Genomic DNA, 115,343 nt, shown 5'->3' on the forward strand with positions numbered 1-115,343 from the left:
CCGTGGTGGAGAGCTCCGCCGGCAGCGGCACCACGGTGACCCCGTCGCCATCGGCAAGGGATCTCGCCAGCTGCCACACGAGATCAGCCAGCTCGGGGGGCATCGGGGCCGCCACCCCGTCGCGAACGAGCATGACCTCCGCCGCGGGCAGATCAGGAGAGGCAAGCAGCCGCTGCACCGCGGCATACTCCTCGCGCCGCTCCGGCACCGACGCCACGGCGGCGTTGACCACTGTTGTCGACGGAACGCTTACAGAGACCTCCAAGCAGCGAGCCGGCCCCTTCAGAATCGACCTTAAACGCAGCAAGTGCAAGCAGTTTCGTTCGCTTCGATCGGTCTCGGGCCGGGCGCCGGGAACCGGGAACCGGGAACCGGGAACCGGGAACCGGGAACCGCGAGCTCGTAGACGACAACGCCGGGATCGGCCACCTCGGGGGCGGGCGATCCCGGCGTCGGGAAAGCGGGATGAGCGGCCGTCAGCAGCCGGGGAGGCGCTTGATCAGGTAGTCCTCGATCTGGTCGAGGGCGACCCGCTCCTGCTTCATCGTGTCGCGGTCGCGGACGGTGACGGCGTCGTCGGTGAGGGTGTCGAAGTCGACCGTGACGCAGAAGGGGGTGCCGATCTCGTCCTGGCGGCGGTAGCGGCGGCCGATGGCCTGGGAGTCGTCGAACTCGACCATCCAGCGCTTGCGGAGGGTCTCGGCGAGGCCGCGGGCCTTGGGCGACAGGTCGGGGTTGCGGGAGAGCGGGAGCACCGCGACCTTGATCGGGGCCAGCCGCGGGTCGAAGCGCATGACCGTGCGCTTGTCGACGCCGCCCTTGGTGTTGGGGGCCTCGTCCTCGTCGTAGGCCTCGAGGAGGAAGGCGAGCACCGCGCGGGTCAGGCCGGCGGCCGGCTCGATCACGTACGGCGTCCAGCGCTCCTGCTTCTCCTGGTCGAAGTACGAAAGGTCGACGCCGGAGTGCTTCGAGTGGGTGGAGAGGTCGAAGTCGGTGCGGTTGGCGATGCCCTCGAGCTCGGAGAACTCGGTGCCGCCGAACTGGAAGCGGTACTCGATGTCGACCGTGCGCTTGGAGTAGTGGGAGAGCTTCTCGGCCGGGTGCTCGAAGAAGCGCAGGTTGCTCTCCGAGAGGCCGAGGTCGCGGTACCAGTTCCAGCGCTGCTCGAGCCAGTATTCGTGCCACTTCTCGTCGCTGCCGGGCTCGACGAAGAACTCCATCTCCATCTGCTCGAACTCGCGCGTCCGGAAGATGAAGTTGCCCGGGGTGATCTCGTTGCGGAAGCTCTTGCCGACCTGCGCGATGCCGAAGGGCGGCTTCTTGCGGGCCGCGGTCGCCACGTTGTTGTAGTTGACGAAGATGCCCTGGGCGGTCTCGGGGCGCAGGTAGTGCATGCCCTCGGCGCTCTCGGTGGGGCCGAGGTAGGTCTTCATCAGCCCGTTGAACATCTTGGGCTCGGTGAAGGTGCCCTTGTTGCCGCAGTTGGGGCAGTTGAGCTCGCTGAGCGAGGCGGGCGGCGCGCCGTGCTTGGCCTCCCACGCCTCCTCGAGGTGGTCGGCGCGGAAGCGCTTGTGGCAGGACTGGCACTCGGTCAGCGGGTCGACGAAGGCGTCGATGTGACCGGAGGCGGTCCAGACCTCGCGGGCGAGGATGACGGCGGAGTCGAGGCCGACGATGTCGTCGCGCTGCTGGACCATCGTCTTCCACCACTGCTGGCGGACGTTGTCCTTGAGCGCCACGCCCAGCGGGCCGTAGTCCCACGCCGAGCGGGTGCCTCCGTAGATCTCGCTGGAGGGGAAGACGAAGCCCCGGCGCTTGGCCAGGCTGACGACGGCATCGATGCGGTCGGCGGGCACAGTTCCTCCTACGCCGGCTGGAGGTCGGCGAGAATCGAGAGAATCAACAGGACTGGACGAAATGAGGAGATTACTCCCCGATGCTGCACACTTCGAATCCGCCGGTACTGGTGTCCTGCTCAAGGACCGCCCGCAGCCGGTCGGTGGTGCCGTCGGCGTAGGTGACATCGACCGGCGCGGTCACGTCGCCGGTGAGGTTGATGTCACCGACGCGCCACGAGCTGATCTTCGGCTGCTGCTGGACCCGCTCGGTGAACTGCGACTCGCTCACCGAGGCGCGGACCGAGTCACACAGCCCCTCGTACGCCTCCGCGTAGTTGCCGTCGCGGACCGCGCCGAGGTATTCCCCGACCACCTTGTCGGCCTGCTCGTTGAACGCGCTCTGAGCCACGGTGCCGAAGCCGATCAGCGCGATCAGCCCCACGACGCCGACCAGCACGACGGCGCCGATGCCGAGCCCCCAGCCGAGCCCCAGCCGCCGGCCTCGCCCCTCGACGGGCGGCGCCGGGAACGGCGGCTGCACCCCGGGGCCGGGCGGCGGCGGCGAGAAGGACGGAGCGGTCATGGTTTCCAGCCTACGGCTCAGCGCCAGGGATGTGCGGCCCGGTCGCTGGCCACCACGGTCACGGACTCCCCCGGACCGGCCGCGGCGAGCGTCTCGAAGGCGGACGGCTCGTCGAGCGACTCGCTCAGCAACGGCGTCGCGTGCACCTTCACGTCGAAGCCGCCGAGCGCGCGCCGGTAGGCTCCCACGGACTCCCACTCGGTGACGAGGGTCCAGTGCGTGGGGTCGTCCAGCGCGCGGGTGAGCCGGCCCGAGGTGTAACCGGTGCTCGCGGCGAGGGCGGCCAGGGCGGCGTGCGCCCGTTCCGCGAAGGACTCCTGGGCTTCGGGCGGGACGACGAAGCGGTTGAGCACCAGCATGCCGTGAGCCTACGCACACCACCAGGAGCCGACGTGACGACGCCCCCGCAGGGAAACTTCCTCAGCCGGCTGGCCACGGTGAACCCGACGACCGCGTTCATCGTGGCGCTGGCGATCTTCCTGGGCGGCCTCTTCCTGCCCGGGATCATCGGCGCGGCGCTGCTCTTCGTGCTGGGGCTCGGCCTCGCGGCGCTGACCTTCACGACCTGGCCGATCCAGTCGGTGCCGGTCCGGGTGATCCGCGGCATCCTGCTGGCCATGCTCTTCGGCGCGGCGATCGCCAAGGCGATCAGCGACTGAAAGCCGAGCCAAGGCGATCAGCGACTGAACCGAAGAGCGGGGACGCCGAGTGATCTCACTCATGCGCTTTTGACAATCATTACCATGTCCGGGGACAGTGGGTGGTATGCCCCCGGTCCTGAGCAAGCTCGCAGTCGCGGCAGTGCTGCTGCTCGGCGGTTGCGCGGCCCCGGCCGGCGCGGGCGACAAGGGCATGAACGTCGTCACAGCGTTCTACCCCCTGCAATATCTAGCCCAGCGCATCGGCGGCGGCGACGTCAATGTCACCGATCTCACCAAGCCCGGCGCCGAGCCCCACGACCTCGAGCTGAGCCCGCGCCAGGTCGGCCGGATCGTCGACGCGAGGCTGGTCGTCTATCTCGACGGGTTCCAGCCCGCCGTCGACCAGGCCGTCGCCCAGGAGGCCCAGGGCCGCGCGTTCGACGTGGGCACGGCCGTCACGCTGCTGCCGGCCGAGGAGCACGAGCACGAGCCCGGCGAGGAGGAGCACGCCGAGGCCGGTGAGGGCGCCGACCCGCACGTGTGGCTCGACCCCGAGCGCTACGCGACGATCGCGGGCGCCCTGGCCGGACAGCTCGCGCAGAAGGACCCGGCCCACGCGACGGTCTACGAGCAGCGTGCCGCTCAGATCGGGACAGAGCTCAAAGCCCTGGATGCGGAATACCAGGCGACGCTGAGCACCTGCGAGCGGCGCGAGATCGTCACGAGCCACGCGGCGTTCCACTATCTGGCCGACCGCTACGGCCTGACCGAGGTCGGCATCACCGGCATCTCCCCCGAGGCGGAGCCTTCCCCGCAGCGCCTCGCCCATGTCGCCGAGGAGGCGAGAGCCACGGGAACCACGACCATCTTCTTCGAGACCCTGGTCAGTCCGAAGGTCGCCGACACGATCGCGAAGGAGGTCGGCGCGCGGACGGCCGTCCTCGATCCGCTCGAGAGTGCCGGGGACGGCGAGGACTACTTCACGATCATGCGCGCGAACCTGGCCGCGCTCACCACGGCGCTGGGATGTGCCGCATGAGCGTCGTGGACATCAGGCACGCGGCGGTGGCGTACGGCGGCCGGGTCGTTCTTCGCGACGTGTCCATGCGGACCGAGAGCGGCCAGGTGACGGCCATCCTCGGGGCCAACGGCTCGGGCAAGTCGACGCTGGTGCGCACGATCCTCGGCCTGGTCCCGCTGGCCGGAGGCGAGATCGACCTCTTCGGTACGCCCCAGCGCCGCTTCCGCGAGTGGGCCCGCATCGGCTACGTGCCGCAACGGCTGGGCGCCGGCAGCGGCGTGCCCGCCACGGTGGGTGAGGTCGTGGCGTCCGGCCGGCTGGCGCGCCGGGGCATCTTCCGTCCGGCCCGCGCGGCCGACAAGGAAGCCGTACGCGCCGCACTGGAAGACGTCGCCCTGCTGGACCGGATCAATGATCCCGTGGCCACGCTGTCCGGTGGCCAGCAGCAGCGCACGCTGATCGCCCGCGCCCTCGCGGGCCGCCCCGACCTGCTGGTGCTCGACGAGCCCACGGCCGGGGTCGACGCGGTGAGCCAGGAGGCCTTCGCCGGGGTGCTCAGCCGCTTCGCCGCCCGGGGCGGCACGATCCTGCTGGTCGCGCACGAGCTGGGCCCGATCCAGCCCCTCATCGGTACGGCCGTCGTCGTCCACGACGGCCGCATCGCCTATGAGGGAGCCGTCCCCGAGCCCGCCGGCCACCACGCCGAGCCGGGCCACGACCACGTCCACCCCCACGCGCAGCCCGAGCAACCCGCCATCTGCGTCGCCCCCACGGACAGAATGCCCCCATCCAACCACCCCGCCGCCACCCTCTGACCGGACTGAAGGCGGATTTCACCATGGATCTTTTCCAGTACGAGTTCATGCTGCGAGCCCTGGCCGGCGCGCTGGTGATCGGGCTGACCGCACCGGCGCTCGGCATCTATCTCGTCCAGCGGCGGCTGTCGCTGATCGGCGACGGCATCGGTCACGTGGCGCTCACCGGCGTCGGCGTCGGGCTGCTCTTCAACCAGTCGCCCGTGCTCACCGCGGTCGTCGTGTCGATCCTCGGCGCGGTCGGGGTCGAGCTGGTCCGCCAGCGCGGCCGGACGAGCGGCGACCTCGCCCTGGCCCTGCTGTTCTACGGCGGCATCGCGGGCGGCGTCGTCCTGGTCGGACTGTCCGACAGTACGAGCGCCAACCTCACCCAGTTCCTCTTCGGCTCGCTGACGACCACCTCGCGCCAGGACCTCATCGTGATCGCGGTGCTGGGCGTGGCGGTGCTGACGGCGATGCTCGCGTTGCGGCCGGCGCTGTTCGCGGTCTGCAACGACGAGGAGTACGCGCGCGTGTCGGGACTTCCCGTCCGTACCCTCAATCTGTTGCTCGCCGTGACCACGGCCGTGACCGTGACGATCGCCATGCGGACCGTCGGGGTGTTGCTCGTCAGCGCCCTCATGGTCGTGCCGGTCGCCGCGGCGCAGCAGGTCACGCGCGGGTTCCGCACCACGATGGCGGCCGCCATGGCGATCGGCCTGGGCGCCGCGGCGGTGGGCGTGACGGTCTCCGGCGAGCTGGACACCGCGCCCGGGGCCACGATCGTCATCCTGGCCATCGCCGCGTTCCTCGCGATCACCGTGGGAGCCGCGACGTGGCGGATGCTGCGCCGGCGGATCCCCGCCGAGCGCGAGCACGCCGGGCCACCGGAGGTCGTCCTGCAGGAGGCGAGCGCGCGATGAGTGCGAACACAGTGCCCGGACGGGCGACGGGCTACGAGGCTTACGAGGCCGCGGGCGAGCTGCTGCGGGCCCTCTCGGCGCCGATCCGCGTGGCCATCGTGGCCGAGCTGGGCGGGGGCGAGCGCTGCGTGCACGAGCTGGTGGAGAAGCTCGGCGCGCCGCAACCGCTGGTGTCGCAGCATCTGCGGGTGCTGCGCGGCGCCGGGGTGGTGCGGGGTGCGCGCCGCGGCCGCGAGATCGCATACTCACTGGTGGACGACCACGTCGCGCATATCGTGGCCGACGCGGTGACCCACGCGAGGGAGGCATAGCAGCATGAGCAGCGAAGAGACCACGGTCGTCCGCAACACCCGGCAACGCAGCGCCGTCCGGGACGTGCTCGACCGGTGCGAGGGCTTCCGCAGCGCCCAGGACCTGCACGCGATCCTGCGCGACGCCGGGGAGAAGGTGGGCCTGACCACGGTCTACCGGACGTTGCAGGGCCTGGCCGACGCCGGCGAGATCGACGTCATGCGCCCGCCGGGCGGCGAGCACCTCTACCGCCGGTGCAGCCAGGGGCATCACCATCACCTGGTGTGCCGCTCGTGCGGCCGTACCGTCGAGGTGGAAGGCCCCGCCGTCGAGAGCTGGACCGAGAAGATCGCCCGGGAGAACGGTTTCGTCGACGTCGCCCACACCCTGGAGATCTTCGGTACGTGCGAGGAGTGCGTAGCCAAGAAGTAGGTGGCACGCTGACGCGCGTGAAGATGTACGCCGATCGGCTCCCCACCGCGATCCGTCAGCTGCTCACCGACATCCTCGTCGTGCTCTGGGTCTACGCCTGGATCCGGGCCGGGCTCTGGGTCAACGACATGGTCGAGAAGCTCGGCGTGCCCGGGCAGAAGCTGCAGGACGCCGGCACGGGCATCGCGGGCAACCTCAACGACATCGGCGGCAAGGTCGGCCGGGTGCCGCTGGTCGGCGACGAGCTGACCTCGCCGTTCCAGAGCGCCGCCGGCGCCGCCGACAACCTGGCCGAGGCCGGCCGCCAGCAGCAGGAGGTCATCAACGACCTCGCGCTCTATCTGGCGCTGCTGATCGTGGCGGCGCCGCTGGCCCTGGTGCTCTTCCTGTGGCTGCCGCGGCGGCTGCGCTGGATGCACCGGGCCGGCGTCGCGGCGAAGGTGCGCGCCGAGCCGGCCGGCAAGGACCTGCTCGCGCTGCGGGCGCTGGCGAGCCGGCCGCTCTCCGACCTGGCGAAGCTCGGCCCGGACATCGCCCAGTCGTGGCGCAACGGGGACGCCGCGGCGGTCGACGCCCTGGCCGAGCTGGAGCTCAAGGGGCTGGGGCTCAGACCTTCGCGGGGACGTTAGGCTCCGCGGCCTCGTCGGCGTAGGGCTCGTCCTCCTCGTCGGCCTCCTCGTCCATCCAGTTGCGCCGGGCGAACGGGATGGCGGCCCAGAAGGTCAGGAAGAAGACCGCGGTGATGCCGGTGAAGATGACGGCGGCCCAGATGTTGAGCAGGTAGTCGGTGATCAGCAGCACGCTGGACACCATGGACACCAGCATGAAGGCCAGGCCGCCGGTCGCCATCCGGTGGGAGTAACGGACCAGCTCCGGCTTGCGGCCCTGGCGGAACAGTGCGCGGTGGAACGCGACGGGCGAGATGATCATCGCGGTGGCGAACGCGGCCGCGAGCAACGCGACGAGATAGGTGTCGCGCTGGAAGTCGGTCGTGCGCGTGAAGCCGTTGCTGAACGGCAGCGTCAGCAGGAACGCGAAGAGGATCTGGACGCCGGTCTGGGCGACACGCAACTCCTGCAGCAGGTCCGCGAAGTTGCGGTCCCAGCGCTGCTTCTCCGTCTCGTGTTTCATCCGGCGCTTCTCGGTGGCCATCTTTCGGTCTCCTCAGCGTCATGTGGGGGTGACGCATCGATTGCCCGGACGTCCGTGCCATCAAACGCCGATGCGAGCCAGCGTCACCTCCGCGAGGGCCCGCGGCGCCTCCTCGGGGATGAAGTGTCCGATGCCCCGCAGCGTGACCAGGCGATAGTCGCCGGTCACCCAGCTCGCGGTGGCCAGCGCGGCCGGCTTGCCCACGGTCCCGTCGGCGTCGCTCCACACGTACGTGGTGGGCACGGTGACTTTGCCGACCTTGGCGAGCGTGCGGCCCGAGCGGGCCCGGTACCAGTTGAGCGTGGCGTCGAGGCGGCCCGGCTCCTGCATCGCCCGGACATACTGCGCGGCCCGGGGGCCGGTGGGCTTGAGCAGCCGGCGGAGGACGGCGGCGTCGCGGGCCAGGAGGAGGCGCTCGGCGTACGCGGACTGGAAGACCTTCTGATAGGCGAACCGCAACCGCTGCGACGGCTGGTTGCGCAGGGCGACATGCAGGCCGCGGGGGTGGGGCACGGAGACCGCCACCAGCGTACGGACGCGGTCCGGGTGTCCCGCGGCGAGCATCCACGCCACGATGGCCCCCCAGTCGTGCCCGATCACGTGCGCCCGCTCGATCTTCAGAGCATCGAGTACGGCCACCGCGTCGGCGACCGGCTCGGCGAGGTCATAGGCGGTGGTGTCCGTGGGGCGGGCGCCCGGCGAGTAGCCACGCTGATCGAGGGCGTACGTGCGGAGGCCCTTCTCGTGCAACCGCGGCAGGATCAGATCGAACTCACGGTGGTCCTGGGGGAAGCCGTGGAGCAGGAGCACCGGCGTGCCGTCGGCCGGCCCTTCCGCGTACACGTCGAAGGTCATGCCCCTGACCTTGATCTCCATGTGACCTCCTCCGACCGGGTGCGTGTTAAGTTCATCGAAGCACGAATGTTTTCCGACAGGGGAGCGCGCAGCGCTGAGAGTGCGGCCTCACGGCCGCAGACCCTCGAACCTGATCTGGGTAATGCCAGCGCAGGGAGTTCGGTCTTTCCCAGCCGCGCCGTGCCCGGGCTCGCCCGCGCCACGGCGTGCGTCTCCTCCCGACCCCCGGGAGGGCACATGAGCACCACCAACAGCAACCGCTGGCGCACGATCGACATCGTGATCGCCTCGATCATCGCCGTCGCGTTCGGCGTCATCTTCTGGGCGTGGAACATCGTCTGGGGCGCCACCGAGGGCGCCTTCAGCTTCTTCCCGCCCGCGCAGACCCTGCTCTACGGCGTCTGGCTCATGCCCGCCGTGCTGGCCGGCCTGATCATCCGCAAGCCGGGCGCCTCGCTCTACACGGAGACCGTCGCGGCGATCGTCTCCGCGCTGCTCGGTGCGCAGTGGGGCGCCATGGTCATCCCGCAGGGCCTCGTGCAGGGCCTCGGCGCCGAGATGGCGTTCGCGCTGGTCGCGTACCGGTCGTTCAAGCTGCCCGTGGCCCTGCTCGCGGGCGCGCTGACCGGCCTGAGCGCGGCGCTGTTCGACTTCTTCGCCTGGAACGCGGCGTACGCGCTGTGGGACTACCGCATCCCGTACGCGCTGCTCACCGTGGTCAGCAGCACGGTCATCGCGGGCTTCGGCGCGTGGGCGCTGACCCGGGCGCTGGCCCCCACCGGCGTCCTCGACCGCTTCGCCGCCGGCCGCGACCGCGCCCTGGTCTAGCCGTGGCCGACGTCGTCCTGAAGGGCTTCGGCTGGCGCCACGCCGGGCGCCGGGCGTGGGCCGTCCGGGGCGTCGACCTGCACATCCGCTCCGGCGAGCGGGTGCTCCTGCTGGGCCCCTCGGGCGCCGGCAAGAGCACCCTGCTCGCGGCGCTGGCCGGGCTGCTGCCCGCGGACTCCGGCGAGTCCGAGGGCACGGTCGAGGTGCGCGGGCGGCCCGGCATCCTCTTCCAGGACCCGCAGACCCAGCTCGTGATGGCCCGCAGCGGCGACGACGTGGCGTTCGGGCTGGAGAACACCGGCGTGCCCGCGGCCGAGATCTGGCCCCGGGTGAGCGACGCGCTGGATCGCGTCGGGTTTCCGTACCCGATCAATCGCCCGACCCACGCCCTCTCCGGCGGCGAGCAGCAGCGCCTGGCCCTCGCGGGGGTGCTCGCCCTGCGCCCCGGGCTGGTCCTGCTCGACGAGCCGACCGCCAACCTCGACCCCGCGGGTGCGGCGCTTGTCCATGAGGCGCTGTCCTCGTCGCTCACGCCGGACACCACGGTGATCGTGGTCGAGCACCGCGTCTTCCCGGCCGTCGACCGGGTCGTCGTGCTCTCGCCCGGCGGCGGGGTGGAGGTCGACGGCGCACCCGAGGTCGTGTTCGCCGGGCACGGTCCGCGGCTGGCCGAGGCGGGGATCTGGGTGCCGGGCTATCCCCTGCCCCGGCACCAGGCCGTTTCCCCTCCCGCTGCCGCTCTGGTACGGACCTCCGCGGCGGCCGTGGGAATGCGACTACCCCCCACGGATCTGTCCGTCCGGGCCGGTGAGGTCGTGGCGGTGACCGGCCCCAACGGCGCCGGCAAGTCGACTCTCGCGCTGCTCCTCGGCGGCCTGCTGGCGCCGACGTCCGGCCGCGTGTCGGCGTTCGACGACCCGCGTCCGCCGCACAAGTGGCGGGCAGCCTCGCTGGTGCGGCGGATCGGCTCGGTCTTCCAGTCGCCGGAGCACCAGTTCGTGACGTCGCGCGTCTACGACGAGCTGGCGCTGGGTCCGCGTCGGCTGGGGTTGCCACTCGACGTGGTCACGACACTGCTCGAGCGCTTGCGGCTCACCGCGCTGGCGGAGGCGAACCCGTACACGCTGTCGGGGGGTGAGGCTCGCCGGCTGAGCGTGGCGACGGCCCTGGCCACCGCGCCGCGGCTGCTGGTGCTGGACGAGCCGACCTTCGGGCAGGACCGGCGTACGTGGATCGAGCTGGTCGCCCTCCTCGCCGGCCTGCGCGACGAAGGCCACGGCATCGTCGCCGTCACCCACGACGACGCGTTCGTGTCGTCGCTCGCCGACCGGGTGCACGACTTGACGCCGGTCGAGCCGCTCCCCCGGCGCCGTCCGTCCTTCGGGGCGTCTTCTTGAACCTCTTTTTCGGGGCGTCGTCGTGAACCTGGCTCCTGTCGCTTGTGCGGGTGCGCCGCTCGCCCGCCGCAACCCGGTCGCCAAGCTCGGCGCCGCGCTGCTCTTCTCCCTGCCGCTGATCGCCACGCTCGACCCGCTCACCCCCGCCCTCGCCCTGGTGATCGAGCTGGCGGTCCTGCCGCTCTTCGGCGTCCGCTACCGCGTGCTGGCCCGCCGCGCCTGGCCGCTCGCCCTCGGCGCCGCCGGCATCCTCGTGACGATGACCCTCTTCGCCGCCGACCGCGAGGGGACAGTCCTCTTCTGGAACGTCACGACCGGAGTCGCCGCCGCCGCCCTCGGGCTCGTCCTGCGCGTCTTCGCCGTGGCGTTGCCGGGCATCATCGTCTTCGCCACGACCGACCCCACGGACCTCGCCGACGCCCTGGTCCAGAACGTCCGCGCCCCCGCCCGCTTCGCCATCGGCGCCCTGGCCGCCTTCCGCCTGGTCCCGTTGCTCACGGCGGAATGGCAGACCCTGACCCTGGCCCGCCGCGCCCGGGGCATCGACGCCGGCCACAACCCGTGGGCGCGGCTGCGCCTCTTCGCATCGACGGCGTTCGCCCTGCTGGTGGGGGCGCTGCGCCGGGGCGGGCGGCTGGCGACCGCGATGGACGCGCGCGGATTCGACTCAGGGGCGGTCCGCACGTACGCCCGCCGCCAGCACTTCGGCCCGGCCGACGCGGCGCTGGTGGCGGCCGCGGCCCTCGCGTCGGCCGCGATCCTGGCGGTGGCGGTGGTGACAGGCTTCTTCCACCCCGTTCTCGGCTGAGACTTTTGGGTGTCGCACGTCAAGGTGTCGTTGCGCTATAGTCGTACGCAGCCCCGGCGATCCGCTTGCCGCCGCTTCACCCACCCCGCTTCCGGCCGAAGGGCAGAGACACATGACAACCACCCCCTCGCGAGAGGAGACCGCCGTGACCGAGCGTCGCATCGATGTGGACGACAAGGCCCTCGCCGCCGCGGCCGCCTACCTCAAGACGACGAGCCCGGAGGAGACCATTAACGCCGCCCTGCGCCGGGTGGCCAAGATGCTCGACAGCAGCCGGGCCATGGACGAGCTGGTCACGATGGCCAAGAACGGCGACTTCGACCTGCTCCTCGACAAGCGGAACTACCGGCCCCGCCCGACCCTGCCTCCCCTGCGGGAGGAGGCGTGAGCAAGCCCACCTATCTCGTGGACACGAGCGCCTACGCCCGCCTGATCCGCGACCAGGCGAAGGCGAACGAGTGGGACGAGGACCTGACGAACGGCCGGGTCGGCATCTGTTCCTTCACGGAGCTGGAAATCTTCGTCAGCGTCCGCTCTTTGGAGCATCGCCAAGCCGTGGAGCGCGTGCTGCACGAGCGTTTCCCGTGGGTGCCCGTGCCCGACCGCGCGATGCAGCGAGCCCAGGAGGTTCAATTCGCCCTGACCAAGCTCGGTCAGCACCGCTCGGCCGGGCCGGTCGACCTGCTGGTCGCGGCGACGGCGGAGCTGGGGGGGCGGACGCTGCTGCACTACGACCGGGACTTCGCGACCGTGGCCGAGGTGACCGGGCAGCCGGTGCAGTGGATCGCGGAGCCCGGCACCGTCGACTGAGACGAGACCCGACGGCGACCTGCACTCGGCAGTCGCCCATTTTTTCACCCACGAAAAGTCATACGACTAGTTGTCGCCAAGCCAGTATTCTCACGTGAAAGGCAGGAGCCGATGACCACCATTCCCACCAGAGACGAGTCCGTCGTGGCCGAGCACCGGATCAAGCTGGATGAAAACGCGCTGATCGCCGCGGCAAAGTACCTCGACACCGAGTCGCCGGCGGAGACCGTCAACGCCGCCCTGCGCGAGGTGGCCGCCATGTTCAAGCGGCGCGAGGCCTTCGACCGGCTCGCCGCCCGGGGCGCCGCGGGTCAGTTCGACGAGCTCATGCACAAGAAGGACCGCCCGTGACGAGCACGCGCTACCTGATCGACAACAGCTCCTTCACCCGGCTGGCCCACAACCCCGGCCTCCGCGAGAAGTGGCGGAAGGCCATGGAGGACGGCATAGTGGGCGTCTGCGCACTGGCGGAGGTGGAGATCCTCTACAGCGCCCGGGACAAGGCCGAGTTCACCGAGATGCTCCGTGACCTGAGTGAGTCGTTCGTATGGGTCATGACGCCCGACCGGGCTGAGCATCGGTTGCGGGAGGTGCAGAGAGCCCTTGTGGACCGGGGAGCGCACAAGTCGGCCGGGCCGGTTGATCTGCTGATCGCGGCGGTGGCGGAGTTGCAGGGACTGACCGTGTTGCACTACGACCGGGACTTCGCGACCGTGGCGCGGGTGACTGGGCAGCCGGTGCAGTGGGTGGCCGAGCCGGGGAGTGTCGATTGAGTGATTGTTTCCCGGGCGTCGACTGTGGGCAGGTTCTAGGCATCCCCTGATGACGTAGCACGGAGGTTCACCCCCATGAGCGAGCACGAGGTCAACCGCAGCGCCCGGACCGGGAAGTTCGTCAAGGAGAGCACGACCGAGCGGGACCCCAAGGGAACCACGACCGAGCATGTCGGTGGTGACAAGACCGGTGGCGAGCACGAGGTGCACCGCAGCACGACCACCGGGAAGTTCGTGTCGGAGACCACGACCGAGCTGCACCCGGCGACGACGGAGACCCAGAAGGTCTGAGTTTCCGCGCCAGCCTCTGCCCTCCACGGACCTTGTGGAGGGCAGTTTTCGTTCCCGGCAAGCCAGCCCCACAAGAGCCGGCCCGCGAACGGTCAGGCGTGGTCGGCGCAGCAGGGAGTGGGGTGGCGGTTCTCGAAGGGGACCAGTTTGCCACCCGCGGCCGGCATCACGGTGAGGATCAGACGACCGTCGCGCCAGACCGGACGTACGAAATTGTTGGTCTGAAGGGTTGTGTCACGATCCGCCGGGCCACCGCCCAGGACCTCGATCGCGTCGATGGCACTGAGGGCCAGCACCGAGGCCACGGTCAGGTCGCCGACCAGCTTGTCGACGCCCGGATAGATGACCGCGCGGCCCGAGACGCCGTGGGCCGCCGCCGCAGAGGCGCTGGAGTCGCCCAGAGCGGCCGGCACAATCCCGGAGAACTCGAGCGACCACGCCACGTGCGGGCGCGGCGACGAAACCAGGTGCGTGCAGGCGTGGATCGGGGCGGGGTCGAGCGACGCCAGCCAGTGTTCGGCGGTGGCGGTGTCGGGGTGGCCGAGGGTGACCCCGACGACGGTGCCGTCGCCGGGGTCCACAGCGGATGTCACTTGGGCAGGACCCAGATCGGGTTGGTGTAGAACCACAGGTCGCCCCACGGGTCGGCGGCGCCGGCCACATCGAGTTGGGGGCCGTGGGGGTCGACCGCGGCGCCCATGAGGCCGGGCTGGGTGCGGTTGCCGTCGGTGCCGCGCAGCCGCAGATAGAACGGCTTGTCGAGGCGGCCCAGGTTGTAGGTCACCGCGAGCTTCTTCGAGCCGGCCTTCACCTCGTAGGACTTGACGACCTTGGCGGTCGGCGCCTGGAACGTGTCCTTGTCGGCGACGGGCCCGGTGACCTGGCCGACGATGACGTCGACGCGCTGGAGGACCGGCACGAACTGGGCCCAGTTGGGCTGGTCCTGAAGGTCGATCTCGACGGTGAGCTCCGTGGCGGTGCCGCGCTTGACGTGCAGGACGCCCCCGAGCGGCGTACCCGTGAAGGAACGCCGGTCCCCCGCCTGGCGCACGCGGGCGTCCAGGCCCTTGATGAGGCGACCGTGGTCGACCCAGACGCGGCCGGCGCGGAGGCCGTCCATCACCGCCTGGTACGAGAACGAGGTCGCCCCGACCGACGTACGCCCGTAGAAGCCGGGCCAGAAGTCGCCCGCACCCGTGTTGACCGTGCCGGTGTAGACGGGGTCGTTGTACTTGCCGTTGAGCTCGAAGTTGCTCCCCGGCCCGCGGTCGGACTGGTCGAGATAGTTGACGTGGCTGTCCGAGTTGACGGTGATCCACCACGCCTTGCCCTCGGCCAGGAGGCTGTCCCAGAGGCCGCCGACCGTGGCGGTCATCCAGTCGAAGCCGCCCCACGTGCGGTAGCTCTCCAGCGGATAGCCCGGGTAGGACGCGGCCGACGGGTTGTTGTCGTAGTAGCCGCGCGCGCCGCCGCGGCCGTTCGGGGCGGGGATGCCGGCGGCCTGGTGGCCGGGGGCGCCCTCGAAGCCGACGGCGACGGTCGGGTCGGCGTCGCGCCAGTTGCGGATCTCGTGCGGCGAGTCGATGCCGCGGCGGGCCGGGTGGTTGGCGAGGAAGAGGGCGCCGTCGATCTTGCGCTTGCGCACCTGCTCGCCGAGGAACTTGATGCCGGCGATCGCGGTCGCTTCGAGCTGCTCGGTGGTGGCGGTGGCGGGCTGGAGCGAGCCGTCGTACGCGTTCTCGAACTGCTTGAGGACGGCGACCTCGTTCTTGCCCGGCTGCACGAAGACCGTCGCGTGCTCGGCGCCCGGGATGTTCCACTCCAGACCCTGGAAGGTCAGCAGGTCCTTGAGCTCGGCCCGGGTGGCGAGGATGTCGGGGTTGACCTTGTCGACGCCGATCTTCGCGTGGGTGACGCTGCCGTGGTCGGTGATGACAACCCAGTCGAGCCCGTACGCGCGGCCGTGCCGGGCCTGGTCCGCCACCCGGTACTGGGCGTCGGAGCTGTACTGGGTGTGGATGTGGTGGTCGCCGGCGAGCCAGGTGAAGCCGCCCTTCGCCGTGCCGCCGCCCTGCGGCCCGTGGGCGTGCGGGAGCCCGGCCGCCGCCGCGGCCGACGGGGTCGCGAGCACCGAGGCGGCCGCCCCGGCGCCGAGCAGGCCCGCCCCGCGCAGGAAGCCCCGGCGCGAGACGTCGGCCGGCGAGAGCTCGCTGTCGGGCACGCTGAGATCGAGCGCGGGCTCGACGTCGCCGCCGGCGGGCGCGTGGTCGTGATCGTGATCGTGGTGGTGGCCGTGACCCATGTCGGAGGCTCCAAAGATCGACACATGTGACCGCGCCAATGTCGCGGGCGCCGTTCAACGGAGAGTGTCCATGACATGACCGGCGCCTTTCTTTTTCTCGATGAGCGTGATTCTGCCCACGCTTTCACCTCGCAATTCGGGCAAACTCCGGTGCGCCCGCCGCATTCGTGTCGCATGGCTCTCAACCTGCGCATCCAGGAAAGTCACAGGTGCACCGGCGACATACGATCGGGGCAGCGAGGATCATTCAGCGGCCCCCGCCGGTCGAGGTGAGGCCCTGAATAACCCTCGAGAGCGCGGACACCGTCAATGGGGGAACGACACCGATGAATGACCGCCCGACCCGGTTGTGGAATGGCGTCACCATTCCGGAGCCGGGCGTCTACCTTCTCGACGAGGCGCACAAGCGCGTCGGCTTCCAGGCGCAGCACATGATGGTCAGCGTGGTGCGGGGCGAGTTCGCCGACGCGCGCGCCCACATCGTCGTCGGCGAGGACCCGCTGCGGACGACGGTCACGGCCAGCATCCGTACGGGCAGCCTCACCACCCACAACGACGACCGCGACGTCCACCTGCGCGGCCCCGACTTCCTCGACGTCGACCGCTACCCGGCGATCCGGTTCCGCGGCACCGGCCTCACCCGCCAGGAGCCCCGCGACGAGATCTTCATGTGGGCCCGCCTGCGCAACAATCCGCTCACGCGCCGGGGCGCCGGGGCGGCCACCCCGGAGGACGCCGCCCTCAACCCGAACAAGTTCGTCCTGCACGGCGAGCTGACCGTCAAGGACGTGCGGCGGCCGGTGGACGTGCACGTCGACTTCGGCGGCGCCGGCCGCGATCCTTACGGCAACGACATCTTCGGCTTCACCGCCACCGCGGACATCGACCGGGAGGACTTCGGCCTGGTCTGGAACGTCGCCCTCGAGGCCGGCGGCGTCCTGGTCGGCAAGAAGATCCGCATCGAGATCGCCGGCGAAGCGATCCGGCAATAACATGGCCTCGCCTCCGGCTCGGCGGGCACTGCGCCCCGGGGAGCCGATGACTTGAACACCGGAAACGGACGAAGAACCCCGCTTCGCCCGTTTCCGGCGCCCAAGTCATCGACGGGCGCAGTGCGACGTGGGACCGGCCCTGGCGGGCCTGGGTGTGAGGCTGGGCGGTGGCCCTGGCGGGCTTCGGTGGGGGGCATGATCTAGCCTCGCGGGATGGCCGAAGGCGCCGGGACGGCGGTCGAGGAGGCGCACGGGGAGTTGTCGCTCGCCCGTGTCGCCCTCGCGGAGGACGATCTGGCGCATGCCGCGTCGCATCTGGCGGGGGCGCTGGCGCTCGCGCCCGGGCTGCCCGAGGCGCACGAGCTGCTGGCGGCCCTGGCGGTGCGCACGGCCGACAGCGGCCTGTTGCTCTTCCCGCTGCACGAGCCCGCCTTCATCGGTACGGTCGTCGCGCACGCCCACCTGCTCGCCCCCGCCGATCCGGGGCGGGCGCTCGGCCTGCTGGCCCGGGCGACGGCCGCCGCGCCCGAGCAGCCGTGGGCCGACGTGACCTGGGTCCGGGCGCTCGACGCGGGAAGTGTCGAGGGGCAGGCGCTGGCGCAGGTGTTCACCACGGTGATGCGGCCGCTGGGGGATCCGGCGGAGGAGTCCGTGCGTACGGCGAACGAGGTCTATCTCGACCTGGCCCGGCGCGCCGTGGCCGCCCACCCGGACGATCCGATGGTGCACGCGACCGCCGCCGGGGTGGGCCGCCGGCTCGGGGCCACGGGGGCGGCCGTCGTCTGGGGCGCGCGGGCGGTGGAGTTGCAGCCGAGCAAGCTGACCCTGGTCTGGTACGCCTACGCCCTCCGCGCCGACGGGCGCGACGACGACGGGATCGCGGTGCTGCGGGACGCGTACCGGCGCTTTCCGCGTGAGCTGGATCTCTGTGCCGACCTCGCCAACTGGCTCGCCGCGACCGGCCGGGCGGCCGAGGGGATCGCGCTGCTGGAGGAGGCCGTCGCGCGCGATCCCTCGTACGACTGTGTCGTGCACACGTTGCACAGCATGCGCTTCGACGAGGACGGCGACGTTCGTCACTTGATCGCGCTGGCCGACTACACGCGGGACCATCCGCCGTCGGGCCACGAGCACTACGAGCTGGAGACCGCCTGCCGGGGACGGCCGTGGCTGGGCCTGCCGGCCGCCGCGACGGAGGCCTGCGTCAACATGCTCGCGCAGGTGCCGGCCGACGCGGGCGACCTCGGCACCATGGCCCTGTCGGCGCTGGAGGTGCCCAGCGCCCTGTCTCTCGTGCGGCGGCGGTTCCCCGGTGTGACGATCGACATCGGCGGCGAGACACCCCCCGACATGACTTCAGCGGTACGCCCGGGGCGCGCGCTGTGGACGTACACGGGGAAGGTGGCCTCGCCCGCCGTGCCGCCGCCGTCGCAGGAGGCCGTGGAGCTCGCCCGCCGGGTCGTCACGCCGATCTGGGCGCACCCGATCGCGGTCTATGACCAAGCTCTCCCCCTCGGGCAGCTCCCGATCGACGACCTGCTCGGCCTGCTCGTGCACCCGCCGGCCGCCCCGGACGGCTCGGTCGAGCTGCCGCCGGGGTGGTGGGAGCGGAGCGTGCAGGTGTTCGCGGCTCTCGGCGTGCTGCACTCCGCGGAGCCGGGCCGCAACCACCCGACCGACACGACCGCCCACCGCCGGATCCTGGCCGAGGTGGCGTTCGGGGTCGAGGACTGGGCCACCGAGGCGGCACTGTTCGCACTGGTCGTCGCGGCCTGGCTCGACCCGCTGGGCCGGACCGAGGTGGCGGCGACGGTGGCGATGAGGTTCGTCACGGCGGTGCGGGCGGCGCAGGGGCGGGTGGTGACGATCCTCGACTCGCTGGCGGAGCTGGTGCTGATGACGCCGGGGCTGGACGGGGAGGTGCGGGCGCTGGCGCGGGAGGTGCTGACGGCTTCCGCGGCGGCCGATGCCGCGGCTTCGGACGCCGGTTCTCCCGCTGAGTCCGCCGCTGCCGGTCCTGCCGCCGCCGGATCCGCCGCCGCCGACCCTTCCGCCGCCGCTGGCCCTTCCGCCGCCGGGCGGTCTTGGCTCCGGCGCCTTTTCGGGCGCCGGGCCTCCTGACTTCGGGCTGTTCCTCTTGCTCTTTGCCCGGGCCGCCGGTTACTCGGCTTGTTTCTTTACCCGGGCTGCGGGGCTGCGGGGCTGCGGGTTACCGCGGCTGGGGCTGCGGGTTACTCGGCGCCGGGGCCGGCGGGGGCCTTGCCGTTGTCGGCGAAGCCGAACGTCGTGCCCTTGCCCGAGGCGCCCGCGACGGCCTGCACACCCTCGTCGTCCAGGGCCCGGACGTTGTAGCCCTTGTCACCCTTGATTGCGTACCGGAACTTGCCCTCGACCTCGCCCTTCGACTGGATCGTGAAGAGCTGACCGCTGGCCGACGCGTCGCACGGGGCGGCGTCCAGCATGGCGGGCCCGCTGGACTGCATGCTCAGCCCGATGCAGGCCTGCTCGCCGGAGCTGTCCGCCTTGGCCGTACGGATCCAGTGTTTCTCGTCATTGACAGGCACCAGCACGAAGAGCGTCGTGTCGCTGTCGCCGTCGGTCAGCGCGAGGTGACCCTTGTCGTCGACGTGCAGCACGGTCTCGTACGTGTCGGTGGGCGCGATGACGATCTGCCGCTCGCCGTCCAGGACGGGGTTGCCGGTCTTCTCGGGCTTCTCGGCGGTGGCCCCGGCCCCGTCGTCCGCGGCTTCCGTCGTGGGCTCCGCTTCCGCCGAGCCGGCGCCGGTCTCGGCCGCGGGGGTCGTGGCGGACGGCGTGCTGCCCGCCGGGCTCGCGGCGGTGGTGTCGGCCGGGGTGGACGAGCAGGCAGCGAGGGCCAGCACCGATCCTGCGGCGATGGCGGCTGCGGCGACGTGGCGGCGGCGCACTTGGGTACCTCCTGGGGGTGGCGGTCCATGGCCCGGGGGTGGTGGGCGGTCCACGATTCATGCCCGTTGATCGCCGGGGCCGAAACGCGGGTTGTCCTGATTCGACGGATTCCCAACCAAAGGAGGTCGCAGGGCCGGCCGCTTTCCCGGCCGGAGAAGGTTCCCGCTTCGTGCGACGATGGTGACCATGCTGGTTGCCTTCTCCGTCACGCCCATCGGCGTCTCCGAGTCCGTCGGCGATCTCGTCGCGGAGGCCGTCCGGGTGGTCCGGGCCTCCGGGCTGCCGAACCGCACGGACGCCATGTTCACCACGATCGAGGGCGAGTGGGACGAGGTCATGGCCGTCGTCAAGCAGGCCGTCGACGCGGTGGCCGCGCAGGCGCCCCGGGTCAGCGTCTCGCTCAAGGCCGACATCCGCCCCGGTGTCACGGGCGCCCTCACCGCCAAGGTCGAGCACGTCGAGCGCCGGCTGGCCGGGGAGTGAAGCGCCTGCTCGTCATGTGGGACATCGACCACACTCTGCTCAGCGGCGGCGGCGTCGCCGGGCGGGCGTGGAAGGCGGCGTTCACGGCGGTCACCGGGCGCGAATGGCAGGTCACGCCGAGCTTCGCCGGGCGGACCGATCTCGACATCTGCACCGAGGTCTTCGCGAGCCACGGGGTGACGGACTGCACCCCGGACCGGTTCTTCGCCCGGTACGTGACGGAGGTGGACCGGATGCGGCATCTGTTCGCCGAGCAGGGGTCGCTGCTGCCGGGCGTACCGGAGGTGCTGGCCGCCCTCGCCGACCGCGGTGACGTCGTGCAGACCCTCGTCACCGGCAACGTCCCGCAGGTCGCGGCGGCCAAGGTCGCGGCGTTCGGCCTGACCGGCGCCTTCGACGCCGAGGTCGGAGCCTACGGCACGGACGACAGCGTCCGCGCCACCCTGGTGCGCCGCAGCCGGGAACGAGCCGAAGCCAAGTACGGTCCCGGCCTCCGCCCCGTCGTCATCGGCGACACGGCCCACGACGTCGCCGGCGCCCGCGCCAACAACACCCGCGTCGTCGCCGTCGCCACCGGCTCCCAGGACGCCGCCCACCTCCGCCAAGCCGGCGCGGACGTGGTCCTCACCGACCTCTCCGACCTCCCCGCCGCCCTGACCGCCATCACCGCCTGACCCGCTCCCCCAGCCGGCCCGCCGCCAATGGGCACGCTGCCGGGCCGCGGCGGTCAAGCCGGCGCCCGACCACGATCCCGCCGCGCCCCAGCGCCCCGGTTCATTCGCACCGACCGGAACACGGGCTCGTCGTGCCTGGCCTACTCCGGAGCGTGGAGGTCACACGGGCGGCGCCAACCCGGGCGGGAAGCCGGTCCACCGCAACTCGGGTGCGGATGTCACACGGGCGGCGGCAACCCGGGCGGGAAGCCGGTCCACCGCAACTCCGGCGGCAGGTGGGACAGGTCGTTGACCAGCACCACCGCCGCCGGCCGCCCGGGCGACCACCGGATCACGGTCAGCCCGCAGTTGGCCACCGGCAGCCCGAGCCACCGATCGACGGGCGCACCGAGGGCCGCCCGCACGAACCACGCCACCTGGAACGCATGCGTGACCACCAGCTCATGCACGTCGCCCGCCCCGGCCGCACCCCCGGCGGCCCGGTCCGGCCCGTGGTCGACCGGCACCCGAACGAACCCGCCCAGCCCTTGGTCGGCGGGCACCCGAGCAGACCCGGCCGGCCCTTGGTCGGCGGGAACCCGGGCGAACCGCGCCAGCGCCTGGTCAGCGGGAACCCGGGCGAACCGCGCCAGCGCCTGGTCGGCCCACGCCGCCCCGGCCCGTCGCTCCTCGTCCGTGACCTCGTCGAGAAACCCCTCGAAGGCCGGCGGCACCTTGTGCGGCACATGCGGCACGTAGTCACCGACCGCGTCCCACGCCTCCGGCCGCGGACCGTCCCGCCCCTCCGAGACGATCCGCGCAGTCTCGGTCGCGCGCTGCTCGGGGCTGTGAGTGATCGAGTCGAAGGCGACCCCGGCGAGCCGCGCCCCGAGCAGGGCCGCCTGCCGCTGCCCCACCGCCGACAGCCCGCCACCCTCCGCCGCATCGCCGTGCCGGGCCAGATAAAGCCACCGACTGCTCACGACGCGCGCGCCCCGGCGAGACGCCCACCGCCGGCACCGCTGAGGCCACCGACACCGCTGAGGCCACCGAGGCCGAAGCCGAAGCCGCCGAGGCCGAAGCCGAAGCCGAAGCCGCCGAGGCTAAGACCGCCGAGGCCGAGGCCGTCCCGCCAAGCGCCCGACCCGCCGCCGCGCCCACCGAGCCGGAGCCCGTCAAGGCGGACGGCACGGCGAGCACTCACGAGGCGAGCACCGGAGCGACCCCACCCAAAGCGCGTCGCGGGATCAGCACCGCGCCGGCGCCACGGAGGGAGACCGGCGCGGTCACGAGGCCGGCGCCGGGGCGACCGGATTGGGGAGGGCGCCACCGAAGCGGCGGTCGCGCTGGGCGTAGAGCTCGCACGCGTACCAGAGGTGGCGGCGGTCGAAGTCGGGCCAGAGGGTGTCGAGGTAGACCATCTCGGCGTAGGCCGACTGCCACAGCAGGAAGTTGGAGGTGCGCTGCTCGCCGGAGGGCCGCAGGAACATGTCCACCTCGGGCACCTCGGGGTGGTAGAGGTAGCGCTGGATGGTCTTCTCGTTGACCTTGTCCGCCTTGAGCTTGCCGGCGGCCACGTCGCGGGCGATCGCGGCGGCGGCGTCGGCGATCTCGGCCTGGCCGCCGTAGTTGACGCAGAACTGCAGGGTCAGCTTCGAGTTGCCGCGCGACAGCTCCTCGGCGGTCTGGAGCTCGCTGATCACGCTCTTCCAGAGGCGGCCCGCGCGGCCCGACCAGACGATGCGGACGCCGAGGTCGTTGAGCTCGTCCCGGCGGCGGCGGATGACGTCGCGGTTGAAGCCCATCAGGAAGCGGACCTCCTCCGGCGAGCGCTTCCAGTTCTCGGTGGAGAAGGCATAGGCCGACAGGTACGGGATGCCGAGCTCGAGCGCGCCCTCGATCGTGTCGAACAGCGAGTGCTCGCCCTGCTCGTGTCCCTTGGTGCGGGACAGGCCGCGCTCCTTGGCCCAGCGCCCGTTGCCGTCCATGACGATCGCGACGTGCTTCGGGATCGCGTCCTTGGGCAGCGCGGGCGGCGTGGCGCCGGAGATGTGCGGAGTGGGCGGACGTGTCACTGAGAGAACTCCCGTCGGATGGGCTGGGGCGAAGTCACGGCTGCGGCTCCCGGAGGAAGTCGGGGACGGGCGGCGAGTCGCCACGCGGGCGCAGCACAGGCGGAAAATCACCGGACGCGCCGGAGGGCACAGCACCGGAAGCAGCGGGCGAAACGGCGCCGGGCGCAGCAGGCGAAACGGCGCCGGGCGCAGCAGGCGAAACGGCGCCGGGCGCAGCAGGCGAAACGGCGCCACGGGCCGGCGGCCCGGACTCCCGCCGATCGACCAGCGGCAGCGCTCGAAGGTTACGTTCCATGTGCCACTGCAGGTGGGCGGCGACCAGCCCGCTGCACTCCCGGCGCACCGGGGGCTCCGCGGCGTCGGCGACCCCCCAGTCGCCGCCGAGCAGGGCTGACATCAGGCCCAGGGTCGCCGGGGCGGGATGGGCGGCGCCGGGTGGGCGGCAGTCGGGGCAGACCGAGCCGCCGGCGGGCACCGAGAAGGCGCCGTGCGGGCCAGCCTCGCCGCAGACCGCGCACTCCGCGATGGCGGGGGCCCAGCCGGCGAAGGACATGCCGCGCAGCAGGTAGGCGTCGAGCACCAGGCTCGTCGCGTGTTCCCCCACGGACAGCGCCTTGAGCGCCCCGAGCGTCAGTTGGAACAGCCGCAGCGACGGCTCGCGCTCCACCGGCGTCAGCCGCTCGGCGGTCTCGGCGATCGCGCTCGCCGCCGTGTAGCGCGGATAGTCCTCGAGGAACTTCTTGCCGAAAAGGTTGACGCCCTCGACCTGGCTGATCGAGTGGAGGCTGCTGCCGACGCCCTCGGGCGAGCCGGCGAGCTGCAGGTCGATGTGCCCGAAGGGCTCCAGCCGCGCGCCGAAGCGGGAGTTGATCCGCCGGACGCCCCGGGCCACCGCGCGCAGCCGGCCGTGCCTGCGGGTCAGCAGCGTGATGATCCGGTCGCTCTCGCCCAGCTTCTGCCCGCGCAGCACCACCGCGTCGTCGCGGTAGAGCTGGCGTCGATATCCGGATCCGGTGGGCACCCCGACATTCTGCCCCCTGGGTACGACAAACCCTGAGGCGGATCTCAGGGTCGGCTCCGGGGTGAGTCCGGTGGTGTCACCCCGGCCGGGCTCATAGCGTTCGGGGTATGACCGCGAGACTGATCCGCCGGGCCGGGGCGCTCACCCTGGCCGCCGCCGCCACGGCCACCGTTCTCACCGGCTGCGGGGCCGGGGTCGGGGCGAAGCTGACCTACGACGACACGGAGAAGGCGAAGATCACCGACATCGTGATCGACGGGAGCAGCGGTGACGTCGCGATCACGACCGGCGCGGCGGCCGAGACGCGGATCAAGCGGACGGTACGCACGGACGGTCGCGACCCCGAGATCTCCCACCATGTCACGGGCAGCACGCTCGACGTCAGCACCTCGTGCGGGGATCACTGCACCGTCTCGTACGAGATCACCGCCCCGGTCGGCGTCAAGGTCAAGGGCAGTCTCGACTCGGGCGACCTCACCTTGAGCAAGGTCGGGTCGGCCGACGTGCGGGCCGGCTCGGGCGACATCCTGCTCGACCAGATCCCGGGCGACGTGATCGCCCGGGCCGACTCGGGCAGCATCCAGGCCAACGCGCTCGGCGGCGGCACCACCCTCGTGGCGAAGTCGGGTGACGTGATGGCCCACGAGTTGACCGGCGGCAAAGCGGTCAAGGTGACCGTCGACTCCGGGGACATCTCGGTCGGTCTCGCGCAGCCCGCCTCGGTGACCGCCCGGGCCAGCAGCGGCGACATCAACCTCGTCGTGCCGGTGGGTGACTACAAGATCGTCGGGCCCGCCCGGAGGAGCGATGACGGCGACGAGCTGAACACCGACCTGGTCAGCAACCCTTCGGCCCCGAACGTGCTCGACCTCAAGGCCAGCAGCGGCGACGCCAGCGTGGTCACCAGCCCGTGACGCCGGCCCCGGCGACAAGCGAAACAATCGGTCCGGAGGCAACGCGAGGACGACCAACCCTCAAACGGCGGAGGGGACGGCCGGGCATCAAACGGCGGAGGGGGTTACCGGGCATCAAGCGGCGGAGGGAATGACCGGGCCCTAAGCGGCGGAGGACGAGCCGCCCGGGCCGGGAGCGGCCGCCACCGGTACGGGCGGCAGGGCCGGCGCCGGGGACACGGGCGCGGAGCGAGGCCGCCCGCCGGGGAAGAGCCGTGGCGGGCGCCCGGCGGCGAAGTCCTCCACCCAGCCGAAGAGCATGACCGCCACGGCCACCAGCCCGACGACCACGGGAATGCGCCAGCTGAAGCCGTCCCAGCCGCGGGTCGGCAGGCCGTGCCGCTCCGCGAACCACATGACGCCCACGATGATCGGGACGTGCCACAGATAGATCGTGAGCGCCCGCGCGTTGAGAACGGTGACGAGGCGGTTCGAACGGGCGCGGGTGGCGAGCGGGGCGAAGCCCAGGGCGATCAGGATGAAGGCCGCCGACCAGAGGGCGTTGCCGAGCGGGATGTCGTTGAGGTCGTACCCGCGGGGGCCGGGGTGGGTCAGGAACCAGGCCGCGCCGACCGCCGCGAGCAACCCGGCACCGCCGACGAGGATCTTGCGGTTGATCCTGCGCAGCAAGCCGTCGTGGTGGGCGAAGCCGAGCAGCCAGGCGCCGCCGTAGAGCGCCATGTCGTGCAGGATCGGATGCACCGTGAAGTCGCCGAGCTCCAGGATCGCGAGGGCGGCGTAGGGCACGGCGACGGCGAGCCGCGGGAAGCGGCGGAAGACCGGCAGCAGCAGCGGGGACAGCAGCACGAACCAGAGGAAGTCCCGCAGGTACCAGGAGGCGTTGAGCACCATCGCACCCCAGCCGTTGACGGGCGCGTCCTGCACCGGCATGGCCCAGAGGAAGACCCGCCAGTTCCAGTCGAGCCCGGTCAGCAGCATGATCGGTACGGCGATGCCGGCGATGGCCCACAGCGACGGCAACAGGCGGCGCATGCGGCGCTCGACGGCGAGCGGCCCCGACCGGTCGATCGAGGCCGCCATCAGTGAGCCCGCCATGGCGAACATCACCGACATCGCGGGTACGGCGATCGTCAGCGCCGCCCAGCCGGTCGAGTGGTAGATCACCACCCGGGCGATGGCGACCGCGCGCAGTACGTCGAGGTACCGATTCCGCATGGGGTAAAGAGCTATCTAATCGCGCCAAACTGTGCAAATCGTGTGAAGCGTCCCACACATCATGCGAAAAGAGTCGTCAGAAGCCGAGGCGCCGGAGCTGCTTCGGGTCCCGCTGCCACTCCTTGGCCACACGAACGTGCAGGTCAAGGTAGACCTTGCGGCCGAGCAGAGCCTCGATCTCGGCCCGCGCCTTGATACCCACATCCTTCAGCCGCGAACCCCGCGTGCCGATGACGATCGATTTCTGGCTGTCCCGTTCGACGTACACGTTCGCGTAGATCTTGAGCAGATTTCCCTCGGGAATCATCTCCTCCACGAGCACCGCGATCGAGTGCGGCAGCTCGTCGCGCACGCCCTCGAGCGCCGCCTCGCGCACCAGCTCGCCGATGAGCACCTGCTCCGGCTCCTCGGTCAGCACGTCGTCGGGATAGAGCGGTGGCGACTCGGGCAGGTGCTTGACGATCACGTCGACCAGCGTCTCGACCTGGTGCCCGGAGACCGCGCTGACCGGCACGATCTCCGCGAAGTCGTACAGCCGGCTGACCGCCAGCAGCCGCTCGGCGAGCGTGGCCGGATCGACCAGGTCGACCTTGGTCACCACGGCGATGACGGTCGCCTTGAGCTCGGCGATCTCGGTCGAGATGAACCTGTCCCCGGCGCCGACCGGCTCGTCCGCCGGGAAGCAGACGCCGATCACGTCGACCTCGCTCCACGTCTCGCGGACGAGGTCGTTGAGCCGCTCCCCCAGCAGCGTGCGCGGCCGGTGCAGACCCGGGGTGTCGACCAGCACGAGCTGGGCGTTCTCCTGGTGCAGCACGCCCCGGATGACGTGCCGGGTGGTCTGCGGCTTGTTCGACGTGATCGCGATCTTCTGCCCGACGATCGCGTTGGTCAGCGTCGACTTGCCGGCGTTCGGCCGCCCGACAAAACAGGCAAACCCGGCGCGATATACGTCATCGCGAGCCTCCTGCCGCGACGCCGCCTTGTGCCGGTGCACCTTCTGCTCGGTACGCCGACCAGCCGGCCTGTCCGACCCCGGCCCCGCCGCGTCGGGCTGCCCGGCGCGCTCCCGCGTCTCCGCCCGCTGCGCCGCCGAGTGCCGAGGCTTCCGCCCGCCCGACTTTCCGGATTTGTCGGACGGCCCAGCCTCGCCCGCCGCCGCCCGAGTGTCCGCCCCGCCCGCCAACTTCCGGGCATCCGCCGCGCCCGCCGGCTTCCGGGCATCCGCGCCGCTCGCCGGCTTCCGGGCATCCGCGCCGCTCGCCGGGCGCCGGGGCTGACGGGTCTCGCCCGCCGCCTGCCGTCGCTTCTCCGCCTGCCGCTCCCGCCGCCGCAGCTCGTTCCGCTCCCCGGCCGTGAGGCGCCGCTCGTCCGGCACAGACCTCCGCTCCCCCGAGGTGGAGGACCGCTCACCGGAAGAGGACCGCCGCTCCCCGGAAGAGGACCGCCGCTCGCCGGAAGTGGACCGCCGCTCGCCCGAGTCGCTCACTCCGTCACCGTGCCCCGGAGCGTCCCGTCCAGGTCCGCCACGTAAATCGGGGCCCCGGCGCCCAGGTCACGCACCGCCGCGTGGCCGGCCCCGTCGAGCGTCTCCGCCGCCGTGGCCACCGCCGCCGCCTCGAGGCTCTGGGCCCCCGCCGCCACGGCCGAGGCCACGGCCAGCTGCAGGGCGGTCACCTGCAGGCTCGGCAGGGCGACGGTCGCCGCGGCGTACGTGCGGCCGTCCTGGTCGCGTACCGATGCTCCCTCGGCCGCACCCACCCGGGCGCGCGCGCCGCGGGCCAGCGTGACCAGCTTCGCGTCCTCGGCGCCCAGCTCGGTCTCGGTGGCGTCCGGAATGGTCTTCTCAGGCATCGGCGTGCTGTCTTTCCTCGGTCTCGGGGGTGTTCTCGGTGCCGGTGGACTCCGCCGGCTCGGTCTCGGCCCGGCGCACCAGCACCGAGTCGATGCGGTTGCGGCGGCCGGTCGTGCCCTCGGCCACCAGGTGCAGGCCGCCCACGTCGACCGTGGCGCCCGGGATCGGCACCCGGCCCAGCGTCTGCGCGAGCAGGCCGCCGACCGTCTCGACCTCGTCGGCGGGCAGCTCGACCCCGAACACCTCGCCCAGGTCCTCGATCGGCAGCCGCGCGGTCACCCGCACCGCGCCGTCGTCGAGATGCTCGATCGGGGGCCGCTCGACGTCGTATTCGTCGGTGATCTCGCCGACGATCTCCTCGAGGATGTCCTCGATGGTGACCAGGCCGGCCGTCCCACCGTACTCGTCGACGACGATCACCAGGTGGGTGCGGGCCGCCTGCATCTCCGACAACAGGTCGTCGACCGGCTTCGACTCGGGCACGAACGTCGCCGGGCGCATCACCTCGGCCACCGGCATCGCCGGCGCGGCCGGGTCGCCGTTCTGCGTGCGCCGGATCACGTCCTTGAGATAGAGCACGCCCAGCACGTCGTCGACGCTGTCCCCGATCACCGGGATGCGCGAGAAGCCCGACCGCAGGAAGAGGAAGAGCGCCTGCTCCAGGCTCTTGGGCGCCTCGATCCACACCATCTCGGTGCGCGGCACCATCACCTCGCGGGCGATCGTGTCGCCGAGCGCGAAGACCGAGTGGATCATCTCCCGCTCACCGTGCTCCACGACGCCGCGCTGCTCGGCGAGGTCCACGAGCTCGCGCAGCTCCACCTGGCTGCCGAACGGGCCCTCGGGGAACCCCTTGCCCGGCGTCACCGCGTTGCCGATCAGGATCAGCAGCGAGGCGAGCGGGTTGAGGACGCGGCCGATCCAGCGCACGAGCGGGGCGGTCGCGCGGCCGACGGCATAGGCGTGCTGGCGCCCCACCGTGCGCGGCGCCACGCCGACCACGACGAAGCTCACCACGGTCATCGCCCCGGCCGTGACCAGCGCCGAGCGCCAGCCCACGCCCCAGCTGTCGACCGCCACCAGCGCCACCAGCGTGGTCGCGGTCAGCTCGCACAGCAGGCGCAGGAGCAACAGCAGATTCAGATGACGTACGACGTCAGCGGCGACCGCGGTCAGCGCGGCGGCTCCCCGCTGCCCCTCCCGCTCCATCTCGGCGGCCCGCGCGGGCGAGACCGTGGCCAGGGCCGCGTCGGTCATCGAGGCCAGACCGGCCAGGAACACCAGGACGACAGCCGCCCCGATCAGTTGCAGATCCGGCAGCCCGGCAGGCGCGGCCGCGCTCGCCCCCTCGGCGAGCACGGCCCATGATCGCTCCATCGGCTCAGCCGGCCCGCCGCCCGGAGCGCCAGCTCTGCAGGAGCCGCGCCTGGAGCCCGAACATCTCGCGCTCCTCCTCGGGCTCGGCGTGGTCGTAGCCGAGCAGGTGCAGCACGCCGTGCACGGTCAGCAGGTGCAGCTCGTCCGCGGCGGTGTGCCCGGCGGCGACGGCCTGCTTGGCGGCCACCTCCGGCGCGAGCACGATGTCGCCCAGCAGCGCGGGCTCGCCGGCGCCGGCCTCGCCCGGCCCGTGGTCGACGCTGCCCTCGTCCATCGGGAAGGCGAGGACGTCGGTGGGGCCCTCGCTGCCCATCCACCGATGGTTGAGCTCGGCCATGTAGTCGATGTCGATGAGCAGGATCGACAGCTCGGCGAGCGGGTTGACCCCCATCTCATCGAGTGCGTGCCGGGCCACCGCGAGAATCGCGTCGGTGTCGACCTCGACTCCCGACTCGTTGCCGATCTCGATGGACATGTGGTGCTCAACCCCAGCTTCCGGATCAGTGGCGCCGGACGGGACGCCCGGCGGCGGCAGATGTCAGTGTGCCTCTGTGCAATTCTGACGAACGCCCCCGGACCGGGCGAGCCCCGGTCCGGGTTTTGTGACAGCTGAATCAGATTTGGTGACAGATGTCAGCGGCGCCGGTCGGGCCGTCCACCGCTGGCCTTCCGCCCGGGCACGGCCCGCACGCCCTGCTGCCCGGCCTCTTCCCGGTCGGCGTCGAAGCGCGCGTAGGCGTCGACGATCTCCGCCACCAGCCGGTGCCGCACCACGTCGGTCGACGACAGCTCGGCGAAGTGCACGTCGTCGACATTGCGCAGGATCTCCCGCACGAGCCGCAGCCCGCTGGTCGTCCCGCCGGGCAGGTCGACCTGGGTGATGTCGCCCGTCACCACGATCTTGGCCCCGAACCCGAGCCGGGTCAGGAACATCTTCATCTGCTCGGGCGTGGTGTTCTGCGCCTCGTCCAGAATGATGAACGCGTCGTTGAGCGTGTTGTGGGTGACGATCATGTCGTTCGTGACGTAGAGCGAGTCGGCTGCGGCCACCGAGATGCAGACGGTCTCCGCCTGCCCCGCCGGCTCGATCGATTCGATGAAGCGCATCGGCCGTCCGCCGCCGATGGCGTCATAGGCGGCCCGCTTGCGCCCGAGCCGGAACGGCTGCACCCCCGCCGGGAGACGGATGTCCAGCACATAGGCATCGTGACGGTGAGGCACCGGCCGGCCGGCGGCGAACCCGGGCTTGCGGCCCTCCGCCGGACGCGACCGCCAGTAGGCGACGCCGCCCAGCGATCGGACCAGGAACACCACGTCGTCCCGCAGCTGCGCCGAACACGTTACGTACTGGATGCGGCAGGTGCGCCCACGCTGGGTCACGGGTCCGCCGTCACTGTCAAGCAGGCCCTGCAGCACGGCCAGACGTACGGCCGCGCTGTTCAACCTGTACGCCTCGGGCACGAACTTGGTCTCGGACCGGCTGCCCGCCAAGCCGAGCTTCCGCAGCGTCAGCGTCACCGGGTTGGTGACGATCACACCACCACGCCCGCCCGCCCTGTTGCGCAGGACGTAGTCGACCCCGCCCTTGTGCCGGACTTCGATCCCGGGCAACGCGGCCTCGAGCGCCTTGGCCAGCTCCGGGTCCGCGGTGGCGAACGCCGGCGTGGTGCTGGTCGTCAAGCAGCCGTCGCCGAGGAGCAGACCCAGCGCGTACGGATCCATCGGCACGTCCTGCGACACGAACTCGACCGCGTCGACCAGTGGCAGTTCGTACCGGTGAACGTGGCCGCGACGCACGTTGCCGATCATCTCCCGGGTCTCCAGAGTCCGCGCCGGGCGGCCGTGGCTCCGATCGTCCGGGGTGCGCACGGTCCAGAGGTGCTCGCCGCAGGCCAGTGTCGAAGCCCCGTCCTGAGTCGTCAGCCGGTAGACGTCCTTGACGCCCTGCGGATAGACGCCCAGCACCGGGGTGGGCAGACCGTCCGAGCCCACGACGAGGTCGCCCACACGCAGCTCGCCGATGGCCCGCCAGCCATCCGGCGTCAGGACCGGGGAATCGACGGGCTGCGCCCGGCCGCGCATGTAGGCCAGGGGCGCGACCTCGATCGTGCCGGCCTGCATGAGGCGCGGGATCGTCTCGGGGTCGAGCATGTCGTGCAGCGCGTCGTAGAGCGGGCGCAGGTAGGGGTCGATCTTCTCGTTGAGCGTGCCCGGGAGGAAGCCGAGCCGCTCGCCCGCCTCGACCGCGGGACGGGTGAGAATGATGCGGTTGACCTGCTTGGCCTGCAACGCCTGCACGGCCTTGGCCATGGCCAGGTAGGTCTTGCCGGTGCCGGCGGGGCCGATGCCGAAGACGATCGTGTTCTCGTCGATGGCGTCGACGTAGTGCTTCTGGCCCAGCGTCTTGGGGCGGATGGTGCGCCCGCGACGGGACAGGATGTTGAGGGTGAGCACCTCGGCCGGGCGCTCGGCGGTGTTCTGCTCGAGCATGGCGACGGTGCGCCGCACGGCGTCCACGCTCAGGGTCTCGCCCTTCTCGATCAGCTCGATGAGCTCCGAGAAGAGCCGCTCCGCGGTGGCGTTGTCCGCGGGCGCGCCGGTGATGGTGATCTCATTGCCGCGTACGTGCACGTCGCTGGCCAGGGTTCGCTCGACGAGCCGCAGGATCTCGTCCTTGGGGCCGAGCAGGTTGACCATGATCTTCGGGTCGGCGACCGAGATCCTGGTCTGCACCCGAGCGCCAGCGCTGCTGTGGTCGGTGCCGGTCATAGGGGCGGCCGTGAGGCCTGTGCCACCTGCTCTCTGTCTTAGTCGTCTTAGTCCCCGCCGCTGGTCGGCGGCGTGCCTGAGGTCGTGCCATCGTATCCGCTCCGGGCCGCCCCCGCCGAGGCCATTACCGCCCGTTTCGGCGGCCGGAAGGTCACGGTGAGGTACTGCTCGAACCCGGACGCGGGAGACGCGGACGAGGTCTCGCCCGGGTACCGGAGCTTCAAGCCCCCTCGGAGACCCAGACGCCGTCGAAGCCTTCCTGACGACGCGTGAAGCGATATGTGGCCCAGTGCATCCGGACCACCTCGCCCGACGGGTCGCGGGTCAGGCGCAGCAGTTCACCGGTCTCGCGGCCGGAGACCGTACGGAGGATGTCGGGGTTGTCGGGGAGCGGGCGGAAGACCGAGGGCGGGAGGTCCGCCGGGGCCTCCGCGCCGCGGGCCTGCAGCGCGCCGTCGTGCCAGCTGAAGATGTGCGGGAAGCCCTCGCCCCACCAGGGCCCGAGGACGGACCGGTAGAGAGCGGGGGCGGGCCGCCCGGGCCGCCACGGCACGATGTCGGCGGGGTCGTCCTCGACGCTGGCCTGCAGCAGCTCGTGCACCAGGGCGTTGATCTCGCCGGCCGTCCCGGAGGAGCCGAGGACCGCCGCGCCGAGGGCGCCGGGGTTGCCGTCGCCGCCGCGGCGGCCGTAGACGCCGGCGAGGAAGCCGGGCATGGCGCCGTCGTGGCCGACGTGCACGATGCGCCGGCCTTGCGGGACGAGGATGAGGCCGAGGCCGAAGCCGCTCGCCCAGACGGTCTCGTCGCGGGTGGTCAGGGGCCAGCGCATCTCGTCGAGGGTGGCGGGGGCGAGGACCCGGGCGCCGGGGTCGACGAGCTCCGGGGAGGCGAGGAAGGCGGCCCAGCGGGCCATGTCGCGGGCGGTGCTCCAGAGCTGGGCGGCGGGGCCGGCGCCGCGCATGTCGAAGGGAGGCTCGGGGCGGGCGGCGTCGGAGTACGCGTCGACGAGCCAGCCGGTGACCGCCCGCTCGGTGGGGTCGACGGTGGTCTCGGTGAGGCCGAGCGGGTCGAGGATGCGCTCCTGGAGGACCGAGGCCCACGTGCCGCCGCGGAGCCGGGCGACGAGCTGGCCCAGCACGGCGAGCCCGAGGTTGGAGTAGTGGAAGCGGCGCCCGTCGGGCAGGACCCGCTCGGCCCGGTCGAGCTCGGCGAGGAGCTGCCGGTCGTCCGGGGTGACGAGGGTGTCCCAGACGTCGCCGTGCGGCTCGCGCTGATAGCCGGCGGTGTGCGAGAGCAGCCGGCGGACGGTGGCGGTGCCGTGGGCGGGCACGTCGAGGTGGGCGGCGATCGGGTCGTCGAGGTCGAGCAGGCCCTCGTCGCGGGCCTGCAGGACGAGGACGGCGGTGAACGTCTTGGTGACCGAGCCGATGCGGAAGCGGCTGCCGGCGTCGAGGGGATGGCCGGTGCCGGACTCGCCGACGGTGAGGGTCCACGGGTCGCGGTCGGCTCGGTGCACGGCGACCGACAGCGCGGGGACGCGGCCGTCGGCCTGGGCCCGGCGGGTGGCTCGGTCGAGGCGCTGCCGGGCGGCGGTCAGACGTTCAGAGGTCACCCCCAAGATCCTAAGCTCAGGGGATGACTGACCCTGGGGACCTCGTCGGGCTGTTGTCGCTGGAGGAGAAGGTGTCCCTTCTCACCGGCCAGGACTTCTGGTCGCTGCCCGCCCTGCCGCGGATCGGGTTGCGGTCGCTCGTGATGTCGGACGGCCCGGTCGGCGTACGCGGCACGGGCTGGGCGCCGGAGGATCCGTCCGTGGCGCTGCCGAGCCCGACGGCGCTGGCCGCCACCTGGGACGTCGAGCTGGCCCGGGAGGCCGGCCGGCTGCTCGGGCTCGAGTCGCGGCGCAAGGGCGTGCACGTGCTGCTCGGGCCGACGGTCAACCTGCAGCGCACGCCGCTGGGCGGGCGGCACTTCGAGTGCTACTCGGAGGATCCTCTGCTGTCGGGCGAGCTCGCCGCCGGGTTCGTGACCGGCGTGCAGGAGCAGGGCGTGGGCACGACGGTCAAGCATCTGGTCGGCAACGACTTCGAGACCGAGCGCATGACCGTCGACGTGCGGATCGGCGAGCGGGCGCTGCGCGAGGTCTATCTGGCGCCCTTCGAGCGAGTCGTGGCGGCGGGCGGCTGGGGCGTGATGAGTGCGTACAACGGGGTCAACGGCCTGCCGATGGCTTCGAATGGGCCCCTGCAGCAGGACGTGCTCAAGGACGAGTGGGGCTTCGACGGGGTGGTCGTCTCCGACTGGCGCGCGGCCCGGGACACGGTCGGCGCGGCGCTCGGCGGCCTCGACATCGCGATGCCGGCCCTGGAGAACCCCTGGGGACCGAAACTGGTCAGTGCGGTCCGGTCCGGCGCGGTGCCGGAGGAGCTGATCGACGACAAGGTACGCCGGGTGCTGCGCCTGGCGGCCCGGGTCGGCGCGCTCGGCGAGGAAAGGCCCGCGGCGGAGGTGAGCGGATCCGAGCTGCCGCGCGAACTGGCGTCGAGGTCCTTCGTCCTCGCCCGGAACGAGCACTTCACGCTCCCCCTCGAGCCCGCCGCCCTGACCCGCGTGGCGGTGATCGGCGCGCTGGCCACCGACGCGCGCGTACTCGGCGGCGGCAGCGCCCAGGTGACTCCGCCGCACGTCGTGTCCCCGTGGGAGGGGCTCGTGCGGGCGCTGCCCGGGGTCGACGTGGTGCACGCGGTCGGCGCGGACCCTCGACCGTTTTTGCCCGCTCTCGCCGTGCCCACCACGGTGACGCTCCTCGGGGCGGACCACACGTTCGAGGTGCCGGCCGCGGCGGTGCGGTGGATCGGCAACCTGCCGGGCGGCACCGACCCGGCGGCGGTGACCGGCATCGAGCTGGTGACCACGTTCACACCGTTGGAGGACGGCGAGCACACGTTCGCGGTGTCGGGGTTCGGGACGTTCGAGCTGCGGGTCGGTGACGAAACTCTCCCGATCGGCACGCTGCACCCGGCCGGCACGGGACGGGCGGACCTGCTGCTGGCGCCGCGCGAGCACCGCGTGACCGTCGCGCTGACGGGAGGCGTACCCGTGGAAGTCAAGCTGCGGCAGACCCTGCAGCCGGGGATGGGGCACACGATCGCCACGACGCTGGGCCACCAGCCGCCCGGCGTGTCGGCCGAGGGCCTGCTGGCCGAGGCGGTGGAGGCGGCGCGCGAGGCGGACGTCGCGATCGTGGTCGTGGGCACGACCGAGCAGGTCGAGTCGGAGGGCTTCGACCGCACGTCACTCTCGCTGCCGGGCCGGCAGGACGAGCTGGTCGTACGGGTGGCGGCCGCGAATCCCCGCACGGTGGTCGTGGTCAACGCGGGCTCGCCGGTGCTGCTGCCCTGGGCCCACGACGTCGCGGCGATTCTTCTCACCTGGTTCCCGGGGCAGGACGCGGGGCTGGCGCTGGCCGACGTGCTGCTCGGCAGCGAGGAGCCGGGCGGGCGGTTGCCGACGACGTGGCCGCGGCGCGAGCAGGACTGCCCGATCCTCGAGGTGCGGCCGCGTGACGGCGGGCTGAGCTACGACGAGGATGTGTTCCTGGGCTACCGGGCGTGGGACCGGGCCGGCACGGCGCCGCTCTACGCCTTCGGGCACGGGCTGGGCTACACGAGCTGGCACTACGAGTCGCTGGTGGCGACCGCGACGGAGGCGGTGGTCACGCTGCGGAACGCGGGCGCGCGCTTCGGGCGCGAGGTCGTGCAGGTGTACGTGGCCCCGGCCGGCGAAGCGCCGGTCGGCGTCGGCCCGCACGGGATGCTGCCGGAACGCCCGCAACGGTGGCTGGCCGGCTTCGCGGCGGTGGCGGCGCATCCGGGTGAGACGGTGACCGTGCGGATCCCGTTGCCCGCGCGGACGTGGCAGATCTGGGACGCGGGGTGGCACACGGTGCCGGGGGCGTACACGGTCGTTGCCGCGCACGCCCTCGACGATCCGCGTCTGACAGCGTCGCTGACGCTGTGAGCTGTGGTCTTACTCCTCGTCGCGGACGACGATCAGATCGATCCCGTCCGCGGCGTTGTTCTTCCAGGTGACCTTGTAGCCGGGCCAGCTGCCCTGCAGGTCACCGTCGGCGCCGACCGTCTTGTGGATCCGGGAGCTGAGCGCCCCGGGCACCTGGAGCGTGTCCAGGATGCAGGTCAGCGCGTCCGCGGAGATGCCGGCCGAGGACTTCTCCTCGCCGGCGCCGCTCACGGTGAGCTTGCTGTTGTTGTCGGACAGCTTGGTGCCCTTGCGGTCGGGGTCACACTTGTTGGCGGCGTCGGCCATGGGGTCCGCAGTGGACTCCGCGACCGGCGCGGCCGAGACTTCCTGGTCGCCGCCGAGCAGGCGGGGCCCGAGGACCACGCCGGCGGCCACGACGAAGACAGCGAGAAGGATCCACGGGAGTGGGCTTCTCTTCCGGGCATGCGCCTGGACTGGTTGCTGGGGGCTGGTCATGTCACGTCCTCAGCGTCGAGGGGGAGGGGATCAACGCGAGCACGAAGTTTCCTCCTCGTGACCGATGGTGACAACGATCATGCGCTGAGTTCGGACGAACGGATGAGCCGACAGTGGGCGAACGGTGTGGGTACACCCCCCAGAGTTGCGGGAAAGTGCAGGTAACACCCCTACTTGATCATTAAGGGCCGGACCGCAGATCCTCCGCCCCACCACCCGCCGAAGCCCCGAAAAGCGGCCCGGACACCGACCCGGGCCGCAAAAAGTTTCGTGATCGGTGTCACGCGGGAATGAGCGAGGGGGCCGTCCGGCGCGAGACGACCGAGTCGAGAATCTCGCCCACCCGGATGGCCGTGTTGGACAACAGCGCCGACGTGATGCCGTGCGTGTGCTCGGTGCCGCCCTGCAGATAGATGCCCGCCCGCAGGGCCGGGTCGGCGGTGATCCGGTAGTCGCGCTCGACCCGCGGCCGGCCCTGCTCGTCGCGCCGGCACAGCTCGCCGACGTCGCCGAGGATCGTGAACGGGTCGGCCTGGTGATAGCCGGTCGCGCACACGACCACGTCCGCCTCGAGCATGGTCACCTCGCCGGTGACCAGCGAGTGCACGGCCGCCACCACGCCGTCCGGGCCGTCGGTCACCTGGGTCATCCGGGAGACGTTCAGCATGCGCAGCCGCTCCCGGCCGAGGACCTTCTCCTGGTACGCCCGGCGGTACAGGTCGTTGATGAGGTCGATGTCCACCACGGAGTAGTTCGTGTTGCCGTGATAGTCCATGAGCTGCTGCTTCACCGGCTCCGGCGCCGTGTAGAACTCGTCGACGGCGGCCGGGTCGAAGATGCGGTTGGCGAAGCTGCTGTCGTCGGCGGGCGAGTAGCCGTACCGGGAGAAGACCGCACACACCTCGGCCTCGGGGAACTCCGTGTGCAGCGTGGCGACCGCCTCCGCGGCGCTCTGCCCGGCGCCCACGACGACGAAGCGGCGCGGCCGGGTGCCCCGGATCCCGGGCAGCCGGTGCAGCAGGTCACTGGTGTGCCAGACCCGGTCCGAGGCGGTCACGCCCTCGGGCAGCCGCGGGCGCAGGCCGGTGCCGATGACCAGATTCCGGGCGCGCAGCGTCGTCAGCCGCTCCCCCTCGCGGGCCAGCACATCGACTGCCGTGACGTCGCCCCCGTCGGCGCACACCGGCGTGACCGAGAGCACCTCCGAGCCGTACGTGACCTGGTCGGCGACCTGCCCGGCGGCCCACACGAAGTAGTCGTGGAACTCGGCGCGCAGCGGGAACAGGTTCTTGTGGTTGATGAAGTCGATCAGCCGCCCCCGGTCGTGCAGGTAGCGCAGGAAGCTGAACTCGCTGGTCGGGTTCCGGAGCGTGACCAGGTCCTTGAGGAACGAGACCTGCATCGTCGCGTCGTCCAGCAGCATGCCGCGATGCCAGCCGAAGGTCGCCTGCCGTTCGAGGAACCGCGCGGAGACCGGAGAGCCGCCCGAGTCGTTGTGCTCCGACACGGCGATCGCCATGGCCAGATTGGACGGGCCGAAGCCGATCCCCACGACGTCGAGCTCAGGTTCAGACATGTCCGTTCCCTCCAACGCGGGGCCGACCTGGCCCCAGATTTCGGTTAGCCTAACCTAAGGTCTTGCACCCACGGATGAGGGAGAAACATTCATGCGAGTCGTCATGTTCGGCTTTCAGACGTGGGGGCACCGGACCCTGCAGGCTCTTTTGGAGTCCGAACACGACGTCGTGACCGTGGTGACCCATCCCCGGGGCGAGGGCGCCTACGAGAAAGTCTGGGCCGACTCGGTCGAGGACCTCGCCCGCGAGGCCGGCGTGCCGGTGCTCATTCGCGAGCGCGCCGACGACGACGAGCTCTACGACGCGCTGAAGCAGGCCGCCCCGGACGTGCTCGTCGCCACGAACTGGCGCACGTGGATCCCGCCCCGCGTCTTCTCGCTGCCGCCGTTCGGGACGCTGAACGTGCATGATGCGCTGCTCCCGGCGTACGCGGGATTCTCGCCCTTGATCTGGGCTCTGCTCAACGACGAACCGGAAGTCGGCGTCACCGCGCACCTCATGGACGACACGCTGGACGCGGGACCGATCGTCCTCCAGCGCGCCGTCCCGGTCGGCCCATCGGACACGACGACCGACCTGTTTCACAAGACGCTCGAGCTGTTCGGCCCGATCACGGTCGACGGCCTCGCCGAGCTGGCGACGGGCCGCCGCGACTTCCCGCCGCAGGACCGGTCGAAGGCCAGCTTCTTCCACAAGCGTGCTGAGGAGGACATCCGCATCGACTGGACCTGGACCGCCGAGGAGCTGTCCCGGCTGGTCCGCGCGCAGTCGGCGCCCTATCCGCAGGCCTTCTGCTTCCACAAGGGACAACGGCTGGAGATCGTCCGGGCGCGGGTGTCGGAGGCGATCTATGGCGGGACGCCCGGGCGCATCTTCTATCGCGAGGGCGACGGTGTGGCCGTGGTCGCCGGGGCCGAGGCTCGGCGGGGGCGCAGCAAGGCGCTGCTCATCCAGACCGTCCGCACCGAGGACGGCGTGGAGCGGGCCGCCCAAGACTATTTCCGCACCATGGGCGGCTATCTGACCAGCTATCCGCGGCCGGCCTGACGCTCTGCTCCTGTCGGCGCGGCGTTTCGCGGCCCGCGCTGTCGGCTGCGCGCGGGCCCGGCCGAGCCGCCCGCCCCGGCCCCGCCGCGCGCGATTCGCAGATCGGCGCGGCGGTCGGCCTCGCGGCCGGGGCGGAGCGGGACCGGTCGTGGGCGCCACCCTCCCCGGCACGCCCAGCGACACCACTGTGCCGCGCCGGCCGGGACCGGACCAGTACGCAGCTGCGTACCGGTTTTGATCAGCCCGCCTTCAACTCCCGGAGAATGTCGCGCAAGATCTCCTGCGTGCGGTCGGGCGGCTCGGCCTCGATGACCAGCCGGCCCATCGCGGCGGCATAGTGATCGACGTCGTCGCGCTTGTCCAGGTAAAGGCCGCTGGTCAAGTGTTCGATGTAGACGACGTCGGGCAGGTTCTGGTGGGCGAAGCGGAGGATGCTGAACGCCCCGCCCGCCGCCGCGTGGCCGCCGGACGCGAAGGGGATGACCTGCAGGCGTACGTTGCGGTGGGTCGACGCCTCGAGCAGGTACTCGATCTGCTCGCGCAGCACCTCCATGCCGCCGATCGGGCGCCGCAGCACGGCCTCGTCGATCACCGCCCACAACCGGGGCGAGTTCTCCCGGCGGAGCAGTTGCTTGCGCGCCATGCGCAGATCCGCGCGCCGGTCGATCTCCTCGGCGGACGCGGTGCCGTGTCCGAGCATGATCACGGCCCGGGCATACGCGTCGGTCTGCAGCAGGCCCGGCACGAACTGGATCTCGTACGTGCGGATGAGCTCGGCCGCCTGCTCGAGGTCCAGGTAGTTCTGGAACCACGTGGTGAGCACGTCCCCGTACGAGTGCCACCAGCCGGGGGAATTCGCCTCGCGGGCCAGGGCGAGCAGCCGCTCGTGCTCCCCCTGGTCCGTGACGCCGTAGAGCCGGAGCAGGTCGGTGACGTCGCGCTCCTTGAACGCGACGCGGCCCAGCTCCATCCGGCTGATCTTCGACTCGGAGCCCCGGATCTCGTAGCCGGCCCGGTCGCGGGTGATCCCCGCGGCCAGGCGCAGGCTGCGCAGCCGGGCCCCGAGCTGGAGCCGGCGGACCGTGGGACCGCCGTTCTGGTCCGGTGCGCTCACGGCCAGGGCCCGCTGGTTACGGCTTGCGGGCAACGACGGCGTACTGGGGGATCTCATCGGCTTTCTCCGCGCCCGGCTCCGGCTTCCAGTGGACCACCGAGACGATGCCCGGCTCCACGATCTCCAAGCCCTCGAACAACGCCGCGAACTGCTCTGGCGTGCGCAGGTGGTACTTCGGGTTGGCGGAGATGTTCCAGATGCGGACGGCTTCGGTGTTGTCGGGGCTGGTGTCGCTGCCGTCGTACAGGGCGACATAGCTGCCGGAGGGCAGCTCGTCGACGAACGAGCGGATGATCTGCCGGGCCTCGTCGTCGGACTCGACGTGGCCGAGAATGCCCATGAGGAACAGGGCCACCGGCTGCGTCAGATCGAGGGTCCGGCGCGCTTCCTCAAGAATCTTCTTGCTGTCCCGGATGTCCGCGTCGATGTAGGCCGTGGCGCCCTGCGCGCTGGTGGTCAGCAGCGCGCGGGCGTGCGCGAGCACCAGCGGGTCGTTGTCGACATAGACGATGCGCGCCTCCGGGGCCACCGACTGGGCGACCTCGTGCGTGTTGTCCGCGGTGGGCAGGCCCGTGCCGATGTCGAGGAACTGGCGGATCCCCGCCTCGCCGGCCAGATAGCGCGCCGCCCGCGCGAGATAGGCCCGGGACAGCTTCGCGTTCTCGGCGAGCTGCGGGAGGTTCTCGATGATCTGGTCGCCGACCTCGCGGTCCGCGGCGAAGTTGTCCTTGCCGCCGAGCAGGTAGTTCCAGATCCGCGCGGTCTGCGGAACAGTCGTGTCGAGCTTGGGATTGTCACGCTCGCCGCCGCCGGCGGCCGGACCCTCTGCCACGTGCGCTTCCTTCGTGTCGTGTGTCACGTCTCGATCGTCGCGCGATGAGCATAGTCCGGATCACAAAGGACAGACCTTCTTCAGGCGTAGTCGGCCGGATCGAAAATTCTGTCCACGAGGACAGCCGGTGGCGGCGCGACCCCCGGGCCGCCCGCATCGAGCCACGTCACCACGGCGCTGACCAGGCTTTCGTCGAGGATGTCGCCGAGATGGACGACGCGGGTGCCGGCCCGGCGCACGGCGGGCGCCGGGTGGACGACGACGACGTTGGATCGCTCACACACTTTGAGGCAGTCGCTCACGCGTACGCGATGCGGGGTCTGCCGGAACGCGGCGAGCTGGGCGTCGTGGTCGGTGCCGGGATGCTTGCCCGCGTCGCCGCAGCAGCAGTCCCGGCAGACCGTCAGCTTCGGAGCGGTCAGTGGACCAGGACCTTGCTGGAGATCTGGTCGTCGGCGCCGGGCACCGGGGCGCTCGGGTCGTCGCCAATCTCGACGAGCTCGTTGCGCTCGTTGACGTGCGCGACGCGGGGTGCGTACTCGCCGCGCTCGGACTCCTCGACCTGCTTGAACGACATGATGATGACCAGGTCGCCGACCGAGATGAGGCGGGCGGCGGCCCCGTTGATGCCGATCACGCCGGAGCCGGGCGCGCCCTCGATGACATAGGTCACCAGGCGGGCGCCGTTGTCGATGTCGACCACCTGGACCTGCTCGCCCTCGACGAGGTCGGCGGCGTCCATGAGGGTCTTGTCGATGGTGATCGACCCGACGTAGTGCAGGTCGGCCTGGGTGACGGTGGCGCGGTGGATCTTGCCGCCGAGCAGGGTGCGCTGCATGGTCCTCATCTCTCTGGGAGTCCGCCGCTTGTGACGGCCGCTTTCGGCCGCCGCGAAGGCAAAGGTAGCCTAACCTAACTTGCGCGCCCGCCATACCCCTCAGGAGTCCTATATGTCCTCCCTGTCCCGCCGGAGCCTTCTCGCCGCGGCCGTCGCCGGGGCGCTGGCCGTCACCACCTCGGCCTGCGCGTCCGACTCACCGGAGGCGCCCGCGGCGTCCGGCTCGACGACCGCCGCCTTCCCGGTGTCCATCGAGCACAAGTTCGGCTCCACGACCATCGAGAAGCAGCCCACCCGGGTCGTCACGGTCGGCTGGAACGACCAGGACCCGACGCTGGCTCTCGGCGTCGTGCCGGTCGCCACGCGCGAGTGGTTCACCGAGTACCCGACCTACCCCTGGGTCAAGGACGCCCTCGGCGGCAAGGAGCTGCCCACCTTCTCGGCCGAGATCAACTACGAGGCCATCATCAAGCAGCAGCCCGACCTGATCCTGGCCGTCTACGAGACGATCAACAAGGAGACGTACGACAAGCTCTCCCAGATCGCCCCGACGGTGATCCAGTCCGCCGACTACAAGGACGAGGAGACACCCTGGGACGTGCAGACCCTCACGATCGGCAAGGCACTGGGCAAGAGCACCGAGGCCCAGGCGCTGGTCGACAAGGTCAACGCCAAGGTCGAGGAGGCGAAGAAGGCCAACCCGCAGTTCGCCGGCAAGACCCTCGTCGCCGACTTCGGCCCGGAGAAGGGCGAGCACTGGATCCTGGCCAAGGGTGACCCCCGCCGCGCTCTCTTCGACGCGCTCGGCTTCGGCGCCCAGACCGAGAAGGACGGCATCAGCGAGGAGCGCCTCGACGTCCTCGACAAGGACGTCCTCTTCGTCAACGGCGCCACCAAGAAGGACATGCTCACCTCCCCCGCCTTCAGCCGCCTCAAGGTCGTCGGCGAGGACCGCACGATCTACACGTCCTTCGAGACCCCGCTGTCCGGCGCGCTGGCCTACAGCGGACCCAACGCCCTGCTGTACGCGCTCGACGTCCTGCTCCCGGCCTTGAAGAACGCCACGGACGGCGACCCCGCCACGGCCGTCGCGGACCTGTCGAACCAGTCCTCGTGACACGGGGATGGCCGGTCGCCCCTCGGGGAAGGAGGCGACCGGCCATCCGGCCCAGGATCAGATCTTCAGTGACGCGATCTTGTTGTCGAAGCCGATGTCCCGCAGATCCGCGATGCCCCCGACGAACTCGGCGTCGACCGCGCCGAGCACCTTCGACTCGCCGGTGCAGTCCGGGCCGCTCCAGACCTTGACCTCCCCGTCGAAGGCGATGCTGGAAGCGGTCCGCGCGTCGATCGCATTGACGCAGCCCCCGTCGGGCGCGCCGCTCGCCTCGACGACCTGCGAACTGGCGGCGTCGTCGAAGACGTTGAAGTTCCGCCCACCGAACAGCACGACCCGCTTGGCGGGCTCGCTCTCCCCCTGGCCCTGGCTTTGCTGCGGCGCTTCCTCGGCCCCTCCCGCCTTGCCGCCCGTCGGAGTCACGCCGAACCAGGTGCCCTTCACACCCTGCCCCTTGGTGTCCCCCGCCTCGGTGTCCTGCGCGAACCGATAAACCGGCCACCCCCCGACGGTCACCTGCAGCCGCCCGTCCTCCCGCTTGACCACACCGACCTTGTCCTCGGCCACCCCGGCAATGAAAATCTTCCCGTCCGCCTCCACAGTCACCGGCGGCCACGTCGTCGCGCACTCCCCGTCGCACGTGGCCCGCGGCGGGTCGGCGCTGTCCTGATCGAAGCGATAAAGCGTCAGGCCGGCCCCATTCACGAGTACGGGATCCAGCGCCCCCGCCCTCGCAGCAGTCAACTGCACCCAGTTGTCCGCCTTCTCCACATCGACCGCCCGCAGATTCCCCCCGTTCGGAGCCGCCCAGTCCCCGGTCCCGGCCTGAGCCTTCGACGTCTTCGCCGTGCCGATGGTGGTGTTGAGCTCCCCCGCCCCACCGCCACTCCCACCCTGCGCGGGCACCTCAGCCACGCTCTTCCGCGGCGCCGCCTCACCGCCGCACGCCGTGAGAAGCAGCGTGCCGGCCACGGCAATTGCGGAGATGGTCAGCGTTCGCATGGGTGTGCCTCTTTCATCGGCTATGTGAGCGGTACGCCTCCCACACGAACCCCCGCCCCGAACGGTTCACCCGTCCTGCCTGCCCATCCATCCCACCGGCTTGAGCCGTGATCACAGCGCCTTGCCCCTACGACGGCAACGGAGCAGGAACGCAAGATTCATCCGTACGAAGCAGTGGAATCAACGCATGATGTACAACTTTCGTCGGCCGCCGTTACAGTGTCCGGGCCGTTTCGCCCTTGGACAGGAGCACGATGCGCATTTTCATCGGCAGCTCGAGCGAATCGTCTTCGCTCATGCGAAAGATCGCACTCTGGGTCGAGAACGCCGGTCATGAACCACTCCGCTGGCAGGACCCAGGCGTCTTCCCGCCAGGGTCCTACACGCTGCAGGCTCTGCAGAGCGTGGTACAGCGAGTGGACGCCGCCATCTTCATCTTCGGCGAGGATGACCAAGTGTGGTACCGCAGCGACCAGACGTCGCAGCCGCGGGACAACGTGCTGGCCGAGTGGGGTCTTTTCACCGGCGCGCTGGGCGAAGGACGAGTGATCATCTGTCGCACGGGAAGGCCCAAGACTGCGTCGGATCTCCACGGCATCACCTATGTGCAGATGGATCAGACCTCCATGGTGCATGCCGAGGAGGAAGTTGACCGTTGGCTGGCGAACCTTGAACTCATGGGCCCGGGAAAAGGTTGGCTCAAGCCGATGTCTCCGTTCCAGGCCCGCGGGAAGCCGGCTTTGTTCGAACGCGGAACGGCTCTGTTGCGCGGCGCGCGACGCCATGTGGCGCTCGTCGCGAAGACGCCTATCCTTCTCGTTGGGTGCAGACCGTACGACAGGTCGACGCCTCCATACGAATATGAGTCAGTGCAGTTCGATCTTTACGCGCAGATGGCGCATTACAGCGCAAGTGGCACCGTCCCCCGCCTGATCTGCGTCGCCTCGCGGCCGGCGATGCTGCAAGAGGTCGAGGATCATCGCCAGGACGGACTTGACGTCCGGGTCAGAGAAAACCTGCGCGGCCTGCACACAGCCATGGCGCCGGGGAAGTCCAAGCTCGATCTGCGCTGGTACGACGGTACGGAATCGATGACCTTCCTGGTCTGTGACGACGACTTCATCATCTGGACGAAAGACAGCTCTGGTGAGAGCGTTTGGATCACCGCGCACAACGCGAGCGTCGCCCGCGCCTTGTATTACCAAGCCAGCCTGATCGGCACGGACATCGCTGTGGACGCATTCGACACGGGAACCGGGGTGTGACCGCTCGTGTCAGGGGGTGCAAGTTGCGATGTGGTGGTTTTGGCCGCGCAGGAGCAGGAGTGGCGGGCACTGCTCGCGCTGCCGGGCTTTTCGACACCCGGCGAGGACCCTGGCGAAGGACCGCGCCGGTACCGGGCGCAACTCGCCGGCACGAGCGAGGTCATGGAGCTCGATGTCGCCGTAGCCCTGTTGCGAGACGTCGGTCGCGTGGAGGGCGCTATCGCCACCGTCGAATTGCTGCACCGGCATCGCCCTCGCTGGCTGCTGTTGACCGGCGTAGCCGGGGGTTTCGAGCGGAGCGGAGTCGGTCTCGGCGACCTTGTCGTTGCCGACAGCGTCGTCGACTACGAGTACCAACGGCTGAGCGATTCGAGCACGGAGTATCGCTGGCGGAGCTTTCCCGCAAATATCACTCTTCTGGACGCAGCGCGCGCGACCGCCGAGCGTATGGCGAGCCGGCCGGCCGGCGCCTTCCCCCGGGTTCGCTTCGGCCGTGTCATGTCCGGGGACAAAGTCATCGCTTCTCCCGAAGCGATCTCCCGGCTCGGCGCCACGGCCACCGACGCCTTGGGGGTCGAAATGGAAGGCGCCGGAGCGGCGGCAGCCGTGGCTCGTGCCGCGCCGCACACAGGATTTCTCATGATTCGCGGCGTGGTCGATCTCGCGAACAGCAGCAAACGTATCGACGCCGCACGCTGGGGACGCCCGGTGTGTGACGCCCTGGCCGAGTTCACAATGGCAACGGCTGTGTGTGCCGCCGCCACAGCGGGTCACTCTCGCCCCCGGTGAGCGACGGCCACATAGCAGGACTTAGTTGCCGGTCCCGCCTCCGAGCCGGTGCGACAAAATGGGCCCCCAGGCGCTCACGGCTTGGGAATCAAGGAGTTCCGAGTGCCGCACCGGAAGATGGATAACGTCTTGGCCAGCCACGAGCGGAGCCCAGGCGGGGGCGGCCGGGCCTTCGAAGCCCTGCTCCGGCACCGTTGCCTCCACGAAGAACACTGGGCCGTCGTACGAGGGGTAGGACGCCGTTGCCATGAGGCGGTCGCTGGCCAGGTAGCTGTCGAGGATCAGGGCGATCTGGGCGTCGGTCAGGGCGGCGACGGTGCCGCCGGCTGAGCGGACGAAGGCGACCGCCTCGGCCATGGACAGATCCCGAGCCGGCACTTCGTAGCCCATTTCGGTGAGGAGGCCGGCCACCGTGGACGGCGCGGTGGAGACGGTGCGGCGGGCGTCGAGCATGCCGACGAAGGCGACGGTGCGGCCGCGGGCGCGCAGGTCAGCCGCCACGCACAGGGCGAGGGCGCCGCCGAAGGACCAGCCGAGCAGGTGGATCGGGCCCACGGGCTGGGCGGCTTCCACGGCGGAAGCGTGCGTGGCGGCCAGGTCGGTCATGGTGTCCGGCAGCGCACCGCCGGAGAGCAGGGGGGACTGCAGGCCGATCAGCGGCGCGGAGACGTACCGGGCCAGGCCCGCGAATTGCCAGGCCAGGCCGCTGGCGGGGGCGAGGCAGAAGAGCGGCTCCCCCGTACGCCCGGAAGTCAGCGGCAGCACCGGAGCCAGCGCGTCCGGGCCCTCGAAGGGGCCGCTGAGCAGGCGGGCCACGCCGGCAACGGTCGGGGCGGTGAAGAGGCGCGCCACCGGGATGTCCGTGCCGAATCGGGTGCGCAGTGCCGTGGCCAGCCGGACGAGCAGCAGTGAGTGGGCGCCCAGCGTGAAGAAGTCGTCGTCGACGCCGATCGTGGGGACGTCCAGCAAGCCTGCCACGAGGGCGGCCACCGCGGCTTCCAGGCGGGAGCGCGGAGCGGCGGCCGCTGACACCGGGGCGGCGACCGACGGGAGGGCGTCGCGGTCGACCTTGCCGTTCGGGGTGAGGGGCAGGGCGTCCAGGGCGACGATGACCGACGGGACCATGTACGGGGGCAGGGCAGCCCCGAAAGCCTCCCGCAAGCCCTCCGGGTTCCCGGTCACGAAGGCCACCAGCTGGTCCCCGCGAGCCACGACGACGGCCCGGGTGATGCCGGGGCAGGCCAGGGCGACGGACTCGATCTCCTCGAGCTCGATGCGGAAGCCCCGGACCTTGACCTGGTGGTCGGTGCGGCCGAGGTACTCCAGCTCGCCCGTGGGGAGCCAGCGAGCCACATCACCTGTGCGGTAGATCCGTCCGCCATCGGAAGCGACGAATCGCGAAGCGGTCAGCGACGGCCGGCCGTGGTAGCCGCGGGTGACCTGGGGGCCGCCGAGGTAGAGCTCGCCCGGGACGCCCGGGGGCACCGGCTGCAGCGCCGAGTCGAGCACCAGTGCGGTGACGCCGGGCAGCGGGCGGCCGATCGAGCCGTGCCAGCCGGGGCCCACGGGAGATGCGGTCGCCCAGACGGTGACCTCGGTCGGGCCGTAGAGGTTCACCACCGAGCCGGCGCGGCCGGCCAGCGCGGCGGCGAGGGACCGCGGCAACGCTTCGCCGCCGACCAGGGCGCGGACGCCGGCGAGGTCCACGTCGGACGACTCCAGGAGCGCTGCCCAGAGCGAAGGTGTGGCCTGCATCGCGGTGATGCCGTGCACGGTGATCAGGTCCGCCAGCAGCCGCGGGTCCCGCACCTCGGACGAGGTCGCGAGGACGACCGTGCCGCCGGCGCGCAGCGTGCCGAGGATCTCCAGGACCGAGATGTCGAAGGACAGCGTGGTGACGGCCAGCAGACGTTCGCCCGGTGTGAGGGGAAGCGCGTCCAGGAAGGAGGACAGGTTGCCATGGGTGACGACCACGCCCTTGGGGCGGCCGGTCGAGCCGGAGGTGTAGAGCACGTAGGCGGCCGACGAGGGCGATGGCGAAGAAGCGGCGAAGGGGGCGGGCTGCACGGGAGCCAGGAAGTCGGCATCAATGATCACGGCGGGCCGGGCGTCGTCGATCATGTAGTCGCGGCGCGCCTGGGGGAAGGCCGGATCCAGCGGAAGGTACGCGGCCCCGGCGCGCAGCACGCCGAGTACGGCCACGACCAGGTCCGCCGAGCGTGGCAGGTGGATGCCGACGATGTCGTCCGGGCCCACCCCGCGGGCGGCCAGCGCGGCCGCCACGGAGTCTGCGGCCGCGGCGAGTTCAGGAGCGGACAGCACCGTGGAGCCGCAGATCAATGATCCGCCGGCCGAAGATGGCGAGGAGGCGGGCGGGACGGACTGCCAGGCGGACAAGGCGGCCGTGTCGGCGGCGGAGAGGACCGGCAGGGCGGAGAGCGGCGCGGACGGTTCGGCCGCGATGCCTTCCAGCAGGACGCCGAGCCGGTCCAGGAGAGCGTCGGCGGTGGACGCGGTGAAGCGCGACCGGTCGTACTCGAGGAGGACCTCGACCCCCGCGGGGCCGCCGTCGACGAAGGTGATGTTGAGGTCGACCTTCGGGTCGGCCGCGACCGGCGGGGCGTCCAGCACGGGCAGGCCCAGCAGCGTGCCGCCGGTCGACGGGCGCGGGAAGTAGCCGATCATGACCTGGAAGAGCGGGTTGCGCCCGGCGGCCCGCTGCGGGTTGACCAGCTCGACCACCCGCTGGAACGGCACGTCGGCGTGGTCGAACGCGGCGAGGTCGGCATCGCGTACGCGGGCCAGCAGCTCGCCGAAGGCCGGATCGCCGGACAGGTCGGCGCGCAGGACGACCGTGTTGACGAAGAAGCCGACGAGGTCGTCGAGCGCCGCGTCGCCGCGGCCGGACGTCGGGGTGCCGATCGGGATGTCGGTGCCGGCGCCGTGGCGGTGCAGCAGCGTGGCGACCGCGGTGTGCAGCGTGATGAACAGGCTGGCCGAGGCGGCGCGGCCGATGTCGCGGAGCCGGGAGACGAGATCGCCCGGGAGAGTGGCGACCGCGAGACCGGCCGGACCGCGCTCCGCCCCGCGCGACGCCGACGCGGGAAGGGAGATCTCGGCGGGCAGGTCGCGGAGGGCCGACGCCCAGTAGGAGTCGTCGGCCGGCGGCAGGGACAGGACGTAGTCGGCGTACTGGACGGGTAGCGGTTCCCACGAAGGCTCGGCGCCGGCCAGGCGGGCCGTGTAGGCGGTGCTCAGGTCGCGCAACAACGGCCCGTCGGACCACTCGTCCATGGCGATGTGGTGCAGCATCAGCGTCAGCGTGGTCGCCGGCCCGTCGAACGCGACGGCCGCCCGGACGGGCAGGTCCCGGGTGAGGTCGAACGGCGCCCACAAGGGCAGGTCCAGCGGAAGGGACGCGGGCGCGGGCAGGATGCGCTGGGACGAGCCCGAGACCACCGTACGCAACACCTCGTGCCGCTTCACGACATCGGCCAGCGCCACGGACAGCACGCCCGGGTCGAGCCGCCCGGCGAGGCGGATCACCAGGGGGTAGTGGTACGCGGTCGAGCCCGGATCGAGCTGGTCGAGCAGCCACAACCGTTCCTGCGCCGGCGACAACGGGATCTCATCCGGCCGGGCCACGGACGCCAAGGCGACTCGCGCGGATTGCCCGGAAACCGTGGCGAGCCGAGCCGGACTCCGCGCGTCGAACAGCGCCCGCAGCGACAGGTCGACCCCGAGGGAGGCCCGCACCCGGCCGATCAGTCGCAGGGCGATCAGCGAGTGCCCGCCCGCCGCGAAGAAGTCGTCCTCCACGCCGAACGACGGCAAGTCCAGCACCTCGGCGAAGAGGGCCGCCAGCGCAGCCTCACGATCGTTGGCCGGCGGCCGGGAGGTCGATGCCACGGGCGCCGGGGCGGGCAGAGCGGCGGTGTCCAGCTTGCCGTTGACGGTCAGCGGCAACGAGGGGACGACGGCGTACAGCGCCGGGACCATGTAGGACGGCAGCCGGTCCCCCACGAACGCGCGGACCTCGGCGGGGGAAGCCGTGCCCACGAGATAGGCGGCCAACGCGCCGTCGCGGGCGAGCACGGCGGCCTGGCGTACGCCCGGCACGGCGGCGACCGCGGACTCGACCTCGCCCAGCTCGATCCGGTAGCCGCGGATCTTGACCTGGTCGTCGGTGCGGCCGAGGAAGTCGAGGTTGCCGTCGGGGCGCAGCCGCACGAGGTCGCCGGTGCGATAGAGGCGAGACCCGTCCGGGCCGGCCACGAAGCGGGACGCGGTGAGCCCGGGACGGTCGAGATAGCCCCGGGCCAGGCCGGCGCCGGCGATGTAGAGCTCGCCCGCGACGCCCGGGGGGACGGGACGCAGCCAGCCGTCGAGGATGTGGCCGACGGTGTTGAAGATGGGGACGCCGACCGTGGCGGTGGGGCTGTCGGCCGTACCTCCGCCCAGGGTGTTGATCGTGTATTCGGTCGGGCCGTAGAGGTTGTAGCCGGCCACGCCGTCCGTGTCGCGCAGGGTGGCCCAGAGCTTGTCGGAGACCGCCTCGCCGCCGAGCAGCACGAGGCACGGCCGGTGGGCGCCGGCCAGGAGGCCCTCGTCGAGCAGGGCTTGCGCGTACGTGGGCGTGAGGTTGACCACGTCGACCCGGTGCTCGGCGCAGTAGGCGACCAGCGCCCGCCCGTCGCGCCGCAGCTCCTCGTCGGCGACGTGCACGTGGTGGCCCTCGACCAGCCAGAGCAGCTCCTCCCACGACATGTCGAAGGAGAAGCTCACCGTGTGCGCGATGGTCAGCACGCGTCCGCCGGCCGCCTCGATCGTCGGGCCGAAGATCGCCGCGCGATGGTTGAGCTGCATGTTCGTCAGGCCCCGGTACGGCGTGACGACGCCCTTGGGGCGGCCGGTCGAGCCGGAGGTGTAGATCACGTACGCCGGGCGGTCGAGCCGTCCCGGCGTGCCGGGCGCGAAATCGTCGAGCCACGGCTCCCCCACCTCGCGGTAGAGCCCGGCGAGCGAGTCGAGCACCGCGACGGGGCGGGCGTCGTCGATCATGGTCTGCCGCCGGTCCGCGGGCAGATCAAGATCCAGCGGGAGGTACGCGGCCCCGGCGCGCAGCACGGCGAACAGCGCGACGACCATGTCGATCCCGCGGGGCAGCGCCAGCCCGACGATCTGCTCAGGCCCGGCGCCGAGGGTCCGCAGTCCCCGGGCGACGGCACTGACCCGGCCGTCCAGCTCGGCGTAGCTGATCGTGGTCCCGTCGTGGGTGAGCGCCGCGGCGGTCGGGGTCTTCGCCGCCTGCAGCGCGAGCATCTCGGCGATGGTGATGTCCGGAATGTCAGCGACCACGCCGGCGAGCGGCTTTTCTCCGGCGAGCCGGACCGAGCCGGCTGCCGCCGTCGCGTCGAAGGTGGCCAAAACGGCGGCGAGCCGGTCCAGAAGGGACTGCGCCTCGGCAACGGGCACGACGTCGGGCCGGTACTCAAGGCGGACGCGCAGGGCCCGGCCGGGCGTCGCGACCCAGGTCAGCGGGTAGTGCGTCGCGTCCAGCGCCGTCACGCCCACGATCCCGTGCTCGGCCTCGAGGTCGTCGAACGTGTCGTCGTCGAGGAAGTTCTGGAGCACGTACAGGCTGTCGAACAACTGCTCGTGGCCGGCCGCGCGCTGGATGTCGCCCAGGCCCGCGTACTCGTGGGGCATGAGCTCGACCCGCTCGGCCTGGACCCGCCGCAGCACCTCGCCCAGCGGCTCGGCCGCGCGGAAGGTGACGCGCTGCGGCACGGTGTTGAGGAACACGCCGACGACGTCCTCGATGCCGTCGAGCTCGGTGGGGCGCCCGGCCACGGTGGTGCCGAAGACCGCCTCGGCGCGCCCGGACGCGTGCCCGAGCACCAGCCCGAGCGCCGTGCTGAGCACCGCGTTGAGCGTCACGCCGGCGGCGCGCGCCTGCTCGTTGAGGTGTGCGGTCTGCTCCTCGGTGAACTGCACGGCGAGGCTCTCGGCGAGCACCGGCTGCGTGCCCGCGGCGGCCGGGTAGAGGATGGTGGGTCCGGCCCCGGACAGGTGCCCGGCCCACGCGGCCTCGGAGGCGGCCCGGTCCTGGCGGGCGATCCAGTCCAGATAGTCGGTGAAGCTCGCGGTGCGCTGCGGTACGGCTCTTCCCGCGTACGCGCCGAAGAGGTCCCGCAGCACGAGCTCGCGCGACCATCCGTCCCAGAGCAGCAGGTGATAGGTGAACAGCAGCCGGTCGCGCCCGTCGGGCCGCCGCAGCACGGTGAGCCGGGCGAGCGGCGGGTCCGTCAGGTCGAAGGGCCGGATCCGGTCCTCGTGGACGGCGCCCTCGTGGTCGTCCTGCACGGTCACCGTCACGGGCACTTCACGCCGCAGGACGGCGCCGTCGTCGGTGAAGCCGAGCCGGGCCGCGGGATGCGCGGCGAGCACCTCGGCGAACGCCCGCTCCAGCGCGGCGGCGTCGATGCGGTGGTCGAAGTCGAACGCGTTCTGGGCGATGTAGACGTCGGCGTCGCCCGCGAGCTTCGCCTGGAAGTAGAGCCCCTCCTGCAGCGGCGACATCGGCAGCACGCGCTCGGCGGCCGGGGCCAGCTCGGCGGCCCACGCGTCGGCGATCGCCCGCGTGGCGTCGAGGCCGAGACCCTCGTCCGCATAGGTGAGCACGGCGTGCAGCTCCCCGCCGCGCAGGGCGACGTTCACTTCGAGGAGGTACGGGGTGCCGAGGTCGTCGTCCGGGCGGACGCGGATGTCGGCGGGGTCGCTCGACCAGTCGCCGTCCTCGTCGGTGAACCGGCCCAAGTAGTTGAACAGCACCTGCGGTGGGCCGAGCCGGGCGAGGGCGGCCGCGCTGCGCGGGTTCACGTACCTGAGCAAGCCGTAGCCGAGCCCGTCGCCTTCGGGCTTTTCCGGCAGCCGCACCGGCGCGATCGACGTGAACCAGCCGACCGTACGGGAGAGGTCCGCGCCGGCGACGGGCTCGCGGCCGTGGCGTTCGAGGTCGACGGTGAGGTCGCCGTCCGTACCCCGCCAGGTGTTGATCGCCTTGTGCAGGGCCGTCAGCAGCGTGGCCTGGACGTCGCCGGTGAGCTCGGCCGGCACCCGGATCTCGTGGTCGCGGGTCTGCCCCACCGTGAGCCCGAAGGTGACGGCCGTGGGGTCGAGCTCGCCGCCCGGGGCGAGCGCCCGCTGCCACTGCGGGAACTCGGCGAGGCGGGCGGCGCTGCCGGCTTCCTCGGTGAGATCACGGGCGAAGGTACGCAGGCTCGTGGCGACCGGATCGAGGGAGTGGCCTTCGTACGCGCTGCGCAGGTCCTCGATGAGGATGTGCCACGAGACGCCGTCGACGACGAGGTGATGGGCGACCAGGAGCAGCTTGCTGCCGGCCGGGAAGTAGACCGCTTCCAGGACGCGTCCCGCCTCGGGATCCAGCCGGGCCACCGCGGCCTCGGCCTCGCGCTTGAGGTCGTCGCCGTGGCGCAGTTCGACTCGGCCGCCGGCGGTGACCTCCTGGGACCAGAGCATCGGGGCGGGACGGCTCAGCTTCAGGCGCAGTGCGTCGTGGTGGGCGACGAGCTTGTCGAGCGCCGCCTGCAGCCGCTCCGGCGTCGCATCGGCCGGGACGCGGATGAGGTCGGCCTGGTGCAGGCGGTTGATGCCGCCGCCCAGCTCGGCCAGCCGGTGCACGATCGGCAGCAGCGCGATCTCGCCGACGCCGTCACTGCTTTTGACCGGCGTCTCGTTCGTGGTGCCGGTCAGCGCCGCGGGCGTGCGCTTGAGGAACACGTCGCGCGGGCTGAGCTTGAGGCCGCTGCGCTTGGCCCGGTTGACCAGCTGGATCGCAACGATGCTGTCGCCGCCGAGGGTGAAGAAGTCGCCGTCGGCCGGGACCGCGTCGAGACCGAGCACGTCGGCGAACAGCTCCTGAATCTTCTGCGTCTCCGCGTTCTCCGAGGTCGGTGTCTCCGGCGCGACCTGGCGGGACGGCGCCGGGAGGGCGTCGCGGTCGAGCTTGCCGTTCACGGTCAGCGGCAGCGCGTCGAGCGTGACGAACGCGGCCGGAACCATGTAGCCGGGCAGGACCGTCGCCAGGTGCGCGCGGACCGCGTCCACGTCGGGGCGGCTGCCCGTGCGGGCGACCAGATAGGCGACGAGCTTGCCGTCCCGCACGAGCACCGCGGTGTTGGCCACCCCGGGCAGGGCGAGCAGGGCGGACTCGATCTCGCCGAGCTCGATCCGGTAGCCGCGGACCTTCACCTGGTGGTCACCCCGGCCCAGGTAGACCAGCTCGCCGTCCTCCCAGCGGGCCAGGTCGCCGGAACGGTAGAGCCGGCCGGGCCCGAACGGGTTCGCGACGAACCGGCTCGCCGTCAGCCCCGGGCGGTCGAGGTAGCCGCGGGCCAGCTGGGCGCCGTCGACGTACATCTCGCCGGTGACGCCCTCGGGAACGGGCTGCAGATAGGCGTCGAGCACGTGGACGGTCAGCCCCGGCAGCGCCGCCCCGATGACACTCGGCCGGGCCAGGTCGTCGCCGGTGATCTCGCGGAAGGAGACGTGGACCGTGGTCTCGGTGATCCCGTACATGTTGACGAGCCGGGCCCGGGGGTCGCGCCCGAACCAGCCGGTCAGGCGACCGAGATCGAGGGCCTCGCCGCCGAAGACGACGTATCTCAGCGTCTCGTTGCCCGCGACGCCGGCTTCGAGGAGCGGGTAGAACGCCGACGGGGTCTGGTTGAGCACGGTGACGCGCTCGTCGTTGAGCAGGGACAGGAAGCGCTGCGGGTCGCGGGCGACGTCGTTGGGGACGAGCACGAGGCGGCCGCCGTGCAGCAGCGGGCCCCAGAGCTCCCAGACCGAGAAGTCGAACGCGTACGAGTGGAACATCGTCCACACGTCGTCCGCCCCGAAGTCGAACAGCTCCGCGGCGGCCGCGAACAGCTCCCGGACGTTGCGGTGGGTGACGACGACGCCCTTGGGCTTGCCGGTGGACCCTGAGGTGTAGATGACGTACGCGGCGTTGCCGGCCGTGGCTCCGGTCGTGGGCCGGGTCGTGGGCTGGTGGGGGGCGGTGGGCGCGATCCCGCCCTCGCCGACGAGGACGACCGGCTTCGCGTCTTGGAGAATGTAGTCCTGCCGGGCGGCCGGGGCGGCGCTGTCGATCGGGACGTAGCAGCCGCCGGCCTTGACGACGGCGAGCAGGGCGACGACGAGATCGGTGCCGCGCGGAAGCCGGACCGCGACCCGGGACTCGGGGCGGACGCCGCGGGCGACGAGCTCGTGGGCGAGCTGGTTGGCGCGGGCTTCGAGCTCGGCGTAGGTGAGCTCCCCGACGGCGATGGCGTCCGGGTTGGTGAGCGCGATGTCGAGGGTGGGAGCGGGCGCTGATTCGGGGAGCCCGACGGTCGAGAGGTTCGGTGCGTCGGGGCGCTCGACGGCCGGAAGGTTGGCTGCGCCCGGGAGCCCGTCGGCGGACGCGGGCGCGATTTCGGCGTCACCCGCGCGAGCCCGCCCTCCCTGGGGGAGCCCCCGCTCGTCATTGTCGTGCAAGGAGGCGGCCTGCTGCGCGGCCCGCTGTGGAGAACCCGCGTCTGTGGAAAACTCCGCCGTTCCCAGGTACGTGCTGTCGGCCCCCACGGCCTGCGGAGATGACCCGCCGACGACCACTCCGTCACCGGACGCGCCACCAAGAACCGCACCATCACGAGACGCGCCAGCGGGAACCGCGCCACCGGCCGAAGCGCCACGGGCCGCCGGCCCGACAGCAGCAGCGCGGCCGAGGGACAGGCTCGCCACCGGGCGGGACAGGTCGTCGATCAGCTGGTCGAGGACGAGGGCGACCTGAGCCACCAGGCGCTCGGCGGCCGCGGCGCCCACCGCCACGTCGTACTTGATTTCGAGGGCCAGGCGGTCGCCGGGGAAGGCGACCAGCGACACCGGGTAGTGCGGGGAGTCGGTGCCGGTGAAACCGGTGACGCCCAGGCCGTCGGCGCTGTCGGCGGAGACGGGTGGGAAGTTCTCGACGACGACCATGGTGTCGAAGAGGTCGCGGGCGCCGGCGAGGCGGGTGAGTTCGGCCAGTCCGGCCTGCTGGACGTCGAGGACGTCGGTCTGCTGGTCCTGGAGGCGGCGCAGGACGGCGTGGACGGGTTCGTCCGGGCGCCAGGACATCGGGACGGGGACGGTGTTGATGAGCAGGCCGACGATGGACTCGACGCCGGGCAGCGAGCCGCCGCGGCCGGAGACCGTGGAGCCGAAGACGACGCGGTCGCGGCCGAGCAGGCGGCCGAGGACCAGGCCCCAGGCGCCGTGGATGAGGGTGCTCACGGTGATGCCGTGGGTGCGGGCGGCGGCGGTCAGGCCGGCCGTGCGGTCCACGTACGCGAAGGCGCTCTCGTGGTGCGACACGGTGGTGATCTCGGGGTGCAGCGCGGTGGGCTCGATGCCGGTGAGCGCTTCGGCCCAGGCGTCGAGGGTGGAGGCGCGGGTGACGACGGACTCGACGTGGTCGCGGAAGGTGGCGACCGGCGGCGGGAGGGCGCGGCCGTGGTAGGCGGCGACGATGTCGGAGAAGACCAGCGGGTACGACCAGCCGTCCGCGAGGATGTGGTGCATCGTCTCGATGAGGCGGTGTTCCGTGGGGCTCAGTGACACCAGCGCGTAGCGCAGCAGCGGCGGGGCGGCGAGGTCGAACGGCCGCGCGAGTTCCTCGGCGGCGACAGTGGCAACGGCCTCGGAGGAGACACGCCACGGCACGGCGACGTCCCGGGTGATGACCTGCACGATGCGGCCGTCGCGGGTCTCACGGAAGGACGCCCGCAGCGCGTCGTGGCGGCGCACCACGGCTTCGACGGCGGCGCGCAGGCGGTCGGGGTCCACCGGGCCGGTCAGGGAGGCGATCTGCTGCACCGCGTACGTGTCCACATCGGACGTGACGGCGTGGAAGTACATGCCCTCCTGCAGCGGCAGCAGTGGCAGCACGTCCGCGGCGTCCGCGAAGGCGTCGACGTCCTCCTGGGTGAGCGCCACCAGCGGGAAGTCCGACGGCGTGTGCCCGCTGACGTCGGTGCCCGCCAGCTCGCGCAGGACCGTGGTCCACTGCTCGGCCAGCGCGACGACCCGATCCTCGGCCAGCAGACCGGAGGGCCAGGACAGGGTCGCCTCGAAGGTGCCGTCCGTCACGTGGGCGTTGATCTCCAGCGGCATGGCCGGGTTGGCCGGGTCGACCCCTTCGCGGAGCGGCGCCGCCTGCGACCAGTCGCCGCCGTCGTCCGCGCCGAAGCGGCCCAGATAGTTGAAGAGGATCTCGGGCGCCGGGCCGAAGTCGTGGCCGTGCAGCCAGCGCAGCGACCCGTAGCCGAGCCCGTCGGCGGGCACGGCCCGGAGCTGCTCCTTGACCGAGCGCACGGCCGCCACGAGGTCGGTGGTGCTGCCCGGTTCGAGCCGGACCGGGTGGATCGCGGTGAACCACCCGACCGTACGCGACAGGTCGTGGTCCCCGTTTCGCCCGTGCCCTTCGAGCGACACCAGCACCGGCGCGTCCGAGCCCCGCCACCGGTTGACCGCCACGGCGAGCCCGGTGAGCAGCACGTCGTTGGCGCCGCCGAAGAAGCTCGCGGGCAGCATGTCGAGCAGCGGCGACGCGGGCAGCGACACAGTGATCGACCGGACAGTCGCCGCCGTGTCCACCTCGGGGTCCGCCGGACGGCCGGCCAGAAGGGCGCGCGGGCCGGAGAGCACGTTCTCCCAGAAGCCGAGCTGGGAGTCGTACGACGGCTGCGCCGCGGCGAAGGTCCGGAACGACGTGCCGACCTCGTCCAGCGGCTGCCCGGCGGCGGCCCGGCGCAGGTCGTCGGTGATGATCCGCCACGACACCCCGTCGATGACCAGGTGATGGATGACGAGCAGCAGCCGCCGCCCGTCCCACCCGGCCTGGAGCATGACGCCGGCGGCGGGGTCGAGCCGGGCGACCAGGGCTTCCTCGTCCAGCGGGCCCTCCACGAGCAGCCCGGACGCGCGCAGACCGGCGGCGGGAACGTGCAGCGTGCCGTCGAACGACGCCCGCAACAGATCGTGCCGGTCCAGCAGCGCCTGCAGGACGTCCTCCAGCGCGGCGCGGGTCAGCGACGCCGGCGTGTGCCAGGCCATCGACTGGTAGAAGTGGCCCAGCGGCGTCGCCGACCGTACGGTCTCGGCCAGCATGGGGGTGAGCGCGATGTCACCGCGGCCGTCGTCCGCAGTGGCCGTCACCGCGGCGGCGGGCAGGGCGGCGGCGAGGGCCTGCACACTGCGGCGGCGGAAGACGTCGCGCGGGGTGACCTGCAGGCCGGCCTTGCGGGCGCGGCCGGCCACGGCGATCGACGAGATGCTGTCACCGCCGATGGCGAAGAAGTCGTCGTCGATGCTGACCTCGTCCAGGCCAAGCACGGCCGTGTAGATGCCGGCGAGCACCTGTTCGCGCTCGTCGCGCGGGGCGCGCACCACGCCCAGGATCGGGGTGGCCTCGGGCAGCGCCTTGACGTCGAGCTTGCCGTTGACGGTGAGCGGCAGGGCGGGGACAAGGGCATAGAGCGAGGGCACCATGTACGACGGCAGCCGCTCCAGCAACGCGGAACGCACCTCCGCCGGGTCCACGGATCCGACCACGTACGCGTGCAGCTTCCCGTCCCGGGCCAGGACGGCGGCCTGCCGCACACCGGGAACGGCGGCGACCGCGGACTCGACCTCGCCCAGCTCGATCCGGTAGCCGCGGATCTTCACCTGGTCGTCGCTGCGGCCGAGGAAGTCCAGGTTGCCGTCGGCGCGCTCGCGCACGAGGTCGCCGGTGCGATAGAGGCGAGACCCGTCCGGACCGGCCACGAAGCGGGACGCGGTGAGCCCGGGACGGTCGAGATAGCCCCGGGCCAGTCCGGCGCCCGCGATGTAGAGCTCGCCGACGACGCCGGGCGGGACGGGACGCAGCCACTCGTCGAGCACGTGGCCCACGGTGTTGAAGATGGGCTTGCCGACGGTCGGGGTGGGGCTGTCGGCCGTACCGGCGCCCAGGGTGTTGATCGTGTACTCGGTCGGGCCGTAGAGGTTGTAGCCCGCCGGCCCCGCCGGATCGCTCAGCCGCGACCACACCGCATCGGTCACGGCCTCCCCGCCGAGAAGCACGAGCCACATCCGATGCCCGCCGGAAGAAGAAGCCGCGCCGGAGAAAGAAGCCGCGCCGGAAGAAGAAGCCGCGCCGGAAGAAGAAGCCGCGCCGGAAGAAGAAGCCGCGCCGGAGGAAGAAGCCGCGCCGGAAGGAGACGCTGCGCCGGAAAGGGAAGCCGTGCCGGGAAGGGAAGCCGCGGCACCGTCGAGCAGACCCTCGTCGAAGAGCGATCCCGCGTACGTCGGCGTCACATTGATCACGTCGATGCCGTGCTCGCGGCAGTAGGCGACCAGCGCGGTCGCGTCGCGCCGCAGCTCCTCGTCGCACACGTGCACCTCGTGGCCCTCGACGAGCCACAGCAGCTCCTCCCACGACATGTCGAAGGAGAAGCTCACGGTGTGCGCGATCCGCAGCCGCTCGACGCCGGCCGCCCGGGCCCGCGCGACGGTCGGGTCGAAGATCTCGGCCCGGTGGTTCAACTGCATGTTCGTCAGGCCCCGGTACGGCGTGACGACGCCCTTGGGCGTGCCGGTCGACCCGGACGTGTAGATCACGTAGGCGGGCCGGTCGAGCGACACCGGCACCCGCACCGGGGAGGTGTCGTCGCTCGCGATCCCGTCCAGCGAGGTCAGGACCAGCACGGGGCGGGCGTCCTCGATCATCAGCCGGCGGCGGTCGTCCGGCAGATCAAGATCGAGCGGGAGGTACGCGGCCCCGGCGCGCAGGACGGCGAACAGTGCCACGACCATGTCGATGCCGCGCGGCAGCGCCAAGGCGACGATCTTCTCGGGCCCGGCGCCCCGCGCGATCAGTCCCCGGGCGACGGCGTTGATCCGCGCGTCCAGCTCGGCATAAGTCGAACGCAGGTCCCCGAAGACCAGCGCGGTCAGATCCGGCGCAGCAGTGGCCTGCGCGGCGAGCATGTCGGAGATGGACAGGTCGGGAATGTCTACTGCCCGGCCGGCGAGTGGCGGGAAGGAACCGAGCGTCAGCGACCCGGCGGCCACGTCGAGCCCCTCGGCCAGCAGTCGGAGCACCCCGGTGAACTCGTCGACCAGGGACCGGGCCGATTCCGCCGTGATCACGTCGGGGCGGTACTCGAGCTTGACGCGCAGGTTGGCGCCCGGCGTCAGGACCCAGGTCAGCGGGTAGTGGGTCGTGTCCGTGTACTGCACGTCCACGATGCCCTGCGCCGCCTCGAGCTCGGCGAACGTGTCGTCGGCGAGGAAGTTCTGCAGCACGTACAGGGTGTCGAAGAGCGCGGTGGCGCCCACGGCGCGCTGGATGTCGCCGAGGCCGAGGTACTCGTGCGGGGCCAGGTCGATGCGGTCCTGCTGCGCCCGGCGGGCCAGGTCGGCGATGGTCGCGGCGGGCGTGGCGGCGACCCGGGCGGGCACGGTGTTGAGGAACAGGCCGATGACGTTCTCTATGCCGGGCAGGCCGGTGGGGCGCCCGGCCACGGTGGTGCCGAAGGTGACGTCGCCGTGGCCGGTGCGGTGGCCCAGCACCAGCCCGAGGGCCACGGTCAGCACCGAGTTGAGCGTCACCCCGGCCCGACGGGCCTGCTCGGTGAGCCGCGTGGTGACCGTGGTCGGCAGGGCGGCGAGGATCCGCTCGGACACCATCGGTTCCCGGCCGGCCGCCTCGGGCACCACGATCGTCGGCTCGTCCAGGGCGGCACGCCAGGCGGCGGCCGAGGCGTCCTTGTCCTGCGCGGCGATCCACGCCAGGTAATCGGGGAAGCCCAGGCCGTCGAGCGGCAGCACGCCGGTTGCGCCGCGGGTGTCGTACAGGGAGAACAGCTCGCGCAGGACCAGCTCGCGCGACCAGCCGTCCCACAGCAGGAAGTGGCAGGTCAGCAGCATCCGGTCGGTGCCGTCGCCGCCGCGGATCACGGTGAGCCGGATGAGCGGCGGATCGGTGAGGTCGAACGGCCGCACAAGGTCGGCCGCCGTGACGGCGTCGATGTCACCGTCCTCGACGACTGTGACGACCGCCGGCACACGCGAGGCGATGCGCTGCTGCGGCCGGGGCTCGCCCACGAACGCCGCGCGCAGAGTCGGGTGCCGGTCGAGCAGTGCGGCGAAGGCAAGTTCCAGCGCCGGCACGTCGAGGCGCCGGTCGAAGTCGAACACGTTCTGCGCGATGTAGGTGTTGGCGCCGTCCGCGTACGTGGCCTGGTAGTAGACGCCCTGCTGCAGCGGCGAGAGTTCCCAGATCTCGTCTTCCTCCTTCGGGAAGGAAGCAGTGACCGGCCCGTCGGCGGTCGCGGCGACGGCGGCGGCCGTCCGGGTGCGGAAGATGTCCTGGGTGGACAGGGTGAGGCCGTCCTTCGTGAGCAGGTTGACGAGGCGGATGGCGGCGATGCTGTCGCCGCCGCGCGCGAAGAAGTCGTCGTGCACGCCGACGGTCCCGCCGCCGAGCACCTCGGCGAAGCGGGCCACCACCTGCGCCTCGCGCGGCGTGCGCGGGGGCTCGGCGACGGCGGTGACCGGGTCGGGCAGGGCGCGGCGGTCGCGCTTGCCGTTCGGCAGCAGGGGCAGCGCGTCGAGCACGGTCACGGTCGCCGGCACCAGATAGGCGGGCAGTTCCTCGCGCAGCGTGGCGAGCAGCGAAGGCGGGTCGAGGGTCTCCCCCGGCTCGGCGACGACGTAGCCGTGCAGGCTGCGGCCGTTGCGGGCCACGGCGACGGCCTCGCGCACCCCGAGCCGGCGCAGCAGCCCGGCCTCGACCTCGGCCAGCTCGACGCGGTGCCCGTTGACCTTGACCTGGTCGTCGTTGCGCCCCAGGAACTCGACCCGGTCCCCGACCCAGCGACCCAGGTCGCCCGTACGGTAGAGCCGCTCGCCGTTCTCCCCGGCGACGAACCGCGCCGCGGTGGCGCCACTCTGCCCCCGGTATCCCCGGGCCAGTTGCACCCCGCCGACGTAGATCTCCCCGACCGCCCCCGGGGCGACCGGCTCCAACGCGGCGTCGAGCAGCAAAATCCGTACCCCGGGCACAGCCGTGCCCAGAGTCACGATGTCCCCCGGCACGACCGGTCCGGCCAGCACGTCCCCGGTGTTCTCCGAGGCCCCGTACGAGTTGACGACCTCCGCCCCGGGCGAAGCGGCCGCCAGCGCGGCAACAGTCCCGCCGTCCAGCGCCTCCCCACTGGTGATCCACCGCCGCAAATGCCCGAATCTCCCGGGTAGGGTTTCGGCAAGAGTCCCCGCCAAACTGGGTACGGCAAGCAGTTGCGTGGCCCCGGTCTCCGAAACGAGCGCGGCCAGCGCAGCCCCGTCCCCAGCGGCCGTCTCGTCGGCGATGACCACCGTGGCCCCGGCGACCAGCCCGCCCAGCAGCTCGGTCGTGCCGTCGATGAAGCTCATCGAGCTCTTGGCCACCCGCACCTCGCCGTCCCAGGCGTCCCGGGCCCAGGCGAGCCGGTTGGCCAGGGCGCCGTGCGTGCCGACGACCGCCTTGGGCCGCCCGGTCGAGCCCGACGTGTAGACCACCGAGGCGGCGTCCAGCGGTCCGATCTCGACGGTCGGCGCCGCACCCCGCGCCGAACGCAGGCGGACCACGGGGAAGTCGTGCGGCGGCAGCGCCCGGTTGCTCGCGTCGTCGACGAGCACGGCCACGGGCTGCGCGTCGTCGAGCATGAACTCGATGCGCGCGGCCGGATAGCCGGGATCGACGGGCAGATAGGCGGCACCCGCGCGCAGCACGCCGAGCAGGGCGACGGGCAGGTCGGCGGTCCGGCGCGTGGCAACCGCGACGACGTCACCACGCCGCACTCCTGCCGCCTGCAGAGCAGCCGCCACCGCGCCCGATCTGTCGGCGAGGGAGCCGTAGGTCAGCGTCGTCGCCCCGGCCCGGACCGCGACGGCGTGGGGGTCGGCCGCCGCGATGAGGTCGAGGACCGTTTCCGATCTTTCCGGCACGAGACCCCGGCCTCGCGCCAGGACGTCGGCGCGCTCCTCGTCGGAAAGGAGCTTGACGGCGTTGACAGGAGTCGAGTCAGCCGAGGTCAGCACGCGCGTGTACTGGTCAAGCAGCCGCGAGGCGACGTCGGGCGCGAGCCGATGGGTCAGGGTGATCTCGACGGTGTCGCCGGGCTTGACCATCAGCGTCGCCGGATAGTGCGGCGCCTCGATCACGTCCATGCCGCTGATTCGCAGCTCCCCGTCCGCGGGCGCCGCGGCCGCCGGGTAGTTCTCGACGACCACGAGCGTGTCGAACAGCTCCGGCAGCCCTACCAGCCGCTGGATCTCGGCGAGCGAGGTCTGCTCGTGCTCGACGACCTCCCGCTGGTCCGCGGCGAACCGGCGCAGCACGTCGGCCAGGGTCTCCGCCCCGGACCAGCGGACCCGGGCGGGGACGGTGTTGATGGTCAGGCCGACGACGGCGTCGATGCCGGGCAGGTCGCCGCCGCGCCCCGACACCGTCGAGCCGAAGACGACGTCGCTGCGCCCGGTGACCCGGCCGACGAGCACGCCCCACGCGGCGGCGAGCACGTTGCTGACCGTGACGCCGTGCCGGCGGGCGACGTCCCGGACCACGGTGCCGTCCACTGTGGTTTTCACAGAGCCGGCCTCGGCGGTGGCGCCACCGAGCAGGGTGGGTTCGGTCACGCCGGCGAGCAGGCGCGCGAACGCTTCCGGGTCGCCGTCGCCCCGCTGCGCGAGGAAGTCCCGGTACGCCGGCGCGGGGGGCAGGACGTGACCGGCGTACAGGGAAAGGAGGTCGTTGAGGACGAGCGGCACGGACCAGCCGTCGGCGACGATGTGGTGCACGGTCTGCACCAGGACGTGCCGCTGCTCGCCGGTCCGGACCAGGGTGAAGCGCATGCCCGGCGGCCGGGACAGGTCGAAGTGACGCTCATCGGCGGCCACGTCGGTGCCGACGACGTGACGCCAGGGCGCCCGCACCCCGTCCCGGACGACCGCGACGACCCGGCCGTCCCCAAGCGGCGCGTAAGCGGCGGCCAGATGAGGGTAGCGGCCGAAAAGCGCGTCGGCCGCGCGGTGCAGGCGCTCGGCGTCGAGGGGGCCGTCGAGCTGGATGAGCTGCTGGACCACGTACGGGTCGGCGCCGGGCGCGTATGTGGCGTGGAAGTAGAGCCCGGCCTGCAGCGGGGTGAGCGGCAGCACGTCCCGCACCCCGCCGCCGAGCGCGTCCACATCAGCCTGCGACAGCTCGACGAGCGGGAAGTCCGAGGGGGTGTGACCGGCCACGGCGGGGTCGGTGGCCAGGCCGGTGAGCAGGGCGGTCCAGCGGTCGGCCAGCGCCCGCACCCGGTCGCGGGTGAGCAGGCGGCCGGGCCAGCTGAAGACGGCTTCGAGCTTGCCGTCGACGGTGACCGCGTTGACTTCGAGCGCCCGGGGCAGGGGCATGCGCGGGTCGCGCCGCTCGACGACGGTGCTGTCGAAGCGGCCGAGATAGTTGAAGAGCACCTGCGGCTGCACGGCCAGCTCGCGGTGGCCGTGGGGATAGCGCAGGACGCCGTACGAGATGCCGTTGCGCGGCACCGCGCGCAGCTGCTCCTTGACCGCCTTGACCGCGGCGGCCGGGGCGAGACCGGTGACGTCGAGCGGCACCGGGAAGAGCGTGGTGAACCAGCCGACCGTGCGGGACAGGTCGAGGTCGGCGACGTCCTCCTCGCGGCCGTGGCCCTCCAGTTCGAGGAGGAACGGCTCGTCCGGGGAGACAGCCAGGGCCAGCGCCGCCACGAGCGCGTCGTTGACGCCGCCGTGGATCGCCGCCGGGACCGGGCCGAGCAGCCGCTCGGTGACCTCGGCGCTCAGCTCGACGGTCAGCGTCTCCTCGGTCGCCACGGTGTCGATCGCCGGATCGAGCGCGCGGTCGCCCAGCGGCCGGACCGGCATCGCCGCGGCGGCCCGCCAGAACGGCAGGTCGTCGCTGAGGTCGGCCGCCCGCAACGCGGTGGCCCACTGCCGGAACGACGTGGGCGCGGGCGAGGGGCCGGTGCGCACATCTTCGGCGAGCACCCGCAGCGAGACACCGTCCACGACCGTGTGGTGCACGGCAACGATCAGCTCGTCGCCGTGGTGCGAGAAGGCCACGAGCTGATCGGGGGAAAGCCGCGCGGCCGTTGCTTCGAGGTCTTCCCCCGTGCGGAGGACGTCCAGCGCGCCCGCCGGCCGGATCGTCAGGACGTCACCGCGCAGCGTGGCCCGGAGCACGTCGTGCGCCGCGAGCAGCCCGTCGACGATCGCGGGCACGTCGGCGTCCGGCGGCAGCGGCACGGTGATCGCCTGGAAGAAGCCGTCGTGCGCGTGGCCGACCTCGTCGAGCCAGGTGAGGATCGGGGTGGGCGGCACCGCACCGGCGGCGGCGACCTCCGGCGTCCCGGTCGTGACGACCGACCCGACCACCAGGGCGAGCGCGGCGGGCGTGGGGTGGGCGAAGAGATCGCGGGCGCGCAGGGTGAAGCCGGCGCGGCGGGCGGCCCGGACGGCGCCGATCGCCACGATGCTGTCGCCGCCGAGCGCGAAGAAGTCGTCCTCCGCCCCGACCGCGTCGAGGGCCAGCACGGACGCGAAGATCTCGCAGAGCCGCGCCTCGGTCTCGGTCTCGGGGGCCCGGGAGCGGGCCGGGCCGAGCACCGGCACGGGCAGCGCCCGCCGGTCGACCTTGCCGTTGGCGGTGAGCGGGAAGGCGTCGAGGACCACGAACGCCGAGGGGACCATGTACTCGGGGAGGCGGGCGGCGCACCAGGCTCGCAACTCGTCCGGCGAGGCGAAAGTGGAGAGGACGGCATAGCCGATCAGATGGCGGTCGTGGACGGTGACGACGGCCTGGCGTACGGCGGGATGGGCCGACGCCACGGACTCGACCTCCTCGAGCTCCAGGCGCATGCCGCGGATCTTCACCTGGTTGTCGGCGCGCCCGACGAACTCGAGGCTGCCGTCGCCGGTCCACTTGGCCAGGTCGCCGGTGCGGTAGAGCCGTTCCCCGGCGCCGAAGGGATTGGCGACGAAGCGGGCGGCGGTCAGCGAGGGCGCGTTGACGTAGCCGCGGCCGAGGAGGAAACCGGCCGCGTAGAGCTCGCCCGTGACGCCGGGGCCGACCGGGTTCAGCTGGTCGTCGAGGACGTACAGCTGGGTGTGCGGGTTGGGGCGGCCGATCGACGTGGCGATGCGCTCGGCGGATTCACGGTAGATCACGTGGGAGACGCCGATGGTCGCCTCGGCGGGCCCGTACCCGTGATAGAGGGTCGTGGTCAGCTGGGCCCGGAAGCGGTCGAACAGCTCGGGCGTCAGCACCTCGCCGCCGCACCAGACGTGGCGCAGGCCGTCGAGCAGGTGGGTGCCCCGGGCGAGCTGGAGCAGCACGTCCAGCATGGAGCTGACCAGATAGACGAAGGTCACACCCTCGGTGGCGATCAGGTCGAGCAGGTACTGCGGGTCGCGCTCGCCGCCGGGCTCGGCCACGACGACGTAGCCGCCGGAGATCAGCGGGAGCAGGATCTCGTTGACGCTGATGTCGAAGGAGAGCGGCGCCTTGAAGAGCGTCGCGTCGCCCGGGCCGAAGTGCAGGATCTCGTCGCGCTGCCAGCGGAGGCGCTCGTGGATGGCCTCGTGGCGGATCATCGCGCCCTTGGGCTTGCCGGTCGACCCCGAGGTGAAGATCACGTAGGCCAGGCGCCGGGGATCGATGTCCGGAATGCCGGCCGAGGCCGATCCGAGCGGAACATCGTCCAGGACGAGAGACGCCCCGGCTTCTTCGAGGACCTGCGACCGGCGCTGCGCGGGCCAGGCCGGGTCGACGGGGACGAAGGCGGCGCCGGCGACCATGATGCCGAGGACGGCGATCACCATCTCGGCCGACCGCGGCATCCCGACGCCGACCACGTCCTCCGGGCCGACGCCTTGCGCCCGCAGCTGCGCGGCCAGGGCGTGGACCCGGCCGCTCAGCTCCGCGTACGTCAGCCGGGTCTCCCCTGCCACCAGCGCCAAGGCGTCCGGTGTCCGGGCCGCCTGTGCGAGGAAAGCCGCCACGACGGTCGAGGTCTCCGCCGGTCGCGTGTGGTTGTTCCACCGCTCGAGCAGGTCGTCGATCCCCTGGAGCCCAGCCGTCATCAGTTCCGCCCTCCGATGTGGACCGCGCTTGGTGCGCGCCATCGATGCGGACTCAGGTTAGCCTACCCTAACTGCAGATCCCTAGCGGACCAGGCCGCCCAGAGTTCGGCGTACCGGCCGCCGGCGGCGATCAGGGCGGCGTGCGGGCCGTCCTCCACGATGGCGCCGTGCTCCATGACGACGACCCGGTCGGCCGACGCGGCCTGGGTGAGCCGGTGGGCGACCACGAGCGCCGTGCGGCCCTCGAGCGCCGCGGCGGCGGCCCGTTCCAGGTCGCGGGCGCCCGCGCTGCCCGCCTCGGCCGTGGCCTCGTCCAGCACCGCCACGGCCGGGTCGAGCAGGACCAGCCGGGCCAGGGCCAGCTGCTGGGCCTGCGCGGCGGTCAACTCGTGGCCGCCCTCGCCGACGAGCGTGGCGAGCCCGTCGGGCAGATCCGCGGCCCAGCGCAGCGCGCCGACCCGGTCCAGGGCCGCCTCGACCTCGGCCTCGGTGGCGCCGGGGCGGCCGAGCCGGAGGTCCTCGATCAGCGGCCCGGCGAAGACATGTGTCTCCTGGCTGACGATCGCCACGGTCTGCGCGGGCAAGTCGGTCACCGGGACGCCGCCGACCGTCGCCGTGCCGCTCGCCGGGCGCAGGATGCCCGCGGCGATCAGGGCCGCCGTGGTCTTGCCGGCTCCGGTCGAGCCGACCAGCGCGACCTTCTCGCCCGGAGCCACGTGCAGCGTCACGGTGCGCAACACCGGCTCGTCGCCGTAGCTGAACGTGACGTCGTCGAGCGACAGTCCGTGGTCGGCCGGGGCGCGCCCGCCCTCTCTGGGCTCGACCGGCATGCGGACCACGCCGACCAGGCGGCCGAGGCTCGCGCCGGCGGCCTGGATCTCGTCGAAGGTGAAGAGCACCATCGACACGGGATTGAACAGCCGATGGAAGAGCAGCGCCGCGGCCGACGTCTGGCCGACGGTCACCTGCCCGTCGCGGACGAGCAGGAAGCCGACCACGAGGATCGCCGCCAGCCCGACGAACTCGGCCCGGTTGACCCGGCCCACCAGCCGGGTGAAGAGCGTGAAGACGTTGATGGAGATGTCCCGCGCGCGGACCGAGGCGCCCTCGATGTCGCGCAGGTGGCGGTCCTCGAGCCGGTACGCGTGGACGGTCCGCAGCCCCTGCATGCTCTCGACGAGCAGCTGCGAGCGCTCGGCGACGGCGACACGCTCCTGGGCGTAGCGGGGAGCGGCCCGCGGCAGGTACCAGCGGAGGGCGAGCACGTAGAACGGCACAGCCACGGCGCCGGCCAGCCCGAGCCGCCAGTCGATGCCCGTCAGCGCGGCGAGGCTGAGCACCCCGAGCAGCAGGGCCGAGAAGACCTGCGGCAGCACGTCGGTGACCGCCTTGGCGATGGCCGCGATGTCGGCGCTCACCCGGGACAACAGGTCGCCGCGGCCCGTGCGGTCGAGCACGAGCGCGGGCAGCCGCAGCGCGGTCGCCACGGTGCTCTCGCGCAGATCGGCGAGCATCCGGGCACCGAGCCGGCCGATCAGATAGGACGACAGCCCGGTCGCGAGCCCGCCGAGGACAGCCGCGATCACGATGACGACCGCGATCGGGACGACGGCCCCGGCCCCGGCGCCTGCGCGGACGCGGTCCACGAGCGTGCCGAGGGCGTACACGGGAACGATCGTGGCGGCAGCAGCCAGAAGGCCGGCGACCAGCGTGCCCGCCACCTCGCCGCGGCGGCTCCTGAGCTCGGCGCCGAGCCAGGCGCGGCTCTCGCGCGCGGGGGCGATCGGCAGGATGTTCATCGCAGCACCGTCCGTCGGTACGTGTCGTCGGTCGCACCCAGCTCGGCGTGCGCGCCCTCGGCGGTGACCACGCCCTCGCCCACGACGACGACGCGATCGGTGGCGGCGAGCAGCGCGGGGCTGCTGGTGATCACGACGGTGGCGAAGCCGGACTCCGGGGCGTGCCGGAGCGTACGGATGCCCTGCGCGATCGCGTGCTCGGTGACCGCGTCCACGGCGGTCGTCGGGTCGTGCAGCACCAGGACCGGCGGGCGGGCCAGCAGCGCGCGGGCCAGCGCGAGCCGTTGCCGCTGGCCGCCGGAGAGGCTGGCGCCGCGCTCGGCGACTTCTGTGTCGAGCGGACCCACCTCGTCGGCGGCGGCTGCCGATAAAACAGACTTGTCGGGCTCACCGTGAATGCTCACATTGGACCCGATCGTGCCCGTGAAAAGGTCCGCGTGATGGGGCTGGACCAGCAGCAGCCGCCGGGCATGGTCGCGGTCGACCAACTCCAGGGGCTCGCCGCCGAGCAGCACCGTGCCCTCATAGGCGTCCGGGACCGCCAGCAGCTTGACCAGCGCCTCGGCGTCCGCGGGCCGCCCGGCCACCACGCCCACGAACTCGCCCGGGCGCACGTGCAGGTCGAGACCGGCCAGCGGGCCGTGCCGCACCCCGGAGAGCCGCAGCTCGCACCGTTCGGCGCTCGGCGCGGCCACGCCGTCGGGCAGGACCAGACCCGCGTCGGTGACCTTGGCGACCCGGTCGGCGGAGGCGCGCGCCTCGGCCACCCAGCTCGGGATCACGGCCAGCAGTCCGAACGGCTCGAGCAGGAACTGCGCGGAGCCGATCACGGTGATCAGCTCGCCGACCGAGATGCGGCCGGTGAGCGCGAACCAGCCGGCGAGCACGGCGACGGCACAGGCGAGCAGGGTGCTCAGCGTCGTGGAGGCGGCCTCGTAGCCGCCCTGGGTCCGGGCCGCGCGCAGCGTCGCCGCGAGGGAGCGCCGGCTCACCGCGCGGTAGCGGTCGGCGGCGGCTTCCTGGGCGCCGAGGCCGCGTACCGGCCGCAGGCCCGTCACCAGGTCGGTGGCGAGCGACGTCGCGCGCCCGGCCTGTTCCTGCTGGTCGGCGACCCGTTTGGTGATCAGCGGCGCGCTCACCTGCAGCAGCGCCAGCACGATCGGCGTGACGATCAACACCGCCAGCCCCAGGGGTACGGAGATGACGAGCAGCGTGACGGCGCTGATGACCGTGGCGACCACCGCGCCGGCGATCCGCGGCACGTAGTCGATGAGATAGGACGTGTTGTCGGCGTCCGTGGTGGACACCGTCAGCAGGTCGCCGGCCCGGTAGTCGGTCTTGACCCCGCGCGGGTGCAGGATCTTCGCCGACACCTCGAGCCGGAGCTGGTGCGCCTCCTCGGCGATGCCCTTCATGAGCTGCCGGGCCCCGAAGCGATAGGCGACGGTGAGCACCGCGAAGAGCCCGGCCAGCACCGCGACCCAGGTGATCAGCGCGCCGGTGTCCGCCGGGCCGACCGCCTGGTCCACGATGACGCCGATGAGCACCGGGACCAGCGCCTCGCAGGCCTGGTGCAGGCCGATCAGCGCGGTCCCGGACCACAGGTTCCTGCCGTTGCGGGTGACGACCCGCTTGAGGACTCTGGTGCCGCCGCTCACGGGGCCATGCTGTCGCGGAGGCTCTTCGGGCGCAGGTCGGTCCACTCGCGGTCGACGTAGTCCACGGCCTCCTGGCGGGTCGCCGGGCCGAAGACGCTGCGCCAGCCGCTCGGGATCTCCTTGAAGGACGGCCAGAGCGAGTGCTGCTCCTCGTCGTTGACCAGGACGTGGAAGGTGCCGTTCTCGTCGTCGAACGGGTTGCTGGACACGCGGGGTCTCCTTCTGCCTGCCGGTGAGGAGCTTAGGCTAACCTAACCCGGACCGCGGAATCACCAGTGGGGTGTGACTTTCCGGGTCCTCGATGATGCGGCAGCCGAGCCCGAAGACCCGCTCGATGAGATCGGCGTTCATCACTGCGGCCGGGTCGCCCTGGGCCACGATCTCGCCGTGCTTCATGACGACGAGATGGTCCGCGTACCGGGCGGCCTGGTTGAGGTCGTGCAGCACCGCGACCATCGTCACGCCCTGCTCCCGGTTGAGCCGCACGCACAGCTCGAGCAGCTCGATCTGGTGCGCGATGTCCAGGAAGGTCGTCGGCTCGTCGAGCAGCACGATCGGCGTCTGCTGGGCCAGTACCATCGCCACCCACACGCGCTGCCGCTGGCCGCCGGAGAGCGTGTCGACCAGCTCGCCCGAGAGCTCGGTCACGCCGGTCGCGGCCATCGCGGCGGTCACGGCGGCCTCGTCCTCGGCCGACCACTGGCGGATCAGCTTCTGGTGCGGGAAGCGCCCCCGCGCGACCAGCTCGGCCACCGAGATGCCCTCGGGGGCGATCGACGACTGCGGCAGCAGTCCGAGCCGGCGGGCGACCTCCTTGGCCGGGCGGCCGTGGATGTCCCGGCCGTCCAGCAGCACCTCGCCCGCCGACGGCTTGAGCAGCCGGGACAGGGCGCGGAGCAGCGTCGACTTGCCGCAGGCGTTGGGGCCGATGATCGCGGTGAAGCTGCCCTCGGGGATGTCGAGGGAGAGGCCGGCGCTGATCGTCTTCCGGTCGTAGCCGACGGTGATGTCGCGGGCGGCGAGGCTCATGTCGGTCCGTTACCTCCGGGCTTGTCGCATCAGGAGCCCCTCCGGGCTTGTCGCATCAGGAGCCAGACGAAATAGATCCCGCCGACCGACACCGTGACGACGCCCACGGGCAGCTGCGTCGGGGCGAAGAGGCGCTGGGCCAGCCAGTCGCTCAGCATCAGCAGGAAGGCGCCCATCGCGGCGGACGGGACGAGGGCGATGCCGGACGTGCGGGTGAGCCGCCGGGCGAGCTGCGGGGCGGCCAGCGCCACGAAGGAGATCGGGCCGGCGGCCGCCGTCGCGACCGCGATCAGGGCCACGCCGATCACCAGGTACGCGAGCCGGACGCGTTCGACGCTCACCCCCAGGGCGGCCGCGGCGTCCTCGCCCATCTCGAGCAGGGCGAGGCGTTGCCCGTACGCGAGAAGCAGCGCGACCAGCCCGCCCACGCCGATCGCCACCGGGGTGACCTGCGCCCAGCCGAGCCCGTTGAGCGTGCCCTGCTGCCAGATCGACGCGGCGTACGCGGCCTGCAGATCCATCTTGATGACGAACCACTGGTTCGCGGAGCCGAGCATGGCGCTGATCGCGATCCCGACGATGATCAGGCGGAAGCCCTGCACGCCGCGCTTGAACGCGAGCAGGTAGACCACGATCGCCGTCACCAGCCCGCCGGCCAGCGCCCCGGCGGCCGTCAGGTAGTAGCTGTTGCCGAGGGTGACGGTGACGAGCAGCACCCCGGTGTACGCGCCGGTGTTGAAGCCGATCACGTCGGGGCTGCCCAGCGGGTTGCGGGTCAGCGCCTGGAAGATCGCCCCGGACAGCCCGAGCGCGAGTCCGATCAGGAGGGCGAGCAGCACGCGCGGCAGCCGCCACTCGACGACGACCAGCCGGGCCGCCCGGGTGCCTCCCCCGGCGAGCGCCTCGAGGACCTGCTGCGGCGTGAGCGTGAACTCGCCCGTGCCCAGCGCGAGGACGCCGACCGCGAGACCGCACAGCAGGAGGATGACGGTGACCACCGCCGGGCGTACCGGGATCCGCGCGCTCACGGTCCTGCGCTGGAGGACGACCGTCCTGCGCCCGAAGTTCACAGCCCGCTCACCCGCGTCCGGCGCACGAGATAGATCAGGACGGGGGCACCGACGAACGCGGTGACGATGCCCACGCGCAGCTCGCCCGGGCGGACCACGAGCCGGCCCACGACGTCCGCCGCCAGCAGCAGGACCGGACCCAGGATCACGGTGTACGCGAAGATCCAGCGCTGGTCGGGACCGGTGAACCAGCGGACGACGTGCGGGATCATGAGCCCCACGAAGCCGATCGGCCCGACCGCCGCCGTGGCCGCCCCGGTGAGCAGCATCACCGCCACGGTCGCCAGGAGCCGGGTGCGGCCCACGTGGGCGCCGAGCGTGCGGGCCAGGTCGTCGCCGAGGGCCACCGCGTTGAGCGAGCGCGCGACGACAAACGCCAGCACCGTCCCGGCCGCGACGAACGGCAGGATCGTGACCGCCACGTCGGCGGGACGGCCGGCGAGCGACCCGACGTCCCAGAAGCGCAGATAGTCGAAGGCGCGGGGGCGTACCAGCTGGATGCCCGACGAGAGGCCGTCCATGACCGCGCCCAGCGCCACCCCGGCCAGCGTGAGCCGGATCGGCGTGGCGCCCGCCCGGCCCGCCGAGCCGAGCAGATAGACCAGCGTGAGGGCGAAGGCGACGCCCGCGAAACCGAACCACATGTACTGGTGCAGGCTGGTCAGGCCGAGCAGGCCGACCGCGGCGACCACGAAGAGGGCGGCGCCCGAGTTGACGCCGAGCACCTGCGTGTCGGCGAGCGGGTTGCGGGTCACGGCCTGGATGACCGCGCCGGACAGTCCGAAGGCGATCCCGGCCAGGATGCCGAGCAGCGTCCGGGGCACCCGCAAGTCGCGCACCACGGCTTGGTCGTCGGTGTCGGTGAAGTGGAAGAACGCGTCCCAGACCGTGTGCGGCGAGACGTTGCGCGCGCCGATCGCGACGCTGAGCAGACAGACCCCGGCCAGCAGGAGGACGCACAAGACGAGTCCCGCGCTCTTTTTCGTTCTCGCCTCGGTAGGCTGCGGCGGACGCGCCGGCGCGGGCGTACGCGTCAGGACCATGCCGCTGAGCTTAGGCTAGCCTTCCTTGACAGTCACCAGCGGTCGAGTCGCGTGCTCAGCACGGACAGGGCGGCCACCCCGGCGGTCGAGGTGCGCAGCACGTTGTCGCCCAGCTTGACCGGGTGCGCGCCGGCCGTCACGAAGGCGCCGAGCTCCTGGTCGCTGATCCCGCCCTCGGGCCCGACCACCAGCACGATCTCCCCGGCGGCGGGCAGCTTGGCCGAGGTCAGCCGGTCGCTCGCCTCCTCGTGCAGCACGAACGCGGCAGCCACCTCGCCGAGGCGGGCGGCGACATGCTTGGTCGACACGTCCGGCTTGCCGGACACCTCGGGCAGCCACGACCGGCGGGCCTGCTTGGCCGCCTCCCGCGCCGTGGACACCCACTTCTCCCGCGCCTTGACGCCCCGGTCGCCCCGCCACTGCGCCACCGACCGCGACGCGGCCCACGGCACGATCTCGTCGACGCCGATCTCCGTCATCGCCTGCACGGCCAGCTCACCCCGGTCGCCCTTGGCGATGCCCTGCACCACCACCAGCCGCGGATCGGCCGCCGGCGTGAACGACCGCTCCCCCACCCGCACGTCGATGCTGCCCCGCCCGACCGCACTCACCTCGGCCCGCGCGGTCCCGCCCCGCCCGTCCGACAGCAGCACCTCCTCGCCGGCCCGCAACCGCTGCACATCGGCAGCGTGATGCCCCTCCTTGCCCCCGAGCGTGAACCGGGAGCCGGTGGGCAGGTCGTCGACGAGAAACAAGGGCGCGGACACGACACGAACGCTACCCAATCGCTTCCGCCCGCACGGGTGGCGGCCGCCTCACATGCCGGGCAGGTGGTCGCCCGGCGAGGTCTGGAGCAGCCACGCCAGCGGCATCTGGGCGGCGGGCTCATAGATCCCGTCCGGCCCGAGCCGGTGCAGGGTGACTGTGAGTGCCGGGTCGCGCGCGACAGTCCAGTACTGCGGTATGCCGGCGGCGGCGTACTCCTTGACTTTGGCCACCTGATCGATCGCCTCGGAGCCGCGAGAAACAATCTCGATGACCAGGAGCAGGTCCGTCACAGCGAGCCACACGGCACGCTCCTGAGGCTTCGACCACACGGTCAGGTCTGCAGTTCGGCCCGCGTCCGCTTCGTAACCAGGAATCTGGATGTTTGCTACTTGCATGACCTGTTCCACCGGCACTCCGGCGGTGACGAGCCATGCCGTGAGACGGGTGGCGATGACAGCATGCTCACTGTCGGGCAAGGGCACGACGGTCAGAACTCCCTCAGTGGAGACCTCGTACCGGCGGCCGTGAATGTCAGCCGAGATCATGGCGGCAAGGTCGTCGAGCGTGATGACTTCAGGCATGTACCGCCCCACTGCCTCCGCGCTCATACGGCCATGCTACGCGCCGGCCTCAGCCCTGAAGCCTGTACCTTGTTGTCCTCGACTACCACGCAGAAACCTTTCCGCCGTAACTTGGTGGCAGGCGTGTCGTTTAACGATGCGGTGCATTCGATTCAGTGCCACTCACCCCCCTCGCAGGTTCTGGACGACATCGATGGCATTTGTTCCGGCGGCCGCGGCGGCCGGCTTCCTGACGGCGTGCTCGATCGCGTTCGTCGTGATCATGCTGCGCGCGGCCGGGCGCGGGTCCGGTGCCGGGCCCCGGCTGCGGGTGCTGGCGCTGGCCGGCGGGCTCGGGATCACCGCGCTGGCCGGAGCGGCCAGTGGCGTCGCCGGGCTCGTGGCGCCGCGCGCGCTGGTCGGCGGGGTGCCGTTGCCGGCGGAGATTCCGCTGGTCGCGCTCTTCCTCGCGGCGATCTGCTATCTGCCCGCGGTGCTGCGACCGGCCCAGCACCGGGATCTGCTCGCCCGGGTGCGGATCGCGCTGGACACCCTGGGCGTCACCGCCTGCCTGCTGTTCCCGGTGTGGATGCTGCTCTTCGGCGACGGGGGCGAGCGGCGCGGCGCGTCCATCACCGCGCTGATCTTCGGCGGAGGCGCGGCCGCCACGCTCGCGGTCACCGGGCTGCACGCGCTCCGGCACCGGGCCGCGCTGCAGTGGTGCGGGCCGGCCGCGGCGCTGTCCCTGATCGGGTCGACGGCCCTGGTCATCGGGCTGGACTTCCCGGGCGACCCCAACGCGGCCATCGCGGCCCTGGCCGGCGCGCTGGCGATCAACGTGGCCGGCGGGCTGCTCTGGCACGGGTCGGTCCGCGTGCCGCCCGACGAGGCCGAGCTGCCGCTGCCCGGCAGTGAGCCCGCCGCCAGTTTCCCGCTGCTCACCGTGCTCGTGGTCGGCTCGGCGCTGACCACCGTCTTCCACCTGGTCAACGGCGGCGGGCTGGACGCGCTGTCGGTGGTGCTGGCCACCACGGCGCTCACCGCCGTGGCGGCCCGGGAGTGGGTGTCGGCGATCGCCCAGCGGCGGCACGCCGGGCACCTCATCGACCAGGGCAACCGGCTGCGCGACCTGATGTTCGGGTCGGCGGACGTCGCGATGATCCTCGACGCGAACCTCGCCGTGCGGTGGCAGTCCCCGGCCGCGGCGCGACAGTTCGGGCTGTCCGATCAGGAGGTGCTCGGGCGCACGGTGTCGGCGCTGGTCGATCCCGAGCGGGTCGAGGCGGTGCAGGCGTACCTGCTGCGGCGCATGGCCGAGGGGTCGCGGCCCGGCGGCGGGCCGGGCCTGGCGGTCCGGCTGCGCGACGGCTTCGGCCGGTGGCGGGAGACCGAGTGGACGACCAACGGCGCCGACCCGGCCGAGCCCGGGCACACGGTCGTCGTGCACATCCGGGACGTGACCCACGAGCGGGACCTCGAGCAGGCGCTGCGGCAGAGCGTCCACCAGGACCGGCAGACCGGCCTGGCCAACCACGAGGGCCTCGTCCGCGTGGCCGAGCTCATCCCCGACGCGGGCGCCATGATCGTGGTCGAGCTGGGCGGGCTGACCGCGATCGCCGACGTGCACGGGCGTGACCTCGCGGAGCTGGTGCTGGTCGAGGCCGCCCGGCGGCTGCGGGCCGGGGCGGCCGGCGCCGACGTCGCGGCCCGGCTGGGCGAGACCCGGCTGGCGGTGCTCACCCACGCCGGTGCCGTACGCGCCCAGCTGCTCGCCGGTCAGCTGGTCAACGCCCTGTCGGCGCCCTACCCGGTGGGCGGCACGACGGCGCACCTGTCCGCGTGGGCCGGGCTCGCCGACGTCACCGGCACCGACGGCACCGACGAGGTGATCCGGCGGGCCGCGCTCGCCCTGCGATCCGTACGGTCGGGGCCGCCCGGCGCCGTCGAGTGGTACGACGCCGAGCTCGAGACCCGCCTGCTGCGCCGCTCCACGCTGGAGCAGGACCTGCCCGGGGCGGTCGAGCGGGGCGAGATCGACCTCAGCTTCCAGCCGATCGTCGAGCTGCCCGGGCGCAAGGTGGCCGGCGTCGAGGCGCTGCCGTCGTGGCGGCACCCGGCGCTCGGCCCGGTGCCCGCGGGCGAGCTGCTGCCGCTGGCCGAGGACCTGGGACTGCTGGCCAAGCTGGAGCAGTCGGTGCTGCACCGGTCGTGCCGGCTGCTGGCCGGGTGGCGGCGGCTCGACGAGTCGCTGTGGCTGGCGGTGGATGTGCGGCCGCGGACGCTGGCCGACCCCACCTTCCAGGCGAGCCTGCAGACCGCGCTGGACATGCACGGCCTGCCCTGCTCGGCGCTGGTGATCGAGGTCGCCGAGCACCATCTGCAACAACCGGCGACCGACGACCTGGCTCCGCAGCTGGGCCGGCTGCGCGCGCAGGGCTTCCGGACGGCGGTCGACCACTTCGGCACCGGGCCGACCTCGCTGAGCCGGCTGCGCATCCTCCCGATCGACCTGCTCAAGATCGACCAGGAGGTCTTCGGCCCGGGCGGCGCGGGCGGCGCGGTCATGGACGTCGCCGTGACGCTCGGGCGGCGGCTGGGCATGCAGGTGATCGCGCACGGGCTGCACACGGCGACCGACCTGGACATCGCCGAGTCGGCCGGGTGCCGGCTCGGGCAGGGCGAGCTGCTGGGCCGGCCGATGCCCGCCGAGCACCTGGAGGCGCTGCTCTCCGCCTCGGGGATGACCGCGGGTCCGTTCCCGGGACCGATCCGGCGGGGCGGGGCCGACACATAGCGTTTTCTCTATGCGAACGCTTCTGGCACTTCTTCTCACACTGGGCGGGGCGGCCGTCCCGCAGGCGACCGGGCCGGACCCGTGCGGCGGGCTCACCGGCGCCCGGGTGCCGCAGGGCTCGGTCATCTCGGCGACGGTCGAGGACACCTACTGCGTCGCGCGCGGCGTGCTGCGACCGGCGACCCACTTCACCGTCAAACTGCCGATCAAGGGCTGGACCGGCCAGTACGTCCAGCAGGGCTGCAGTGGCCTGTGCGGCGCGGTGCCCTCGCTGGACTATCCGCTCTTCGGCTTCAGCTGTGCCGCCGCGCAGGCCAAGACGCTGGTCGTGGCGGCCGACGACACCGGGCACACCGGCGACGCGGCGGGGGCGTCACCTGCCACCTGGGGTGCCGACCCGCGGGCGCGGCTCGAGTTCGGGCGGACGTCGGAGCATCGGCTGCGGCTGGCGTCCGATGCGATCATGGTCGCCTACTACGGGCGCGGGCCGGCGTACCGGTATTTCGACGGCTGCTCGACCGGCGGCCGCCAGGGCCTGATGCTGGCGCAGCGCTATCCGGCGGACTTCGACGGCATCCTGGCCGGCGCCCCGGCGAACGACTTCGCGGCGCTCAATCTGCTGCAGGCCTGGCTGGCGACGAGCAACACGGATGCCCGCGGCGCCCAGATCCTCGGGCCGGAGAAGATCGGGCCGCTGCACGCCGCCGTGCTCCGGAAATGCGGTTCGGATTTGGCCCCCGACGGCGACGTCGTCATCCTGGACCCGCGCCGCTGCGACTTCCAGCCGTCCTCGGTGCGCTGCCCGGCGGGTGCCGACCGGCCCGACTGTCTGACCCCGGCGCAGGTGACGGCGGTCGAGCGCTTCTACCGGGGTCCGCACGGGCTCACGCCCGGCCTGCCGTACGGCTCGGAGCTCGGCTGGATCGACCAGTTCGTCGTCCGCTCGGGGTCGCCGCTCGACGGCAACGCCGGGAAGATCGCCCTGAATTATTTCCGCTATCTGGGCGCCCCGGCCGTACGGCCCGGTGCTCTGACCGACATCCGCTTCACCCGCGCCACTCTGGACCGGCTCAACGCGGTGGCCGACGCTTTCTACAACGCGACCGACCCCGACCTGAGCGCCTTCCGGGCCCACGGCGGCAAGCTGATCATGTATCACGGCTGGGCCGACCCGTCGATCTCGCCGTTCTCCACGGTCGGCTACTACCGCGCGGTGCAGCGGCGGGGCGGGGCCGAGGCCTACACCCGGCTCTACATGATCCCGGCGGGCTACCACTGCCTCTTCGGCCCCGAGCCGAGCGAGACGCCCGCCGAGATCGGCCTCCCCGAGTTCCTCCAGCCCCTCATGGACTGGGTCGAGCGCGGCGAAGCTCCCGGCTCGGTCTCGGTGCCCACGGTCAACGGCGACTACACCGAAGTGATCCGCGCCCTGACCGTGGCACCCTTCGACGCCCGGCCGGTCAGTGGCCGTTGAACGCGTCCCGCATGCGCGAGAAGAACCCGCCCTGCTTGCTCAACTCCGCGACGTCCTCGCCGCGCGTCTTGGCGAAGTCGCGCAGCATCCGCTCCTGGTCCGCGGTCAGCTTGGTCGGCGTCTTCACGTCGAGGTGCACGAAGAGGTCCCCCCGCCCCTGACCGCGCAGGTGCGGCACGCCCTTGCCGCGCACCCGCAGCGTCGAGGCCGGCTGGGTGCCCTGCTTGACCTCGATGTTCTCCTCGGAGTCGAGCGTCTTGATCGTGAGCCGGGTGCCCAGCGCCGCGGCGGTCATCGGCAGCGTCACCCGGCAGTGCAGGTCGTCGCCCTTGCGCGAGTAGACGTCGTGCGGGCGCTCGTGGATCTCCACATAGAGGTCGCCGGCCGTGCCGCCGCCGGGGCCGACCTCGCCCTGCTGGGCCAGGCGGATGCGCATGCCGTCCTCGACGCCGGCCGGGATCTTCACGGTCAGCGAGCGGCGGGTGCGGATGCGGCCGTCGCCGGCGCAGGTCGGGCACGGGTGCGGGATGATCGTGCCGTAGCCCTGGCAGGTCTGGCAGGGCCGCGACGAGACGACCTGGCCGAGGAACGTGCGCTGCACCGACTGCACCTCGCCGCGGCCGGCGCAGGTCTCGCAGGTGGCCAGGTGCGTGCCGGGGGCGGTGCCCGCGCCGGAGCACTGGGTGCACAGGACGGCCGTGTCCACGGTGATCGGGGCCTCGACGCCGAACGCCGTCTCCACCAGATCGAGCTCCAGACGCAGGATCGCGTCGGCGCCGGGGCGGGTGCGCGGGCGCGGGCCGCGGGAGCCGCCGCCGGCCGCCGTGCCGAAGAAGGCGTCCATGATGTCCTGGAAGCCGACGAACGGGCCCGCGCCACCTGGCCCGCCGGGGCCACCGGGGCCCCCGCCGCCGCCGGGCGCGAGGGGGTCGCCGCCGAGATCGACGATCTGGCGCTTCTGGTCGTCGGAGAGAACCTCGTAGGCGGCGTTGATGTCCTTGAACTTCTCGTGCGCCTCGGGGTCCGGGTTGACGTCCGGATGGTACTGACGGGCCAGCTTGCGATAGGCGCGCTTGATCTCGTCGTCGGTGGCTTCCCGGTTCACACCGAGAATTCCGTAGTAGTCCTTGGCCACAGGGTTTCGAGTCCTCATGTCTGCCCCGCGCTACGCGCTGGAGATCATCGTCGCTTTGCGTCAGTTCTGTGCCAGCAGATCGCCAACGTACCGTGCGACCGCACGGACGGTGGCGATCGTGCCGGGATAATCCATCCTGGTCGGCCCCAGCACCCCGAGGCCACCAACGATTGTCGCTCCCGGTCCGTAACCCGTGCTGACCACCGAGGCAGCCCGCAGGTTGTCGATCTCGTTCTCGTCGCCGATGCGGACCCGGGTCGTGCTCGGCTCGACCTCGCCGATCAGCTTGAGAAGAATCACTTCCTCCTCGAGCGCCTCGAGCACGGGCCGCAACGAGCCCTGGAAGTCGAGCACGCCGCCGCGCGTCAGGTTGGCCGTGCCGGCCAGGGCGAGCCGCTCGTCGCTGCGCTCGACCAGGGTCTCCAGCAGCACGGACGCGAGACACGCCATGGTGGTGCGCTTCTCCCGCGGGCACTCGTCGACCAGCGCCTGCACCAGCGGCGGGGTGTCGGCCATCTTCTGCCCGGCGAGCTTGGCGTTGGCCTTGCTCCGCATGTCGAGCACGTCGTCGGCGCCGGTCGGGGCGGGCAGCTCCACCAGGCGCTGCTCGACGCGGCCGGTGTCGGCGATCATCACCAGCATGAGCCGGGTCGACGAGATCGGGACCAGCTCCAGGTGCCGCACCGCCGACCGGGACAGGCTCGGGTATTGCACGACGGCGACCTGCCGGGTGAGCTGGGCGAGCAGCCGGACCGTGCGGTGCACCACGTCGTCGAGGTCGACCGCCCCGGCCAGGAAGCGCTCGATCGCCCGGCGCTCGGCCGGGCTCAGCGCCTTGACCCGGGACAGCCGGTCGACGAAGAGCCGGTAGCCGGCGTCGGTGGGCACCCGGCCGGCACTGGTGTGCGGCTGCCGGATGTAGCCCTCCTCCTCCAGCACGGCCATGTCGTTGCGCACCGTCGCCGGGGAGACCCCGAGCCGGTGCCGCTCGACCAGGGCCTTGCTGCCCACCGGCTCCTGCGTGGCGACATAGTCCTCGACGATGGCGCGGAGCACCTCGAGCTTGCGGTCATCGAGACTCATGACCCCTCCCCCTCTCCCCGCCACGGCCTGGCACTCGCTGAAGTCGAGTGCCAGTCTACGTCGCCGCCGCCCCGCGCGCGATGATCGACCGTCCGGGTGCCGGTCTGGCCCGGCTCGACCTGCGGCTCTACCGTGTCAGCCATGACTGAGCCACCGCGCCCGCCCGGCGACGGCAACGAGCCGACGACGCCGTTCAACCCGCCGACCCCGCCCCCGCCTCCGCCGTACAACCCGCCGCCGACCAGCGGCGCCGGCGGCTACGGCCCGCCCCCGTCCAGCGGCGGACCTTACGGGCAGCCTTACGGTGACAATCCTTACGGCCAGCAGCCTTACGGGCAGCAGCCCTACGGCCAGCCCGGCGCCGGCGCGGCCAACGACGACAAGACCTGGATCCTGATCTCGCACTTCGGCGGCGCGGTCGTCGGTTTCATCGCGCCCCTCGTCGGCTTCCTGGCCCGGGGCAGCCAGTCGCCGGCCGTCCGCGCGCACGCCGTCGAGGCCCTGAACTTCCAGATCACCTGGGCCATCGCCACGGTGGTCGCCTCGATCATCGCGGGCTGCACCTTCGGCCTGCTCTTCTTCCTGCCGATCGTGACCTGGGCCGTCGTGATCATCTTCTCGATCATCGCCGGCCTCAAGGCGAACGAGGGAACGCTGTACAAGTACCCGATGACCTACCGATTCATCAAGTAAGGTCGCGCACCACCGCGTCGGCCAGCAGCCGCCCCCGCAGCGTCAGCACGGCCCGCCCGCGGTCGAACGCCGCCGGCTCCAGCAGCCCCCCGGCCAGCGCCTTCGCCGCGCCGGCCGGGTCGGCGGCGGAGAGCGGCAGCCCGTCGGCGAGCCGCACGCGGAGCATGACCTCCTCGATCCGCCGCTCGCCGGAGGTGAGGACCTCGCGCGCCAGCCCGGGCGAGACCCCGGCGGACACCCTTTGCGCGTACGCCGTCGGGTGCTTGACGTTCCACCAGCGCACCCCGCCCACGTGGCTGTGCGCGCCCGGCCCGAAGCCCCACCAGTCCCCGCCCGCCCAGTAGAGACGGTTGTGCCGGCACTGCGCGCCCGGGTTCCGGGCCCAGTTCGAGACCTCGTACCAGGCGAACCCGGCCGCGCTCAGGGCCTGCTCGGCGGCCAGATAACGATCGGCGGCCACGTCGTCGGACGGGTAGGGCAGCTCGCCGCGCCGCATCCGGGCGGCCATCCGCGTGCCGTCCTCGACGATCAGCGAGTAGGCGCTCACGTGGTCGGCCCCGGCGGCGATAACCGCGTCGAGCGAGGCCGCGAAGTCGTCGGCGGTCTCGCCCGGCGTCCCGTAGATCAGATCGAGATTGACGTGGTCGAACCCGGCCTCGCGCGCTTCGGCCGCGGCGCGGGTGGCGCGCCCGGCGGTGTGCTTGCGCTCCAAGATCGCGAGTACGCCCGCCGCCGCCGACTGCATCCCGAGCGAGACCCGCGTGAATCCGGCCTTCCGGAGCGCCTGCAACGAGGCGGGCGTCACCGACTCCGGATTCGCCTCGGTGGTGATCTCCGCGTCGGCGGCCAGCCCCCACGTACGGTCGATGCCGTCGAGGATCCGGGCCAGGTGGTCGGGCGGGAGCAGTGTCGGGGTGCCACCGCCGACGAAAACGGTGTCCACGGCTCGCGGCGAGAGCACCTGCCCAGCGAACCGGATCTCCTCCAGCACCCGGTCCGCGTACTCGTCACGGCTCGCGCCGCCGCCCAGCTCGGCCGCCGTGTAGGTGTTGAAGTCGCAGTAACCGCAGCGCGTCGCGCAGAACGGCACGTGCACGTACACACCGAAGCCGTTGCCGCCCACAGAGCGCAACGCGGAATCCGGCAGCGAGCCGTCACTCGGGACGGGCTCCCCGTCGGGCAGAACACCAGGCATCGCTCAAGTGTGCACGCTGACCGTTAGGGTCTTGGCCATGGCCTTGGTCCGATCCGTCACCGACGCCGGGGTGACCACGCTGACGCTCGACAGCCCGGCGAACCGCAACGCGCTGTCCACCGCCCTGATGACCGACCTGCTCGACGGGCTCGGCACCGCGCTCACCGACGCCTCCGTCCGGGCCGTGGTGATCTCGCACACCGGCCCGGTCTTCTGCTCCGGCGCCGATCTCAAGGAGACCGCGGCGACGCCCGACGACGGCAAGGTGCCGGCCGAGATGATGGCCGACGTGCTCGCGGCGATCTGGGAGTTTCCGAAGCCGGTGGTCGCCCGGGTCGCCGGCCCGGCCCGCGCGGGCGGGCTCGGCCTGATCGCCGCGGCCGACCTCGCCGTGTGCACGCTCGACGCCACGTTCGCCTTCTCGGAGGTGCGCCTGGGCGTCATCCCGGCCGTGATCAGCGCCACGGTGCTGCCCCGGCTGGCGCCCCGGGCCGCGGCCGAGCTCTATCTGACCGGGGACGTCTTCGACGGGCGGCGCGCGGCCGAGATCGGTCTCGTCACCCGCGCGGTGGAGGCGCGGGATCTCGACGCCGCCGTCGCCGGCTTCTGCGCTTCGCTGGTCAAGGGCGGCCCGACCGCGCTGGCCGGCACCAAGCAGCTGCTGCGCCGCACGCCGGCCGACTCGGTCCGCACCGACCTGGCCGACCTGGCCGCCCGCTCGTCCGGCTACTTCAAGTCGCCCGAGGGCCGCGAGGGCGTCGCCGCGTTCCGCGAGAAGCGTCCCGCCGCGTGGGTGCCGGTCACCCCGGAAGCGTGATTTCGTTTACTAGGGTGCGTCTGGCGGATCACGGCGTCGCCGAGGCGAGGCCCAGGTTTCGCGTCGCAAGTGGGGTGGGTGGTCCGATACCGGGGTTGTATCGGGCCGCCCGCACCGCGCAGCGAGGCGGAAGCTGGGTCCGCCGCAGGCCGTCGTGATCCGCCAGACGTGCCCTAGCCTTGTCGGGAACGTGCGGAGGTGTGAGTGAAGAAGCCGGTGGCGGTGGCGGCGGTGCTCGTCGTCCTCGGCGCCCTCGGCTTCGTGGTGGCGCAGTCGTTCAGCGGCGGGATCAAGCTGCCGCTGATCGGGCCCGAGTGCACGGTGCGGGCCGACGGCCAGGTGACCCTCGACACCGTGCAGATGGCCAACGCGGCGACGATCTCCGCCGTCGGCGTGCGGCGCAAGATGCCCGAGCGGGCGGTCGTCATCGCGCTCGCCACGGCCCTGCAGGAGTCGAAGCTGGAGAACCTGGAGGACGGCGACCGCGACTCGCTCGGCCTCTTCCAGCAGCGGCCCAGCCAGGGCTGGGGCACGCCGGAGAAGATCCAGGACCCGCGGTACGCGGCCCGCAAGTTCTACGCCGCCCTCAAGAAGGTCAAGGGCTGGGAGGACATGCGGGTCACCGACGCGGCGCAGAAGGTGCAGCGGTCGGCCTACCCCAACGCGTACGAGAAATGGGCCGACGAGGCCGCCGTGCTGGCCCGGGCGCTGACCGGGCGCGCGACGGGCGCGGTGGAGTGCACCGTCACCGGCGAGCCGGCCCTGCGGGGAGCCGCGGCGGCCGCCGCCCTGACCGAGGGCCTCAAGCTGGACTGGGGCATCAAGGCCACGCAGGCCACCGAGCTGCGGGTGACCGCCGGCGACCCGGAGAAGGGCTGGCGCTACGCGCACTGGCTCGTGGCGCACGCCAAGACCACCGGACTCGAACGGGTACGTTTCGCCGATCTCGAGTGGGACGCGCCGGACGGCAAGTGGCAGCCGGTGACCGGGGACCGCCGGGTCGGCCCGGAAACCGTAGTGGCCGAGGTCTATCCCTGACCCGGAGTGCGGGTTGCGCTACGTATACATGGACATGGACAGACAGCAACCTCCCTGGTACTAGTTATTCGTGCTCCACGCCTTGGAATGGATCCTCTTCGGAGCCGTGAGCGTAGGCGCCATCGTCGTGGGGGTGAGCCGGCACCGGCCGGCGCGGGTGGCCCCGTGGCTGCTGCTCGCCGCCTCGGTGACCTGCCTGGCGATCGGCGACGTCTTCTACGCCTTCGACATGATGCCGGTCGCCGACGCCGTCTACCTGTCGATGTTCGTCTTCATCGGGCTCACGGTCATGCAGTTCACCCGGTTCGGCTCGGTGCTCACCGACCGCGCCCGGCTCATCGACCTGCTCGCCCTCGGCTGCGCGGTGCTGCTGCTGGTCTGGGTGTTCGTGATCGGCGACATCGGCCAGGCCGGCGACATCTCCGCCGCGGACGTGATCGGCGCGCTGCTGCTGGTCGGCGTGACGATCCGGCTGATCATCGCGACCTGGTTCACGTGGTCGGCGGTGCTGCTGTGCGCCGGCGCGGGCGGCATGCTCTCCAGCGACATCGCGTACGGGCTCCACGCCGCGTGGTGGACCGAGGCCGGCTACATGGTGCTGTACCTGGCGTGGGGCGCCGCGGCGTTGCACCCGTCGATGACGCGGCTGACGTCGCCCGTACCGGTGCGGCCGGCCCCGTGGCAGGGGCGCTGGGCCGCGGTCCTGGGCATATCGGTCGCCACACCGCCGATCGTCCTGCTCGTCGAGGCGGTCACCGGCACGGTCACCGACGGCGTGGTCATCGCGGTCACCGGCGCGCTCACCCTGGTCCTCACGTTCACCCGGCTCGCCGACTCGGTCGCGCTGAGCCAGCAGGCCCTCCGCCGCGAACGGGTGCTCCGCGAGGCCAGCGCCGCCCTGGTCGCGGCCGTCGACGCCCCGGCCGTCGATCACGCGGTCCGCGGGGCGGTGGCCCAGCTGCTGCCCGCGTCCGAGATCACGGGCGTCGACTTCGCGCCCGACGACCGGCGGCTGACGTTGCCCGCGGCGCCGGCGGGGACGCGTACGCGAAGCTGGTGGATCGGCCCCGGCACGCTGGTCTGCCCGCTCTGGCTCGAGCCGCTCGCCGTGGCCCGCCCGCACGGCGGCGCCCTGCTCATCACCGGCCGCCGCGAGCCGCTGGAAGCCGCCCGCGACGCGCTCGAGGTGCTGGCCGGGCAGGCCGCCCTCGCCCTCGACCGGATCACCCTGGTCGAGGCGGTGGGCCGCCGCGACAGCGATCTCTACCTGCGCGCGGTCGTCCGCAACACCGCCGAGCTCATGCTGGTCGTGGACGAGGACCACGTCATCCGGTACGCGAGCCCGGCGCTCCACACTCTGCTCGGCACGGAGGACTTCGCGCCGTCCGCCACCTTCGTCGATCTGGTGCACCCGGACGACAGCGCCCGCGTGGGGCGCGCGCTCCGCGAAGCCGGCGACGGTGTCCTGCACTGCTCGTTGCAGCGGGGCGACCAGACGCAGGTGCTGGTCGAGGCGACGTACCGGGACCTGCGCGACGATCGGCTCGTCCGCGGCTATGTGCTGACGCTACGGGACGTGACCAGCTCGCACGATCCGGTCGAGCAGCTGCCGCGCGTGGGCAATGTCGACACGCTGCCGGCGTGGGTCAACCGGCGGAGTGCTCAGCACAAGTTCCGGTACTGAGCCGCGTTTGGGCGCTTTCCTCAGCGCGCGCTCCTTGCACTTTCCTCGGCGGGCGCTTCTCGCGGCCTCCCCGGCGCGCGCTTCTTGGAGGGACACGCAAGAACGCCGGACCCCTGGGGGATCCGGCGTTCCTGGCGGCTGCTCCATCGGACCCCGAGAGGTCCTCCGGTCAGGCCCGGCGGGGAAGCTCAGCGCCTCCCCGTGCGGGCCCGGGGGTCAGCGGCGGCTGTAGCGGCGACGGCCACCGACGCCGGCGACCAGGGCCACACCGATCGCGGCCAGCACGACCTGGAACAGGATCTCGGTCCAGTCGATGCCGTTGGTGTCGGCGACGCCGAAGGCGCGGGCCAGAACGGTGCCCAGCAGCGCGGCGACAACACCGATCACCAGCGTCAGCCAGATCGGGATGTTCTGCTTGCCCGGGACGACAAGGCGGCCCAGGGCGCCGATGATGAGACCGACGATGAGCGCGGAGACGATACCGGCGACAGTCATTGGTGGTTCCTCCTCGGGGGTGGAGCATTCGTTGCGTCCGTCGACCAAGCAAGTTCCCGACGCCCTCGAAAGCCAAACCGCGAAATTGCCAGGCAACTCGCAGAATTTCCCCGCCGCACCCCCCTCACCAGGCAAAAGAGCAGCTCAGCGGACCTTCGTGGGAGCGGTCCCACGGCAAAAATTTCCTCCGGCGCCTTCCCCGGGCGCCGGCCGGGCCTCCCCCGGGCGCGGTACCCGCCGTCCGCAAACCCGTTCCGGCGGGCAACCTCGGTTAACCACCTCACACGATGTCCGCCGCCGCCTTCGGCCCTCCCCGCCCGCCCTCGCTTTTCCGCCGCCCGCCCTGCCCTTTCCCATCGCCCGCCTCCGGCCGCCCGCCTTCCGCCGCCCGCCTTCCGCCGCCCGTTTCGGAGACAGCGACGCCCGGGTCCCACCGTTCTCGCGGCGGGGCCCGGGCGTCTCTTTCCGGCTTGGTGCGGCGGCCTACTTCTTGGCGGCCTTGGCGTCCACGGCGTCCGACGTCGACAGCGCGGCGATGAAGGCCTCCTGCGGCACCTCGACCCGGCCGACCATCTTCATCCGCTTCTTGCCTTCCTTCTGCTTCTCGAGCAGCTTGCGCTTCCGGCTGATGTCACCGCCGTAGCACTTGGCGAGCACGTCCTTGCGGATCGCGCGGATCGTCTCGCGGGCGATGATGCGGCTGCCGATCGCCGCCTGGATCGGCACCTCGTACTGCTGGCGCGGGATCAGCTTCTGCAGCTTGGAGGCCATGCTCACGCCGTACGCGTAGGCCTTGTCCTTGTGGACGATCGCGCTGAACGCGTCGACCGGCTCGCCGTGCAGCAGGATGTCCACCTTGACCAGCTCGGCCACCTGCTCGCCGGAGGGCTCGTAGTCGAGCGACGCGTAGCCCTTGGTCTTGCTCTTCAGCTGGTCGAAGAAGTCGTAGATGATCTCCGCGAGGGGCAGCGTGTAGCGCAGCTCGACCCGCTCGGAGCTCAGGTACTCCATGCCGAGCAGCGTGCCGCGCCGGCTCTGGCACAACTCCATGACCGCGCCGACGTAGTCGTTGGGCACCAGCACGGTGGCGCGCACCACGGGCTCGCGGATCTCGGCGATCTTGCCGGCCGGGAACTCGCTCGGGTTGGTCACCGTGTGCTCGGTCATGTCCTCGGCGATGACCTGATAGATCACGTTCGGGGCGGTGGAGATGAGGTCGAGGTTGAACTCGCGCTCGAGCCGCTCGCTGATGATCTCGAGGTGGAGCAGGCCGAGGAAGCCGCAGCGGAAGCCGAAGCCCAGCGCCGTGGACGTCTCCGGCTCGTAGACCAGGGCGGCGTCATTGAGCTTGAGCTTGTCGAGCGCGTCGCGCAGCGCCGGATAGTCGGAGCCGTCGATCGGATAGAGCCCGGAGTAGACCATCGGCCGCGGGTCCTTGTAGCCTCCGAGCGGCTCGGTGGCCGGCCGGTTGTTGCCGGTGACCGTGTCGCCGACGCGGGACTGCCGCACGTCCTTCACGCCGGTGATCATGTAGCCGACCTCGCCGACGCCGAGCGCCCCGGCCTTCTCCATCTCGGGCGACACGACGCCGATCTCGAGCAGCTCGTGCACGGCCCCGGTGGACATCATCTTGATCCGGTCGCGCGCCTCGATGCGACCGTCGATCACCCGGACGTACGTGACCACGCCGCGGTAGACGTCGTACACGGAGTCGAAGATCATGGCCCGGGCCGGCGCGTCCGCGTCACCCACCGGCGGCTGGAACTGCCGCACGATCTCGTCGAGCAGGTGCTCCACGCCCGCGCCGGTCTTGCCCGAGACCTTGAGCACATCGGACGGCTCGCAGCCGATGAGCTTCGCGAGCTCCTCGGCGTACTTCTCGGGCTGGGCGGCCGGCAGGTCGATCTTGTTGAGCACCGGGATGATGTGGAGGTCGTTCTCCATGGCCAGATAGAGGTTGGCCAGGGTCTGCGCCTCGATCCCCTGCGCCGCGTCGACCAGCAGGATCGCGCCCTCGCACGCGGCGAGACTGCGGGAGACCTCGTACGTGAAGTCGACGTGCCCCGGGGTGTCGATCATGTTGAGCACCGCCGACTCGCCGGCCCGCTCGCCCTGGCGCACCTCCCACGGCATGCGCACGGCCTGGCTCTTGATCGTGATGCCACGCTCGCGCTCGATGTCCATGCGGTCGAGATATTGCGCGCGCATCTGCCGCGGATCGACCACGCCGGTGATCTGCAGCATCCGGTCGGCCAGCGTCGACTTGCCGTGGTCGATGTGCGCGATGATGCAGAAGTTCCGGATGCGACGCGGATCGGTCGCTCCGATGATGTTCACGCCGGGGTCGAGCGGTCCAGGCACGTTCGTCCGTTCTCGAGCAAGTCAGGGGCATCTCCGGCGGCCGGCACGATGCGGCCGCCTCTCCCATGGTCCCACGTCTCGGTCACACCCAGTCCAGCGGCCGATGAGCCCCTGCCGGAAACTCGGCCACCACCTCGGCCCCCGGCCCGACAATCCCGCCCCGCAGCACGACCGCCATGATCCCGGCCCGCCGCACCAGCCGCCCGTCCTCGCCCCGGCCGAGCACCTCCTTCAGCAGCCCCCGCCGGAACCTGTTGATCTGCGCACACGGGTTCCGCAGCCCCGTCACCACGACCGCCGCCCGCCCGTCGGACTCCCCGCACCCGAGCTCCGCCCGCACCACGCCCTCGAGCACGTCGGCCACATCACTCAGTCCGGCGTTCACGATCGTCCGCCGCGCGGCCGCAACGACATCGAGCGCACTCCCGTCCCCGGGGACCTCCCGATCATCCGCAGCGGCCCGAACCCGGGCCCGCGCGTGGCCGACCGGCTCCCCAGGCCCGCCCGGCCGCCGCTCGCCAGGCCCGTCCGGCGTCGTCGCGGGCACCGGGCCGAAGCGCAGGATCGTGCCGCACGGCAGCCCGAGCAGATCGAGCCCGGACGTCGTGACGTTCTCCCCCAGCCCGCCCGCCGGCACCGCGTAGCCCTTGGCGCCCACCTCGTCGAACAACTCCCGGTGCATCAGATGCACCTGACGCAGATTGGGCTGCTCCGGATCGGCCGCCACCCGGGAACGGTGCCGCACCGTCACCCCGGCATGCACGTCCCCGCGCACGCCCCAGCCCGGCACCAGCTCGATCCCCCCGCGCCCCGCCTTGCTGAACGTGTAAGCCCCGTTGCAGCTCACCGCCGCGACCAGACCCCGAGTCATCGCACCGCCCTCCCGCGCAACCCGCCACCGACGCGCCCAGCCCACACCACCCCGCTGCCCCGGTCGACCGCCTTTCCCACCCCGTGGCGCGACCGGCAGCCGCGCGTGGCCCGTCATTCGGCGGCGTGGGGCCGTCACCCGGCGGGGAGGAGCACCGACGCCATGGCCGCGCCCGCCTCGACCGGCTCGCCACCCCACTGCCGAGGCGGCTGCGCAGCGCCCGGACGAGTGGCTGTCGGAAGCCCGACTCAGTCCGGCGGCAGCAGGAACAGCGACGACAACCGCGGCAGCCGCCGGCCCATCTCGTCCTCGTCGTCGAAGTCCCAGAGCATCGCCGGGTCCGGCCGCCCCGGCGGCGTGTCACTGGCCGGGAACTCCTCGCCCGTGGCCTGCTGATAAGCCTCGGGGGCGATGGTCAGGACCTCCTCCGCCTCGAAGACGGCGCCCGTCGTGGCGGCGGCCTTGACCGAGGCCAGGCCGGCCAGGGAGTCGGGGTCGCGGACCGCCCCGGCGAGCACCTCGCGGCCGTTGGCGATGAGCCAGCCGCGGAAGTTGTCGAAGCCCTCCTCGGAGCACCCGCCGTTGATCAGATAGGCCGCGGCCCAGAGGTCCTCCTTGCCCGAGGCGGTGAGGACTTTGTCCAGGTGGCGGCCCCAGGCGACGATCTCGTCGGGGTCGCGGGCGGCGAGCTCCGCGACGGCGCGCTTGGCCACTTCGCCGGGCGAACCCGGCCGGTCGGCGGTCGCCCGGTCGATGACCGCCCAGAATTCGTCCGTTCTCATGGCCGAGAGCTTGCCAGGCGGGTACGACAAAACCGGGAAGGCAGGATGGGGACATGCGCCCGGTTGAGCTTCCCGAGGTCCCTTACGGCGCCACGGCCGTACGCCCGAATTGGTCGGATCTGCCGCCCGAGGTGCGGGCCGCGATCGACCGGAGACTGGGCTCGCCGGTCCGCGTCGCGACGCCGGCCGGAGGCGGTTTCACCAGGGCTTTCGCCGCGGTGGTCGAGACCGGGTCGGGCGAGCGGGTCTTCCTCAAGGCCGCACCCCACCAAGATCCGACTTCCGACTGGTACGCCCATGAGGCGACCGTCACAGCCGCCTTGCCCCCCGAGGTGCCCGCCGCCCGGCCGCGCTGGACGCTCGACGCGGCGGGATGGTTCGTGCTGTGCCTGACCGCGGTGGAGGGGCGCGTACCGGCGCTGCCTTGGCATCCGGACGAACTGCGGTCGGCCCTGCACGCGTGGAAGGTCGCCGCCACGGCCCTGCGCCGGCCGCCCGCGGGCATCGACGCGCCGCCGCTCGCCGGGATCATCCGGGGCGAGCTGTCATGGTGGACCCAGATCATGAACGGTCTCGAGCCGATCCCCCCGGCACCGGCCTGGGCCGCCGACCGGCTGGACGACCTGGCGGCGCTCGAGGAGACCCTGCCCGGGCTGGTCGACGGTCCGGGCATGCTGCACGGCGACCTGCGGATCGACAACATCATGATTGACAGGTACGGGCGGAGCACGCTCTGCGACTGGACGTGGCCCGCCCGGGGCGAGGCGTGGTTCGACACGGTGACCCTGCTCGTCACGGCGTACGCGAGCGGCCTGGACGCCGACAGTTACCTGGACGGCTGGGACGCCCCACCGGAGGGCGTCGACGGCGTCCTCGCGGCCATGGGCGGCTACTGGCTGACCCGCGCGGCGGCCGGCCCGAGCAGCGCGTCGCCGCACAGCCGTCAGCACCAGCGGTTCAGCGGGCACCAGGCGCTGGCCTGGCTCGCCGCCCGCCGCGGCTGGGCCGGCTGACGGGCTCCCCGGTCGATGCCGGCTGACGGGCTCCCGGTCGATTTGGGAGGCGCGGATCAGGCCTGATACATTGGTTCGTCGCGTGTGGTGGCGCGTTCCTGCGTGCTGCTCACCGCTTTGAGCACTTCGACGTTGTGGTGCCTCAGACCTCTGAGCACCGCAGAAGTCTCAGTACATCATCCGAACTAGTCAGGACAAGGCTGTCGCGTGGCGAACATCAAGTCCCAGATCAAGCGCAACCGGCAGAACGAGAAGGCCCGGCTGCGCAACAAGTCGGTCAAGTCGTCGCTGAAGACCGTGATCCGCAAGCTGCACGAGGCGAGCGACGCGGGCAACACCGAGACGGCGACCGCCCTTCTTCGTGACGCCTCGCGCCAGCTCGACAAGGCCGTCAGCAAGGGCGTCATCCACAAGAACCAGGCGGCGAACCGCAAGTCGGCCATCGCCAAGAAGGTCGCTGCTCTCTCCGCCTGATTCGACCGAGGCACCCTCTGCCCGGCGGCGCCCTCGACACGAGGCAGGTCGCCCTCGGTGGGGTCCCTCATGAGGCGACCGCAGCACCGGCGCTCCTTCCGAGCCGCCGGCCGTTGCGGGGAGGCCTCCCCCTCCGATCGGGCGCGTCCGGTCGGCGCTCCGGCATGGTGACTTGCCGAAGCACAATGTCGGCCCGCCGGGTCCGGACCCATCGCGTCAGCGATGATCCGCCCGGCCCGGGCTGACACCGGTCCCCGACCACACTCAGGCACCGCTGGACTCGTCCGGCGGTGCCTGAGTCGTTCCCGGCGGCGTGCTCGGCGCATACCGGCGGCGTGCTCGGCGCATCCCGGCGGCGTGCTCGGCGCATCGCGACGGCATCGCCCGGCCGGTCCGCGCGGCGGGCGGCGACGACGGGTTGCCCCACGCACGCAGCCGGCAGGGCGTGGGCCCGCGCATGCTGGGCCCCCGCCCGGTGCCCGCGGGAGCGACGGCCCGGACCACGACGGACATGGGACATGAAGCCGTTGAATTTGATCTTGAAGACTGCGGCAACACGCCCGGGTTAGCCCGACCGAGCGATTCGACCCCGGGCGATCGGTTCGGATGTGCCCCGCGTCACGTTTCTCACGTAAAACAGACATCCAGCCTGATCGAGCCGCTTTACCGCGCCGCGGGGATGGCTAAAGACCGATATGTCGGGTTTCGCGTTCCTCGATCAACAGGCTCCGGGCAGCGGCCGGCCGGGCGGAAGTGTCGGACCCCCGTGGGAGGATTTTCGTCGTGAACAGCACGCCGCCCGATCCGCTGGTCCTCGTCCTCGGCGACGAGGAGTTGCTCGCTGCCCGCGCCGTCACCGCGACGGTCGAGGCCGCGCGGGCCGCCGACCCCGGCGCCGACATCCGGGAATACGAGGCCGGCCAGATCGCCGCGGGCGAGGTCGCCGAGATGCTGAGCCCGTCGCTGTTCGGCGGCCGCCGCGTGCTCGTGATCCGCAGCGGGCAGGACGCGCGCAAGGACCTCACCACGGCGCTGCTGGCCTACGCCAAGGCGCCCGACCCCGACGTCACCCTCATCGTCACGCACCCGGGCGCGGCCAAGGGCAAGGCCTTCGCCGACGGCCTGAAATCCGCGGGCGCGACGGTGATCCCCGCCATGAAGCTCAAGAACGACCGGGAGCGCACGGCGTTCGTCCGCGACGAGTTCCGGCGGCACGGCGGCCGCTGTGACGAGGCCGCGGCGTCCGCCCTGCTCCAGGCCGTCGGCTCCGACCTCCGCGAGATCGCCGCGGCCTGCTCCCAGCTCCTCGCCGACACCGACGGCAAGATCAGCGCCGCCGTGGTCGCCCGCTACTACAAGGGTCGCGCCGAGGTCAGCGGCTTCGCCGTCGCCGACGCCGCCATGATCGGCGACGTCCCCGCCGCCCTCGAGGCCCTCCGCTGGGCCCTCCACGTCGGCGTCGACCCCGTCCCGATCGCCGACGCCCTCGCCGACGGCGTGCGCACCGTCGCCCGCGTCGCCTCCGCCGGCCGCGGCAACCCCTACCAGATGGCCAGCTCCCTCGGCATGCCCGCCTGGAAGATCCAAAAGGCCCAGGAGCGCAGCCGCGGCTGGACCCCCGAAGCCCTGGTCGACGCCATGCGAGCCGCCGCCGACTGCAACGCCGCGGTCAAGGGCGGCTCCGAGGACAGGGGCTATGCCTTGGAGCAGGCCGTGTTCGCGGTGGCCCGGGCCCGGCACTCCGGAGGTGCCCGGTGAGCCGGTTCCGCCGCGGCTCCGAAAGCCGGAGCGACGCGATCAGCCCGAGCTGGGGCCGCAGTCTGCCCTCAGCACCGCGCGGCGGCAACCTGCCTCCGCAAGCGCCCGGCGAACCCTCATCCGGCAACACCGGCCCGCACGGCAGAAGTGACGGTCCGCGCGGCGGAAACGTGGGCTCGCACGGCGGCGCCCCGGCTCTGGACGCGGCATCGGGCGCGGCATCGCCCGCGGCTTCGGACGCGGCTTCGCCCGCGGCTTCGGACGCGGCTTCGCCCGGGGCGGCCGAGCGGCGGAACACGCACGACGTTCCGGGCCCGGGCGCCTGGCCCCCGCTCCGGCCCGACGGGCGCAGCATGAGCGACCGCTTCGGCGTGACCACCGACCGGCAGTCCGGCGAACGACGCGGCATGGGGCGCGCCATGCGCTTCCGCGACGCCGCCCGCCCCGAGGTCCCGCCCGCCGAAGCCCGCCTCGGCCGGCTCCGCGAGGAAGCCCGCGCCGGCCGGACAGCCCTGCGCGCCCAGCCCCTGCCCGACCCGATCGACTGGGCCTACCAGGGCAGCCCCGCCCCGGCCGGCCCCGATCGCCAGAGCCACCCGGGCGGCCCCGACCCCGCCGACCCCGGACGCCAGAGCCACCCGGGCGGCCCCGACCCCGCCGACCCCGGACGCCGGAACCACCTCGGCGGCCCCTTCCCCGGCGATGCCGACGGCCGGGGCTACCGGGACGCTCCCTCCTCGGGCAACGTCAGTAGTCGGGGCCATCAGACCCGCGACGCGGTCTACCGGGGCAGCACCACCACCGCCCCGGAGCCGGTCGGCGCCGCGACGGCCGGGGCCCGCCCGGCGGCAAGCTCCTCAGCTGTGGGCCGCCCGGCAGCGCTCGTCCAGGCCCCGCCGACCCGCCGCCCGCGCGCAGCCGCGGCGTCCAACCCGGCGCGGGTGGAGGCGGACAAAGCACACCGCCCGATGTACGCCCGCATGCTCCGCCTCCGCCACGTCGCACCGAGCGGCTTCCTGTGCTTCGTCTTCCTCGAAGGCACGGTCGCCCTCGGCATCCTGCTGGCCCTCGCCGAGCTGGTCAGCTGGTGGGGTGTCCTCGTGCTGCCCGCGGCCGTGGCCGGGATGGTCAAGCTGAACGACATGGTCGCCGGCGTCCTCGAACGTCAGCTCGCGGCCTCCCCCGCGGGCTCCCGCCCCTCCCCGCCGCCGTCGAGCAGCAGCCCCGGATCAGGCCCCCAGCCGCCGTCGAGCAGCAGCCCGGGCTCAGGCTCCCGGCCGCCGTTGAGCAGCGGCCCGGAGTCAGGAGCCGACGACCGGTCTCCCTCCGCAAGCGCGGCGCACGAGCCCTTCCTTCCGGCGGCGCCGAACCGCCTCACCGGCCCCTACACGAACAATCGCCACGCCCGCGACGCGTGGATCCGCCCGCCCGCCGAGGAAGCCGCCCTCGAAGGCCCCACCCCTGCTATGCCCGCGCTCCCCGGCATCGACAACGGCGCCCGCCCGGCCCGGCAGTGGGCCGACGACATCGACGACCAGCAGCGCTCGCGACAGTCGGCCGCCCGCCGCTACGAGTGACCGCCACGCCGCACGCCACGACAAGCTGCGCGCCACGACAGGCCGGGCGTCACGAGAAGCCGCGCGCGGTGCGAGCGCTGACCGGCGTACGGAATGATGGGGGTCTGACCGGAACCGCACCCCGCCCGGTAGCGTCAGAGGAACCATGATGCGACGTTTTCTCGTGATGGCGACCGCTGCCGCGGCGCTCTCGCTCGCCGCGTGCGCCAACGGCACCGGTGACGAGGCCGGAGCGCCGTCCGCGCCGAGTGCCGCCGTGCCCAGCGCGACCACGCCCGGCGCGACCGGGCCGAGCGAGGAGCCCGGAGTGCCCAGTCAGGAGCCGAGCGCCCCGGCCGACGAGGCCGGGACCACGACGCTGAGCGGCACGATCGAGGCCGGCGTCGAGCCCAACTGCCTGATCCTCGGCAAGCATCTGCTCGTCTTCAAGGACCCGGCGCTGCAGTCGGCGGCGAAGGCCGGCGCGTCGGTCACCGTGACCGGCCGCGTCGCGACGGGGATGATGACGACCTGCATGCAGGGTACGCCCTTCGAGGTCACCGCCATCCGGCCGAAGTGATCCGCCGTCGGCGGAGCGGGCGGTCATCGGTTACCGTCGCCGCATGCCCGTCGCGGTCGTCACCGACTCCACCGCGTACCTGCCGTCCGAGCTGCACGACGCCCACGACCTGACCGTCGTCCCGCTCACCGTGGTCATCAACGGTGACGAGGGCCTCGAGGGGTGTGAGGTGTCACCGGCCGAGGTGGCGCGTGCGCTCGGTCAGCGGCGTGTGGCCGTGAGCACGTCGCGGCCGGCGCCGGGGCAATTCGTGGCGGCCTACCGGAAGCTGCTCGACGCGGGCGCCGACGGCGTGGTTTCGGTGCATTTGTCGGCTCAGCTGTCGGGCACCTACGACGCCGCCAAGCTCGCCGCCGCCGAGGTCGGCCCCGCGGTCGAGGTCGTGGACAGCGGGACGACCGGCATGGGCCTGGGCTTCGCGGCCCTGGCGGCGTCGGAGGCGGCCCACCGGGGGGCATCTCCGGCTGAGGTACGGAACACCGCAACGCGACACGCCTCACAGGTCAGCACGCTCTTCTACGTGGACACGCTGGAGTTCCTGCGCCGCGGGGGCCGGATCGGGGCGGCCGAGGCACTGCTCGGCACCGCCCTCTCGGTCAAGCCGATCCTGCACGTGGTCGAGGGCGGCATCGTGGTGCGGGACAAGGTTCGCACGGCGGGGCGGGCGCTGGCCCGCCTCGTCGACCTGGCCGTGGAGGCGTCCGGCCTGGGCGAGGTCGACATCGCCGTGCACCATCTCGCCGCCGCCGACCGGGCCGCGGCGCTGGCCGACGCGGTGACGATGCGCCTGGGTGACCGGCTGCGCGACTGCTACATCGCCGAGATCGGGGCCGTGGTCGCCGCGCACGTGGGCCCGGGGCTAGCCGGCGTCGTCGTCCACCGGCGGGAATGACTCCGCTCGCCAGCGCTCCGGATAGAGCCCCTGGGCGCTCAGATGCGGCAGCAGCTCGTCCCACGCCACCACCCGCTCGCCCAGCTGCACCTCGTCCACCTTCGGCAGCAGCACCGGCTCGTCCTGGGGCCACAGCGCCCGCGTACGCCCGTCGCCCGTGAGCAACATCTCGGCAGCCCCCGGCAGATCGGCCGCCTGCTTCGCGTACTCGCATGACGACAGCACCGCCTCCGCGCGACGGATGCGCGCCGCGTGGTGCGCCCCGGCGTACGGAACCGTGCGTCCGCTGTCGTCCGGCGCGTAGGCCATCGGGGTTATCGCCCGCGGTGACGCCAGGTAAATGCTCTCGGACCGCGCGAAAAGCTCCGCCACGTGTGCGCTGCCGTCCGCGGTGACCAGGAGCAGCCCCCGTTCCGGTGCGAACGCCACGGGCCGCCCGCCCACCTGTTCGGCGAGCCCGGCCAGCCAGCCGTCGAGGAGCAGGTGCGACGTCCAGTACGCGTCGCCGTCGTCGACGAACTGGACCACGACCGGCTCGGTGGCCGCACCCAGCAGCTTCGCGCCCGACAGATTGGCGCGCGCGGCCGCGAAGACCTCATCGTCGGTGACGCCCCAGCCGTGGGTGATGGTGACGTAGGTCATCGTGTCCGGCTGATCGACGACCACGAACTCGGACAGGTACGGGAACGCGGGCCGGCACAGCGGCGCGGTGCTCCGAGTGGCCGCGCCGCGCAGGACGGGCCGCAGCAACGGGCGGGCCTCGGCCCACGTGGCGGGCAGGCCGGGGGCGCGCAGGAAGCCCGCGACGAATTGATCCACCCGGCCGCGCGGGACCTCGTCGAGACGTACCTCACTGGGTTGGTCCTCGCCGGGCCGCACGAACCGCACGGTGAAGGACGCCGAGTGATAGCGCGCCTCCGTCGCACCGGCCCGGCGCAGACGCTTGATGACGCGGCTGGCCAGACGCGCCCGCGCGGCTCTGCGGAACAAGCCCACGCGCGACCCCTCTGTTCGCTCCCCCAGTCGTGGGCGACGACTTTAGCGGTTCATCCTGTGGCTGTCACCACCGTCGCCTCGAGCTCGTCGTCGTACGACAGCCCCGGACGCAGGCCGGCCCGGCGGACAGCCTCGACCGCCGTGTCAGCCTGTGCCTCCGTGATCTCGGACAGCAACAGGCCGTCCGGGGCCAGCCATGCGCCCGCCTCCGCGACGACGGCCCGGAAGACATCGAGGCCGTCGGGCCCTCCGTCGAGAGCGGTGCGCGGCTCGTGCAGACGCGCCTCGGCCGGCAGGTAGTCGATGTGCGCACTGGCTACGTACGGCACGTTGGCGAGGAGGACATTGATCCGCCCGCGGAGACTGTCCGGCAACGCGGCGAACAGGTCACCCTGATACACCCGATCCGCGCCCAGGTTGTCGCGGGCACAGGCCACTGCGGCAGGGTCGCTGTCCGCGGCGGTCACTTCGATCCCGGGTACGCGCCGGAGCAGCGCGAGCCCCAGCGCACCTGACCCGCAACACAGGTCGACGACGGTGTGACCCGGGCGGGTGTGGGTCGCCGCCACCCGGACCAGCAGCCGGCTGCGCACCCTCGGAACGAAGACGCCGGGCCGGAGGCCGATCCGCCCGCCGTCGAATTCGGCATGCCCGACGATCTGCTCCAAGGGCTCGCCCGCCGCACGCCGGGCGATGAGCGCTCGGAGGTCGGTCGCCGAGGCGGCCGCTTCGACGAGAATGGCGGCCTCCTCCTCGGCATAGACACATCCCACCGCTCTGAGCTGGGCGGTCGTGTCGGCTAGCACAGCGTTCATGGGACTCCCGGGTTATCCACAATGGGCCGCTGTCCACAGGGGCGGCGGCGACGATGCTGCTCGCACCCTACGGTCGCCGGCGTGGGAGAGGCGAAGAAGGACATCGGTGCGGCTCCGCCGCTGCGGGGTTATGCGTGGGACACGACCGAGCTCGGGCGGCCCGCGGCGGCGGCTGACGCGCCGGCCCGCCGGGGCGAGGTGCCCGGGGCGACCGACAACGAGCCGCTGACCTGGGCCGACGTGGTTCCCGGCTGGTCGGAGGCGATGCCCGGGTGGCCACCGGACGTGCCCGGCTGGCCGGACGACGTTCCCCCGGCGGCGCCGTCACCACCCGCGCATCGGGCCGTCGCCGACGGGGTCTTCGCCGCCGACCCGCCGGCGCTGTCGGCCGCCGGGGCCTTCGACGGTCCGGGCGGGCGGCGCGTGAGCCTGTTCGACCCGGGCCGGCGGGGAGTGCGGGCGCTGCTGATCGTGGCGGTCGCCGTCGTGGTGCTGGCGGCTTACCTCGCGTGGCGCGGGCGCCCACAGGTGGAGGTCGTCCCGCCACCGCTGGCCACCGGAGCGGTCTCGGGCAGCAGCGCCAGTGCCGAGCCGGAGAGGATCGGCGCCCCAGCAGCGTCGGCCGGTGCGGCGATCGTGGTGGCCGTCGGCGGCAAGGTCCGCAAGCCGGGGCTGGTCGAGCTGCCGCCCGGCGCCCGGGTCGCCGATGCCCTGACCGCCGCGGGCGGCGCCGAGCCGGGCGTCGACGTGGCTCCGCTCAACCTGGCGCGCAAGGTGGTCGACGGCGAGCTCATCATGGTCGGTGTCACGCCCCCGCCCGGTGCCGCTCCCACCGCACCCGCGGGCGCGACCGGCGCCGGCGCGCCACCCGGCCTGGTCAACCTGAACACCGCGACGCTGACTGACCTCGACGGCCTGCCCGGCGTCGGACCGATCCTGGCCCAGCGCATCCTCGACGCCCGCGAGTCCCGGGGTGGCTTCACGGCCGTCACCGACCTGCAACAGGTGGACGGCATCGGCACCGCCCGCTGGGAGCAGCTCAAGGATCTGGTGACGATATGACCGGCCCGCCCTCGTCCGGCGCCTCCGGCCCGCGGGCGGCCCCGGATCTGCGGCTGTCGGGTTTCGCCGTGGCGCTCTGGATGGCGGCGCTGGCCTGCCTCTACCTGCCCGTGCGGGTGGGAGTGGCCCTCGGAGCCGCCGCCTTCGTTGCCGCCGCTGTGGTCGCGTCCCGCCTCGGAGACCTCCGGTGGATCGTCGTCGCCGTGCTGCTGGGCGCCGGATGCGGCGCCGTGGCCACGGAAGCCAGGGTGGCCGTCCGGGACGCCGAGCCGCTGGCGGGCTGGGTGGCTGCCGAGGCGACCGTCCGCGTGGACTTCGTGGTGCGCGACGACCCGCGAGCGCTGGACGGGTCGCCGGGGCTGCCGCCGACGTACCTGGTGGCGGTCGGGCTCACCGGCGTCCAGCCGGGCGACGGACCGGCCGTGACCCTGTTCGCCCGGGCGCTCGTGCTCGGATCGGGCACCGCCTGGCAGTCGCTGTTGCCGGGCCAGCACGGATTGGCGACGGGACGGCTGCTGGCGCCCCGCGGCGGTGACCTGACCGCGGCCGTGTTGTCGGTCCGATCGGCGCCCGAGCTGCACGGCCGGCCGTCGTGGGCGCAGCGGGCCGCCGGAAGCCTGCGCGCCGGCCTCCAACGCGCGTGCAAGCCGTTGCCGGACGATGTGGGTGGCCTGCTGCCCAGCTTGGTCGTCGGCGACACGAGCCGGATGGACCCGGCGGTCGAGGAGAACTTCCAGGCCACGGGGTTCACCCACCTCACCGCCGTCAGCGGGGCGAACATAGCCATCCTGCTGGGCGTGGTTGTCGCCTTGGTACGGCGGCTGCGAGCCGGTCCCGTGGTGACCGCGCTGGTGTGTGCGGTGGCGCTGGCCGGCTTCGTGGTGCTGGCCCGGCCGTCGCCCAGCGTGGTGCGGGCGGCGGCCATGGGCGCGCTGGCCCTGATCGGGCTGGCGAGCGGACGGCCCCGGGCGGCGGTCCCGGCGCTGGCGGGCGGCGTGGCGGTCCTCGTCGTGGTCGATCCCGAGCTGGCGGCCGACCTCGGCTTCGCGCTGTCGGTGCTGGCGACCGGCGGCCTGCTGCTGCTCGCCCCGAAGTGGCGGGACGCGCTCGTCCGGCGCCGGTGGCCGGGCTGGGCCGCCGAGGCGCTCGCGGTGCCGGCGGCGGCTCAGGTGGCGTGCGGGCCCGTGGTGGCCGGCATCTCCGGGGCGGTGAGCCTGGTGGCCGTGCCGGCCAACCTGCTGGTCGTCCCGGCCATCGCCCCGGCGACCCTGCTCGGGGTGGGCGCCGCCGTGGTGTCGCCCGTGTGGCCGCAGGGCGCCGACTTCGCCGTGTGGATAGGCCAGTGGCCCGCGCGGTGGCTCGTAGTGGTCGCCACGCACGGGGCCGGCGTCCCCGCGGGCGCGGTGCCGTGGCCCGGCGGCGTGACCGGCGCCCTGCTCCTCGCGGGCATCACGGTCGCGTTGCTGGTGGCGGCGCGGCGCGCGGTCGTCCGGCGGCTGGTCGCAGTGGTGACGGTGAGTGCCATGGTGGGCGCGTTGCCCGTACGCCTGCTGGGCTCGGGCTGGCCCCCGCCCCGCTGGATCATCGTGGCGTGCGCGGTGGGCCAGGGCGACGCCGTCGTGCTGCCCGTGTCCGAGGGCCGCGCCGTGGTGATCGACGCGGGCCCGGACCCCGAAGCGGTCGACGCTTGCCTGCGTCGCCTCGGTGTGCGGGTGGTCCTGCTGTTCGTGGTCAGCCACTTCCACGTCGACCACATCGGCGGCCTCGCGGGAGTGTTCCGCGGCCGCACCGTCGCCGGAGTCGCCACCCCGGGCTGGCCCGACCCACCCTCCGGCCGCGCCGCCGTCGAGCAGCACTCCGCCCGCGCCCGCACCCCGGCGGCGCCCGTCCACCCGGGCTGGCGCTACACCGCCGGGCCGCTGGACCTGACCGTGCTCGGCCCGGTCCGGCCCCTCCACGGCACCAACTCCGATCCCAACAACAACTCCCTGGTCCTGTCGGCCACGATCAGCGGCCGCCGCATCCTCCTGCCGGGCGACGCCGAGACCGAGGAGCAGGACGACCTCCTCCACCGCCTGGGCCCGCCCGCCGTCCGCGCCGACATCCTGAAGGTCGCCCACCACGGCTCCGCCTACCAGTCCCCCACCTTCATCGACGCCGTCGACCCGGCCGTCGCCCTGGTTTCCGTGGGCGCGGACAACGACTACGGCCACCCCAACCCACCCCTGATGGCCCGCCTGTCCCGCGGCGGCGCCAAAGTCCTCCGCACCGACCAGAACGGCGACCTCGCCGCAATCCGCACCCCCACCGGCCTCGCCGTCGTCGCCCGCGGCAATCCCCCACCGCCGTGACCGCCGCGGGTCCCCACCGCCCTGAACGCGGCAGTTTCCCAGCGATGTGATCGCGGCAGTCCCCACCGCCGTGACCGCGGCGGTCCCTCGTCACCCCATTGCAGCGCGGGGACAGCCCGCAGCAGTCCCCCATCGCCACCTTGACCATGGCGCGGATATGAACGAGCTGTTGGAGCACGTGCGACACGGCGACGGCGAGCGGGGGCCGGCTGTGCCGCGGGGGCCGCCGGCACGTCTGCGCACCCGGTAGCCTCGGCCGATGCCCGCCGACTTGCCCGTGACCCAGTTCGCGTTTCCCGGCCCGCTGCGTGACAGGTTGGTCGCGGCGGTACTCGACGGCACCAAGACGTCGACGACGGGCCTGCTCCAGGACTACGAACGCGATCAGGAACCGCTGCCGGTCGTCGGTGCTCGATCCGCCGTGGTCGACTCGGCCGGTCGCCGGGTCGCGGTCATCGAGGTGACCGAGGTGCGGGTCAGCCGGCTCGGCGATGTCGATCTCGCCCATGCCCGCGACGAGGGCGAGGGGCACGAAACGGTCGCCGCCTGGCGCGCCGGTCACGAAGAGTACTGGCACGGCGCCGACTACCGAGGCTGGCTGCGCGACCCGGGATTCATCGTGACTGACGACACGCCGGCCGTCCTGAAGCGGTTCCGCCTGGTGGAAAAACAATGAGACCCGGCACGACGAGGATCACGAGCGCGCGCGAGCGCCAGCACCACGGCGCGGGTGGAGCGCCGCCACCATCACGACGGGCGTAAGCGCCGCCACCATCACGGCACGGGCGAGCGCCGTCGTCATCACGGCGGGGTAAGCGCCGGCGTCATCACGGCGCGAAAGACGCTCGTCGGCGGACAGCAGAAGCCCCCGGCGCCAAGCGACGCCGAGGGCCAACCGAACAGGCGCCACGAAGCGGCGACGAGCCCGGCCATCGCCTGACCAGACCGGCGCCGGCTCGCACAAGCGACCGGCACGACCGGCCAAGCGGACGTCGGACAGAACCGGAGCCGATCCGACCCGAACGGGCATCGACCGGTCAGACCGGCGGCGGCACCAGGTAACGAGCAGTCGGACCGGCGGGGGCACCGGGTAACGAGCGGTCAGACCGGCGGCGGCACCGGGCGCTCCGAGAACGGGCCCACGTTGTAAGCCGCCAGCTGCCACCCGCGCGAGCCGTCGAACGTCAGCTCGGCCCAGTGGCAATTCTGCAGCGCACGCAGCGTCCGCAGCATCTCCGGCGCCCAGCCGAGCAGGTGCCCGACACCTTGACGAGCCGCGGCGCCGTGGGTGGCGACGACGACCGTGCCGCCCGCGGGGACGAGGTCGGCGGCGGACTGCAGCCCCTCGGCGACCCGCTTGCCCAGGTCGTCGAGGGTTTCCACGTCGCCGCCGATGACCGTTTCGCCGGCCTTCCAGCGGGCGTGCTCGTCGGGGCGCTGCTCGGCGACCTCGGCCATGGTCAAACCCTGCCACAAGCCGAAGTGGCGCTCGCGGAGGCGCTCGTCGGGCCGGACCGGGAGGCCGGTGAGGGCCGCCAGGGCCGCCGCGGTGTCGGCCGCGCGGGTCAGGTCGCTGGCGACGAGCGCGTCGGGGCGGAGCCGGACGAGCAGCTCGGCCGCGTCGACGGCCTGCTGGCGGCCGAGGTCGTTGAGCGGCACATCGGTCTGGCCCTGGACGCGACCGTCCCTGTTCCAGTCCGTGTTGCCGTGCCGCCAGACGATGAGGCGCGTGGTGGTCATGCCGCCCCGGTGGGCGCGGCGGCGTCCCGGTCGACGAACTCGATCGTCGGGCAGTCCTTCCACAGCTTGTCGAGGGCGTAGAACTCCCGCTCCTCGGTGTGCTGGATGTGGACGACGATGTCGACGTAGTCGAGGAGGACCCAGCGGCCCTGGCGCTCGCCCTCGCGGCGCACGGGCTTGGCCTTTTCCTCGAGGTTGAGCAGCGCCTCTTCGATGGCGTCGACGATCGCGACGACCTGGCGCTCGTTGGACGCCGACGCGATGACGAACGCGTCGGTGATGTAGAGCTGCTCGGCCACGTCGATGATGACGATGTCCTGAGCCTTCTTGTCCGCGGCAGCCTGCGCTGCCGTCAGCGCGAGCTCGCGGGCGCGGTCGGTGACGGGCACCGGTCTCCCCTCAGTCGGGTTCTCTGACGACCCGGCGACAGCGAATTGCCGAGTGCTACAAGCCTCTCACACGGGTCCGACAATCCCCGCCGCGCAAAAACGGCAAACGTGACATCACGCCCGATAAAGTTCCCGCTTCGCGATGTACTGCACCACACCATCGGGGACGAGGTACCAGACCGGCTGCCCCTTTGCCACGCGCTGGCGGCAGTCGCTGGACGAGATCGCCATCGCGGGGACCTCGACGAGGGTGGCCGTGTCGGCCGGCAGGTGCTCGTCGGTCAGCTGGTAACCAGGCCGCGTGACGCCGACGAAGTGCGCCAGCGACAGCATTTCCAGCGCGTCCTTCCACGAGAGGATCTTGCCGAGGGCGTCCGCGCCGGTGATGAAATAGAGCTCCGCCTCGGGGCCGTACACCGCGCGCAGGTCCCGCAGGGTGTCGATCGTGTAGGTCGGGCCGTCCCGGTCGATGTCCGCCCGCGAGACGTGGAAGCGCGGGTTCGAGGCGGTCGCGATGACCGTCATGAGATAGCGGTCCTCGGCCGGGCTGACGACGCCCTTCTGCCAGGGCTGCCCGGTCGGCACGAAGACGACCTCGTCCAGGTCGAAGCGCATCTGCACCTCGCTGGCGGCCACCAGGTGACCGTGGTGAATGGGATCGAAGGTCCCGCCCATGATGCCGATCCGGCGCCGTTCACGCATCGAGGAATACTAGATCACCCAGCGAGAGAGCCCGGGAAAGGCGAAAGATCACTCGACCCCGTCCAGCCGCCGCCGCACGGCCGCCAGCAGATCCTCGGCCGTGAAAGGCTTCTCCAGCAGCGCGACCCCGGGATCGAGCGTCCCCTGCGACGCGAGCACCGGCTGCGCATACCCCGACATGAAAAGCACCCGCGTGTCCGGCCGAGCGTCGACCAGCCGCTCCGCCAGCTCGTTGCCCAGCATCCCCGGCATCACCACGTCGCTGACCAGCAGGTCGATCGCGCCCTCGTGCAGCGCGGCCAGCTCCAGCGCCTTGGGCCCGCCGTCCGCCGCCAGGACGTGATAACCGGCACCCGACAGGATCCGCCCGGCGACATCCCGCAGCGCCGTCTCGTCGTCCACCACGAGCAGCGTCTCCCCGTTCCCGGTCAGCCCGGACGACGAACCAGGCTCGGACGAAGGCGCGGAAGAAGAAGGAGAGGACGCGGTCGGGAACAGCACGGTCACCGTCGTACCCACCCCGGGCTCCGAGGCGATGCTCACACCCCCGCCCGCCTGCGTCACCATGCCGTGCACCGACGCCAGCCCCAAACCGGTCGCCTCGTGATTGGGCCGCGTCGTGAAGAACGGCTCGAAGGCCCGCTCGATGACGTCCGGCGTCATGCCCCGCCCGGAATCACACACCCGCAGCCGTACGTAGTCCCCGGGCGCCAGCTCCGGATGCTCGTCCTGGGCCAGGTGCGCCACCGCGGTGTCGATGACCAGGTTCCCGCCCGCGGGCATGGCGTCGCGCGCGTTGGCCGCCAGGTTGACCAGCAACTGCTCGAGCTGGCCGGGGTCGCAGCTGACCGGCGGCAGCTCCGCGGCGGGCCGGACGATCAGCCGGACACCGTCGCCGGCCGTGGCGCGGAGCTCCTCGGAGGCGGCCGCCACGGCCTCGTTGACGTCGAGCACCTGGGGCCTCGACACGTCCCGCCGCGCGAACTTGAGCAGCCGGTGCGTCAGCGCGGTTCCCCGCTCGCCCGCCTGAAGGACCTGCTTGGCGTCGGCGGCCATGACCGAGGCGTCGGGCTGCGGCGACTCGGCCTCCTCGATCACGAAGCTGGCGTAGTTCGTGATCACCCCGAGCAGGTTGTTGAAGTCGTGGGCCACGCCCCCGGCGAGCTGGCCGAGGGCCTCGAGCCGGCGCTGCCGCTGGGCGTGGACCTCGGCCCGGAGCGCCACCCGCTCGCTGACGTCGCGAATCACCATCACCGTCTGGTCGCCGACCGCGGCGAAGGAGACCTCGGCCGGGAACTCCGAGCCGTCGCGGCGCCGGCCCCGCGTCGAGGAGTGCGCCGAGATCACCATCTCGTCGACCGAGCGCCCGAGCAGGTCGGCCCGGGCGCGGCCGAAGACCTCCAGCGCCCGGTCGCCGGCCAGCACGATCCGCCGGTCCTGGCCGAGCACCAGGACCGCATCCGGAACGGCCGCCAGCAGCCCACCGGTCAGCGCGTCGGACCACTCCACTGCTCACCCCCGTCAGAACGAGGCTAACCGGTCCTCTCGGTCGTAAGTGCGCAATTCGATCAAGAGAGGCCCCGGGCGAGCAGTGCCCGCCGCACGTCGTCGTCGCCGTCGACCACGACCCGCCGCAGGATCGAGGAGGTGTCCCCCGCGGCCAGCAGCCCGGCCGCCAGCTCCCGGGTGCTCTCGGCCACCACCACCGACGGGTACGCCATCGTGGCGATCCGCTCCCCGCTCATCCCGCCCCGGCGCTCCAGCATGCCGGGCATCTCGGCGAAGTAGCGCGGAGCGTACGGGGCCACGAGCGCCAGGTGCTCGGGCTGCCAGAAGCCCTGCGCGGTCGCCTCGAGGATGCGGTTGGAGGCGTCCGGGTCGTTGATGACGAAGTCCCAGGCCCGCGCCTTGGCCTCCGCCGTCGGGATCGCCGCGCGGCACCGGGCGGCGGCCTGCTCGCCGAACGGGCTGCGGTCGGCCTCGTACTGCGCGTCGATGTCCTCGGGACCGGCGGCGCCCAGGATCGCGAGGCGGTAGACGATGAGCCAGCGCAGGTCGGTGTCGATCTCCAGGCCCTCGGGGACGTTCTCGCCGTCCAGCCAGCCCCGCAGCCGTACCGTGTCGGTCGTCGTGCCGATCAGGGCGCGCGCCGCCGCCAGCCGGATCGAGCCGCCGGGCTCGGCCACCGCGATCAGCCGGTCGCACGCCTGCGCCAGCATCTCGAGCGCGGCGGGCCGGGTCTCCGGCGTCGGATAGCGGTCGACCAGGCCGCGGGTCATCCGCAGCACGTCCTCGACGATGACGACCTCGCGCTCGACCGGCAGCGCGGCCAGCACCAGCGTGACCAGCTCGGCGACGGGCCGCTCGGCGTCGATGACCGCGTCCAGCATCGCGCTCCACAGCACCGCGCGGGCCAGCGAGTCGTCGAGCAGCGGCAGCAGCTGCGGCACGGCCTCCGCGGACGCCGGGTCCAGCCGGACCTTGGCATAGGTCAGATCGCCGTCGTTGACCAGCAGGAGGTCCGCCGCCGGCTCCCCGGTCAGGTCCGAGATGACGGTACGCCCCCCGTCCGCACCCGGATCCACGTCCACCTCGACGCGTCGCCGCAGCGTGACCGTCCCGTCCGTACCGTGGTCGTAGAGGCCGAGCCCCAGCTTGTGGGGCCGCAGCGTCGGATAGGCGTCCGGTGCCGTCTGGACGAGCGTGACCTGCGCATACGTGCCGTCATCGGCGCGCGTGACCTCGGCCCGCAGCGTGTTGACCTGGGCGCTGCGCAGCCACTGCTCGGCCCAGGCGCCCAGGTCCCGCCCGCTGGCCCGGGACACGGCGGCGAGCAGGTCGGCGAGGGTCGCGTTGCCGTAGGCGTGCGCCGTGAAGTGCTCGTTCAGCCCGGCCAGGAACGCCTTGTCCCCCACGTAGGCGACGAGCTGGCGCAGGACGGCGGCCCCCTTGGCGTACGAGATGCCGTCGAAGTTGAGCAGTGCGAGGTCGGTGTCGTCGACCTCCTCCGGGGCGACCGGATGCGTCGACGGCCGTTGGTCGGCGCGCAGTCCCCAGGCCTTGCGGTTCATGGCGAAGGTCGTCCAGGTGCCGGTGTACTTCGTCGCCTCGGCGGTGATGCGCGTGCCCAGGTACTCGGCGAACGACTCGTTGAGCCACAGGTCGTCCCACCACGCCATGGTCACCAGGTCGCCGAACCACTGGTGGGCCATCTCGTGCGCGATGACCATGGCCCGGCCCTCGAGCTCGCCCTCGGTGACGGCCGACCGGTAGATGAACTCGTCGCGGAAGACCACGATGCCCGGGTTCTCCATCGCGCCGAAGTTGAACTCCGACACGAACGCCTGGCCGTAGTGGCCGAACGGGTACCGGGTGTCGAAGATCTCGTGATAGCGGTCGAGGCACTGCTTGGTGACTGTGAAGATCTCCTCGGCCTGCGCGTCCAGATGCTCGGCGAGCGCCTGCCGGGCATAGAGCGCCAGCGGGATGCCGTCGTGGGAGTCCCGGCAGACGTGGTAGGGACCCGCGATCAACGAGACGAAGTACGTCGCCAGGGGCTCGGTGGTCGCGAACGTCCACCGCCCGTCCTTCGCCTCACCGGTCTGCTCGCCGTTGGCGGCCACGATCCAGTCGTCCGGCGCGGTCACCGCCAGCGTGACGGGCGCCTTGAGGTCGGGCTGGTCGAAGCACGGGAAGATGCGGCGGGCGCCGTCGAGGAACATGTGCGCATAGAGGTACGTACGCCCGTCCGCCGGATCGATCGAGCGGTGCAGGCCCTCACCGGTGTTCGAGTAGCGCATCTCGCCCTCGACCACGAGCTCGTTGGTGGCGGCGAGCCCGGTCAGCGCGAGCCGTTGGTCCGCCAGGGCCGAGGCGTCGACGGGCGTCCCGTTGAGCGTGGCCGACAGCAGACGCTCCGGCTCCAGCTCGACGAAGGTGGTGGCGCCCTCGGTGGCGGTGAAGGTGAGCACCGTACGGGAGCGGAAGGTGTCGCCCCCGCCGGTGAGGTCCAGGTCGACGGCGTACCCGGTGACAGTGACGGTGGCAGCCCGGGCGGTCGCCTCGGCGCGGGTCAGGCTCGGCATGCCGCTCATCATGCCGGGCGCGCCGGGTGCCGCTGCGACGCGACGCCCGCGTGGCGAAAAAGTCTCAGCCGGACGTTACAACGAGTGACTTCTCGAAGCAGACGCTCGACGGATTGCCGACATATTCCCCGTACGCGGGAATGGTCGCGTAGCCCGCCGACCGGTAGAGCGCGAGCGCCGCGGGGAGGTAGACGCCCGTCTCCAGGCGCAGCACCGGCCGCCCGGCCGCCAGCGCCTCCTCCTCCAGCGCGACGATCAGCTGCCGGCCGTAGCCGCGGCTGCGATAGGCCGGCCGCACGTACATGCGGGTCAGCTCGGCCGTGCGCTCGCCGAGCGGCCGCCACCCGGCACACGCCATGACCCGCCAGTCCTTGATGCCGACCAGGTACGAGGTGTCGTCGTGCAGCGAGTACGCCGCGAACTCCCGGCCGGCCTCCCTCAGCTCGCGCTGCTGGGCGGTGAGCAGAGCAGCCAGCTCGGCATCGTCGGCGGGCCGGGACTCGATCAGCATGTCCGTGACTCTAAGTGGCGTCCCTTTCCGGCGGGTTGCCGGAATCTCAACGGGAGCCCATCACTCCTCGTCGTCCTCGTCGTCCTCGACCAGGACCGGCTTGCTCGCCATGGAGAGCGTGGTGACCGTGCCGTCGTCGCTCATGTGCAGCAGCTCGTCGTCCGACCGGATCCGGCGCGCCTTGCGGGCCGCGAGGCGCTGCGCCGCGGTGGCCCGGCCGGTCGGCTCCTCGAGCCGGATGTCGGTGCCGCGCGGACCGGACACGTAGGCCCCGGCGTCCGGCTGCCAGTCGAACTCGTGCGTGCCGATGCGCACCGCGTCGCCGGGCTGCGCGCCCTTCTTGGCCAGCATCGCCTCGATGCCGAGCCGCTCGAGCCGGTCCGCGAGATAGCCGACGGCCTCGTCGTTGTCGAAGTTCGTCTGCTTGATCCAGCGCTCGACCTGGACGCCCCGGACGACCCACACGCCCTCGTCGTCCCGGTCCATGGTGAAGCCCTTCTCGTCCACCGCGCGCGGCCGGACAATTGCGCGGCTGGGCTCGGCGGGCGGCGCGGCGAGCCGGTTGGCCGCCACGGCCTCGGCCAGCGCGAAGATCAGCTCCTTGAGCCCCTCGCGCGTGACGGCACTCACCTCGAACACCCGGAAGCCCCGCGCCTCCAGGTCCGGGCGCACCATCTCGGCCAGGTCCCGCCCGTCCGGCACGTCGATCTTGTTGAGCGCGACCATCCGGGGACGGTCCTCCAGCCCCCCGTACGCGGCCAGCTCGGCCTCGATCGCCTCGAGGTCGGCGATCGGGTCCCGCTCGATCTCCAGCGCCGCCGAGTCGAGCACATGCAGGAGTACGGACGTCCGCTCGATGTGCCGCAGGAACTCCAGCCCCAGCCCCTTGCCGGTGGCCGCGCCCGGGATCAGGCCGGGCACGTCGGCGACGGTGAACGTGTGCTCGCCGGCCTGCACCACGCCCAGGTTCGGCACCAGCGTGGTGAACGGGTAGTCCGCGATCTTCGGCTTCGCCGCGGAGATCACCGAGATCAGCGAGGACTTGCCGGCCGACGGGAAGCCCACCAGCCCGACGTCGGCGACGCTCTTGAGCTCCAGGACGACGTCCATCGCGTCGCCCGGCTCGCCCAGCTCCGCGAAGCCGGGCACCTTGCGCCGCGTGTTGGCCAGCGACGCGTTGCCGCGCCCGCCCCGGCCGCCCCGCGCCACCTCGAACGTGGCGCCCTCGCCGATCAGGTCGGCCAGCACCTCGCCCTCGGGCGTCAGCACGACCGTGCCGTCCGGCACCTTGAGCACCAGATCGCCGCCGTTCGCGCCGTCCCGGTTGGCGCCCGCCCCGCCGCCGCCGTTGGTCGCCTTGATGTGCGGCCGGAAGTGGAAGTCGAGCAGCGTGTGCTGCTGCGGGTCCACGACCAGCGAGATCCCGCCGCCGTGCCCGCCGTTGCCCCCGTCGGGCCCGCCCAGCGGCTTGAACTTCTCCCGGCGCACGGAGACGCAGCCGTGGCCGCCGTCACCCGCCTGCAGGTGCAGCACAACCCGGTCGACGAACGTAGCCACCTGAACTCCCACTTCTGTCTCGCCCCCACGGGCGAATGTCTCGCCCGCGGGGCGAAGGATCATCGGCGGCGACATGTCGGAGGGTCACCGCTCCCCCGGGGGACAACCACATTGTCCCGGAAAAAATGCCAGCGGGCCGCGAACCCCTTCAGGGTCCACGGCCCGCTGAGACGCTGCGTCGCGGCGCCGGACGTCGGCCTTACTCGGCCGCGGCCCCGGCCGGCACGATGCTGACGGTCTTGCGACCGCGCGTGTGACCGAAGAGCACGTTGCCCGCGGCGAGCGCGAACAGCGTGTCGTCGCTGCCCCGGCCGACCAGGTCGCCCGGGTGGAACTTCGTGCCCCGCTGGCGGACGATGATCTCGCCGGCCTTGACCAGCTGGCCGCCGAACCGCTTCACCCCGAGCCGCTGGGCGGCGGAGTCACGGCCGTTACGCGAGCTGGAAGCACCCTTTTTGTGAGCCATGGCGGTTCGCCCCTACTTCCCGCTGGAGATGCCGGTCACCTTGACGCGGGTCAGCGGCTGACGGTGCCCCTGGCGCTTGTGGTATCCGGTCTTGTTCTTGAACTTGTGGATCCGGATCTTCGGACCCTTGGTGTGCTCGGCGATCTCGCCGGACACCACAACGTTGGCAAGCTTGGCCGCGTCGGTCACCAGGTTGTCACCGTCGACGAGGAGGACCGCGGCGAGGCTCAGCGAGTCGCCGGGCACACCCGCGAGCTTCTCGACCTCGATCACGTCGCCCTCGGCAACCTTGTACTGCTTGCCGCCGGTCTTGACGATCGCGTACATGAGACGCGGACTCCCTGAGACTTACGCAGCGATGCCGCTGCTTGGCGGATGGAACGGGGTCCCGGCGGGCTCATGGCGAAATCTCGCACAGAACCGGCTGCCTGGAACCGACGACGCCTGAAAAAGCGCCGCTGGACAGCTTACTTCATGACCGGGCCCGCACCCAAACCAGGGACAGCCCCGCCCGGAGCCGGGCCTGAGCGCCCGGCCGACCTGGTCAAGGATACCCGACGCTCAATCGGTGCCACACGCCTCGGCCAGGTCGTCCTGCAGGGCCGCCAGCGCGTCGGCGTCGAGCTTGCGGACGTCGCCCTTGAGCTTCGCGACCTGCTTGCCCATCCCGGACAGGGCCTGCTTGAGCTCCGGGTCATTGGCCAGCGAGGCCATGTCGACCAGCGCGTCCGAGTAGTTCTGCACGTCCCGGCTGGTCTTCTCCTTGGCCTGGGCGGCCGAGGCGGCATCCTTCGCCGACTCGGCGTCGATCAGGAGCTGGAGGTCGGCGACGAAGGTCTTGCCCGCCTCGGCCCCGACCCGGGCCGCCTGGTCACAGATCGCCTTCGAGTCGTCGGAAAGAGCCTTGTCACCCGCAGCCGCGTTCGAGGAAGACTCCGGGGCAGCGGAGGGCCCGGCTGCGGGCGAGACCCCCGCGCCGGGTGCGGATACCGTCGGCGCCGAGCCGGCGGAAGAGGAACAAGCGCCCAGCAGAACAACACTGGTCAGGGCAGCAGCGCACAACAGACGTCGCATGACGGTCTCCTCGCGGATCGGGGGATCCCGCGGCCGGGTGCGACATGGGGGATGCACCGAGCCGGGTCCCGCGAGGGTAGCGGAGATCGACCGGACGAGATGGCCCGGACCACCCAGCAGGACAAACCCGCTGGACGGCCCGGGCCGTCGGGCCTTGCTCTTCCTTACGGACGCGTACGCCGCCGCGAGCCGCTGCGACGGGACCGGCGCCGGCCCGCCCCGGCCCCGACCGGCTCGTCGTCGTCCTCGTCGTCCTCGTCGTCGCCGGCGGCATCGGGGTCGTCGGCGCCGGTGAGCTGCAGCGGCTCCGTCTCGCCCTCCTCCTCCGCCGGGTAGGAGCTGCCGTAGCGGGACAGGTCGTAGCCGCTGATGTCGTAGTCGTCGTCCGAGCTGTCGTTCTTGGTCAGCCGCGGCGCCGGCGAGATGATGCCCGACCCCGCCGGGTTGACGACCCCGGAGCCGATGACCCCCGAGCCGATGACCCCGGACGCCGGGGGCAGCCCGGCGACCTCGGCCGCGGGGTCTTCCGAGGTCAAGTCCGCAGGCTCGGGCGTGACGACGACCTCCGCGGGAACCGGGATCGGCGTCTCGTCGAAGACCGGCGCCGGGACACCGGAGTCGACCACGTCGGCGGCACCGGACGAGCCACCGCGGCGCCGGCGGGACTTGCCCGAGCTCTGCGGGGCAGGGGCGGCGGGCGCCGAGGCGGCCGCGGCGACGGCCTTGACCTGGCTGGCGGCGCCGTTGCCGTTGCCGTTCGAGCGCTTCTCCGGCACGGGCTCGGCGTGGATGACCACGCCGCGGCCCTTGCAGTGGTCACAGGTCTCGCTGAACGCCTCGAGCAGCCCGGAGCCGATCCGCTTGCGCGTCATCTGCACGAGCCCGAGCGAGGTGATCTCGGTGACCTGGTGCTTGGTCCGGTCGCGGCCCAGGCACTCGGTGAGGCGGCGGAGCACCAGCTCGCGGTTGCTCTCCAGCACCATGTCGATGAAGTCGATCACCACGATGCCGCCGAGGTCGCGCAGCCGGAGCTGGCGCACGATCTCCTCGGCCGCCTCGAGGTTGTTGCGGGTGACCGTCTCCTCGAGGTTGCCGCCCGCGCCGGTGTACTTGCCGGTGTTGACGTCGACGACGGTCATCGCCTCGGTGCGGTCGATCACCAGGTGGCCGCCGGAGGGCAGGAACACCTTGCGGTCGAGCGCCTTGAGGATCTGCTCGTCGATGCGCTTGTCGGCGAAGACGTCGGCGACGCCGGTGTGCCGGTGCAGCCGCTCGACCAGGTCCGGGGAGACCGAGTTCAGGTAGTTCTCGATCTCGCCGTACGCCTGGTCGCCCTGGACGATCAGCTCGCGGAAGTCCTCGTTGAAGAGGTCCCGGACGACCCGGATGACCAGGTCGGGCTCCTCGGAGAGGGCGACCGGCGCGTGGCCCTGGGCCGCCTTCGCCTGGATGTCCTCCCACTGGGCCTGCAGCCGCTTGACGTCGCGGGCGAGCTCGTCCTCGCTGGCGCCCTCGGCCGCCGTGCGCACGATCACGCCGGCGCCGTCGGGGACGAGCTTCTTGAGGACGTCGCGCAGCCGCTTGCGCTCGGTGTCGGGCAGCTTGCGGCTGATCCCGGACGCATTGCCATGGGG

The 115,343-nt window shown here is 72.2% G+C and carries 93 protein-coding genes, 3 pseudogenes and 1 riboswitch (2 of these 97 only partly in view); of the genes and pseudogenes, 40 read left to right on the forward strand and 56 right to left on the reverse strand.

Annotated features, from left to right (window positions below):
- The 4 genes from RAN62_RS33005 to RAN62_RS33020 form a co-directional block, all read right to left on the reverse strand.
- Nucleotides 1-232, reverse strand: the 5' portion of a protein-coding gene (locus RAN62_RS33005) for an excisionase family DNA-binding protein (RefSeq protein ID WP_305788751.1). The gene continues 206 nt to the left of window position 1, outside the view; 232 of the gene's 438 nt are visible here — the first part of the coding sequence; its start codon is at nt 230-232; the stop codon falls past the left edge of the window.
- Between the two features lie 244 nt (nt 233-476).
- Nucleotides 477-1,856 (reverse strand): glycine--tRNA ligase, encoded by a 1,380-nt coding sequence (locus RAN62_RS33010; RefSeq protein ID WP_305788752.1) that lies wholly within the window; start codon nt 1,854-1,856, stop codon nt 477-479.
- Nucleotides 1,857-1,926: 70 nt separating this feature from the next.
- On the reverse strand, nt 1,927-2,421 hold the full coding sequence (locus RAN62_RS33015; RefSeq protein ID WP_305788753.1) for an Rv0361 family membrane protein: 495 nt from the start codon (nt 2,419-2,421) through the stop codon (nt 1,927-1,929).
- Between the two features lie 17 nt (nt 2,422-2,438).
- Complete coding sequence (locus RAN62_RS33020; RefSeq protein ID WP_305788754.1) at nt 2,439-2,780, reverse strand: antibiotic biosynthesis monooxygenase family protein; 342 nt, start codon at nt 2,778-2,780, stop codon at nt 2,439-2,441.
- A gap of 33 nt (nt 2,781-2,813) precedes the next feature.
- On the opposite strand from RAN62_RS33020, the gene RAN62_RS33025 reads away from it, so the two are divergent.
- The 7 genes from RAN62_RS33025 to RAN62_RS33055 all read left to right on the forward strand — a co-directional run bounded on the left by RAN62_RS33025 (nt 2,814) and on the right by RAN62_RS33055 (nt 7,152).
- A complete protein-coding gene (locus RAN62_RS33025; protein WP_305788755.1) occupies nt 2,814-3,080 on the forward strand; it encodes a hypothetical protein in 267 nt (88 codons plus the stop codon).
- Nucleotides 3,081-3,186: 106 nt separating this feature from the next.
- Nucleotides 3,187-4,101: a metal ABC transporter substrate-binding protein gene (locus RAN62_RS33030; RefSeq protein ID WP_305788756.1), complete on the forward strand. Its 915-nt coding sequence runs from the start codon at nt 3,187-3,189 to the stop codon at nt 4,099-4,101.
- A complete protein-coding gene (locus tag RAN62_RS33035; protein WP_305788757.1) occupies nt 4,098-4,898 on the forward strand; it encodes a metal ABC transporter ATP-binding protein in 801 nt (266 codons plus the stop codon). The genes RAN62_RS33030 and RAN62_RS33035 overlap by 4 nt, the downstream gene beginning before the upstream one ends.
- Nucleotides 4,899-4,921: 23 nt before the next feature.
- The gene (locus tag RAN62_RS33040) at nt 4,922-5,800 is read left to right on the forward strand and encodes a metal ABC transporter permease (protein WP_305788758.1); all 879 of its coding nucleotides are present in this window, start codon (nt 4,922-4,924) and stop codon (nt 5,798-5,800) included.
- Nucleotides 5,797-6,111, forward strand: coding sequence for an ArsR/SmtB family transcription factor (locus tag RAN62_RS33045; RefSeq protein WP_305788759.1), 315 nt, complete (start codon nt 5,797-5,799; stop codon nt 6,109-6,111). Before RAN62_RS33040 ends, RAN62_RS33045 begins: the two co-directional genes overlap by 4 nt.
- Before the next feature lie 4 nt (nt 6,112-6,115).
- Nucleotides 6,116-6,523, forward strand: coding sequence for a Fur family transcriptional regulator (locus RAN62_RS33050; protein WP_305788760.1), 408 nt, complete (start codon nt 6,116-6,118; stop codon nt 6,521-6,523).
- A 23-nt stretch (nt 6,524-6,546) separates the two neighbouring features.
- Nucleotides 6,547-7,152: a hypothetical protein gene (locus RAN62_RS33055; protein WP_305788854.1), complete on the forward strand. Its 606-nt coding sequence runs from the start codon at nt 6,547-6,549 to the stop codon at nt 7,150-7,152.
- Here the strand turns inward: RAN62_RS33055 and RAN62_RS33060 are convergent.
- Together RAN62_RS33060 and RAN62_RS33065 are read right to left on the reverse strand one after the other, a co-directional pair.
- Nucleotides 7,130-7,654 (reverse strand): DUF6328 family protein, encoded by a 525-nt coding sequence (locus tag RAN62_RS33060; RefSeq protein WP_305788761.1) that lies wholly within the window; start codon nt 7,652-7,654, stop codon nt 7,130-7,132. The two genes, RAN62_RS33055 and RAN62_RS33060, sit on opposite strands and share 23 nt — an antisense overlap.
- Before the next feature lie 81 nt (nt 7,655-7,735).
- Nucleotides 7,736-8,551 (reverse strand): alpha/beta fold hydrolase, encoded by an 816-nt coding sequence (locus tag RAN62_RS33065; protein WP_305788762.1) that lies wholly within the window; start codon nt 8,549-8,551, stop codon nt 7,736-7,738.
- 47 nt (nt 8,552-8,598) lie between these two features.
- Nucleotides 8,599-8,705, forward strand: a riboswitch (TPP riboswitch).
- A gap of 62 nt (nt 8,706-8,767) precedes the next feature.
- On the opposite strand from RAN62_RS33065, the gene RAN62_RS33070 reads away from it, so the two are divergent.
- The 8 genes from RAN62_RS33070 (at nt 8,768) to RAN62_RS33105 (ending at nt 13,437) form a co-directional block, all read left to right on the forward strand.
- Nucleotides 8,768-9,358, forward strand: coding sequence for an ECF transporter S component (locus RAN62_RS33070; protein WP_305788763.1), 591 nt, complete (start codon nt 8,768-8,770; stop codon nt 9,356-9,358).
- A 2-nt stretch (nt 9,359-9,360) separates the two neighbouring features.
- Complete coding sequence (locus tag RAN62_RS33075; protein ID WP_305788764.1) at nt 9,361-10,755, forward strand: ABC transporter ATP-binding protein; 1,395 nt, start codon at nt 9,361-9,363, stop codon at nt 10,753-10,755.
- 22 nt (nt 10,756-10,777) lie between these two features.
- Nucleotides 10,778-11,563, forward strand: coding sequence for an energy-coupling factor transporter transmembrane component T family protein (locus RAN62_RS33080; RefSeq protein ID WP_305788765.1), 786 nt, complete (start codon nt 10,778-10,780; stop codon nt 11,561-11,563).
- Nucleotides 11,564-11,708: 145 nt separating this feature from the next.
- A complete protein-coding gene (locus tag RAN62_RS33085) occupies nt 11,709-11,951 on the forward strand; it encodes a type II toxin-antitoxin system VapB family antitoxin (protein WP_305788766.1) in 243 nt (80 codons plus the stop codon).
- A complete protein-coding gene (locus tag RAN62_RS33090) occupies nt 11,948-12,373 on the forward strand; it encodes a PIN domain nuclease (RefSeq protein ID WP_305788767.1) in 426 nt (141 codons plus the stop codon). The genes RAN62_RS33085 and RAN62_RS33090 overlap by 4 nt, the downstream gene beginning before the upstream one ends.
- Nucleotides 12,374-12,484: 111 nt before the next feature.
- Entirely contained in the window at nt 12,485-12,724 is a 240-nt protein-coding gene (locus RAN62_RS33095) for a DUF2191 domain-containing protein (RefSeq protein ID WP_305788768.1), read from the forward strand.
- Entirely contained in the window at nt 12,721-13,146 is a 426-nt protein-coding gene (locus RAN62_RS33100; protein WP_305788769.1) for a PIN domain nuclease, read from the forward strand. The genes RAN62_RS33095 and RAN62_RS33100 overlap by 4 nt, the downstream gene beginning before the upstream one ends.
- 75 nt (nt 13,147-13,221) lie before the next feature.
- Nucleotides 13,222-13,437, forward strand: a complete 216-nt coding sequence (locus RAN62_RS33105; RefSeq protein ID WP_305788770.1) for a hypothetical protein — start codon at nt 13,222-13,224, stop codon at nt 13,435-13,437.
- A 92-nt stretch (nt 13,438-13,529) separates the two neighbouring features.
- Here RAN62_RS33105 and RAN62_RS33110 read toward each other — a convergent pair whose 3' ends face one another.
- Both RAN62_RS33110 and RAN62_RS33115 read right to left on the reverse strand, forming a co-directional pair.
- On the reverse strand, nt 13,530-14,030 hold the full coding sequence (locus tag RAN62_RS33110; RefSeq protein WP_305788771.1) for a hypothetical protein: 501 nt from the start codon (nt 14,028-14,030) through the stop codon (nt 13,530-13,532).
- Nucleotides 14,027-15,763 carry a PHP domain-containing protein gene (locus RAN62_RS33115; protein WP_305788772.1) on the reverse strand — a complete coding sequence of 579 codons (1,737 nt, stop codon included), beginning with the start codon at nt 15,761-15,763 and terminating at the stop codon, nt 14,027-14,029. Before RAN62_RS33115 ends, RAN62_RS33110 begins: the two co-directional genes overlap by 4 nt.
- Nucleotides 15,764-16,065: 302 nt before the next feature.
- Here RAN62_RS33115 and RAN62_RS33120 point away from each other — a divergent pair, with 302 nt between their 5' ends.
- Together RAN62_RS33120 and RAN62_RS33125 are read left to right on the forward strand one after the other, a co-directional pair.
- The gene (locus RAN62_RS33120) at nt 16,066-16,731 is read left to right on the forward strand and encodes a YceI family protein (RefSeq protein ID WP_305788773.1); all 666 of its coding nucleotides are present in this window, start codon (nt 16,066-16,068) and stop codon (nt 16,729-16,731) included.
- A gap of 213 nt (nt 16,732-16,944) precedes the next feature.
- The gene (locus tag RAN62_RS33125) at nt 16,945-18,852 is read left to right on the forward strand and encodes a tetratricopeptide repeat protein (protein ID WP_305788774.1); all 1,908 of its coding nucleotides are present in this window, start codon (nt 16,945-16,947) and stop codon (nt 18,850-18,852) included.
- Between the two features lie 110 nt (nt 18,853-18,962).
- Here the strand turns inward: RAN62_RS33125 and RAN62_RS33130 are convergent, their stop codons facing one another.
- Complete coding sequence (locus RAN62_RS33130) at nt 18,963-19,658, reverse strand: hypothetical protein (protein ID WP_305788775.1); 696 nt, start codon at nt 19,656-19,658, stop codon at nt 18,963-18,965.
- Nucleotides 19,659-19,839: 181 nt separating this feature from the next.
- Here RAN62_RS33130 and RAN62_RS33135 point away from each other — a divergent pair, with 181 nt between their 5' ends.
- Nucleotides 19,840-20,142 carry an MTH1187 family thiamine-binding protein gene (locus tag RAN62_RS33135; RefSeq protein WP_438874587.1) on the forward strand — a complete coding sequence of 101 codons (303 nt, stop codon included), beginning with the start codon at nt 19,840-19,842 and terminating at the stop codon, nt 20,140-20,142.
- The gene (locus RAN62_RS33140; RefSeq protein ID WP_305788777.1) at nt 20,139-20,816 is read left to right on the forward strand and encodes an HAD family hydrolase; all 678 of its coding nucleotides are present in this window, start codon (nt 20,139-20,141) and stop codon (nt 20,814-20,816) included. The genes RAN62_RS33135 and RAN62_RS33140 overlap by 4 nt, the downstream gene beginning before the upstream one ends.
- 218 nt (nt 20,817-21,034) lie before the next feature.
- Here the strand turns inward: RAN62_RS33140 and RAN62_RS33145 are convergent, their stop codons facing one another.
- The 3 genes and pseudogenes from RAN62_RS33145 to recO form a co-directional block, all read right to left on the reverse strand.
- Complete coding sequence (locus RAN62_RS33145) at nt 21,035-21,778, reverse strand: histidine phosphatase family protein (RefSeq protein WP_305788778.1); 744 nt, start codon at nt 21,776-21,778, stop codon at nt 21,035-21,037.
- 303 nt (nt 21,779-22,081) lie between these two features.
- The gene (locus RAN62_RS33150) at nt 22,082-22,870 is read right to left on the reverse strand and encodes an isoprenyl transferase (RefSeq protein WP_305788779.1); all 789 of its coding nucleotides are present in this window, start codon (nt 22,868-22,870) and stop codon (nt 22,082-22,084) included.
- A 187-nt stretch (nt 22,871-23,057) separates the two neighbouring features.
- Nucleotides 23,058-23,891: pseudogene (gene recO, locus RAN62_RS33155) on the reverse strand (DNA repair protein RecO); the annotation flags it as partial.
- Between the two features lie 107 nt (nt 23,892-23,998).
- Here recO and RAN62_RS33160 point away from each other — a divergent pair.
- Nucleotides 23,999-24,805: a DUF4097 family beta strand repeat-containing protein gene (locus RAN62_RS33160; RefSeq protein WP_305788780.1), complete on the forward strand. Its 807-nt coding sequence runs from the start codon at nt 23,999-24,001 to the stop codon at nt 24,803-24,805.
- 141 nt (nt 24,806-24,946) lie between these two features.
- On the opposite strand, the gene RAN62_RS33165 is transcribed toward RAN62_RS33160, so the two are convergent.
- The 8 genes and pseudogenes from RAN62_RS33165 to RAN62_RS33205 form a co-directional block, all read right to left on the reverse strand.
- Complete coding sequence (locus RAN62_RS33165; protein WP_305788781.1) at nt 24,947-26,020, reverse strand: acyltransferase family protein; 1,074 nt, start codon at nt 26,018-26,020, stop codon at nt 24,947-24,949.
- A 76-nt stretch (nt 26,021-26,096) separates the two neighbouring features.
- Entirely contained in the window at nt 26,097-27,017 is a 921-nt protein-coding gene (gene era, locus RAN62_RS33170) for a GTPase Era (protein ID WP_305788782.1), read from the reverse strand.
- Nucleotides 27,018-27,505: 488 nt separating this feature from the next.
- On the reverse strand, nt 27,506-27,874 hold the full coding sequence (locus RAN62_RS33175) for a cytidine deaminase-like protein (protein WP_305788783.1): 369 nt from the start codon (nt 27,872-27,874) through the stop codon (nt 27,506-27,508).
- Nucleotides 27,867-29,252, reverse strand: coding sequence for a hemolysin family protein (locus RAN62_RS33180; protein WP_305788784.1), 1,386 nt, complete (start codon nt 29,250-29,252; stop codon nt 27,867-27,869). Before RAN62_RS33180 ends, RAN62_RS33175 begins: the two co-directional genes overlap by 8 nt.
- A gap of 4 nt (nt 29,253-29,256) precedes the next feature.
- Nucleotides 29,257-29,727, reverse strand: a complete 471-nt coding sequence (gene ybeY, locus RAN62_RS33185; RefSeq protein ID WP_305788785.1) for an rRNA maturation RNase YbeY — start codon at nt 29,725-29,727, stop codon at nt 29,257-29,259.
- 158 nt (nt 29,728-29,885) lie between these two features.
- A pseudogene (locus RAN62_RS33190) lies at nt 29,886-30,251 on the reverse strand (PhoH family protein); the annotation flags it as partial.
- A 1,071-nt stretch (nt 30,252-31,322) separates the two neighbouring features.
- Nucleotides 31,323-32,021: pseudogene (locus tag RAN62_RS33200) on the reverse strand (PhoH family protein); the annotation flags it as partial.
- Between the two features lie 220 nt (nt 32,022-32,241).
- Nucleotides 32,242-33,618 (reverse strand): serine hydrolase domain-containing protein, encoded by a 1,377-nt coding sequence (locus RAN62_RS33205; RefSeq protein WP_305788855.1) that lies wholly within the window; start codon nt 33,616-33,618, stop codon nt 32,242-32,244.
- A 38-nt stretch (nt 33,619-33,656) separates the two neighbouring features.
- On the opposite strand from RAN62_RS33205, the gene RAN62_RS33210 reads away from it, so the two are divergent.
- Nucleotides 33,657-36,041 carry a glycoside hydrolase family 3 protein gene (locus tag RAN62_RS33210; RefSeq protein WP_305788786.1) on the forward strand — a complete coding sequence of 795 codons (2,385 nt, stop codon included), beginning with the start codon at nt 33,657-33,659 and terminating at the stop codon, nt 36,039-36,041.
- A 9-nt stretch (nt 36,042-36,050) separates the two neighbouring features.
- Here RAN62_RS33210 and RAN62_RS33215 read toward each other — a convergent pair whose 3' ends face one another.
- Complete coding sequence (locus RAN62_RS33215) at nt 36,051-36,518, reverse strand: hypothetical protein (protein WP_305788787.1); 468 nt, start codon at nt 36,516-36,518, stop codon at nt 36,051-36,053.
- A gap of 280 nt (nt 36,519-36,798) precedes the next feature.
- The gene (locus RAN62_RS33220) at nt 36,799-38,094 is read right to left on the reverse strand and encodes a lysine N(6)-hydroxylase/L-ornithine N(5)-oxygenase family protein (RefSeq protein WP_305788788.1); all 1,296 of its coding nucleotides are present in this window, start codon (nt 38,092-38,094) and stop codon (nt 36,799-36,801) included.
- Between the two features lie 91 nt (nt 38,095-38,185).
- Here RAN62_RS33220 and RAN62_RS33225 point away from each other — a divergent pair, with 91 nt between their 5' ends.
- The gene (locus RAN62_RS33225) at nt 38,186-39,142 is read left to right on the forward strand and encodes a methionyl-tRNA formyltransferase (RefSeq protein WP_305788789.1); all 957 of its coding nucleotides are present in this window, start codon (nt 38,186-38,188) and stop codon (nt 39,140-39,142) included.
- Nucleotides 39,143-39,380: 238 nt separating this feature from the next.
- Here RAN62_RS33225 and RAN62_RS33230 read toward each other — a convergent pair whose 3' ends face one another.
- The 4 genes from RAN62_RS33230 to panD form a co-directional block, all read right to left on the reverse strand.
- Nucleotides 39,381-40,313, reverse strand: a complete 933-nt coding sequence (locus tag RAN62_RS33230; protein WP_305788790.1) for a Sco1979 family transcriptional regulator — start codon at nt 40,311-40,313, stop codon at nt 39,381-39,383.
- Entirely contained in the window at nt 40,273-41,088 is an 816-nt protein-coding gene (locus RAN62_RS33235; protein WP_305788791.1) for an SAM-dependent methyltransferase, read from the reverse strand. Before RAN62_RS33235 ends, RAN62_RS33230 begins: the two co-directional genes overlap by 41 nt.
- A gap of 80 nt (nt 41,089-41,168) precedes the next feature.
- A complete protein-coding gene (locus tag RAN62_RS33240; RefSeq protein ID WP_305788792.1) occupies nt 41,169-41,390 on the reverse strand; it encodes a hypothetical protein in 222 nt (73 codons plus the stop codon).
- A 116-nt stretch (nt 41,391-41,506) separates the two neighbouring features.
- Entirely contained in the window at nt 41,507-41,926 is a 420-nt protein-coding gene (gene panD / locus RAN62_RS33245; protein ID WP_305788793.1) for an aspartate 1-decarboxylase, read from the reverse strand.
- Nucleotides 41,927-42,038: 112 nt separating this feature from the next.
- Here panD and RAN62_RS33250 point away from each other — a divergent pair, with 112 nt between their 5' ends.
- Nucleotides 42,039-43,043, forward strand: a complete 1,005-nt coding sequence (locus tag RAN62_RS33250) for an ABC transporter substrate-binding protein (protein ID WP_305788794.1) — start codon at nt 42,039-42,041, stop codon at nt 43,041-43,043.
- A 57-nt stretch (nt 43,044-43,100) separates the two neighbouring features.
- On the opposite strand, the gene RAN62_RS33255 is transcribed toward RAN62_RS33250, so the two are convergent.
- On the reverse strand, nt 43,101-44,045 hold the full coding sequence (locus RAN62_RS33255; RefSeq protein WP_305788795.1) for a hypothetical protein: 945 nt from the start codon (nt 44,043-44,045) through the stop codon (nt 43,101-43,103).
- A gap of 254 nt (nt 44,046-44,299) precedes the next feature.
- Here RAN62_RS33255 and RAN62_RS33260 point away from each other — a divergent pair, with 254 nt between their 5' ends.
- Nucleotides 44,300-45,310 carry a nucleotide-binding protein gene (locus RAN62_RS33260; protein WP_305788796.1) on the forward strand — a complete coding sequence of 337 codons (1,011 nt, stop codon included), beginning with the start codon at nt 44,300-44,302 and terminating at the stop codon, nt 45,308-45,310.
- A 33-nt stretch (nt 45,311-45,343) separates the two neighbouring features.
- The gene (locus RAN62_RS33265) at nt 45,344-46,099 is read left to right on the forward strand and encodes a 5'-methylthioadenosine/S-adenosylhomocysteine nucleosidase family protein (RefSeq protein ID WP_305788797.1); all 756 of its coding nucleotides are present in this window, start codon (nt 45,344-45,346) and stop codon (nt 46,097-46,099) included.
- A 21-nt stretch (nt 46,100-46,120) separates the two neighbouring features.
- On the opposite strand, the gene RAN62_RS33270 is transcribed toward RAN62_RS33265, so the two are convergent.
- The 9 genes from RAN62_RS33270 to RAN62_RS33310 form a co-directional block, all read right to left on the reverse strand.
- A complete protein-coding gene (locus RAN62_RS33270) occupies nt 46,121-67,339 on the reverse strand; it encodes a non-ribosomal peptide synthetase (RefSeq protein ID WP_305788798.1) in 21,219 nt (7,072 codons plus the stop codon).
- 62 nt (nt 67,340-67,401) lie between these two features.
- Nucleotides 67,402-69,138 (reverse strand): ABC transporter ATP-binding protein, encoded by a 1,737-nt coding sequence (locus tag RAN62_RS33275; RefSeq protein WP_305788799.1) that lies wholly within the window; start codon nt 69,136-69,138, stop codon nt 67,402-67,404.
- On the reverse strand, nt 69,135-70,796 hold the full coding sequence (locus RAN62_RS33280) for an ABC transporter transmembrane domain-containing protein (protein ID WP_305788800.1): 1,662 nt from the start codon (nt 70,794-70,796) through the stop codon (nt 69,135-69,137). Before RAN62_RS33280 ends, RAN62_RS33275 begins: the two co-directional genes overlap by 4 nt.
- Nucleotides 70,793-71,005 (reverse strand): MbtH family protein, encoded by a 213-nt coding sequence (locus RAN62_RS33285; RefSeq protein ID WP_305788801.1) that lies wholly within the window; start codon nt 71,003-71,005, stop codon nt 70,793-70,795. The genes RAN62_RS33280 and RAN62_RS33285 overlap by 4 nt, the downstream gene beginning before the upstream one ends.
- Nucleotides 71,006-71,042: 37 nt before the next feature.
- Nucleotides 71,043-71,825, reverse strand: a complete 783-nt coding sequence (locus tag RAN62_RS33290; RefSeq protein WP_305788802.1) for an ABC transporter ATP-binding protein — start codon at nt 71,823-71,825, stop codon at nt 71,043-71,045.
- A gap of 29 nt (nt 71,826-71,854) precedes the next feature.
- The gene (locus RAN62_RS33295; protein ID WP_305788803.1) at nt 71,855-72,853 is read right to left on the reverse strand and encodes a FecCD family ABC transporter permease; all 999 of its coding nucleotides are present in this window, start codon (nt 72,851-72,853) and stop codon (nt 71,855-71,857) included.
- Between the two features lie 38 nt (nt 72,854-72,891).
- Nucleotides 72,892-73,857, reverse strand: a complete 966-nt coding sequence (locus RAN62_RS33300; protein ID WP_305788804.1) for a FecCD family ABC transporter permease — start codon at nt 73,855-73,857, stop codon at nt 72,892-72,894.
- A 113-nt stretch (nt 73,858-73,970) separates the two neighbouring features.
- Nucleotides 73,971-74,705 carry a 16S rRNA (uracil(1498)-N(3))-methyltransferase gene (locus RAN62_RS33305; RefSeq protein WP_305788805.1) on the reverse strand — a complete coding sequence of 245 codons (735 nt, stop codon included), beginning with the start codon at nt 74,703-74,705 and terminating at the stop codon, nt 73,971-73,973.
- A 48-nt stretch (nt 74,706-74,753) separates the two neighbouring features.
- A complete protein-coding gene (locus RAN62_RS33310; protein WP_305788806.1) occupies nt 74,754-75,314 on the reverse strand; it encodes a Uma2 family endonuclease in 561 nt (186 codons plus the stop codon).
- 166 nt (nt 75,315-75,480) lie between these two features.
- Here RAN62_RS33310 and RAN62_RS33315 point away from each other — a divergent pair, with 166 nt between their 5' ends.
- Nucleotides 75,481-78,060, forward strand: coding sequence for an EAL domain-containing protein (locus RAN62_RS33315; RefSeq protein ID WP_305788807.1), 2,580 nt, complete (start codon nt 75,481-75,483; stop codon nt 78,058-78,060).
- A 10-nt stretch (nt 78,061-78,070) separates the two neighbouring features.
- Nucleotides 78,071-79,534 carry a tannase/feruloyl esterase family alpha/beta hydrolase gene (locus tag RAN62_RS33320; protein WP_305788808.1) on the forward strand — a complete coding sequence of 488 codons (1,464 nt, stop codon included), beginning with the start codon at nt 78,071-78,073 and terminating at the stop codon, nt 79,532-79,534.
- Here the strand turns inward: RAN62_RS33320 and dnaJ are convergent.
- Together dnaJ and hrcA are read right to left on the reverse strand one after the other, a co-directional pair.
- On the reverse strand, nt 79,521-80,669 hold the full coding sequence (gene dnaJ, locus RAN62_RS33325) for a molecular chaperone DnaJ (protein WP_305788856.1): 1,149 nt from the start codon (nt 80,667-80,669) through the stop codon (nt 79,521-79,523). The two genes, RAN62_RS33320 and dnaJ, sit on opposite strands and share 14 nt — an antisense overlap.
- Before the next feature lie 60 nt (nt 80,670-80,729).
- Nucleotides 80,730-81,752, reverse strand: a complete 1,023-nt coding sequence (gene hrcA, locus RAN62_RS33330; protein ID WP_305788809.1) for a heat-inducible transcriptional repressor HrcA — start codon at nt 81,750-81,752, stop codon at nt 80,730-80,732.
- Between the two features lie 141 nt (nt 81,753-81,893).
- Here hrcA and RAN62_RS33335 point away from each other — a divergent pair, with 141 nt between their 5' ends.
- Nucleotides 81,894-82,445: a DUF4870 domain-containing protein gene (locus tag RAN62_RS33335; RefSeq protein ID WP_305788810.1), complete on the forward strand. Its 552-nt coding sequence runs from the start codon at nt 81,894-81,896 to the stop codon at nt 82,443-82,445.
- On the opposite strand, the gene hemW is transcribed toward RAN62_RS33335, so the two are convergent.
- The gene (gene hemW, locus RAN62_RS33340) at nt 82,438-83,640 is read right to left on the reverse strand and encodes a radical SAM family heme chaperone HemW (protein WP_305788811.1); all 1,203 of its coding nucleotides are present in this window, start codon (nt 83,638-83,640) and stop codon (nt 82,438-82,440) included. The genes RAN62_RS33335 and hemW overlap by 8 nt on opposite strands.
- Before the next feature lie 37 nt (nt 83,641-83,677).
- On the opposite strand from hemW, the gene RAN62_RS33345 reads away from it, so the two are divergent.
- The 3 genes from RAN62_RS33345 (at nt 83,678) to RAN62_RS33355 (ending at nt 87,179) form a co-directional block, all read left to right on the forward strand.
- Nucleotides 83,678-84,457, forward strand: a complete 780-nt coding sequence (locus RAN62_RS33345) for an enoyl-CoA hydratase-related protein (protein WP_305788812.1) — start codon at nt 83,678-83,680, stop codon at nt 84,455-84,457.
- 204 nt (nt 84,458-84,661) lie between these two features.
- On the forward strand, nt 84,662-85,495 hold the full coding sequence (locus tag RAN62_RS33350; protein WP_305788813.1) for a hypothetical protein: 834 nt from the start codon (nt 84,662-84,664) through the stop codon (nt 85,493-85,495).
- 106 nt (nt 85,496-85,601) lie between these two features.
- Nucleotides 85,602-87,179, forward strand: coding sequence for a PAS domain-containing protein (locus tag RAN62_RS33355; protein WP_305788814.1), 1,578 nt, complete (start codon nt 85,602-85,604; stop codon nt 87,177-87,179).
- 216 nt (nt 87,180-87,395) lie between these two features.
- Here the strand turns inward: RAN62_RS33355 and RAN62_RS33360 are convergent, their stop codons facing one another.
- The 4 genes from RAN62_RS33360 to RAN62_RS33375 all read right to left on the reverse strand — a co-directional run bounded on the left by RAN62_RS33360 (nt 87,396) and on the right by RAN62_RS33375 (nt 91,688).
- Nucleotides 87,396-87,674, reverse strand: coding sequence for a GlsB/YeaQ/YmgE family stress response membrane protein (locus tag RAN62_RS33360; protein ID WP_305788815.1), 279 nt, complete (start codon nt 87,672-87,674; stop codon nt 87,396-87,398).
- 483 nt (nt 87,675-88,157) lie between these two features.
- A complete protein-coding gene (gene lepA, locus RAN62_RS33365; protein ID WP_305788816.1) occupies nt 88,158-90,035 on the reverse strand; it encodes a translation elongation factor 4 in 1,878 nt (625 codons plus the stop codon).
- 82 nt (nt 90,036-90,117) lie between these two features.
- Nucleotides 90,118-90,906, reverse strand: coding sequence for an MOSC domain-containing protein (locus tag RAN62_RS33370; RefSeq protein WP_305788817.1), 789 nt, complete (start codon nt 90,904-90,906; stop codon nt 90,118-90,120).
- 248 nt (nt 90,907-91,154) lie between these two features.
- Nucleotides 91,155-91,688, reverse strand: coding sequence for a DUF4240 domain-containing protein (locus RAN62_RS33375; RefSeq protein WP_305788818.1), 534 nt, complete (start codon nt 91,686-91,688; stop codon nt 91,155-91,157).
- Between the two features lie 53 nt (nt 91,689-91,741).
- Between RAN62_RS33375 and RAN62_RS33380 the strand changes: the two genes are divergently transcribed.
- The 6 genes from RAN62_RS33380 (at nt 91,742) to RAN62_RS33405 (ending at nt 97,961) form a co-directional block, all read left to right on the forward strand.
- Entirely contained in the window at nt 91,742-92,701 is a 960-nt protein-coding gene (locus RAN62_RS33380) for a phosphotransferase family protein (protein ID WP_305788819.1), read from the forward strand.
- Between the two features lie 207 nt (nt 92,702-92,908).
- Complete coding sequence (gene rpsT, locus RAN62_RS33385) at nt 92,909-93,175, forward strand: 30S ribosomal protein S20 (RefSeq protein WP_305788820.1); 267 nt, start codon at nt 92,909-92,911, stop codon at nt 93,173-93,175.
- Nucleotides 93,176-93,958: 783 nt separating this feature from the next.
- The gene (gene holA / locus RAN62_RS33390; protein ID WP_438874584.1) at nt 93,959-94,933 is read left to right on the forward strand and encodes a DNA polymerase III subunit delta; all 975 of its coding nucleotides are present in this window, start codon (nt 93,959-93,961) and stop codon (nt 94,931-94,933) included.
- Nucleotides 94,934-95,286: 353 nt separating this feature from the next.
- The gene (locus RAN62_RS41285; RefSeq protein ID WP_369077222.1) at nt 95,287-96,510 is read left to right on the forward strand and encodes a hypothetical protein; all 1,224 of its coding nucleotides are present in this window, start codon (nt 95,287-95,289) and stop codon (nt 96,508-96,510) included.
- 148 nt (nt 96,511-96,658) lie between these two features.
- Nucleotides 96,659-97,069 carry a hypothetical protein gene (locus RAN62_RS33400; protein ID WP_305788821.1) on the forward strand — a complete coding sequence of 137 codons (411 nt, stop codon included), beginning with the start codon at nt 96,659-96,661 and terminating at the stop codon, nt 97,067-97,069.
- A 43-nt stretch (nt 97,070-97,112) separates the two neighbouring features.
- Entirely contained in the window at nt 97,113-97,961 is an 849-nt protein-coding gene (locus RAN62_RS33405; protein ID WP_305788822.1) for a DegV family protein, read from the forward strand.
- On the opposite strand, the gene RAN62_RS33410 is transcribed toward RAN62_RS33405, so the two are convergent.
- Together RAN62_RS33410 and RAN62_RS33415 are read right to left on the reverse strand one after the other, a co-directional pair.
- Nucleotides 97,929-98,957 (reverse strand): DUF1444 domain-containing protein, encoded by a 1,029-nt coding sequence (locus RAN62_RS33410; protein ID WP_305788823.1) that lies wholly within the window; start codon nt 98,955-98,957, stop codon nt 97,929-97,931. The two genes, RAN62_RS33405 and RAN62_RS33410, sit on opposite strands and share 33 nt — an antisense overlap.
- 50 nt (nt 98,958-99,007) lie before the next feature.
- A complete protein-coding gene (locus tag RAN62_RS33415; protein WP_305788824.1) occupies nt 99,008-99,772 on the reverse strand; it encodes a putative protein N(5)-glutamine methyltransferase in 765 nt (254 codons plus the stop codon).
- A gap of 264 nt (nt 99,773-100,036) precedes the next feature.
- Here RAN62_RS33415 and RAN62_RS33420 point away from each other — a divergent pair, with 264 nt between their 5' ends.
- From RAN62_RS33420 to RAN62_RS33430, 3 genes are all read left to right on the forward strand, one after another.
- Complete coding sequence (locus RAN62_RS33420) at nt 100,037-100,834, forward strand: ComEA family DNA-binding protein (protein WP_305788858.1); 798 nt, start codon at nt 100,037-100,039, stop codon at nt 100,832-100,834.
- The gene (locus RAN62_RS33425; RefSeq protein ID WP_305788825.1) at nt 100,831-103,185 is read left to right on the forward strand and encodes a ComEC/Rec2 family competence protein; all 2,355 of its coding nucleotides are present in this window, start codon (nt 100,831-100,833) and stop codon (nt 103,183-103,185) included. Before RAN62_RS33420 ends, RAN62_RS33425 begins: the two co-directional genes overlap by 4 nt.
- Nucleotides 103,186-103,444: 259 nt before the next feature.
- Nucleotides 103,445-103,861: an ASCH domain-containing protein gene (locus RAN62_RS33430; protein ID WP_305788826.1), complete on the forward strand. Its 417-nt coding sequence runs from the start codon at nt 103,445-103,447 to the stop codon at nt 103,859-103,861.
- Between the two features lie 425 nt (nt 103,862-104,286).
- On the opposite strand, the gene RAN62_RS33435 is transcribed toward RAN62_RS33430, so the two are convergent.
- The 11 genes from RAN62_RS33435 to RAN62_RS33485 form a co-directional block, all read right to left on the reverse strand.
- Nucleotides 104,287-104,925 (reverse strand): histidine phosphatase family protein, encoded by a 639-nt coding sequence (locus tag RAN62_RS33435; protein ID WP_305788827.1) that lies wholly within the window; start codon nt 104,923-104,925, stop codon nt 104,287-104,289.
- Entirely contained in the window at nt 104,922-105,314 is a 393-nt protein-coding gene (rsfS, locus tag RAN62_RS33440; RefSeq protein WP_305788828.1) for a ribosome silencing factor, read from the reverse strand. The genes RAN62_RS33435 and rsfS overlap by 4 nt, the downstream gene beginning before the upstream one ends.
- A 114-nt stretch (nt 105,315-105,428) precedes the next feature.
- On the reverse strand, nt 105,429-106,016 hold the full coding sequence (gene nadD, locus RAN62_RS33445) for a nicotinate-nucleotide adenylyltransferase (protein WP_305788829.1): 588 nt from the start codon (nt 106,014-106,016) through the stop codon (nt 105,429-105,431).
- 48 nt (nt 106,017-106,064) lie between these two features.
- Nucleotides 106,065-107,525 (reverse strand): ATP-binding protein, encoded by a 1,461-nt coding sequence (locus RAN62_RS33450; RefSeq protein WP_305788830.1) that lies wholly within the window; start codon nt 107,523-107,525, stop codon nt 106,065-106,067.
- Between the two features lie 59 nt (nt 107,526-107,584).
- Nucleotides 107,585-110,101 carry an aminopeptidase N gene (pepN, locus tag RAN62_RS33455; RefSeq protein ID WP_305788831.1) on the reverse strand — a complete coding sequence of 839 codons (2,517 nt, stop codon included), beginning with the start codon at nt 110,099-110,101 and terminating at the stop codon, nt 107,585-107,587.
- A gap of 64 nt (nt 110,102-110,165) precedes the next feature.
- The gene (locus RAN62_RS33460; RefSeq protein WP_305788832.1) at nt 110,166-110,612 is read right to left on the reverse strand and encodes a GNAT family N-acetyltransferase; all 447 of its coding nucleotides are present in this window, start codon (nt 110,610-110,612) and stop codon (nt 110,166-110,168) included.
- A 60-nt stretch (nt 110,613-110,672) separates the two neighbouring features.
- Nucleotides 110,673-112,169, reverse strand: a complete 1,497-nt coding sequence (gene obgE / locus RAN62_RS33465) for a GTPase ObgE (RefSeq protein WP_305788833.1) — start codon at nt 112,167-112,169, stop codon at nt 110,673-110,675.
- 199 nt (nt 112,170-112,368) lie between these two features.
- Nucleotides 112,369-112,635: a 50S ribosomal protein L27 gene (gene rpmA / locus RAN62_RS33470; RefSeq protein ID WP_305788834.1), complete on the reverse strand. Its 267-nt coding sequence runs from the start codon at nt 112,633-112,635 to the stop codon at nt 112,369-112,371.
- 12 nt (nt 112,636-112,647) lie between these two features.
- Nucleotides 112,648-112,962: a 50S ribosomal protein L21 gene (gene rplU, locus RAN62_RS33475; protein WP_305788835.1), complete on the reverse strand. Its 315-nt coding sequence runs from the start codon at nt 112,960-112,962 to the stop codon at nt 112,648-112,650.
- 234 nt (nt 112,963-113,196) lie between these two features.
- Nucleotides 113,197-113,709: a hypothetical protein gene (locus tag RAN62_RS33480; RefSeq protein WP_305788836.1), complete on the reverse strand. Its 513-nt coding sequence runs from the start codon at nt 113,707-113,709 to the stop codon at nt 113,197-113,199.
- A 164-nt stretch (nt 113,710-113,873) separates the two neighbouring features.
- A protein-coding gene (locus RAN62_RS33485) for an Rne/Rng family ribonuclease (protein WP_305788837.1) crosses the window boundary here: on the reverse strand, nt 113,874-115,343 show its 3' end. It continues 2,010 nt past the right edge of the window; the window shows 1,470 of its 3,480 coding nt (coding positions 2,011-3,480); its start codon lies beyond the right edge, outside the window; the stop codon is at nt 113,874-113,876.

The sequence above is a fragment of the Symbioplanes lichenis genome (genome assembly GCF_030709675.1).
GTDB lineage: Bacteria > Actinomycetota > Actinomycetes > Mycobacteriales > Micromonosporaceae > Actinoplanes > Actinoplanes lichenis.

Coding starts and splice junctions, on each gene's coding strand:
- RAN62_RS33015 (WP_305788753.1), bottom strand. CDS start 2,421: ATGACCGCTCCGTCCTTCTCGCCGCCGCCGCCCGGCCCCGGGGTGCAG.
- RAN62_RS33020 (WP_305788754.1), bottom strand. CDS start 2,780: ATGCTGGTGCTCAACCGCTTCGTCGTCCCGCCCGAAGCCCAGGAGTCC.
- RAN62_RS33030 (WP_305788756.1), top strand. CDS start 3,187: ATGCCCCCGGTCCTGAGCAAGCTCGCAGTCGCGGCAGTGCTGCTGCTC.
- RAN62_RS33035 (WP_305788757.1), top strand. CDS start 4,098: ATGAGCGTCGTGGACATCAGGCACGCGGCGGTGGCGTACGGCGGCCGG.
- RAN62_RS33040 (WP_305788758.1), top strand. CDS start 4,922: ATGGATCTTTTCCAGTACGAGTTCATGCTGCGAGCCCTGGCCGGCGCG.
- RAN62_RS33045 (WP_305788759.1), top strand. CDS start 5,797: ATGAGTGCGAACACAGTGCCCGGACGGGCGACGGGCTACGAGGCTTAC.
- RAN62_RS33050 (WP_305788760.1), top strand. CDS start 6,116: ATGAGCAGCGAAGAGACCACGGTCGTCCGCAACACCCGGCAACGCAGC.
- RAN62_RS33055 (WP_305788854.1), top strand. CDS start 6,547: ATGTACGCCGATCGGCTCCCCACCGCGATCCGTCAGCTGCTCACCGAC.
- RAN62_RS33060 (WP_305788761.1), bottom strand. CDS start 7,654: ATGAAACACGAGACGGAGAAGCAGCGCTGGGACCGCAACTTCGCGGAC.
- RAN62_RS33065 (WP_305788762.1), bottom strand. CDS start 8,551: ATGGAGATCAAGGTCAGGGGCATGACCTTCGACGTGTACGCGGAAGGG.
- RAN62_RS33070 (WP_305788763.1), top strand. CDS start 8,768: ATGAGCACCACCAACAGCAACCGCTGGCGCACGATCGACATCGTGATC.
- RAN62_RS33095 (WP_305788768.1), top strand. CDS start 12,485: ATGACCACCATTCCCACCAGAGACGAGTCCGTCGTGGCCGAGCACCGG.
- RAN62_RS33105 (WP_305788770.1), top strand. CDS start 13,222: ATGAGCGAGCACGAGGTCAACCGCAGCGCCCGGACCGGGAAGTTCGTC.
- RAN62_RS33120 (WP_305788773.1), top strand. CDS start 16,066: ATGAATGACCGCCCGACCCGGTTGTGGAATGGCGTCACCATTCCGGAG.
- RAN62_RS33125 (WP_305788774.1), top strand. CDS start 16,945: ATGGCCGAAGGCGCCGGGACGGCGGTCGAGGAGGCGCACGGGGAGTTG.
- RAN62_RS33160 (WP_305788780.1), top strand. CDS start 23,999: ATGACCGCGAGACTGATCCGCCGGGCCGGGGCGCTCACCCTGGCCGCC.
- RAN62_RS33165 (WP_305788781.1), bottom strand. CDS start 26,020: ATGCGGAATCGGTACCTCGACGTACTGCGCGCGGTCGCCATCGCCCGG.
- RAN62_RS33175 (WP_305788783.1), bottom strand. CDS start 27,874: ATGCCTGAGAAGACCATTCCGGACGCCACCGAGACCGAGCTGGGCGCC.
- RAN62_RS33180 (WP_305788784.1), bottom strand. CDS start 29,252: ATGGAGCGATCATGGGCCGTGCTCGCCGAGGGGGCGAGCGCGGCCGCG.
- ybeY (WP_305788785.1), bottom strand. CDS start 29,727: ATGTCCATCGAGATCGGCAACGAGTCGGGAGTCGAGGTCGACACCGAC.
- RAN62_RS33210 (WP_305788786.1), top strand. CDS start 33,657: ATGACTGACCCTGGGGACCTCGTCGGGCTGTTGTCGCTGGAGGAGAAG.
- RAN62_RS33215 (WP_305788787.1), bottom strand. CDS start 36,518: ATGACCAGCCCCCAGCAACCAGTCCAGGCGCATGCCCGGAAGAGAAGC.
- RAN62_RS33220 (WP_305788788.1), bottom strand. CDS start 38,094: ATGTCTGAACCTGAGCTCGACGTCGTGGGGATCGGCTTCGGCCCGTCC.
- RAN62_RS33225 (WP_305788789.1), top strand. CDS start 38,186: ATGCGAGTCGTCATGTTCGGCTTTCAGACGTGGGGGCACCGGACCCTG.
- RAN62_RS33230 (WP_305788790.1), bottom strand. CDS start 40,313: ATGAGATCCCCCAGTACGCCGTCGTTGCCCGCAAGCCGTAACCAGCGG.
- panD (WP_305788793.1), bottom strand. CDS start 41,926: ATGCAGCGCACCCTGCTCGGCGGCAAGATCCACCGCGCCACCGTCACC.
- RAN62_RS33250 (WP_305788794.1), top strand. CDS start 42,039: ATGTCCTCCCTGTCCCGCCGGAGCCTTCTCGCCGCGGCCGTCGCCGGG.
- RAN62_RS33255 (WP_305788795.1), bottom strand. CDS start 44,045: ATGCGAACGCTGACCATCTCCGCAATTGCCGTGGCCGGCACGCTGCTT.
- RAN62_RS33260 (WP_305788796.1), top strand. CDS start 44,300: ATGCGCATTTTCATCGGCAGCTCGAGCGAATCGTCTTCGCTCATGCGA.
- RAN62_RS33270 (WP_305788798.1), bottom strand. CDS start 67,339: ATGACGGCTGGGCTCCAGGGGATCGACGACCTGCTCGAGCGGTGGAAC.
- RAN62_RS33275 (WP_305788799.1), bottom strand. CDS start 69,138: ATGAACATCCTGCCGATCGCCCCCGCGCGCGAGAGCCGCGCCTGGCTC.
- RAN62_RS33290 (WP_305788802.1), bottom strand. CDS start 71,825: ATGAGCCTCGCCGCCCGCGACATCACCGTCGGCTACGACCGGAAGACG.
- RAN62_RS33310 (WP_305788806.1), bottom strand. CDS start 75,314: ATGAGCGCGGAGGCAGTGGGGCGGTACATGCCTGAAGTCATCACGCTC.
- RAN62_RS33315 (WP_305788807.1), top strand. CDS start 75,481: ATGGCATTTGTTCCGGCGGCCGCGGCGGCCGGCTTCCTGACGGCGTGC.
- RAN62_RS33320 (WP_305788808.1), top strand. CDS start 78,071: ATGCGAACGCTTCTGGCACTTCTTCTCACACTGGGCGGGGCGGCCGTC.
- hrcA (WP_305788809.1), bottom strand. CDS start 81,752: ATGAGTCTCGATGACCGCAAGCTCGAGGTGCTCCGCGCCATCGTCGAG.
- RAN62_RS33335 (WP_305788810.1), top strand. CDS start 81,894: ATGACTGAGCCACCGCGCCCGCCCGGCGACGGCAACGAGCCGACGACG.
- hemW (WP_305788811.1), bottom strand. CDS start 83,640: ATGCCTGGTGTTCTGCCCGACGGGGAGCCCGTCCCGAGTGACGGCTCG.
- RAN62_RS33345 (WP_305788812.1), top strand. CDS start 83,678: ATGGCCTTGGTCCGATCCGTCACCGACGCCGGGGTGACCACGCTGACG.
- RAN62_RS33360 (WP_305788815.1), bottom strand. CDS start 87,674: ATGACTGTCGCCGGTATCGTCTCCGCGCTCATCGTCGGTCTCATCATC.
- RAN62_RS33370 (WP_305788817.1), bottom strand. CDS start 90,906: ATGACTCGGGGTCTGGTCGCGGCGGTGAGCTGCAACGGGGCTTACACG.
- RAN62_RS33375 (WP_305788818.1), bottom strand. CDS start 91,688: ATGAGAACGGACGAATTCTGGGCGGTCATCGACCGGGCGACCGCCGAC.
- RAN62_RS33380 (WP_305788819.1), top strand. CDS start 91,742: ATGCGCCCGGTTGAGCTTCCCGAGGTCCCTTACGGCGCCACGGCCGTA.
- RAN62_RS41285 (WP_369077222.1), top strand. CDS start 95,287: ATGAGCGACCGCTTCGGCGTGACCACCGACCGGCAGTCCGGCGAACGA.
- RAN62_RS33400 (WP_305788821.1), top strand. CDS start 96,659: ATGCGACGTTTTCTCGTGATGGCGACCGCTGCCGCGGCGCTCTCGCTC.
- RAN62_RS33405 (WP_305788822.1), top strand. CDS start 97,113: ATGCCCGTCGCGGTCGTCACCGACTCCACCGCGTACCTGCCGTCCGAG.
- RAN62_RS33415 (WP_305788824.1), bottom strand. CDS start 99,772: ATGAACGCTGTGCTAGCCGACACGACCGCCCAGCTCAGAGCGGTGGGA.
- RAN62_RS33420 (WP_305788858.1), top strand. CDS start 100,037: ATGCCCGGGTGGCCACCGGACGTGCCCGGCTGGCCGGACGACGTTCCC.
- RAN62_RS33425 (WP_305788825.1), top strand. CDS start 100,831: ATGACCGGCCCGCCCTCGTCCGGCGCCTCCGGCCCGCGGGCGGCCCCG.
- RAN62_RS33430 (WP_305788826.1), top strand. CDS start 103,445: ATGCCCGCCGACTTGCCCGTGACCCAGTTCGCGTTTCCCGGCCCGCTG.
- RAN62_RS33435 (WP_305788827.1), bottom strand. CDS start 104,925: ATGACCACCACGCGCCTCATCGTCTGGCGGCACGGCAACACGGACTGG.
- nadD (WP_305788829.1), bottom strand. CDS start 106,016: ATGCGTGAACGGCGCCGGATCGGCATCATGGGCGGGACCTTCGATCCC.
- pepN (WP_305788831.1), bottom strand. CDS start 110,101: ATGCCGAGCCTGACCCGCGCCGAGGCGACCGCCCGGGCTGCCACCGTC.
- RAN62_RS33460 (WP_305788832.1), bottom strand. CDS start 110,612: ATGCTGATCGAGTCCCGGCCCGCCGACGATGCCGAGCTGGCTGCTCTG.
- rpmA (WP_305788834.1), bottom strand. CDS start 112,635: ATGGCTCACAAAAAGGGTGCTTCCAGCTCGCGTAACGGCCGTGACTCC.
- rplU (WP_305788835.1), bottom strand. CDS start 112,962: ATGTACGCGATCGTCAAGACCGGCGGCAAGCAGTACAAGGTTGCCGAG.
- RAN62_RS33480 (WP_305788836.1), bottom strand. CDS start 113,709: ATGCGACGTCTGTTGTGCGCTGCTGCCCTGACCAGTGTTGTTCTGCTG.